General features: G+C 42.3%; 103 protein-coding genes, 1 tRNA gene and 1 riboswitch (1 of these 105 running past the window's edge). Of the genes, 67 read left to right on the top strand and 37 right to left on the bottom strand.

Annotated features, from left to right (window positions below; all coding sequences use genetic code 11):
- Window positions 1–357 carry the start of a glycerol-3-phosphate 1-O-acyltransferase PlsB gene (plsB, locus tag MTF68_RS15555; RefSeq protein ID WP_248462992.1) on the bottom strand. 2,082 nt of this gene lie to the left of the window's left edge, so the window shows 357 of its 2,439 coding nt (coding positions 1–357); its start codon is at window positions 355–357; the stop codon falls past the left edge of the window.
- Window positions 358–770: 413 nt separating this feature from the next.
- Here plsB and rpsJ point away from each other — a divergent pair, with 413 nt between their 5' ends.
- Genes rpsJ through rpsQ form a run of 11 tightly spaced genes read left to right on the top strand, consistent with a single transcriptional unit; the run spans window position 771 to window position 5,737 of the window.
- Window positions 771–1,082 (top strand): 30S ribosomal protein S10, encoded by a 312-nt coding sequence (gene rpsJ / locus MTF68_RS15550; RefSeq protein ID WP_002957900.1) that lies wholly within the window; start codon window positions 771–773, stop codon window positions 1,080–1,082.
- Window positions 1,083–1,109: 27 nt separating this feature from the next.
- Window positions 1,110–1,745 carry a 50S ribosomal protein L3 gene (gene rplC / locus MTF68_RS15545; protein ID WP_004588685.1) on the top strand — a complete coding sequence of 212 codons (636 nt, stop codon included), beginning with the start codon at window positions 1,110–1,112 and terminating at the stop codon, window positions 1,743–1,745.
- Between the two features lie 17 nt (window positions 1,746–1,762).
- Window positions 1,763–2,368 (top strand): 50S ribosomal protein L4, encoded by a 606-nt coding sequence (gene rplD / locus MTF68_RS15540; RefSeq protein WP_004588686.1) that lies wholly within the window; start codon window positions 1,763–1,765, stop codon window positions 2,366–2,368.
- Complete coding sequence (gene rplW / locus MTF68_RS15535) at window positions 2,365–2,667, top strand: 50S ribosomal protein L23 (protein WP_004588687.1); 303 nt, start codon at window positions 2,365–2,367, stop codon at window positions 2,665–2,667. Before rplD ends, rplW begins: the two co-directional genes overlap by 4 nt.
- Before the next feature lie 17 nt (window positions 2,668–2,684).
- Window positions 2,685–3,509: a 50S ribosomal protein L2 gene (gene rplB / locus MTF68_RS15530; protein WP_004588688.1), complete on the top strand. Its 825-nt coding sequence runs from the start codon at window positions 2,685–2,687 to the stop codon at window positions 3,507–3,509.
- Between the two features lie 15 nt (window positions 3,510–3,524).
- Window positions 3,525–3,803 carry a 30S ribosomal protein S19 gene (rpsS, locus tag MTF68_RS15525; protein ID WP_004588689.1) on the top strand — a complete coding sequence of 93 codons (279 nt, stop codon included), beginning with the start codon at window positions 3,525–3,527 and terminating at the stop codon, window positions 3,801–3,803.
- A gap of 14 nt (window positions 3,804–3,817) precedes the next feature.
- On the top strand, window positions 3,818–4,150 hold the full coding sequence (gene rplV, locus MTF68_RS15520) for a 50S ribosomal protein L22 (RefSeq protein ID WP_004588690.1): 333 nt from the start codon (window positions 3,818–3,820) through the stop codon (window positions 4,148–4,150).
- Window positions 4,151–4,161: 11 nt separating this feature from the next.
- Window positions 4,162–4,863 carry a 30S ribosomal protein S3 gene (gene rpsC, locus MTF68_RS15515; protein ID WP_004588691.1) on the top strand — a complete coding sequence of 234 codons (702 nt, stop codon included), beginning with the start codon at window positions 4,162–4,164 and terminating at the stop codon, window positions 4,861–4,863.
- Between the two features lie 12 nt (window positions 4,864–4,875).
- A complete protein-coding gene (rplP, locus tag MTF68_RS15510) occupies window positions 4,876–5,289 on the top strand; it encodes a 50S ribosomal protein L16 (RefSeq protein WP_002957890.1) in 414 nt (137 codons plus the stop codon).
- Window positions 5,289–5,480 carry a 50S ribosomal protein L29 gene (gene rpmC, locus MTF68_RS15505; protein ID WP_004588692.1) on the top strand — a complete coding sequence of 64 codons (192 nt, stop codon included), beginning with the start codon at window positions 5,289–5,291 and terminating at the stop codon, window positions 5,478–5,480. The genes rplP and rpmC overlap by 1 nt, the downstream gene beginning before the upstream one ends.
- Window positions 5,480–5,737 (top strand): 30S ribosomal protein S17, encoded by a 258-nt coding sequence (gene rpsQ, locus MTF68_RS15500; protein ID WP_004588693.1) that lies wholly within the window; start codon window positions 5,480–5,482, stop codon window positions 5,735–5,737. The genes rpmC and rpsQ overlap by 1 nt, the downstream gene beginning before the upstream one ends.
- A 328-nt stretch (window positions 5,738–6,065) precedes the next feature.
- Here the strand turns inward: rpsQ and MTF68_RS15495 are convergent, their stop codons facing one another.
- Entirely contained in the window at window positions 6,066–6,602 is a 537-nt protein-coding gene (locus MTF68_RS15495) for a helix-turn-helix transcriptional regulator (RefSeq protein WP_024031984.1), read from the bottom strand.
- 181 nt (window positions 6,603–6,783) lie between these two features.
- Here MTF68_RS15495 and MTF68_RS15490 point away from each other — a divergent pair, with 181 nt between their 5' ends.
- Window positions 6,784–7,257 carry a hypothetical protein gene (locus tag MTF68_RS15490; RefSeq protein WP_004588695.1) on the top strand — a complete coding sequence of 158 codons (474 nt, stop codon included), beginning with the start codon at window positions 6,784–6,786 and terminating at the stop codon, window positions 7,255–7,257.
- A gap of 113 nt (window positions 7,258–7,370) precedes the next feature.
- Window positions 7,371–7,967 carry a hypothetical protein gene (locus tag MTF68_RS15485; RefSeq protein WP_248462990.1) on the top strand — a complete coding sequence of 199 codons (597 nt, stop codon included), beginning with the start codon at window positions 7,371–7,373 and terminating at the stop codon, window positions 7,965–7,967.
- 30 nt (window positions 7,968–7,997) lie between these two features.
- Here the strand turns inward: MTF68_RS15485 and MTF68_RS15480 are convergent, their stop codons facing one another.
- Entirely contained in the window at window positions 7,998–9,641 is a 1,644-nt protein-coding gene (locus tag MTF68_RS15480; protein WP_248462989.1) for an endonuclease, read from the bottom strand.
- A 306-nt stretch (window positions 9,642–9,947) separates the two neighbouring features.
- Between MTF68_RS15480 and MTF68_RS15475 the strand changes: the two genes are divergently transcribed.
- From MTF68_RS15475 to MTF68_RS15460, 4 genes are all read left to right on the top strand, one after another.
- Window positions 9,948–11,759: an assimilatory sulfite reductase (NADPH) flavoprotein subunit gene (locus tag MTF68_RS15475; RefSeq protein ID WP_248462987.1), complete on the top strand. Its 1,812-nt coding sequence runs from the start codon at window positions 9,948–9,950 to the stop codon at window positions 11,757–11,759.
- 60 nt (window positions 11,760–11,819) lie between these two features.
- Entirely contained in the window at window positions 11,820–13,517 is a 1,698-nt protein-coding gene (gene cysI / locus MTF68_RS15470) for an assimilatory sulfite reductase (NADPH) hemoprotein subunit (RefSeq protein WP_024031990.1), read from the top strand.
- Window positions 13,518–13,559: 42 nt separating this feature from the next.
- A complete protein-coding gene (locus tag MTF68_RS15465; RefSeq protein WP_248462985.1) occupies window positions 13,560–14,300 on the top strand; it encodes a phosphoadenylyl-sulfate reductase in 741 nt (246 codons plus the stop codon).
- Window positions 14,301–14,427: 127 nt separating this feature from the next.
- Window positions 14,428–14,970 (top strand): DUF4124 domain-containing protein, encoded by a 543-nt coding sequence (locus MTF68_RS15460; protein WP_004589443.1) that lies wholly within the window; start codon window positions 14,428–14,430, stop codon window positions 14,968–14,970.
- A 209-nt stretch (window positions 14,971–15,179) separates the two neighbouring features.
- On the opposite strand, the gene acnA is transcribed toward MTF68_RS15460, so the two are convergent.
- The 3 genes from acnA to MTF68_RS15445 form a co-directional block, all read right to left on the bottom strand.
- Window positions 15,180–17,921: an aconitate hydratase AcnA gene (gene acnA, locus MTF68_RS15455; protein WP_024031992.1), complete on the bottom strand. Its 2,742-nt coding sequence runs from the start codon at window positions 17,919–17,921 to the stop codon at window positions 15,180–15,182.
- A gap of 218 nt (window positions 17,922–18,139) precedes the next feature.
- On the bottom strand, window positions 18,140–18,568 hold the full coding sequence (locus MTF68_RS15450; RefSeq protein ID WP_248462983.1) for a hypothetical protein: 429 nt from the start codon (window positions 18,566–18,568) through the stop codon (window positions 18,140–18,142).
- 107 nt (window positions 18,569–18,675) lie between these two features.
- Entirely contained in the window at window positions 18,676–19,059 is a 384-nt protein-coding gene (locus tag MTF68_RS15445; protein WP_024031994.1) for an RNA-binding S4 domain-containing protein, read from the bottom strand.
- A gap of 269 nt (window positions 19,060–19,328) precedes the next feature.
- Between MTF68_RS15445 and MTF68_RS15440 the strand changes: the two genes are divergently transcribed.
- Window positions 19,329–19,631: a hypothetical protein gene (locus MTF68_RS15440; protein ID WP_248462982.1), complete on the top strand. Its 303-nt coding sequence runs from the start codon at window positions 19,329–19,331 to the stop codon at window positions 19,629–19,631.
- A gap of 81 nt (window positions 19,632–19,712) precedes the next feature.
- Window positions 19,713–20,378, top strand: a complete 666-nt coding sequence (locus MTF68_RS15435) for a hypothetical protein (protein ID WP_248462981.1) — start codon at window positions 19,713–19,715, stop codon at window positions 20,376–20,378.
- Window positions 20,379–20,387: 9 nt separating this feature from the next.
- Here the strand turns inward: MTF68_RS15435 and MTF68_RS15430 are convergent, their stop codons facing one another.
- The 5 genes from MTF68_RS15430 to glnA form a co-directional block, all read right to left on the bottom strand.
- Window positions 20,388–20,846, bottom strand: a complete 459-nt coding sequence (locus MTF68_RS15430; RefSeq protein WP_004589450.1) for a cyclic nucleotide-binding domain-containing protein — start codon at window positions 20,844–20,846, stop codon at window positions 20,388–20,390.
- 28 nt (window positions 20,847–20,874) lie between these two features.
- A complete protein-coding gene (glnG, locus tag MTF68_RS15425) occupies window positions 20,875–22,260 on the bottom strand; it encodes a nitrogen regulation protein NR(I) (RefSeq protein ID WP_248462980.1) in 1,386 nt (461 codons plus the stop codon).
- Between the two features lie 15 nt (window positions 22,261–22,275).
- Window positions 22,276–23,346: a nitrogen regulation protein NR(II) gene (glnL, locus tag MTF68_RS15420; RefSeq protein WP_248462979.1), complete on the bottom strand. Its 1,071-nt coding sequence runs from the start codon at window positions 23,344–23,346 to the stop codon at window positions 22,276–22,278.
- 89 nt (window positions 23,347–23,435) lie between these two features.
- Window positions 23,436–23,948 (bottom strand): DUF4124 domain-containing protein, encoded by a 513-nt coding sequence (locus MTF68_RS15415; protein WP_024031997.1) that lies wholly within the window; start codon window positions 23,946–23,948, stop codon window positions 23,436–23,438.
- A gap of 132 nt (window positions 23,949–24,080) precedes the next feature.
- The gene (glnA, locus tag MTF68_RS15410; protein ID WP_024031998.1) at window positions 24,081–25,487 is read right to left on the bottom strand and encodes a glutamate--ammonia ligase; all 1,407 of its coding nucleotides are present in this window, start codon (window positions 25,485–25,487) and stop codon (window positions 24,081–24,083) included.
- 507 nt (window positions 25,488–25,994) lie between these two features.
- On the opposite strand from glnA, the gene typA reads away from it, so the two are divergent.
- Complete coding sequence (typA, locus tag MTF68_RS15405; protein WP_248462978.1) at window positions 25,995–27,818, top strand: translational GTPase TypA; 1,824 nt, start codon at window positions 25,995–25,997, stop codon at window positions 27,816–27,818.
- Between the two features lie 805 nt (window positions 27,819–28,623).
- Here typA and MTF68_RS15400 read toward each other — a convergent pair.
- From MTF68_RS15400 to MTF68_RS15390, 3 genes are all read right to left on the bottom strand, one after another.
- A complete protein-coding gene (locus MTF68_RS15400; protein ID WP_248443305.1) occupies window positions 28,624–29,358 on the bottom strand; it encodes a CBM9 family sugar-binding protein in 735 nt (244 codons plus the stop codon).
- Window positions 29,359–29,421: 63 nt separating this feature from the next.
- A complete protein-coding gene (locus tag MTF68_RS15395) occupies window positions 29,422–30,513 on the bottom strand; it encodes an MBL fold metallo-hydrolase (protein WP_248462976.1) in 1,092 nt (363 codons plus the stop codon).
- Window positions 30,514–30,644: 131 nt separating this feature from the next.
- Window positions 30,645–31,301, bottom strand: coding sequence for a DUF2959 domain-containing protein (locus MTF68_RS15390; protein ID WP_004588426.1), 657 nt, complete (start codon window positions 31,299–31,301; stop codon window positions 30,645–30,647).
- An 85-nt stretch (window positions 31,302–31,386) separates the two neighbouring features.
- Here MTF68_RS15390 and MTF68_RS15385 point away from each other — a divergent pair, with 85 nt between their 5' ends.
- Both MTF68_RS15385 and dtd read left to right on the top strand, forming a co-directional pair.
- A complete protein-coding gene (locus tag MTF68_RS15385) occupies window positions 31,387–32,289 on the top strand; it encodes a virulence factor BrkB family protein (RefSeq protein ID WP_248462974.1) in 903 nt (300 codons plus the stop codon).
- Complete coding sequence (gene dtd / locus MTF68_RS15380) at window positions 32,290–32,727, top strand: D-aminoacyl-tRNA deacylase (protein ID WP_248462972.1); 438 nt, start codon at window positions 32,290–32,292, stop codon at window positions 32,725–32,727.
- Here the strand turns inward: dtd and MTF68_RS15375 are convergent.
- The gene (locus MTF68_RS15375; RefSeq protein ID WP_248462970.1) at window positions 32,724–33,425 is read right to left on the bottom strand and encodes a fused MFS/spermidine synthase; all 702 of its coding nucleotides are present in this window, start codon (window positions 33,423–33,425) and stop codon (window positions 32,724–32,726) included. The genes dtd and MTF68_RS15375 overlap by 4 nt on opposite strands.
- Before the next feature lie 430 nt (window positions 33,426–33,855).
- Here MTF68_RS15375 and MTF68_RS15370 point away from each other — a divergent pair, with 430 nt between their 5' ends.
- Window positions 33,856–34,749 (top strand): bifunctional GNAT family N-acetyltransferase/hotdog fold thioesterase, encoded by an 894-nt coding sequence (locus tag MTF68_RS15370; RefSeq protein ID WP_024032005.1) that lies wholly within the window; start codon window positions 33,856–33,858, stop codon window positions 34,747–34,749.
- Window positions 34,750–34,821: 72 nt separating this feature from the next.
- Here the strand turns inward: MTF68_RS15370 and MTF68_RS15365 are convergent, their stop codons facing one another.
- From MTF68_RS15365 to dapA, 5 genes are all read right to left on the bottom strand, one after another.
- Window positions 34,822–35,856 carry a phospholipase A gene (locus tag MTF68_RS15365; RefSeq protein ID WP_024032006.1) on the bottom strand — a complete coding sequence of 345 codons (1,035 nt, stop codon included), beginning with the start codon at window positions 35,854–35,856 and terminating at the stop codon, window positions 34,822–34,824.
- Between the two features lie 209 nt (window positions 35,857–36,065).
- Window positions 36,066–37,187, bottom strand: a complete 1,122-nt coding sequence (locus MTF68_RS15360) for a succinylglutamate desuccinylase/aspartoacylase family protein (protein ID WP_248462968.1) — start codon at window positions 37,185–37,187, stop codon at window positions 36,066–36,068.
- Window positions 37,188–37,192: 5 nt separating this feature from the next.
- Window positions 37,193–38,398, bottom strand: coding sequence for a PLP-dependent decarboxylase (locus MTF68_RS15355; protein ID WP_024032008.1), 1,206 nt, complete (start codon window positions 38,396–38,398; stop codon window positions 37,193–37,195).
- Window positions 38,398–39,138 carry a 2,3,4,5-tetrahydropyridine-2,6-dicarboxylate N-succinyltransferase gene (locus MTF68_RS15350; protein WP_029773501.1) on the bottom strand — a complete coding sequence of 247 codons (741 nt, stop codon included), beginning with the start codon at window positions 39,136–39,138 and terminating at the stop codon, window positions 38,398–38,400. Before MTF68_RS15350 ends, MTF68_RS15355 begins: the two co-directional genes overlap by 1 nt.
- A 15-nt stretch (window positions 39,139–39,153) precedes the next feature.
- On the bottom strand, window positions 39,154–40,038 hold the full coding sequence (dapA, locus tag MTF68_RS15345) for a 4-hydroxy-tetrahydrodipicolinate synthase (protein WP_248462966.1): 885 nt from the start codon (window positions 40,036–40,038) through the stop codon (window positions 39,154–39,156).
- 128 nt (window positions 40,039–40,166) lie between these two features.
- A riboswitch (Lysine riboswitch) is annotated at window positions 40,167–40,363 on the bottom strand.
- Between the two features lie 194 nt (window positions 40,364–40,557).
- Between dapA and MTF68_RS15340 the strand changes: the two genes are divergently transcribed.
- The 6 genes from MTF68_RS15340 (at window position 40,558) to MTF68_RS15315 (ending at window position 49,044) form a co-directional block, all read left to right on the top strand.
- Entirely contained in the window at window positions 40,558–41,262 is a 705-nt protein-coding gene (locus tag MTF68_RS15340; RefSeq protein ID WP_096738934.1) for a DNA-3-methyladenine glycosylase I, read from the top strand.
- 2 nt (window positions 41,263–41,264) lie between these two features.
- Window positions 41,265–42,671 (top strand): protein adenylyltransferase SelO family protein, encoded by a 1,407-nt coding sequence (locus tag MTF68_RS15335; RefSeq protein ID WP_248462965.1) that lies wholly within the window; start codon window positions 41,265–41,267, stop codon window positions 42,669–42,671.
- A 335-nt stretch (window positions 42,672–43,006) separates the two neighbouring features.
- Window positions 43,007–44,065: an OmpA family protein gene (locus MTF68_RS15330; RefSeq protein WP_138578050.1), complete on the top strand. Its 1,059-nt coding sequence runs from the start codon at window positions 43,007–43,009 to the stop codon at window positions 44,063–44,065.
- A gap of 308 nt (window positions 44,066–44,373) precedes the next feature.
- Window positions 44,374–46,971 carry a bifunctional aconitate hydratase 2/2-methylisocitrate dehydratase gene (acnB, locus tag MTF68_RS15325; protein WP_004588162.1) on the top strand — a complete coding sequence of 866 codons (2,598 nt, stop codon included), beginning with the start codon at window positions 44,374–44,376 and terminating at the stop codon, window positions 46,969–46,971.
- Between the two features lie 198 nt (window positions 46,972–47,169).
- Window positions 47,170–47,802 carry a 2OG-Fe dioxygenase family protein gene (locus MTF68_RS15320; protein WP_004588163.1) on the top strand — a complete coding sequence of 211 codons (633 nt, stop codon included), beginning with the start codon at window positions 47,170–47,172 and terminating at the stop codon, window positions 47,800–47,802.
- Window positions 47,803–47,811: 9 nt separating this feature from the next.
- Complete coding sequence (locus MTF68_RS15315) at window positions 47,812–49,044, top strand: cysteine desulfurase-like protein (protein WP_248462964.1); 1,233 nt, start codon at window positions 47,812–47,814, stop codon at window positions 49,042–49,044.
- 143 nt (window positions 49,045–49,187) lie between these two features.
- On the opposite strand, the gene MTF68_RS15310 is transcribed toward MTF68_RS15315, so the two are convergent.
- The gene (locus MTF68_RS15310; RefSeq protein ID WP_029774123.1) at window positions 49,188–49,892 is read right to left on the bottom strand and encodes a 2OG-Fe(II) oxygenase; all 705 of its coding nucleotides are present in this window, start codon (window positions 49,890–49,892) and stop codon (window positions 49,188–49,190) included.
- A 36-nt stretch (window positions 49,893–49,928) separates the two neighbouring features.
- On the opposite strand from MTF68_RS15310, the gene MTF68_RS15305 reads away from it, so the two are divergent.
- The 7 genes from MTF68_RS15305 (at window position 49,929) to MTF68_RS15275 (ending at window position 61,025) form a co-directional block, all read left to right on the top strand.
- Window positions 49,929–50,318: a thioesterase family protein gene (locus MTF68_RS15305; protein WP_248462963.1), complete on the top strand. Its 390-nt coding sequence runs from the start codon at window positions 49,929–49,931 to the stop codon at window positions 50,316–50,318.
- A 187-nt stretch (window positions 50,319–50,505) separates the two neighbouring features.
- Window positions 50,506–51,480: an aldose epimerase family protein gene (locus tag MTF68_RS15300; protein WP_248462962.1), complete on the top strand. Its 975-nt coding sequence runs from the start codon at window positions 50,506–50,508 to the stop codon at window positions 51,478–51,480.
- 186 nt (window positions 51,481–51,666) lie between these two features.
- Window positions 51,667–54,414 (top strand): TonB-dependent receptor, encoded by a 2,748-nt coding sequence (locus tag MTF68_RS15295; protein ID WP_024032017.1) that lies wholly within the window; start codon window positions 51,667–51,669, stop codon window positions 54,412–54,414.
- A gap of 173 nt (window positions 54,415–54,587) precedes the next feature.
- Entirely contained in the window at window positions 54,588–56,114 is a 1,527-nt protein-coding gene (locus tag MTF68_RS15290; protein ID WP_248462961.1) for a tryptophan halogenase family protein, read from the top strand.
- A gap of 12 nt (window positions 56,115–56,126) precedes the next feature.
- Entirely contained in the window at window positions 56,127–56,888 is a 762-nt protein-coding gene (locus tag MTF68_RS15285) for a SapC family protein (RefSeq protein WP_248462960.1), read from the top strand.
- A gap of 81 nt (window positions 56,889–56,969) precedes the next feature.
- A complete protein-coding gene (locus tag MTF68_RS15280; RefSeq protein WP_024032020.1) occupies window positions 56,970–58,448 on the top strand; it encodes an SLC5 family protein in 1,479 nt (492 codons plus the stop codon).
- Window positions 58,449–58,892: 444 nt separating this feature from the next.
- Window positions 58,893–61,025: an alpha-galactosidase gene (locus MTF68_RS15275; protein WP_248462959.1), complete on the top strand. Its 2,133-nt coding sequence runs from the start codon at window positions 58,893–58,895 to the stop codon at window positions 61,023–61,025.
- A gap of 63 nt (window positions 61,026–61,088) precedes the next feature.
- Here the strand turns inward: MTF68_RS15275 and MTF68_RS15270 are convergent, their stop codons facing one another.
- A complete protein-coding gene (locus MTF68_RS15270) occupies window positions 61,089–61,790 on the bottom strand; it encodes a FadR/GntR family transcriptional regulator (protein ID WP_004588172.1) in 702 nt (233 codons plus the stop codon).
- A gap of 178 nt (window positions 61,791–61,968) precedes the next feature.
- On the opposite strand from MTF68_RS15270, the gene MTF68_RS15265 reads away from it, so the two are divergent.
- Both MTF68_RS15265 and MTF68_RS15260 read left to right on the top strand, forming a co-directional pair.
- Window positions 61,969–62,727 (top strand): SDR family NAD(P)-dependent oxidoreductase, encoded by a 759-nt coding sequence (locus MTF68_RS15265; protein ID WP_024032022.1) that lies wholly within the window; start codon window positions 61,969–61,971, stop codon window positions 62,725–62,727.
- Between the two features lies 1 nt (window position 62,728).
- On the top strand, window positions 62,729–63,685 hold the full coding sequence (locus MTF68_RS15260) for a 2-dehydro-3-deoxygalactonokinase (protein ID WP_248462958.1): 957 nt from the start codon (window positions 62,729–62,731) through the stop codon (window positions 63,683–63,685).
- A gap of 71 nt (window positions 63,686–63,756) precedes the next feature.
- Here MTF68_RS15260 and glpD read toward each other — a convergent pair whose 3' ends face one another.
- The 7 genes from glpD to galE form a co-directional block, all read right to left on the bottom strand.
- Entirely contained in the window at window positions 63,757–65,262 is a 1,506-nt protein-coding gene (gene glpD, locus MTF68_RS15255; protein ID WP_096041020.1) for a glycerol-3-phosphate dehydrogenase, read from the bottom strand.
- Window positions 65,263–65,463: 201 nt separating this feature from the next.
- Window positions 65,464–66,966: a glycerol kinase GlpK gene (gene glpK / locus MTF68_RS15250; protein ID WP_039972273.1), complete on the bottom strand. Its 1,503-nt coding sequence runs from the start codon at window positions 66,964–66,966 to the stop codon at window positions 65,464–65,466.
- A gap of 205 nt (window positions 66,967–67,171) precedes the next feature.
- On the bottom strand, window positions 67,172–68,500 hold the full coding sequence (locus MTF68_RS15245; protein WP_248462957.1) for a dienelactone hydrolase family protein: 1,329 nt from the start codon (window positions 68,498–68,500) through the stop codon (window positions 67,172–67,174).
- 31 nt (window positions 68,501–68,531) lie between these two features.
- Window positions 68,532–69,533: a Gfo/Idh/MocA family oxidoreductase gene (locus tag MTF68_RS15240; protein WP_248462956.1), complete on the bottom strand. Its 1,002-nt coding sequence runs from the start codon at window positions 69,531–69,533 to the stop codon at window positions 68,532–68,534.
- A gap of 19 nt (window positions 69,534–69,552) precedes the next feature.
- The gene (galK, locus tag MTF68_RS15235; RefSeq protein WP_054983390.1) at window positions 69,553–70,701 is read right to left on the bottom strand and encodes a galactokinase; all 1,149 of its coding nucleotides are present in this window, start codon (window positions 70,699–70,701) and stop codon (window positions 69,553–69,555) included.
- Complete coding sequence (locus MTF68_RS15230) at window positions 70,691–71,755, bottom strand: UDP-glucose--hexose-1-phosphate uridylyltransferase (protein ID WP_248462955.1); 1,065 nt, start codon at window positions 71,753–71,755, stop codon at window positions 70,691–70,693. The genes galK and MTF68_RS15230 overlap by 11 nt, the downstream gene beginning before the upstream one ends.
- Before the next feature lies 1 nt (window position 71,756).
- Complete coding sequence (gene galE, locus MTF68_RS15225) at window positions 71,757–72,770, bottom strand: UDP-glucose 4-epimerase GalE (protein WP_248462954.1); 1,014 nt, start codon at window positions 72,768–72,770, stop codon at window positions 71,757–71,759.
- A 306-nt stretch (window positions 72,771–73,076) separates the two neighbouring features.
- On the opposite strand from galE, the gene MTF68_RS15220 reads away from it, so the two are divergent.
- A complete protein-coding gene (locus tag MTF68_RS15220) occupies window positions 73,077–73,904 on the top strand; it encodes an SDR family NAD(P)-dependent oxidoreductase (protein WP_248462953.1) in 828 nt (275 codons plus the stop codon).
- 144 nt (window positions 73,905–74,048) lie between these two features.
- Here the strand turns inward: MTF68_RS15220 and MTF68_RS15215 are convergent, their stop codons facing one another.
- Window positions 74,049–74,288, bottom strand: a complete 240-nt coding sequence (locus MTF68_RS15215) for a YdcH family protein (protein WP_004588182.1) — start codon at window positions 74,286–74,288, stop codon at window positions 74,049–74,051.
- Window positions 74,289–74,589: 301 nt separating this feature from the next.
- On the opposite strand from MTF68_RS15215, the gene MTF68_RS15210 reads away from it, so the two are divergent.
- From MTF68_RS15210 to speD, 10 genes are all read left to right on the top strand, one after another.
- Window positions 74,590–75,579, top strand: coding sequence for a zinc-dependent alcohol dehydrogenase family protein (locus tag MTF68_RS15210; RefSeq protein WP_248462952.1), 990 nt, complete (start codon window positions 74,590–74,592; stop codon window positions 75,577–75,579).
- A 332-nt stretch (window positions 75,580–75,911) separates the two neighbouring features.
- The gene (locus MTF68_RS15205) at window positions 75,912–78,185 is read left to right on the top strand and encodes a bifunctional diguanylate cyclase/phosphodiesterase (RefSeq protein ID WP_248462951.1); all 2,274 of its coding nucleotides are present in this window, start codon (window positions 75,912–75,914) and stop codon (window positions 78,183–78,185) included.
- A 128-nt stretch (window positions 78,186–78,313) separates the two neighbouring features.
- Window positions 78,314–78,895 carry an aminodeoxychorismate/anthranilate synthase component II gene (locus MTF68_RS15200; protein ID WP_004588186.1) on the top strand — a complete coding sequence of 194 codons (582 nt, stop codon included), beginning with the start codon at window positions 78,314–78,316 and terminating at the stop codon, window positions 78,893–78,895.
- Between the two features lie 46 nt (window positions 78,896–78,941).
- The gene (locus MTF68_RS15195) at window positions 78,942–80,102 is read left to right on the top strand and encodes an HDOD domain-containing protein (RefSeq protein ID WP_024032033.1); all 1,161 of its coding nucleotides are present in this window, start codon (window positions 78,942–78,944) and stop codon (window positions 80,100–80,102) included.
- Window positions 80,103–80,546: 444 nt separating this feature from the next.
- Window positions 80,547–81,752 (top strand): aspartate aminotransferase family protein, encoded by a 1,206-nt coding sequence (locus MTF68_RS15190; protein ID WP_004588188.1) that lies wholly within the window; start codon window positions 80,547–80,549, stop codon window positions 81,750–81,752.
- Window positions 81,753–81,836: 84 nt separating this feature from the next.
- Window positions 81,837–82,853: an arginine N-succinyltransferase gene (gene astA, locus MTF68_RS15185; protein WP_248462950.1), complete on the top strand. Its 1,017-nt coding sequence runs from the start codon at window positions 81,837–81,839 to the stop codon at window positions 82,851–82,853.
- Window positions 82,854–82,869: 16 nt separating this feature from the next.
- On the top strand, window positions 82,870–84,339 hold the full coding sequence (gene astD, locus MTF68_RS15180; RefSeq protein WP_029774138.1) for a succinylglutamate-semialdehyde dehydrogenase: 1,470 nt from the start codon (window positions 82,870–82,872) through the stop codon (window positions 84,337–84,339).
- A 140-nt stretch (window positions 84,340–84,479) separates the two neighbouring features.
- Window positions 84,480–84,827, top strand: coding sequence for a DUF3802 family protein (locus tag MTF68_RS15175; RefSeq protein ID WP_004588191.1), 348 nt, complete (start codon window positions 84,480–84,482; stop codon window positions 84,825–84,827).
- 149 nt (window positions 84,828–84,976) lie between these two features.
- Window positions 84,977–85,390, top strand: coding sequence for an OsmC family protein (locus MTF68_RS15170; RefSeq protein WP_004588192.1), 414 nt, complete (start codon window positions 84,977–84,979; stop codon window positions 85,388–85,390).
- An 88-nt stretch (window positions 85,391–85,478) separates the two neighbouring features.
- Window positions 85,479–86,291, top strand: a complete 813-nt coding sequence (gene speD / locus MTF68_RS15165; RefSeq protein WP_004588193.1) for an adenosylmethionine decarboxylase — start codon at window positions 85,479–85,481, stop codon at window positions 86,289–86,291.
- An 82-nt stretch (window positions 86,292–86,373) separates the two neighbouring features.
- On the opposite strand, the gene MTF68_RS15160 is transcribed toward speD, so the two are convergent.
- Window positions 86,374–87,645, bottom strand: coding sequence for an aromatic amino acid transport family protein (locus MTF68_RS15160; protein WP_248462949.1), 1,272 nt, complete (start codon window positions 87,643–87,645; stop codon window positions 86,374–86,376).
- A 426-nt stretch (window positions 87,646–88,071) separates the two neighbouring features.
- Between MTF68_RS15160 and MTF68_RS15155 the strand changes: the two genes are divergently transcribed.
- The 3 genes from MTF68_RS15155 (at window position 88,072) to MTF68_RS15145 (ending at window position 89,923) form a co-directional block, all read left to right on the top strand.
- Window positions 88,072–88,869 carry an alpha/beta hydrolase gene (locus MTF68_RS15155; protein WP_096740360.1) on the top strand — a complete coding sequence of 266 codons (798 nt, stop codon included), beginning with the start codon at window positions 88,072–88,074 and terminating at the stop codon, window positions 88,867–88,869.
- Between the two features lie 291 nt (window positions 88,870–89,160).
- The gene (locus MTF68_RS15150) at window positions 89,161–89,523 is read left to right on the top strand and encodes a hypothetical protein (RefSeq protein WP_024032037.1); all 363 of its coding nucleotides are present in this window, start codon (window positions 89,161–89,163) and stop codon (window positions 89,521–89,523) included.
- A 118-nt stretch (window positions 89,524–89,641) separates the two neighbouring features.
- Window positions 89,642–89,923, top strand: coding sequence for a hypothetical protein (locus MTF68_RS15145; RefSeq protein ID WP_024032038.1), 282 nt, complete (start codon window positions 89,642–89,644; stop codon window positions 89,921–89,923).
- A gap of 238 nt (window positions 89,924–90,161) precedes the next feature.
- Here the strand turns inward: MTF68_RS15145 and cysQ are convergent, their stop codons facing one another.
- Genes cysQ through cysG form a run of 6 tightly spaced genes read right to left on the bottom strand, consistent with a single transcriptional unit; the run spans window position 90,162 to window position 97,123 of the window.
- Window positions 90,162–90,932 (bottom strand): 3'(2'),5'-bisphosphate nucleotidase CysQ, encoded by a 771-nt coding sequence (gene cysQ / locus MTF68_RS15140; RefSeq protein WP_024032039.1) that lies wholly within the window; start codon window positions 90,930–90,932, stop codon window positions 90,162–90,164.
- 5 nt (window positions 90,933–90,937) lie between these two features.
- Window positions 90,938–91,534, bottom strand: coding sequence for an adenylyl-sulfate kinase (gene cysC / locus MTF68_RS15135; RefSeq protein WP_024032040.1), 597 nt, complete (start codon window positions 91,532–91,534; stop codon window positions 90,938–90,940).
- 33 nt (window positions 91,535–91,567) lie between these two features.
- Window positions 91,568–93,292, bottom strand: coding sequence for an SLC13 family permease (locus tag MTF68_RS15130; RefSeq protein ID WP_004588197.1), 1,725 nt, complete (start codon window positions 93,290–93,292; stop codon window positions 91,568–91,570).
- A gap of 31 nt (window positions 93,293–93,323) precedes the next feature.
- Complete coding sequence (cysN, locus tag MTF68_RS15125; protein WP_024032042.1) at window positions 93,324–94,748, bottom strand: sulfate adenylyltransferase subunit CysN; 1,425 nt, start codon at window positions 94,746–94,748, stop codon at window positions 93,324–93,326.
- Window positions 94,748–95,647, bottom strand: coding sequence for a sulfate adenylyltransferase subunit CysD (cysD, locus tag MTF68_RS15120; RefSeq protein WP_004588199.1), 900 nt, complete (start codon window positions 95,645–95,647; stop codon window positions 94,748–94,750). Before cysD ends, cysN begins: the two co-directional genes overlap by 1 nt.
- A gap of 48 nt (window positions 95,648–95,695) precedes the next feature.
- The gene (gene cysG, locus MTF68_RS15115) at window positions 95,696–97,123 is read right to left on the bottom strand and encodes a siroheme synthase CysG (protein WP_024032043.1); all 1,428 of its coding nucleotides are present in this window, start codon (window positions 97,121–97,123) and stop codon (window positions 95,696–95,698) included.
- A 281-nt stretch (window positions 97,124–97,404) separates the two neighbouring features.
- Between cysG and deoC the strand changes: the two genes are divergently transcribed.
- The 15 genes from deoC to MTF68_RS15040 form a co-directional block, all read left to right on the top strand.
- A complete protein-coding gene (gene deoC / locus MTF68_RS15110; protein WP_248462948.1) occupies window positions 97,405–98,148 on the top strand; it encodes a deoxyribose-phosphate aldolase in 744 nt (247 codons plus the stop codon).
- Between the two features lie 13 nt (window positions 98,149–98,161).
- The gene (locus MTF68_RS15105) at window positions 98,162–99,010 is read left to right on the top strand and encodes an SPFH domain-containing protein (protein ID WP_029774147.1); all 849 of its coding nucleotides are present in this window, start codon (window positions 98,162–98,164) and stop codon (window positions 99,008–99,010) included.
- 106 nt (window positions 99,011–99,116) lie between these two features.
- Window positions 99,117–99,193: transfer RNA gene (locus tag MTF68_RS15100), tRNA-Trp, on the top strand.
- Between the two features lie 132 nt (window positions 99,194–99,325).
- Window positions 99,326–99,703: a preprotein translocase subunit SecE gene (secE, locus tag MTF68_RS15095; protein WP_004588203.1), complete on the top strand. Its 378-nt coding sequence runs from the start codon at window positions 99,326–99,328 to the stop codon at window positions 99,701–99,703.
- 4 nt (window positions 99,704–99,707) lie between these two features.
- Window positions 99,708–100,265 carry a transcription termination/antitermination protein NusG gene (gene nusG / locus MTF68_RS15090; RefSeq protein WP_024032045.1) on the top strand — a complete coding sequence of 186 codons (558 nt, stop codon included), beginning with the start codon at window positions 99,708–99,710 and terminating at the stop codon, window positions 100,263–100,265.
- Window positions 100,266–100,478: 213 nt separating this feature from the next.
- Window positions 100,479–100,907: a 50S ribosomal protein L11 gene (gene rplK, locus MTF68_RS15085; RefSeq protein ID WP_004588205.1), complete on the top strand. Its 429-nt coding sequence runs from the start codon at window positions 100,479–100,481 to the stop codon at window positions 100,905–100,907.
- 3 nt (window positions 100,908–100,910) lie between these two features.
- Window positions 100,911–101,615: a 50S ribosomal protein L1 gene (gene rplA / locus MTF68_RS15080; RefSeq protein ID WP_004588206.1), complete on the top strand. Its 705-nt coding sequence runs from the start codon at window positions 100,911–100,913 to the stop codon at window positions 101,613–101,615.
- Between the two features lie 323 nt (window positions 101,616–101,938).
- Complete coding sequence (gene rplJ, locus MTF68_RS15075) at window positions 101,939–102,433, top strand: 50S ribosomal protein L10 (RefSeq protein WP_024032046.1); 495 nt, start codon at window positions 101,939–101,941, stop codon at window positions 102,431–102,433.
- Between the two features lie 75 nt (window positions 102,434–102,508).
- On the top strand, window positions 102,509–102,871 hold the full coding sequence (gene rplL, locus MTF68_RS15070; protein ID WP_004588208.1) for a 50S ribosomal protein L7/L12: 363 nt from the start codon (window positions 102,509–102,511) through the stop codon (window positions 102,869–102,871).
- 272 nt (window positions 102,872–103,143) lie between these two features.
- Window positions 103,144–107,169, top strand: a complete 4,026-nt coding sequence (gene rpoB, locus MTF68_RS15065; RefSeq protein WP_248462947.1) for a DNA-directed RNA polymerase subunit beta — start codon at window positions 103,144–103,146, stop codon at window positions 107,167–107,169.
- A 104-nt stretch (window positions 107,170–107,273) separates the two neighbouring features.
- Window positions 107,274–111,446 carry a DNA-directed RNA polymerase subunit beta' gene (rpoC, locus tag MTF68_RS15060; RefSeq protein WP_054983402.1) on the top strand — a complete coding sequence of 1,391 codons (4,173 nt, stop codon included), beginning with the start codon at window positions 107,274–107,276 and terminating at the stop codon, window positions 111,444–111,446.
- A 193-nt stretch (window positions 111,447–111,639) separates the two neighbouring features.
- The gene (rpsL, locus tag MTF68_RS15055; RefSeq protein ID WP_002958885.1) at window positions 111,640–112,014 is read left to right on the top strand and encodes a 30S ribosomal protein S12; all 375 of its coding nucleotides are present in this window, start codon (window positions 111,640–111,642) and stop codon (window positions 112,012–112,014) included.
- A gap of 97 nt (window positions 112,015–112,111) precedes the next feature.
- Window positions 112,112–112,582, top strand: coding sequence for a 30S ribosomal protein S7 (gene rpsG, locus MTF68_RS15050; protein ID WP_004588211.1), 471 nt, complete (start codon window positions 112,112–112,114; stop codon window positions 112,580–112,582).
- A 27-nt stretch (window positions 112,583–112,609) separates the two neighbouring features.
- Window positions 112,610–114,724, top strand: a complete 2,115-nt coding sequence (gene fusA / locus MTF68_RS15045) for an elongation factor G (protein WP_024032049.1) — start codon at window positions 112,610–112,612, stop codon at window positions 114,722–114,724.
- A gap of 62 nt (window positions 114,725–114,786) precedes the next feature.
- Window positions 114,787–115,343, top strand: a 557-nt coding sequence (locus MTF68_RS15040) for a GTP-binding protein (protein ID WP_248462945.1), incomplete at its 3' end; no start/stop codon positions are given.

Below are 115,343 nucleotides of genomic sequence, written 5' to 3'. Positions count from 1 at the left end.
ATTCTTTTGCCCGCTATTTAATAAATGCTCAACTATTTGCTTACCCTGTGATAAAGCGGCGGTCGGTTTCGCGGTATCGCCAAATAAAGGCGGCGGATTTTTAATACCAATAAAGCGGGCCAACTCTTGGGTTCCTAACGTTTGATATTCGCATGGGTTAGGCAAACCATGCTTTTTACATACATTAGTAAGCGCGGCTAAATCGAAACGCGAATTTAAACGTACTATATAAAAAGTAGGGTGTTCAGGATTAAGGTCATATTGCTCTATAGGGCTTTGGGGAAGGACCTTACTTTTTACCAAAACACGGCTTACCCAGCTAGTAAGAAAATTCAAACAATAATTTAATAAACGCATCGACTCACCATATTGAGAGTATTAAAAGCAAAATTAGCGCATAGGATACCATAATATCTATAAAATCCTGTAATTTGCGTAATCGGTTAAATTATAAACATAAGACTAATTTGGCGCTGAGCAGTTCAATTATAGCTATAAATAACCAGTGGCGGTTATTTGGGCAGCCTTACACCCGTAATTAATTTGCAATTAGTTGTTGCATTTATCACCAATATCACTATAATACGCAGGCTTTCAAGATTCCTCTGGAACTTGAAGGGATAAATTAAGCTTGGATTTCAAGCTAATAAACAGGAGTTCCGATTTGGAACTCATCGTAGATATAAATCAACAACCGGCATCTTAATTATTAAGATTGTTTCGGTCGTTTTTTTATGCTCTTTAAATGCTCTTTATATTGAGGTTTAAGAATGTCAAATCAACGCATTCGTATTCGCCTAAAAGCTTTTGACCACCGTTTGATTGACCAATCAACGGCGGAAATCGTGGAAACTGCGAAACGCACAGGCGCACAAGTACGTGGTCCAATCCCACTACCTACACGCTTTGAACGTTTTACTGTACTAACTTCACCGCACGTAAACAAAGATGCGCGTGATCAGTACGAGATCCGCACCCATAAACGTCTGATCGACATCGTAGAACCAACTGACAAGACTGTTGACGCATTAATGCGTTTAGATCTTGCTGCTGGTGTTGATGTTCAAATCAGCCTGGGTTAATCGAAAGATTAGAGAGGTTATAGGAAAATGGCATTAGGTCTAGTCGGTCGTAAAGTGGGTATGACACGTATCTTCACTGAAGATGGTGTATCTATCCCTGTGACAGTTATCGAAGCGACTCCTAACCGCATTGCTCAGATCAAATCTGACGCAACAGACGGTTATAACGCGCTTCAAGTAACCGCAGGCACTAAAAAAGCAAGCCGTGTAAACAAAGCAGCAGCGGGTCATTTCGCTAAAGCTGGTGTTGAAGCGGGTCGCGGTCTGTGGGAATTCCGCCTAAATGGTGGTGAAGGCGATTTTGAAGTAGGCGCTGAGCTTACTGTTGAATTATTCAACGAAATCAACAAAGTTGACGTAACCGGTACTTCTAAAGGTAAAGGTTTCCAAGGTGGTGTTAAGCGCTGGAATTTCAGCATGCAAGACGCTACTCACGGTAACTCTCTATCTCACCGTGCTCCTGGTTCAATCGGTCAAAACCAATCACCTGGTAAGGTGTTTAAAGGTAAGAAAATGGCCGGTCATATGGGTGCTGAGCGTGTAACGACTCAAAACTTAGAACTAGTTCGCGTTGACGCTGAGCGTAACTTGCTTTTAGTTAAAGGTGCAGTACCTGGCGCTATCGGCGGTGACGTTATCGTTAAACCAGCTGTTAAAGCATAAGTCCTGGAGATTTAGTGATGGAATTAGCAATTAAAGACGCTTCTGGCGCTCTTGAAGTTTCTGAAGCTACTTTTGGACGTGAGTTTAACGAAGCATTAGTACACCAAGTAGTTGTTGCATACGCAGCAGGTGCTCGTCAAGGTACTCGTGCTCAGAAGACACGTTCTGAAGTAAGCGGTGGTGGTAAAAAACCATGGGCTCAAAAAGGTACTGGCCGTGCACGTGCTGGTACAATCCGTAGTCCAATTTGGCGTTCAGGTGGCGTTAGCTTCGCAGCTAAACCACAAGACCACAGCCAAAAAGTAAACCGTAAAATGTACCGCGGTGCGATCAAAAGCATCTTATCTGAATTAGTTCGTCAAGAGCGTTTAATCGTTGTTGAAAGCTTTGGTCTTGAAGCACCAAAGACTAAAGAACTAGTTTCTAAGCTTAAAGAACTTGAGCTTAAAGATGTTCTTATCGTGACTGAAGAAGTAGATGAAAATCTTTTCTTATCGGCACGTAACCTGTACAAGGTTGACACGCGTGATGTAGCTGGTATCGATCCTGTAAGCTTAATTGCTTTCGACAAGGTACTTATTACAGCTGCTGCTGTTAAGCAACTTGAGGAGGCGCTAGCATGATCCGTGAAGAACGTCTTTTAAAAGTGATCCTTGCTCCACATATCTCTGAAAAAAGCACAATTGCTGCTGAAGAAAACAATACTATTGTTTTTAAAGTAACAAATGACGCAACTAAAGCTGAAATTAAAGCAGCAGTTGAGAAGCTTTTTGAAGTAGAAGTAACGGGTGTTCGCACACTTAACGTTAAGGGTAAAACAAAACGTACTGGCATGCGTTTCGGTCGTCGTAGCGACTGGAAGAAAGCTTACGTTACTCTTAAAGAAGGTAGCGAGCTAGACTTTGTCGGCGGCGCCGAGTAATAAGGGGAGTTAGAATTATGGCACTTCAAAAGTGTAAACCAACTTCTGCGGGTCGTCGTCACCTAGTTAAAGTGGTTAACCCAGATTTACATAAGGGTAAACCTTACGCACCACTATTAGAGAAAAACTCTAAATCAGGTGGTCGTAATAACAATGGTCGTATTACGGTTCGTCATATCGGTGGTGGTCATAAGCATCATTACCGTTTAATCGATTTTAAACGTACTAAAGATGGCATTCCAGCCACTGTTGAGCGTTTGGAATATGATCCAAACCGTAGCGCAAACATCGCTCTTGTATTATATGCAGACGGTGAGCGTCGTTACATTATCGCACCTAAAGGCTTAAAAGCTGGCGATGCAATCCAGTCTGGTGTTGATGCACCAATCAAGCCTGGTAATGCATTACCTATGCGTAACATGCCTGTAGGTTCGACTGTTCACAACGTAGAATTAAAACCAGGTAAAGGTGCTCAAATCGCACGTTCTGCTGGTGCATACGTTCAAATCCTTGCGCGTGATGGTCAATACGTAACATTACGTCTTCGTTCTGGCGAAGTACGTAAAGTACAATCTGATTGTCGTGCAACGCTAGGTGAAGTAGGCAATGCTGAGCATATGCTTCGTTCACTTGGTAAAGCAGGTGCAAATCGCTGGCGTGGTATTCGTCCGACAGTTCGTGGTGTTGCCATGAACCCGGTAGATCACCCACACGGTGGTGGTGAAGGTCGTACATCTGGTGGTCGTCATCCTGTGTCTCCATGGGGTAAGCCTACTAAAGGTGCTAAGACGCGTAAGAACAAGCGTACGGATAAATTTATAGTACGTCGTCGTACTAAGTAATATTGAGGAATAGCCATGCCACGCTCTCTCAAGAAGGGTCCTTTTATAGACCTACACTTGCTGAAGAAGGTAGAGAAAGCTTTGGAAAGCGGTGAAAAGAAGCCAATTAAAACTTGGAGCCGTCGTTCAATGATCATACCTAACATGATCGGATTGACCATTGCTGTCCATAATGGTCGCCAGCATGTACCAGTTTTCGTTTCTGACGAAATGATCGGTCACAAACTAGGTGAATTTGCACCAACTCGCACTTACCGTGGCCATGCCGCGGATAAGAAAGCGAAGAAACGCTAAGAGGGGAATGATAAATGCAAGCATTAGCTAAACATAAATTCGCCTCTGGTTCGGCGCAAAAAGCTCGTCTAGTTGCAGATCAGATCCGCGGACTACCTGTCGATCGCGCTCTAGAAATCCTGGCGTACAGCCCGAAAAAAGCGGCTGTATTAGTTAAAAAAGTACTTGAGTCTGCTATTGCTAACGCAGAGCATAACGAAGGTGCTGACATTGATGAGCTTCGTGTAACTACGATTTTTGTGGACGATGGTCCTACAATGAAACGTATTATGCCACGTGCTAAAGGACGCGCAGACCGCATCCTTAAGCGTACAAGCCACATCACTGTTGTGGTTTCAGATAGCTAGGAGTATAAGTAATGGGACAAAAAGTTCATCCTACTGGTATTCGCCTAGGTATATCTAAACCTTGGGTTTCTACCTGGTACGCGAGTTCTAAAGATTTCTCTGATCAGCTTTTTGGCGATCACAAAGTACGTACTTTCCTTACAAAGGAATTAAAAGCGGCTTCTGTGTCTAAAATCGTTATTGAGCGTCCAGCAAAATCGATCCGCGTAACAATTCACACGGCTCGTCCGGGTGTTGTTATCGGTAAAAAAGGCGAAGACGTTGAAAAGCTACGTCAAGCGGTAACTAAGATCGCAGGTGTACCTGCTCAGATTAATATTTCTGAAGTACGTAAACCAGAGTTAGATGCACAACTAGTAGCAGACGGCATTGCCTCTCAGCTAGAGCGTCGTGTTATGTTCCGTCGCGCTATGAAGCGTTCGGTACAAAATGCAATGCGCATCGGTTCTAAAGGGATCAAAGTTGAAGTTAGCGGTCGTCTTGGCGGCGCAGAAATCGCACGTTCAGAATGGTATCGTGAAGGTCGTGTACCTCTACATACTCTTCGTGCTGATATCGACTACGCAACTTCTGAAGCCTTAACCACTTATGGTATCATTGGTGTTAAAGTTTGGATCTTCAAAGGCGAAGTTATTGGTGGTTTACCACTAGTACAAGAGCAAGAGAAGCCAGCTAAACGCGCACCAAAGAAAGCCAAGAAAAGTGCTAAGTAGAGGTAGCGAGTAATGTTACAGCCAAAACGTACAAAATTCCGTAAAATGCACAAAGGCCGCAACCGCGGTTTAGCGCAAAACGGTAACAAAGTAAGCTTCGGTACTTTCGGTTTGAAAGCTACTGGTCGTGGCCGCATGACTGCTCGTCAAATCGAAGCAGCTCGTCGTGCTATGACGCGTCACGTGAAACGTCAAGGTAAAATCTGGATCCGTGTCTTCCCTGACAAGCCGATCACAGAAAAGCCTCTTGAAGTTCGTATGGGTAAAGGTAAAGGTTCTGTTGAATATTGGGTTGCTGAAATTCAGCCTGGTAAAGTACTTTACGAAATGGAAGGTGTTTCTGAAGAGCTTGCTCGTGAAGCGTTTGACCTTGCAGCTCGTAAACTGCCATTCAAAACAACTTTCGTAACTCGGACGGTAATGTGATGAAAGCAAGCGAACTAAAAGACAAAAGCGTAGAAGAGCTAAATGCTGAACTTCTAGGACTTCTTCGTGAGCAGTTTAACCTGCGCATGCAAGCAAGCACTGGTCAGTTAGCTCAGACACACACGCTAAGAACAGTACGTCGCGATATCGCGCGTGTAAAAACAATTATTAACCAGAAGGCAGGTCAATAATGAGCGATAAAATTCGTACTCTTCAAGGCCGTGTAGTAAGCGACAAGATGGAAAAATCTTTCACTGTTGCTATCGCACGTTACGTGAAGCACCCAATCTATGGGAAATTCATCAAACGTACTACTAAGCTACACGTACATGACGAAAACAACACAGCAAAAGCGGGTGACGTAGTTACTATCCGTGAATGCGCACCAATTTCTAAGAATAAATCTTGGACTTTAGTAGACGTTGTTTCTAGTCCAAAACAAGCTTAATTTTTAAATTAAGTAAGTTTTGTAAAAAAAGCCCTGGCATTAGCCGGGGCTTTTTGTTTGCGTTTAAAAAAAGCTGTAAGTTTGAAGCTTTCAGTCCTCAGCTGTTCGCAGTGAAGTGAAGCGCCGTAGCTTAGGTTGAGTCTAGAACACTTGAGAAAAAAGCACGCCACGAATACGTTATAGTCCTAATTCTAATCGAAAATAATACCAATCGTGTTAAGTGATGAGGCATTTATAGCGACAGATAAAAATTTCTGATGTACGACTGTATAGATGTTTGAGGTAGAGTAATACTGGAGTAATTGCCAAGAACAACTAAATAACAGCTCTATAATTTACCAAACCTATGCCTTTGCGAGAGTAAAGCTGCAACAATAGATATTAATATGCACACGGCAGAGCCTACCACTAAGAAGCGGTTCTCGATTCGACTGACTTGCCTTTCTCCTACAATTTGATAGGTCACATCCCCCTCAATAAAGCGTTCGCCTTGGTATTGCTGAGTGACGTTAAATGCTAAAAAGTCACCTAGCTTTGCTTGATAGGTAAAGTAGGTTTGTGGATAAAAAATTTCATATGTTGCACATAACCACGCTATCAGCCCACATATAAATAAAGCCAAGCTCATAATTAAAGTGATGTTTGAGGGCTTATGTATCGCTGAGCTTATAGGTAGGCATTTATCAATACAGCCTTCGCCATAGCAAAGTTTAAGCTTTTCAATTACCTCAGTTGAGGGGATAAACTGTCCATTTTCAAGCTTTGAAAGGTACGACTGTTGAATTCCAATTTCACGCGCTGCATAAGCCTGAGTCCACTTTTTATTTGCTCTAAGGCGTTTTAACTCCATTCCTAACGCTTGCATACCCTCTGCTCTTATTTGATTAGTTAAGCGTTTTATTATCGCTAAAATTAGTATTTATAAATAGTCTAAAAGCGTATATTCATGCTTATTAATATAAAGAATATTATGAATATTAATAGCTTATATTAAATTTAATAAAATATAAGGTATGCTCAATTCGATTTTAATAAGGAGATATAATATGCCGAATAAATTTACTAGCGCTATTTTAGTGCTTATCAGTTCACTGTTTTTTATAAACCCCAGTTACGCAGAGCCTGTTTTTGCAATTAAGGCCAGTATTTATAAATTACAGAATGAGATTACCGTAGATAGTAAAATAGAGCAGGCTTTAAAAAATCTAAGCCCTACGCATCAACCTCAGCTACTCACGCTATTAAATAAAAGTGCAATGATAGAAATTGGTGATGATACGCAAATGACGGCGCTTGAAGTAAAGCCTAACGCAGAGGGGTCGCACTTTAACGCTAGCTTGAAGCTAAAAGAGCAGGTTGATGGCAAGTGGGAATCTATTTCTTCCTTTATGCCGCAAATCCCAAATGGGCAAACAGTGTATTTAAGCCGCACCTTTACAGATAAAGTATGGCTGATAAAAATTACAGGTAAACGCTACGAATCAATAGAACGTGCAGAGCAGGCCTTAAATCAAAAGTAATGCCTGTTAGTTTACCGCACAGTGAGTGGCTGCAAAAAAAGTTTAATATAAGTTTGCTGGTAAAGTGTGGCGTGCACGTTAGTATGCGCTAATAAAGGTACAAGGAGCGTAGTATGGCTAAGCAAACAGTGTTAATTATAGGTAATGGCCCCGTCGAAAAGGATGTAAGTAAAGCTCTAAATAGCTTTGATAGAGTGGTGCGCTTTAATATGTGTGCAAACATGCCTGCATACTTAGGCCGTAAATGTACTGATTTATGGCTAGTGGGACGAGGTAAGCAAGGCGCAATGCTTTGCGCAGCGTTTCCAGATATAGATATAACGCAGCTGAAAAATGTCATGATCACTGACCCAAAACCTAACTTATTTACTCAACCTTTTTATAAGCTAATTAACCGCAGGGGCTGTATTGACCATGGCGATGAAATAATACGCAAATATAGCCCGCGTGCAAACGTGAGTCGAATCGCCCAGCACGATAAAACAGCATTATTAAAACACTTATATACGTTTGGCAAACCTGCTTTTAAAGCTAAAACACCCAGTTCGGGAATGTTAGCCATTGAGCACTTTTTAAAGCAGCAAGCACAGGTGTATATTATCGGTTTTGGTTTTAAGGGCTGGAAGCGTCATCCGTGGGATTTAGAAAAGCAGTATGTAGCGTCACTTATTGCCAAACAAAAAGTACAGTTATTAAAAAGCCCCAGTTAAGGCTGGGGCTAAAAAGTTATAAGCAGGCTATTACCAAATCATCTCAACAAATTCAGGGTGATCGATATACGGGTTACGATTACCTTGAAACTCATAAGCTGCTTGGTTACGGTCAAGTTCCATTTGGCTAACAGGGTCGGCGTTATGCCAGTTAAGTAGCATAGCTACCACCCAGTTTTCGAATACTTGATTGCTTGTGCCATTAAGGACTGCATTACTGGCAGTTGTGTTATTTTGCCACGAGTCTATTACATTCTCGTAGCGGGTTGCCATGTAAAAATAAGCGCGGGCAAAGTCACCTTTAAACTCATCAATTGGCTCAAACACCGTACCTGAGTAATTAATAGAGCTTGCTGCTGAACCGACTTTACTACCGTTTGTTGATGTAAATGATGCACTAGCCACTTCACCAAAAGGGTAGTTACTACGTTTTGAGTTTACATAACCGTCGGTTGCATAAATGTGGTGCACGTCTGAATTCATTGGCTCATTTGTGCCGCCAAACCAGCTTTTAGGGAACGAATGCTCACGGTTATAGCAATCTGCTTCACTGTTATAAGTACCACACTGATCGCTCACCGCGGTGTAAGTATAGCTGTCGCTACCATTTGGCTTTTCACTATACATATCTAAAATACTGTTATCGTTTTCAAAGTATTTATCGCGTGCTGAAGAATCGTAAAAGTTCCAAATAGCCGAGTAACCTTGCGAGCTGTGATTTTTGATAATGTTATAAAGCTCAGTTTTTAATGCATAGCCAGATAGACCTTGAGTTGTTATGTAATAACCTGTTGGTGTTGGGTTAGTGCCACCGCCAGTATCACCACCAGAGCTATCGCCTAATTCAAAAGTTGTACTATCTGTGTTATTAAAACTTGCGCCACTGGCAAGTGTGGTGCTGCCTTGAGTGAGCGCATAATTACCATTACCTACGTTACAGCACATACCGTCGCCATAGCTGTCACTTATAACTAGGGTGTATGCGCCATCAGTTAAACATAGTTGCTCAATATATTGTGTGTTAGAGGCATAACCACTACCACTACCACTACCACTGGCTACGCTGCTACCTTGGCTGTTGTTAACCACCCAGCTGGTTTCGCTGCCGTAGTTATCGGTATTAAGGGTTAAAGTAAGGCTATGGTCGTTACAGCTGCCTGAAGCACCGCCGTCTGTATTAGGCAAAAAATTATCTACATAAACGGTTTCATTGCCATCAAAGCCGCTCATATCGTAAAAACGTAAACCAACATTAATGGTTTTATTACTGCTAGGCGTATAACTGTGGCTAATTGTTTGCCACTGGTTAGTTTGCGCTTGGTTAGAGTACCCTTGGTAGCCATCTACATACAGGCGGGCTCTTATGCTTCCTTCAGTGTGATATACATCCACTGAGAAATCATATGTTTTGCCCGCCTCCACACTAACTTGTTGTAATAAGTCGGTATTGCTTTGCGAGCCGGTGGTCACATTAATAGCCGCCGCGCTGTTTGCGTTATTTACGATACTGGTTGAGCGCGATACATTAATACCGCTATCAATTGTGGTCCACGCGTCAGGCGTATTGCCTGTCCACTGCTCAAAGCCGCCATTTGCGACATTGGCCATTGTTGGGGTGGCGGCAATCAGTAATGCCGTGCTAAGTAACTTATTTTTGTATGTCCCGTGTGACATGATTGTTCCTATTTTTTATAGTTGAGTAAATAACATACACTATCTGCACAAGGTTACAAATTTGTTAAATACAAAATTAATAAAATAGCAATAATAAGCCTTTAAGCTGTTTTTGAAGGTCTTTATATAAATTAATAACTAAATGGAATAACAAAGCAGATTCTATTCTTTTTTTCTCACCGCATAGCCCGCTATCCTGCACACTAATAAAACCTCAGCAGAGTTACTCTGGGTGAGGTAAAACTCATTTTGAACAGCGCACCATGTGGGCTGTATGTAATTTTCAGGGTTATGGGGAACAAATTCATGTTGTTAGGTCAACTTAACGCAGCGGCAAGCCCGCTATCGCAAGAGCAAGTACAAAAGCTGCAAGGCTTAGTAGCAGAACTTAATCCGATTCAGCAAGCATGGGTAAGTGGTTACTTAGCTGCAAATGCTAATTCTGCGGCTCTTGGTGGGCAAGCGCCTACAGCGGCTGCAAGCGATGCTGCGCCACTTACTATTTTGTATGGTTCGCAAACAGGTAATGCAAAAGGTGTGGCGACTAAGCTTAAAGAGCAAGCTGAGTCGCGCGGTTTAGCTGTAAAACTTGTGAGCATGTCTGACTACAAACCTACAGCCCTGAAAAAAGAAAAGTTTTTAACCGTTGTTGTATCTACCTACGGTGAAGGTGAGCCACCTGAAGATGCTGAAACACTGTATGAATTTTTAACTACCAAAAAAGCACCTAAGTTAGATGACGTTAAAGTCGCGGTACTGGGTTTAGGCGACTCTAGCTATGAGTTTTTCTGCCAAACAGCAAAAGACTTTGAAGAGCGTTTAAACAAACTTGGCGCAGAAACTATTTTCCAACGTGCCGACCTAGATGTTGATTACGATGATGAAGCAGCCACTTGGATCACCGGTGCACTTGATGCATTCGAACCTGATCTAAAAGCGCAGCAAGATGCTGCGGGCGGCCAAGTTGTATCAATGCCATTTGGCGCACCAACAGCGGCAGCAAGCCAATACACTAAGCAAAACCCATTTGCGGCAGAGCTTGTTACCGTACAAAAAATTACAGGGCGCGATTCTACTAAAGATGTACGCCATGTTGAGATTTCGCTTGAAGGCTCAGACATCACCTACTTACCTGGTGATTCATTAGGCGTGTACTTTTTAAATGATGAAACCCGCGTAGATGAGCTACTAACACACACGCAAATCGATTCAGGCACACTTGTAAAAGTGGGCGAAGAGTCACTGCCTATTCGCGATGCATTAATCGAAAAGTTAGAGCTTACTCAGTCATACCCAGGCTTTGTAGAAAAATACGCAGTTGCAACGGGCACGCCAGAGCTACTAAAGCTTGTAGAAGATAAAGCCGCTATGCGTGAGTACATTGAGCCTCGTCAAATTTTTGATGTAGTGGCACAAAATCCTGCAAAAATAGACGCACAAACCTTAGTTGATTGCCTACGTAAACTACAAGCGCGCTTATACTCAATCGCTTCAAGCCAAAGCGAGGTTGAAGAGGAAGTTCACTTAACGGTAGGTTTAGTTGAGTTTGACGCCTTTGGCAGCGAACATTTAGGTGGCTGCTCTGGTTATTTAGCACGCCGTGCTGAAGAAGGGTGTAAAGTTAAAGTATTTAGTGAGCACAACGACAACTTCCGTTTACCTAGCGATGATAATACCCCCATTATTATGGTTGGCCCAGGTACCGGTATTGCGCCATTCCGTGCATTTTTACAAGAGCGTGACTCGCGAGAAGCACAAGGCAAAAATTGGCTGTTTTTCGGTAACCCACACTTTACACAAGACTTCTTGTATCAAGTAGAAATTCAGGGTTATTTAAAATCAGGCCTATTAAGCAAAGTTGACGTTGCATTTAGCCGTGACCAAGCCGAAAAAGTATACGTACAAGACAAGCTACGCAAAAACTCAAAAGAAATTTTTGAGTGGCTAGAAGCAGGAGCGCATTTTTATGTGTGTGGTGATGCAAACCGCATGGCAAAAGATGTACACAACGCCTTAGTTGATATCATCAGCGAAAACACCGGTAAAAGCTACGAAGACGCAGAGCAATATTTAAAAGACTTACGTAGCGCTAACCGCTATCAGAAAGACGTGTATTAATCACGTTTCTTATTTTATTAACAGCTAGCAGCCGTCACTGTAACAAATTTAGGATTTAAAATGAGCGAACAAGATAAAAACGTAAAACTTTCTGATAACGAACGTTTGAAAAGAGAAAGTAACTTTTTACGTGGCACCATAGAGCAAGACTTAAAAGATGAAATTACCGGTGGTTTTACAGCCGATAACTTCCAACTTATACGTTTTCACGGTATGTACCAGCAAGATGACCGCGATATACGTCCTGAGCGCGCAAAGCAAAAGCTAGAGCCGCTGCACAATGTAATGCTACGTGCACGTATGCCTGGCGGTATTATCAAGCCTGAGCAATGGCTAGCAATTGATAAATTTGCCGATGAAAAAACAAGCTACGGCAGTATTCGTTTAACAACACGTCAAACGTTTCAATTTCATGGTGTATTAAAGCCAAATATTAAAGGCATGCACCAAATGCTTAATAGCGTTGGCATTGACTCTATTGCCACTGCAGGCGATGTAAACCGTAACGTACTATGTACGACTAACCCTGTTGAGTCAGAGTTACATCAAGAAGCGTATGAGTGGGCTGCAAAAATTTCTGAGCATTTACTTCCAAAAACGAAAGCATACGCTGAAATTTGGTTAAATGGCGAAAAAGCAGAAACCACAGAAGAGCCAATTTTAGGTTCTAACTACTTACCGCGTAAGTTTAAAACCACGGTTACCATTCCGCCTAACAACGAAGTTGATGTGCATGCGAATGACTTAAACTTTGTTGCTATTGCTGAAGATGGCAAGCTTGTTGGCTTTAACGTACTTGTAGGTGGTGGCCTAGCTATGACCCACGGTGATACGGCTACGTATCCGCGTAAAGCTGACGACTTTGGTTTTATTGCCCTAGAAGACACTTTAAAAATTGCTGAGCACGTTGTATCAGTGCAGCGCGATTGGGGTAACCGTTCTAACCGTAAAAATGCAAAAACTAAATACACACTAGACCGTGTTGGGTCTGACGTATTCAAAGCCGAAGTAGAAAAACGTGCCGGTGTAAGCTTTGCACCAAGCCGCCCTTATGAGTTTACTCACCGTGGCGATCGTATTGGTTGGGTAGAAGGCATTGATGGCAAGCACCACCTTACGCTATTTATACAAAGTGGCCGTATTTTAGACTACCCAGGTAAGCCATTAAAAACAGGTTGTCGTAAAATTGCAGAAGTGCATCAAGGCGATATGCGTATGACGGCTAACCAAAACTTAATTATTGCCGGTGTGCCTGCCGATCAAAAAGCAGTTATTGAAGAAATTGCCCGTAACCACGGCCTAATTGATGACAAAGACACTGAGCAACGTAAAAATTCAATGGCGTGTGTAGCATTGCCAACGTGTCCGCTTGCTATGGCCGAAGCTGAGCGTTACTTACCAAGCTTAATTGAAAAAACCGAAGCACTACTTGCTAAGCATGGCATACCTGATGACAGCATTATTATGCGTGTTGTAGGTTGTCCTAACGGTTGTGGCCGCGCAATGCTTGCAGAAGCTGGTTTAGTAGGTAAAGGCCCTGGTAAATACAACGTTTACCTAGGCGGTAATTTAGAAGGTACACGCATTCCTAAACTGTACCTAGAAAACGTAGGTGAAGATGTTTACCTAGACGCGTTTGATAAGCTGATTGGCCAGTGGGCAAGTGAGCGAAACGACGGTGAATGTTTTGGTGACTTTGTAATTCGCAAAGGCATTGTTGCTGAAGTAAAAGTATCAGTAACCGATTTTCACGCTTAATTAAATACCCACGCGGAGCGTGGGTGAGGTTTAAAATTGACCATGAGTGAATTTAAAAACATATTACAGCTTGATAAGCAAAGCCAAGCGGCATTGCTTGCAGATGCAAACGGCATACTTGCACCAATGAGTGCGGAGCAGCGTGTTGCATGGGCACTAGAGAACTTACCCGATACAGCTTTTTTATCATCAAGCTTTGGTATTCAAGCGGCGGTCATGCTGCATTTAGTAACATCTCAGCGTCCTGATATTCCTGTGGTATTAACCGATACGGGTTATTTATTTCCAGAAACGTATCAGTTTATTGAGCAAATGACAGCGCGCCTATCACTTAATTTACAGGTGTATAAAGCTGAGCTAAGCCCTGCATGGCAAGAAGCTAAATACGGTAAATTATGGGAACAAGGCGAGGACGGTATTAAGCAATATAATCAGCTTAATAAAGTAGAGCCCATGACCCGCGCATTAAAAGAAATTGGTGCCGGTACTTGGTTTAGTGGCTTGCGCCGTGACCAATCGTCGACCCGTGCAGATAAACAGTTTGTTGAGATAAGCCGAGGTACGGTAAAAGTGTACCCGATTATTGAATGGACAAACCGCGATGTATATCAATACCTTACCAAGCATGATTTACCTTACCACCCATTATGGGAGCAAGGTTATGTGTCGATGGGTGATGTGCATACTACGCGTAAACTTGAGCCAGGTATGAGCGAAGAAGAAACGCGCTTTTTTGGTTTAAACCGCGAATGCGGGCTGCATATTGACGGCGATGGTATTTAAAAAAAGCGAATGCTAAACAACTATTTAAACGCAACTTAGGTTGCGTTTTTTATTGCAAAAAAATTGCCTGATTAAGTATTTTTTATTAGAATTGCCTTTCAAGGATTCATTTTTAAGCAGGAACGCTATGAAATACTTCACCTACTTGGCAATATCAGTCATGATCATTGCTGTTATCTCTTTGTTTTACCTAAAAAAGCCAGATGGCCAAACATGGCTTTCTAGTTCATCTATTAGTGCTGAATCTCACAAAATTAAAGAAAAAATGGTCGCGTTATCTACCAATACGCTTAATCAGGCAGTGCAAGGCGCAAAGCAAGCAGGCGATAAAATTGCGCAGAGTGTAAACAATGATGCGGCGACAATTAAACCCGGTAGTAAAATTTATAAGTGGCAAGATAAAAACGGCCAATGGCATTTTTCAGATACGCCTAATGCAGATGGCAAAAGTATTGAGGTAAAACTTGATGCCCGTGATGTCACTGTTGTAGCCGCAGAAGACACCTCAATTTTGAGTAGCAGTGCAAGCACCTCAAAAAAGAGTATTCAACCACCTACACCAACCGTTTACAACGCTGAATCTATTCAAAAACTGTTTGAAGATGCTGAAAAGGCAAAGCAAAAATTAGAGCAGCGCAGTAAAGAGATGCAAAGTATAGGTGGGTACTAAATTTTTATTGTGCGCTTAGCATTAAAGCTTACTCAATATGAGGGGTTTTAATCGTGCGGGGTTTGTAATTAGTGAGCTGAGTTACTGCGCCTTCGTTATGCTAAGGGCTTATAACCAGTTAAAAGCAATACCAAGTTGCAATACTCGTTAATTATTTAGCGCATAAAAAAGCCTAGCGACTGCTAGGCTTTTTAATTTTAAATATATGATTAGTCAAGCATGTTACGTAAAACGTATTGTAGAATACCGCCGTGCTTGTAGTAGTCCCACTCTTTAGGGGTATCTATACGTACATCGGCGCTAAAGCTGACTTTTTTGCCCTCAGCATTCGTGGCAATAATGCTCACTTCATTCGTTTTGTCGTACAAACCTTCAATATCAAACTGCTCTTGGCCAGTTAAATTTAATGATTCGTGGCTCTCACCCTCTTTAAATTGTAAAGGCAGTACACCCATACCAATGAGGTTAGAGCGGTGAATACGCTCATAACTTTGTGCAACCACCGCTTTTACACCCAATAAAAGCGAGCCTTTTGCTGCCCAGTCGCGTGATGAACCGGTACCGTATTCTTTACCAGCTAACACAATTAATGGTGTGTTACTCTTTTCATATTCCATTGCGGCATCGTAAATGCTGGCAAGCTTGTCATCAGGTTGGGTGCGAGTAACGCCACCTTCTGTACCTGGTGCGAGTAAGTTTTTAAGCCTAACGTTCGCAAATGTGCCTCGCATCATCACTTCGTGGTTACCACGGCGTGAACCGTACGAGTTAAACTGCGCTTTTTCTACGCCTTTTTCCTGTAAGTAAATACCGGCTGGCGCTTCAGCTTTAATGGCCCCCGCAGGAGAAATATGGTCAGTGGTTACTGAGTCGCCAAGTTTAGCTAAACAACGCGCCCCTTCAATTGTTGGCACGCCTGGTGGTTCAACGCTCATGCCCTCAAAGAATGGTGCTTTTTTAATGTAAGTTGACCCATCATCCCAATCATAGAGCTTACCATCAGGAATTTGAATTTTTTGCCAACGGCTGTCGCCTTCGTATACGTTGGCATAGCTTTTTTCGAACATTTCTCTGGTTACCGTTTTCTGTACTAGTTCGCTGACTTCGCTCACGCTTGGCCAAATATTTTTCAGGTAAATATCGTTACCGTTTTCATCTTGCGCTAAGGGCTCGTTGTATACATCTATGTCTGTACGTCCTGCAATGGCATACGCTACCACAAGTGGAGGCGAGGCTAAAAAGTTCATTTTAACGTCTTGGTGTATACGCCCTTCAAAATTACGGTTACCCGATAAAATAGAGCTTACAACTAGCTTGTGCTTTTGAATTGCTTCGCTAATTTCATCTGCAAGCGGGCCTGAGTTACCTATACACGTGGTACAACCATAACCGACCAAGTTAAAGCCTAAGCTTTCTAGGTCATCCATTAGGCCTGCTTTTTCAAGGTAGTCGGTTACCACTTGCGAACCAGGTGCAAGCGATGTTTTAACCCACGGTTTTACATTAATACCCAGCTGTTTAGCTTTTTGAGCCACTAAGCCTGCGGCTAAAATAACACTGGGGTTAGAGGTATTTGTACAGCTTGTAATAGCGGCAATAACACAGGCGCCATCGTTTAGTTCAAATTCTTGGCCTTTAAACTTCACTTTGGCTGCACCCATAAACTGCGCTTCGTCTACCGGTTCATCTGGGTTGGTTGTTGGGCCTTCACTTTCAATGCGCGCTTCTTCAATATCGCTTTTATCACGACGAGCCATACGCTCATCTTGAAAACCTTTTAGGTGCTGGCCTATCACATCACCGGCTTTATCAAGTGTAATTCTGTCTTGTGGGCGTTTAGGGCCTGCAAGGCTAGGTACTACATCGTCTAATTTAAGCTCAAGGGTGTCTGTGTAATGCGCTTCGTCGCCTTCATGGCGCCATAAGCCTTGGTGTTTAGCGTAGTCTTCAATCAGTTTGAGGTGATCTTCATCGCGGTTCGTTAAACGCAGGTAGTTAATTGTTTCATCATCAATTGGGAAAATACCACATGTTGCACCGTACTCTGGCGCCATATTGGCAATGGTTGCTCTATCGGCGAGCGGTAAATCAGCTAGGCCGTCACCATAAAACTCAACAAATTTACCCACTACTCCGTGGTTACGTAGCATTTCGGTAACGGTGAGCACTAAATCGGTAGCTGTGGTGCCCTCGGGTAATCGGCCATTTAATTTAAAGCCCACTACCTGAGGAATAAGCAAGCTAATTGGTTGCCCAAGCATGGCTGCTTCGGCTTCAATACCACCTACGCCCCAGCCTAACACACCTAAACCATTAATCATGGTGGTGTGCGAATCAGTCCCTACAAGGGTGTCTGGGTAGGCTATTGATTTTCCGTTTTCACTGTCGTTAAAAACAACACGCGCTAAAAACTCTAAGTTTACTTGGTGCACAATACCTGTAGCTGGTGGCACTACTTTTAAATTATCAAAAGCAGTTTGCCCCCAGCGTAAAAATTCGTAGCGTTCTTTATTTCGTTCGTATTCTAGCTTGGCATTTAAATCAAACGCACCGTCGTCACCGTAGCCATCTACTTGTACTGAGTGGTCAATTACAAGTTCAGCTGGAGAAAGCGGGTTTATTTTTGCAGGATCGCCACCTAGCTTTTCCATTGCATCACGCATGGCAGCTAAATCAACAATGGCGGGAACACCTGTAAAGTCTTGCATTACAACACGTGCCGGCGTAAAGGCCACCTCAGCTGAGGGCTTTGCTTTAGGGTCCCAATCAAGAAGGGCTTGAATGTCTTGTTCTTTAATATTTACGCCATCTTCATTGCGTAATAGGTTTTCTAGTAATACTTTGAGAGAAAAGGGCAATCGCTTTGCTTTATCGCCTAATCCTTTAAGTGAGTGAATATGGTATTGCTCGCCATTAATCGTTAATTGTTGTTGGGTGTCGAAACTATTCATTTTTTGCCCCTTTGATAGTTAGGATTATGTCCTTGATAAAATAACGTGTTTATTTGCCAATAGTTTGCAAAGTGCATACCAGAGATAATAAATATGACAAATCAGGCTAAAAAGCAGGTAGCGCAATGCATGTTTTTTAGACAGTACTAAGTATAGAAGTGCTACCTAAAATTGTTTTTTCAAGTAGCAAAATAATGAGTTTACAAAAGGGGGGAAAGTTAGTTCAACCAACCTTGTTGTTTGCTTTTTATGCTTAAATATAAAAGCAAAAACGCAATAACAATCACTAAAACAGGCATAAACACCGCGCTTACCCCCAGCATTTTAATGCTATTTATCACAATGAAATTATAAAATTGCTGAATAAATATCGCTACCAACGATAGCGCAAAGGTAGGCGTTGCAAGTGCATTTTTGGCCAATAGTAGTATGCAGCCAAGGGTGCCACCAAATACCGCTACAGCAAATGCAATGATAGACCATAAAGGCACGTTCGAATATGCAGCTTGTTGATCTAACGGAAGTTTACTTATCATCTCGGGGGTCATCATAAGGTGCATTATAAATGCAAACACACCTAATAAATTCCAGATAAGTGCTGCCCACAGGGCGGGTTTAAACCAATTGGGTGTAGCTGAGGTTGTCATATTATTACCTTGTTTTTATTGTATTTTACGAGGTAATTAAAGAGCAAAAAGGCTAACTGTTCAAGCTAGCCTATACATATAATAAAAACGACACAAAGCGCTAAGGGCTAGCCAAATGAGATAGGGCGACGCCCTGTATTTTCATCAACCTTTGGCTTTTTAGTGCGCTTTCTTTTATTTTTTGCCGGCTTTTGAGCTGTTTCATTAGGTGTTTTTTCTGGCTGTGGCTGGGTTGTTGCCACTGGGCGCTCTACAGGAGTCGCATCTTCACTTAAAGTGAGTTGAAAAAGCTCGCCATCGAATTCTAGTACATCGCCACTGTATAATTTTTTCCGTTTTATTGTACATATTTCATGGTTAACCCCAACATAGCCTTGCGCTATTAGGTTTTTAGCTTGGCCGCCACCTTCTACTAAATCGAGTACTTTTAGTAATTTACAAAGCTCTATAGGTTCTTCTTCAAGTTCAATTTCAATGTATTCTTCTGACATGGTTATCTCTGTTGGTGGCGCATAAGCAGCAAGTATAAAGGCTTGCACTGTTTTTTGCACCTAGCAAGCCCGCCCTAGTGGGATAAAAAAGAGTGATAAATATAAAACTTTTTTCAACTTTAAAAAAACTGCAGCATTTGATGCGTATGCTCTAGCAAAAATTTGGTGTGCTATTTGCTATTGCTTTGGCAAATAAAAAATCGTACCTAAAACATGGTAATTATTTCACCGTTTTAATTGTTTAGGTCTGCATATAATTGGAGCAGTAAATGGGCATAAGATTAGCAATGAAAAAAGAGCTAATGGGCTTAGATAATTCAGATATGCTGACAGCAGATGATGTAAGAGCTCACTTAGCTAACTCGGTAAAAACACACAAAGAGCAAGATGAACGCGGCTTTTCGGTTATTTCTAAGTTTAACGATACGCACAGTAGGCTAATTAGTGGTGATCCACTTAAAAAATCAAAACTGGAATTTGAACGTCATCGCTTATTTAATGAAGTTTTATATACGCGCCAAAGCGTAGATGCCTGGTTAGACAGCCAAACAAATTATACCAACGTACAATAATACTTAATTAAGCACATGAGTATTAAGTTGCTATAGATAGCTACCTCCAATAGACTACAATTGTAATCATTGGAGGTAACTATGAAAAATGGCATTTTAATCTGTATGTGGGCGCTATTATTAACTGCGTGCCAACAACCTACCGTTTATGTTTTTAGTGAAAACTTGCAAGATGAGCAGCGCAAGCAGCTCGATGCTGCGCTAAAAGCACAAAATCTTCCTTATGAATACGTAGCGCTAGAAATCCCATCTACCTTTAGTGAGGCTACATTACTCTTATCAAGCGATAAAATTTATCCAAAAGAAACTGAGCAGTTAGCTATTATTATGCAAGAGCTAGGTTATCAGCCCGAAATTAACTACACGACCCGATCAAATCATTTTTATGGCGATGGCAATATTGGTTTTTATTTAAAGAGCACTGATGGAGAAGACGCTTTTACTATGCCGTCTCGGCTAAGAACAACCCAATGCAGCGAAGACAAGTACAATGACTTAGCGGTTAGATTTTCAAATGAACACGCTGACTTTACCTTACCCAGTGGCGCTGTTGTAAGGTTAGGTTGGGAGTTTTTATATGGTTATGTTGTTATTTATTATAAAACCTACTCGCAAACATATAGCCACTCACAGCCGCTTGTAGCAACGCCCTTTGGCGCTAAGCCATCCGATACGTATACATTTACGGCGCATGTTAATCACCCCAGCTGGCTTGATTGCTCACTACAAATTGTTTATATGAACTGAGTGATAGAGTTAACCGTGGGTTTCTATGTGCTCACTCAGCTTTGCAATGCGCAGGCTCATACCTTCTATGATTCTATCTTTAATTTTTTCGCGTATTACATTAGGCAAGCGAGTAAGTGCCTCTGGGGTAATGGCAAGTACTATGGTGTCGGTTTTAGCGCGAGCGCTCGTACTGCGCTCGCGGTTATTAATAAATGCGCCTTCACCGATAAACTCACCGGGCTCTATAGTGCCAAGCTCCAGCAAGTGGTTATGTTTAAAAACAAGTAACGCACCACTTAATACAATGTATAAGCGTTTGTCGTTATCGTATTGTTTAAATAAAAACTGATGCTGGTTAACTAAATACAATAACCCAAACGACTCTAGTAGCACTTGGCGTTCAGCAAGGGTGAAGTCTTTAAAAAAGTGCAATCTATTCACTATTTCCATTTGTTTAAACAATGGAATGTGTTCTATTAATTTCATCCTAGGGCCAACGAGTAACGGTTAGAAGCTAGCTAATATTGCGCTCTTTTAATTTGCGGGTCAACGTGTTGCGCCCCCAGCCAATTTTTATGGCTGCATCTTGTTTATGGCCAGAGCAATTAGCCAGTGCTGTTTTTATAAGGCGAGTTTCAAGCTGAGCTTGAATATCAGGCCAAATGTTTTCTTTACCTTGCTTAAGCTCTTGATTGAGCCATTGCTGAAATGCATCGAGCCAATCACCTTCTTGTTGAACAGGCGCTGCATCAATGATCTCTGGTGGTAGGTCTTGCTCACTTACTAATTCACCAGGGGCCATAACGGTCAACCAGCGACAGGTGTTTTCGAGTTGGCGAACATTACCAGGCCAGCTAAATAGCCTAAGCTGCTCTGTGGCTTTTGGGCTTAGCACTTTACTTTCTACTTGCAGGTCTTTTGCGCTTTTGTGTAAAAAGTGCTGCGCTAGGCGCTCAATGTCTTCAGTTCTTTCTCTAAGAGCCGGTAAACGAAGGCGCACAACGTTTAAACGATGAAATAAATCGTCCCTAAATTTACCCTGTTTTACTAAATCTTCTAAATTTTGATGCGTTGCAGCAATAATGCGTACATCAACCTTAATACTTTGATGCCCGCCCACACGGTAAAATTCACCATCGGCGAGTACGCGTAATAAACGTGTTTGCACATCCAGTGGCATATCGCCAATTTCATCTAAAAACAGTGTGCCGCCATTGGCTTGTTCAAAGCGGCCTTTACGAACGCTATCGGCACCAGTAAATGCGCCTTTTTCGTGGCCAAATAGCTCAGACTCCACAAGCTCTTTTGGAATAGCGGCCATGTTTAATGCAATAAACTGGTTTTCTTTACGTGGGCTATGGTTATGTAAAGCGCTGGCAACAAGCTCTTTACCTGTGCCAGACTCACCATTAATTAGTACGCTCATACTTGAAGCCGACAGTTTACCTATCGCTCTAAACACTTCCTGCATCGCAGGGGCTTCGCCAATAATGTGCGCGCTTTTAGGTGGAACTTGTTTACGCTTAGTCTTTTTAGTTGAGTTTGCTCTACCGGCACTTTCGATTAATGCCACGGCTTCGTTTAAATCAAATGGCTTGGCTAAGTACTCAAACGCGCCTTTTTGAAATGCGTTAACCGCTGAGTCTAAATCTGAGTGGGCGGTCATTATAATAACCGGCAGCCCAGGGTTTTGCTCTGCTATGAGTTCAAGCAATGCCATGCCGTCCATGCCAGGCATCCGTACGTCAGATACCAGCACGGTTGGTTGGCTAAATTTTAGCGCGCTTAACACGTCTTGCGCATTTGCAAAGCTTTCTGCTTCAAACCCTGCGCGTGTCAGCGCTTTTTCTAATACAAAGCGAATTGATGCGTCATCATCTACAAGCCAAACTGTTTTCATGCCAACTCCAAAACATTAATCTGCAAAAGGCAGATAGATATTAAATTCAGTATGGCCAGGCCAGCTATCGCAGTCTATATAACCGTCGTGCTGATCTATGAGCGTTTGTGCGATTGAAAGCCCTAGCCCTGAGCCACCTTTTTTGTTGGTGATCATCGGGTAAAACAATGTTTCGCGAACGCTAGGGTCTATGCCTGGTCCATTATCAGAAACCTGGATCAACAAGGCTTTTTTAGGGGCTTTTCCGGGGCGGCGATACTGATGATTAATGCGGGTTTTTATTTTTATTTCACCGCCATCAACTAACGCCTGTTGAGCATTGCGTACAATATTAAGTACAACTTGCTGAACCTTGCCTTGGTCAATAAACACATCAGGGATACTTGGGTCGTAATCTTTAACTAGACTAATATTTTTACAATTATCTAATGTGCTTAATTTAACAACCGACTCAAGTGTTTGGTGAATATTGCCATACGACTTTTGCGGAAGCTGATTTGGCCCAAGTAGCCTATCAACTAATTCGCGTAATCGGTCGGCTTGCTCAATTATAAGCTCAGCGCATTCGTCCCTTTCTTGTTGATCTACCTCATACTGCAATAACTGCGCCGCTCCGCGTATTCCCCCTAAAGGATTTTTAATTTCGTGGGCAAGCCCTCTAATTAAATTTCGTGCCGCTTGATATTGATGCATTTGGTTAGAGGCTTTGTCGTGTTTTATTTCTTCATCGGTTTTACGACACTCAAGTAAAATATAGCGTTCGTTTTTAAACTTAACTTGGCGCGATGTAATAGCTATTTTTGCATGGCGAGAATCTATAAAGACCACGTCAGCTCTGTGCTGGCTGCAATCTACACCATCAACAAGTGAGTACTGGGCTATGCGCTCTAAATCCACAGAATGGTAATTAAATAAGCTATTAAAGGTTTGCCCAATAATGCGCTTTTTACCCAAGCCGAGTAGTTCGCTGGTGCTGGTGTTGGCATAAACAAGGGTAAAATTTTTATCAAGTAACATGACCGATGTAGTTTGATTTTGCCAAATGGCATTGAGAAGTTCAGGGCTAAAATTTTGTTCGTTTGACATCTTTGCACCACTTTAGTGCGTTAATATTTGCAAGCAAGTTTTAATCAGTAAATACTGCTGCGCTAATTTTGTTTCATGAGACATTGTACTTAGTTTACAGCCTTTCTTTGCATCACAAAGGTACTGGGCTGACTGATAGCAATGGCTTGATTTTGTTTATTATAAAGTTTGAGATACAAAGTATGAGCTCCGTTTTCTACATCCCGTATGGCAAACGTTGATAAATCGCTTGCGGGCCCATAAGCGTTACCGTTTAAAAATAGCTGTATGGTAAAGCCAGCTTCAAAACGCGGTGTTATGCGGCTTGTTACGTACACCGAGCCGGTGTTTTCGCGTACGGTTTGGTTATGTGTAGGCGACGATATCATAATTTGAAAACGGTTAGGGTGCGTTGGTTGTGGTGAACCAGGGGTGTGTTTATCGGTCTCAGACAGGGTAAGATCTTGGCTGCTTAGTTTTATTTCGTGCGCGCCACTACGTGGTGTATCTGAGAACACTAAAACACCATTTTTATCTTTCCAAGCATAAATTTTCTTATTGCCTGCATAACTATAAATGCTTAATCCTAAAGCAAAAAATAGTAATAATATCCTGTAATTCACATTGCTACCCTGCATATTTTGTAATTACATAACTTTAGTGGAGATAACCCTAATTTACCATAAAAAAAAGCCCGCTAAGCGGGCTTGAGAACACACATTTATTATCTTATCGATAATTTTGTCTACGGCGTATTAAACGCTGTAGTACATTTCAAACTCAACTGGGTGAGTTGTCATGTTAAGTTTTTCAACTTCTTGAGATTTAAGTGCAATGTATGCATCGATTAAATCATCAGTAAATACGCCACCTTGTGTTAAGAATTCACGGTCAGCACTAAGTGCTTCTAGCGCTTCATCTAGTGAAGATGCAACTTGTGGAATTTCTGCTGCTTCTTCTGCTGGTAGGTCGTATAAATCCTTGTCCATAGCATCGCCAGGGTGGATCTTGTTTTTGATACCGTCAAGGCCAGCCATAAGCATTGCAGAGAAAGCAAGGTATGGGTTAGCAGTTGGATCTGGGAAGCGTACTTCGATACGACGACCTTTTTCAGATGGTACAACTGGGATACGGATTGATGCAGAACGGTTACGTGCAGAGTATGCAAGCATTACCGGTGCTTCAAAACCTGGTACTAAACGTTTGTACGAGTTAGTTGAGGCATTTGCAAACGCATTGATTGCTTTAGCGTGCTTAATAATACCGCCAATGTAGTAAAGTGCATCTTCAGAAAGACCACCGTACTTATCACCAGCAAAAAGGTTAACACCGTCTTTTGCTAAAGATTGGTGACAGTGCATACCAGAGCCGTTATCGCCTACAACAGGCTTAGGCATAAATGTGGCCGTTTTTCCGTAAAGGTGAGCCATGTTATGAATAACATATTTCATCTCTTGGATTTCATCCGCTTTTAATACCATTGTATTAAAGCGAGTTGCGATTTCGTTTTGACCCGCTGTTGCAACTTCGTGGTGATGCGCTTCTACTACTTGGCCTAGTTCTTCAAGTACTAAACAAGTAGCTGAACGCCAATCTTGTGAAGAGTCAACTGGTGAACATGGGAAGTAACCACCTTTAACACCTGGGCGATGACCTGTGTTACCACCTTCGTAGTCTTTATCTGAGTTCCATGCTGCTTCAACAGCATCAATTTTGTACATAGAACCTGACATATCTGACTTGTATTTAACATCATCAAATAGGAAGAATTCTGGCTCAGGGCCAAATAAAACTGTATCTGCGATACCGGTAGATTTCATGTACTCTTCAGCGCGTTTAGCAACTGAACGAGGGTCACGCTCGTAGCCTTGTAGTGTAGATGGCTCTACAACATCACAACGTACGATTAGCGTAGCTTCTTCTGTGAATGGGTCTAATTTTACTGAATCAGCTACTGGCATAAGTACCATGTCTGATTCGTTAATGCCTTTCCAACCTGCAATTGAAGAGCCGTCGAACATTTTGCCGTCTTCAAAAAAATCTTCATCTACTTGGTGATGAGGAATAGAAACATGTTGTTCTTTACCTCTAGTATCAGTAAAGCGTAAATCAATGAACTTAACGTCATTTTCTTTAATAAAATCTAAAACCGATTGTGACATGTGTCCTCCAACTGTTGGGTTTTATTATTGCTGCATTAAATGCTTTGGTTTTTTAGTAAGCCGATTTTATGCCATTATTTTAACTTGCTGTTTATTAAGTTAAAAATTATGGTTGCACAAAAGTGGCCACGCGCTTTGCACTTTTGTGGTGCGTAAAATATCCACATTGGTGCAAAAATTTCACGCTCGATTCTGCACGTATTTTAATCACCTAAATCAGCTTAACTTAAATAGTAAATAGTGCCAAAGCAATCAACAAATTAGCTAAAAAACGACAATTTATGTAATTTGTCGAAATTTATTTCATATAATTGTCATATAAAAAACAGATACTTAGTAAAAGTATTAAGAAAGTTTTTAAAATTGTATTGGATAAACTTTCATCCATGTCATTAATGAGGGATAATATGCGCCCTTTTAAATCCTATGCTGGGACATCTGGTGAAAACGCAGATGAGTGCGTAGATCTTGCAGGATCAATGAGAATAAACTTCTCTGAGTAAAAATATGAGCATCGAACAGTTAAGAAATATAGCGATTATCGCGCACGTTGACCACGGTAAAACGACATTGGTTGACAAACTACTTGAGCAATCAGGTACATTAGAAACACGCGGCGGTAACGAAGAGCGTGTGATGGACTCAAACGACATTGAGAAAGAACGTGGTATTACCATTTTGGCTAAAAACACAGCCATTTCTTGGAAAGACTACCATATCAATATCGTAGATACCCCGGGACACGCCGATTTTGGTGGTGAAGTTGAACGCGTACTTTCGATGGCTGACTCAGTATTATTACTTGTTGATGCTCAAGAAGGTCCAATGCCGCAAACGCGTTTCGTAACGCAAAAAGCATTCGCGCAAGGCTTAAAGCCAATTGTTGTTATCAACAAAATCGACAAGCCAGGTGCACGTCCTGATTGGGTTATGGATCAAATCTTTGATTTATTCGACAACCTTGGTGCAACTGACGAACAGCTAGACTTTAAAGTAATCTACGCTTCAGCAATCAACGGTTGGGCTACACTAGATTTAGACGAGCCGTCTGACAACATGGAACCTATGTTCCAAATGATCGTTGACGAAGTATCACCACCGGATGCAGATCCTGAAGGTGACTTCCAAATGCAGATTTCTCAGCTTGATTACAACTCTTATAAAGGTGTAATCGGTATCGGCCGTATCAAACGTGGTTCTGTTGTGCCTAACCAGCAAGTAACGATTGTTAGTGCTGATGGCTCTACGCGTAACGGCAAAATTGGTTCAGTACAAAGCTACCTAGGTCTTGAGCGTATCGAAACAGATAAAGCTTACGCTGGTAACATTGTAACGGTAACAGGTCTTGGCGAGCTTAAGATTTCAGATACTGTTTGTTGTCCTAACAACGTTGAAGCATTACCACCACTAAGTGTTGATGAGCCAACAGTAACAATGACGTTCTCTGTAAATAACTCTCCTTTCTGTGGTAAAGAAGGTAAGTTTGTAACATCACGTAATATTCGTGAGCGTTTAGACAAAGAATTAGTACATAACGTTGCACTTCGTGTTGCTGATACTGACAACCCAGATAGCTTCCGCGTATCGGGCCGTGGTGAATTACACCTTGGTATCTTAATCGAAAACATGCGTCGTGAAGGTTACGAGCTAGCTGTATCTCGTCCAGAAGTAATCTTACGCACTGTTGATGGCGTATTAGAAGAACCGTACGAAACACTAACAATTGACTGTGAAGAAGAGCATCAAGGTTCTATCATGGAGCAAATTGGTCTTCGTAAAGGTGAACTTACTGATATGGCACCAGATGGTAAGGGCCGTATGCGTTTAGACTTTATGATCCCAAGCCGTGGCTTAATCGGTTTCCAAACTGAGTTCATGACGTTAACTTCAGGTTCTGGTTTACTTTACCATTCATTCGATCATTACGGTCCGCACAAAGGTGGCGAGCTAGGTGTTCGTAAGAACGGTGTAATGATTGCAAATGCTACAGGTAAAGCACTTACTAACGCATTATTCAACTTACAAGAGCGTGGTAAATTATTCATCGGTCACGGTGTTGAAGTTTACGAAGGTATGGTTATCGGTATTCATAGCCGTGATAACGACCTTACAGTTAACGCACTTAAAGGTAAGCAACTTACTAACGTTCGTGCATCTGGTACAGATGAAGCACAAACATTGACGCCACCATTGAACTACACACTTGAGCAAGCGCTTGAGTTCATCGATGATGACGAGTTAGTAGAAGTAACACCTGAGAACATTCGTATTCGTAAGCGTCACTTAACTGAAAGTGAGCGTAAGCGTGCGGGTCGTGCTCCAAAATCATAATCTATTAATTTAGAGTAATGGTTTAAAAGCCGCTGTATTGCAAAATACAGCGGCTTTTTTGTGGGTTAAAACAAGAGTTGTCAGTTGTAAGTTATCAGCGGTCAGTTTAGAACGGCGCAGCTAAATAGGCTGGTTTAAGCTGAAAGTCAGTAGGCTATATAAATCTGCAACAATGCATAGTGGTAGTGCGTGTTGGTAGGGTGCTTTTTCGTTGGGTTTCGCTGCGCTCAACCCAACCTACTGCTCAACTATTTATTAGTAGTTACTTTTTGGAAGTAGTGTGATTTTTCCAAATACGTCAGTGTTTATAGTTCGTTCTATAGTGAAATTGCCACAATGTGTTTATCTCTAAAAGCGCAGCGCCTCTTATTCTCTTTGTGAATAATTCACTTAAAAATATTTGCACAAGGAGAAGGGAATGAGAAGTAAAAGAGTCAGATCTTAATCAATCGATAACGCAAAGCATCTGTCATTGTTGGTAGGGTATTTTTTCGTTGGGTTTCGCTACGCTCAACTATTTATTAGTGATTACTTTTTGGCAGGAGAGCGGCTTTTCCAAATACGTCTGTGTTTATAGTTCGTTCTATAGTGAAACTGCCGCAATGTATTTATCTCTAAAAGCGCAGCGCCTCTTATCCTCTTTGTGAATAATTTACTTAAAAAATATTTGCACAAGGAGAAGGGAATGAGAAGTAAAAGAGTCAAAGCTTAATCAATCGATAATGCAAAGCATCTGTCATTGTTGGTAGGGTATTTTTTCGTTGGGTTTCGCTACGCTCAACCCAACCTACATCTCAACTATTTATTAGTGGTTACTTTTTGGCAGCAGGGTAATTTTGCCAAAGACATCTGCGTCTATAAAACCGCGGTTTCTGTCGCCATTGACTGGCTGTACTTCGTGAGAGCCCATAAAGTGCTCACGCACCTTGCTGCCATCGTTATCGCAATACGCGAGCATAAAACCAATGACTTGTTTTTCATTAAGCGTAATGGGCGTGTTTACAGCGCCTTCTTGGTAATCGTTAGGGTAGAGCTTTATAGCAACTTCCCAGGTGATGTTATAAGGGGCTTGGGTATTACGCTTCCAGTTACTTGTTAAGTGGTCGGTGTATAAATGGGCTTTTTTATCGGGGCCGTAATCGGCGGCTTGGTTATCAAGGCCAATATGATATGCCAACGCGGTATGGTTAAACTGGTGAATACCGCCTGAGGCGTCGCTATCGATAAAAATTTCCAGCGCATCGTCATCCCAATATTTTACGGTCGGGTCTGGGTGCGTATCAATAAGTACATCGTCAGTTATATCAGCTTGTAAATACAGGTAGTTTTTATCCCACAGCAGGCGGTAGCGGCCTTTAAAGTCGGCATCTGATGAGGGCAAGGTGCCATCCATTAAATGCGGCATATCATGCCACGTTGCTTTATCCCATGCGCTTTCAGATACGCCATCAATAGTAATAGGGGTCGATGTGTGCGCTACATCAATGGCCATTACTGGGGCGCTTAATAAACAGCTTAAAGCTAATGCGTGTTTTTTCATTAATTTCTCAATGTTAATATGTATTTAGATATTACAATCATCCTAAAACAGTTCAGCAATGAGTTACAGTGAAATACTTTCGCCTTCGTTTAAAATATATAAAGGTGTGGTTGAAGCCATTTTATTGTGCATATAAAGCAACCTTAACAGTGCTGAATGGCTTGTCCGGTCGCCCATTTTCCAGCTTGAGTTACCATAGCCCCACGGTATCATTACTTTACAGTTAAGATCGCTAGCTGCATTTACAGCATCCTCTGGTGTGGTGTGTACATAACGATACCAAGTAGGGCTGTCTTCACTGTAATACGAGGCTATGGGCAGTAGGCATATGTCTATATCGCCATACTTTTGCTGAATGTCTTTAAAGTGTTTTGAGTAGCCGGTATCGCCTGCAAAAAACACGGTACTGCCGTTTTGCTCAAGCAACCAGCCATTCCATAGGTCTTTATCGTTATCTTCGTAAATAAAGGGCACCAATATACGGCTACTAAAGTGGTGCGCTGGTAGGGCATGAATCGTTAAATCATCAAGCTGTGTTTTTGCATACCAGGCCATTTCGCTAATGTTATAGCCACCAGTAGGGAAGTTGTCGGCCATACCTAATGGCGTTAAGTAGCGAGGTTGATTACCAAGCTCCCCTATATCGGCTTTATTAAAGTGATCGTAATGAATATGCGAGTACATCACTGCACTTAGGTTTTTAAGCTCGTTTTGTTTAAGCCAATCGCCGGGTTGCCTGTAAAACCCTGAGGCTAACCTAAAGGCTAAATCAACAGGTGAGTCGAACTGCTCTTTTACAGGATCAAATAGCACGTGTTGTCCGTTAGGTGTGCGGATCATAAATCCTGCGTGTCCTAGCCAGCGCACGGTAAAGCCCGTATTTAAATTAATTGGCTTTTGCTCAGCAATAAATTGGCAATCTTCAGCGTCTTGTTTGCATTGTAATTTAGGGCTTGGCGGGTAGCAGCCGGTTTCGCAGGTGGTGGGGTAGGTTTTTTCGCCAGGGTAGAGGTTATAAAAGCGTCCTTTTCGCTCGCCTGTTTGATGCTGCGGGGTAAGCGTGTTTTCCCCTGCAATCACCTCAATGCGATTAGTAGTTTCGCAAGCGCTAAGCAATCCACAAATAAATACAAGGCTGGTGGTTTTTAGTTTCATTGTTGTTATCTATTATTATTTTTATAAAAGTATAACAACATCAAAAGATTAACAAATAGTTCAAAGGTAACAAAACGTAACAACAAAAAAGCCTGCAATTTTGCAGGCTTTGTTAGGCAGATTTTAATTGATTAGCCAGCGCTATTCATTTGCTCTATAAACTTGTTTGAATCGGCAATTGATTTATTCATGTCGTTCATCAGCACTTGAATATCACGCTTTAAATTAGTGAATTCGCCTTTAATAGCGGCAACCGCTTGTGCGTTTAAGTTATGTTTTAAGTACAGTACGTTATCTTGTAAAGACGATAGCACTGGTTCCATTTTGCTCTCTGCACTGCGCATAGAGCGTAGTAACTGGCTAAATTGGCGTTGTGTAGCCGCTAGCTTTTTACTGCTTTCGCGCTTAAGCGACGCGCTTTTGTATTGCTCAAGCTCATCGCTCCATTCGTCAAATAAAGCTTCTGCTACATCTTCAACTTTATTAATATTGCTCGACACTTCATTAGCGGCTGCTAAGCTCGACTCATAATCGTCGTTAAGTTGATTGTAGGCATCTTGTAACTCGCCGCCATCAAAATTAATTAAGGTCGTTAGGCGCTCAAGTGCTGATTGAAATTCTTCTTGCGACTCTTCTTGTGAATCTTTGGTTTCTTCTACGCGGTCAATAAGAATGTCGCGCTTATGTACACCTACTTTTTCCATTGCAGAATAATAGGCCGACTGACAGCCCGATAAAGTAAGCGTAATGGCCAGTACCGAGGCGCTAAGTAATGTTTGTTTTTTCATTTGGATCCCTATTTACCAGTAAGTGCTGTAAATTATGGTGCTGATTGCTATCATAATCAAAATTCGATTAGCACAAGTCAATTGTATGAATGATAAGCTCTCCCTTTATAAACAGCAAGCTATCTCCTTTTTAAGGCAACAGCCAAGCTGGTGGATGCAGTACGTTAACCGCTGTATAGACGATCAAATTACAGTGAATGCAGGCTACCTTGCCTATGTTACTTTGCTTTCTTTAGTGCCTTTGATAGCGGTAGGCGTGGCAATATTTTCAGCCTTCCCGGGGTTTGAATCGACCCGCATAGCCATAGAAAGCTTTTTGTTTACTAACTTTGTACCTACCTCATCTGATGTGATTAAAGAGCATATAAGCTCCTTTGCTGGCAATGCGAACCAAATGACCGCGGTGGGTATTGGCTTTTTAGCGGCGATTGCATTGCTGCTTATACGTAATGTTGATGCCACGCTTAATCGCATTTGGCGTATTAAGAAAAAACGCCCCATGATGATCTCTTTTGCGGTTTATTGGATGGTATTGAGCTTAGGCCCCGTACTGCTGGGCACAAGTATTGGTGTTACATCGTATATTGTTTCGTTAGTGTCGTTTGCCGATCAGGGCATTCCTGGGTTTAGTGGCTTTTTGTTAAAGCTGGTGCCTTATGGCTTTTCGATGATTGGCTTTTTAATGTTATACACTTTAGTGCCTAACACACCTGTGTCTATTAGGGCTGCGCTACCTGGGGCTCTTTTTGCGGCAGTATTATTTGAGCTGACTAAAAAAGGCTTTGCGCTTTATATTAGCCATTTTCCTTCGTACGAAGTAATTTATGGCGCTGTTGCGACCATTCCTATTTTATTTGTGTGGGTGTATTTGTCGTGGGTGGTGGTGTTATTAGGGGCCGAATTTACCGCCTGTATAAGCCCTAATCATGTACCACAAACACCAGAAATAGACATTGATGAAGAACTAAAAACAGAGGAACGCAGTTAAATGCAGGGCTTAATACAACGTGTAAAAAGTGCCAAAGTAGAAGTTGATAACCAAGTTATAGGTGAAATTGGCCAAGGTATATTATTGTTACTCGGTGTTGAAAAACCAGACGATAAGCAAGCAGCCGACAAACTATTGCATAAGGTAAGTAATTACCGAATATTTACTGATGAAAACGACAAAATGAACTTAAGCCTAAAAGATATAGGCGGTGAGTTACTCGTGGTGTCGCAATTTACATTAGCGGCTGATACTAAAAAAGGCATGCGGCCAAGCTTTTCATCAGCAGCCACACCTAGCCAAGCTAACGCGCTTTACGAGTACTTTTTAACTCAAGCTAAAGCGCAGGGTATTAGTGTTGCCACGGGAGAGTTTGGCGCCGATATGCAAGTGAGCTTGTGTAACGATGGGCCTGTTACGTTTAACTTATCGGTTTAATTACCAGCTTTAGTAACAATAATAATATGATTCACAAAGCCCGCAATTTTATGCGGGCTTACTTTTACGCCAAACACATTAAATAGTAATTGCTGTAACTGAATTAACTGCGACTCATGTTGCGACAAAAAGTTAATAAATAACGTGCCACCTGCGTTTAGCGCATCGTATATTTTTTGATAAAAAGCGCGTTCAAACAAAAATCGTGGTGCATCTATCTGGCTAAATAAATCAAGAATAATCCAGTCATGGTTATGTGCCTTGCTAAGTACATTTTGCGCGTCATCACACTGCACGTCACTTTGGTTTTTAAGAGCGAAAAAATCTGTATAGCAGGCAATTATATCTGCATTTTTTTCAACTGATGTTACGTGTGCCTGCGGGTAAGTGTATTGTAAGTAATTACGTATAGCGCCACCGCCAAGACCAAGTTCTAACACATGATTTGGCGGTGCTAAGGTTTGCCACTGCTTAGCTAAATAGGTTAAATGTGGAAATAGTAAACGCTGTGGATTGTTAAGCTTTATCACCGATTGCAATGTATCGTTAATTAGCAGCCAGCGAAGCTGCCCGGATTGGCGAACCTGTATGTGATCGCCTGCATATTTATGCCAGTAAACTAGTTGCCCAATATCTTGGCTGTGGCTAATAAAGTGGCTACTCACTACACCCGTTGAAGGGTTTATAAAATCGCTCATAACATTAAGGGCCTGTTGACCTTTCAGGATTAAAGTTTGTTCAATCTAGGGGCGATTTAATCGCGGCGCGAGATTTGTAACCTAGTGGGCTAGGTAACTGCTCCTGCGTTACTCTACTGGCTTATATCCATGTAGGCAACAAAGAGTAAATTCCCCCAAGGCAGAACCCTTCGCTCAGTGCACGTTCAATCTCTAAAGGCCCAGCATAAACTAGCTGATGCGATGGGTAAAACAGTTATTTTTTCGCTTGCTTACCAAAGTCGTATTGGCAGTGTTTAAAAGATGGAGTATGGTATTTGCCATAATAATTCCAACCAACTTAATCTTTAATTTTCTAATGTAAAAACCAATGTGCAGGTTAAAGAGTTATTCAGTTGGATTACATGCCGTAGCCTTTATTTTTATTTACGGCAAAACAACAGGAGTATATATGTTTCAAGTAACTACACCGCAGAGCAGCGAAGACTGGCAAGCGTACTATCAATTACGTTGGGAAGTACTACGTGCGCCTTGGAATGAGCCTCGTGGCTCTGAACAAGATGATATGGAACAAGACTCAGAGCATCGCTTTATTAAAAATAACAACGGTGATGTGCTTGGTGTGGCCCGTTTACACTTTAACAACCATGAACAAGCGCAAGTACGTTACATGGCCGTAGCCGAAGGTAACCGTAATCAACATATTGGTAGCCGTTTATTACATGAGCTTGAAAAAATAGCATGGACGCAAAATGCAGGCGAATTAGTGTTATTTGCTCGCGAGCGTGCGCTTGAGTTTTATAAGCGCCACGGCTACGAGCTAAAAGAAAAAGCCCACCTTGCGTATGGCGATGTACAACATTTTAAAATGATTAAACAAAAGCCTAGTGAGCCGGGTTGGTTTCGCCACCCTGATTGGACGCAAGTACTGCAAAATATTTGGCGTGAATCAATCCCAATTAGTGATGCAATGGGTATAAAAGTAGAAAGCTACACAGATTGGCAGTTTACAACGCGTGCTGATTTAGACGCTAACTTAAACCTACACAACACTATGTTTGCAGGCTCTATATACAGCTTAGCAACCTTAACAGGTTGGGGCGCAACGTACTTAGCGCTTAAAGAGGCAGGGCTTGAGGGCAATATTGTATTAGCCGATGCCACTATAAAATACTTAAAACCACTTAATACCGACCCTCGCGGTTGTGTTGATGTGCAAACCTGTAAAGGTAAGCTCAGTGAGCTGGAAACAACAGGCAAAGCAAGTTACGTAGTACCTGTTACTATATTTGATGGCAGCGATGTTGTTGCAGAGTTTGAAGGGGTGTTTGCCGTTAAAAAATAACGAGTAACGCTTTAATAAAAAAGCCAAGCACTTTATAAAAGGGCTTGGCTTTTTTTATGGTGTATTAATAAATTATAGTAAATCGGTAAGTAATATACCTACACCAATACGCTCTACATCAGCGTTATAATCAATTAGGCTCTCACCGTAACCGTTAAAGTACTGCGCGTAGCCACGTAAACGACCCCAAAGCGGGAATGACCAATCTAGTTGAAGTGCACCACGGTTATCTGAATTTAAATTGTTACGAGTCATAAAGCTAAACTCGTGATCGTGATAACGATACGCCCCGCCAAATTCAAAGTAACCCATGTATTTGTAAATATCTGGATTGTCGTCGCCATCGGCTTCTAATATATTGTCTTTTTCATCCTCGGCAATGCGATACCAAGGTTTAAAGCTAAATACAAAACCGCTCTTTTCCCATATAAAATCGGCGTAAATTCGGTTCCATGAACGAGAGTTTGGCTGGCTGCGGCCATTAGATTGGTGCGAAATACCCAGCGCTATGGCCATTTCGTCGCCCCAAAGTACGTTTTCTTGGTCTAGGTAGTTTACCCAAAATATTTCTGGTTCGTAGTTGGTTTCACGAAACGGAGAAGAAATCTCTGAGTTATAAATTTGCCAATACGACTGCAAAGTAAAGCCAAAAAATATGGCTTGGTCTTCATCTGCAAAATCATCGTACAGTGGCACTTTAATAGAAAGCTGATATTTAGCCTCTAGGTTATCAAGGGGTTCGCCATTTTCTTCATCTGTTAGCTCGTCAAAGCCATCAAACGGGCGATCGTTAGGGTGCGAGACATACGATAAAGGTAAAATGTAGTTACGTTTATGCGGCGTAATTACGTTACGATTTTTTTTGCTTACCTCTTCGCGAGCCTTGCGTTTATCAAGTGCGGTAAGTTGTTTGTTTTCTTCAAGGGCGGAGCATTTTGTACGCAGCTCGTCTAAGGTTTGCTTACCATCGCCACCAATTACTTCATTTAAAATACATTGCTTAACTAGCTCTATGTCGTTGTCTTGTTCATTTTTTTTAACCTCTTGTTGGGCAAAAGAGGGTGTGCTTAGTAAAGCCGTAACTGCAATCCAATAACGCCAGCTCATTGTTTATTCCTTTGAGAGTAAGGTAGATTTATAAATTATAACGTGTTTTTACATTTGTAACGGTGAACTTTCACTGAATTTACACTTATTTGATTACCTTACGTTTACACCGTTATCACAGATCAAAAAAAGCGGCATATAGCCGCTTATATTGTAAGTTAGTTAACTTACTCTCACGCAATGAGAAGGGGGAGTTATAGCGCGGTGCGTTATAACTCAAATACGTTAGTAAAAAACTTATAAAGTTCAGTGCCTTGGTTTACGCTTGCTGAGGCAAAATGCAAAATAGCAATTGCATCGCAATCAAGGCTTAATGTTTGTAGGGGTTGCTCAGTTAAATAGCGCTCCATGCGTAATATATGGGCTATTGGCTCACCTGCCTTTATGTGTGCGCCTAACGGAGCAACATATTCAACCATGCCGCCAATCGGCGCATAGTAAGCAAAGTAGTCATCTAAATGGCACGCATAACGGGTCATCTGCTTAGGTTGATGCGCTGCATCTACCAATACATTTTTATGGTTCAAATAGCTTAAAATGCTGTTTGCATCATCAAAGGCGGCTGCTAAATCTATTTTTTCTTGGCTGCCTAGCTCTACTGTAAAGGCTTCAACCTGTACATTGAAGTCCCTGCCTTGCGCACTAAGTGCATCACTTAGATGCCACCATGGGCAAAAGCTAGCTTCATCCATTGCGCCATCAAAGTCGCTTGGAATAAGCAGTACGTGTTCAATATTGAAATAACGTGCGCTGTCGCTGGCATATGTTGGACAGTACAGATGCTTACTTGAAATAGGCCCCGTGTGTAAGTCGAGCACGATATCGGCTTGATGCGCCAGCTTTTGCAGGTTAAGCGCAATGCGTTTACCGGTATTGAGTAAATAAGCTGGGCCATTAAGTTTGGCATCTATTTCATCAAGCAGGGCTTTTTTAAAATTACTTTTTAAAGCTGCATCGTCGTACTGGCTATGCTCGTGTGCAAACTGGGTGACTAAATCACTATTGTAGTGATACATACGGTTCCAGTTAGTGCCAGTAATAGGGTCGAATCGGCCAAGGGTAAATTCCCCTGATTTTTGATTACAACCTATAGGGTTAGCATAAGGTACTAAGGTAATGTCGCCTTTTAAATTAAGCTGTTTTAACTGCTCTAGCAGCTGAAAAATAACCGCGTTACCTTGTACCTCGGCGCCATGCATATTGGCTTGAATATACACGCTTGGCCCGCTGCCATCGCCTTTTAAGCGATACACCGGAATAGTTAGAGGCAAGCCGTTTGCTACTTCCCCTACTACAATATTTTCTTGGCTAATGGGTGTTGTTATGCTCATGTTTATTACCTTAAGTAGTGACTGGCATCTTCTGCTTGGCGCACACACGTGAGCTCGCCATTTTGTAACACGTATTCTGCCGCTAGTTCATGGCATAAAAAATAGGGCATGCTTTCGGTAAAACCATAGGCGCCACATTGGCTAAACACCAGCCAGTCTTGCTCGTTTAAATCGCTTGGTAGGGTATGCTCGCCTAAGCAATCAAGGGCAGTACATAATGGGCCATATAAGCTCATTGCTTGTTCTGGCGCTGTTGACTCGCGCAGTAACGCCGCAGGAAAATCTTGGCTTGTAACAGCAGGGCGCAATAAGTGGTTAATACCACCGGTTAAAATAACTTGTTGTTGCCCGTAGTTTTGTTTGCACTCAACGACGGGGTTCGCGTAATGACCGCATTCGCCTACAGCGTAACGGCCAAGCTCCATCCAAAGCTCGTCTACACCCGCATCTTTTTTAATTTTTGCCAGCGCGGTGATTAATCCATCCCACTCAAGTGTTGCATCGTTTGATGTGTAAGGAATACCTAAACCGCCGCCTAAGTCTAAAATTTTCAGGTTTATATTTAAGTTATTAGCCAAGGTGGTAAGCGGTGCAATCATTTGCGACCACAGCTCGCTTAGCTTTTGCGTGCTAAGCATGTTGCCCCACTGAAAAATATGTAGGCCATCAAAATTAAGTGCTGGGTAATCGCCAGTATTGAGCGCTTGCCATTCATCGCAACCAAGCCCAAACGGTGTAAGGCTGTCACCCCCTAATGGGTTTTTTTCACCTTCTGGCCAGCGTAATTGCACACGCAGTAATACTTGCAGCTGCGTATTTTGCAGCTGCGCTTGCTGGTTTAACCAACGTACTTGATTGAGGCTTTCGGCAACAAAAATACGCACGCCGCGCTCAATAAAGTGTTTAATTTGTTTAGGGCTCTTTGCAGGCCCTGTGTTGAGCACGCGCTGTGAACTAATACCTTGTGCAAGGACTTGTTCAAGCTCACCTTTACTTGCTACGTCAAAGTTAAATCCGGCGCTGTCTAGGCATTGAATAACCTTAGAAAGCGGATTGGCTTTTACCGCATACCAAAGCTTTACATCGGTTTGCGCAACTAAACGGGTAAGGTGTGCGTTTAGTTTGTCTAAGTCGTAAACAAAAAAAGGTGTATCAAGTTGCTGAGTAAGTGTATTTACGGCGGCCTTGATAGGCGTGCTCAAAAAGCTCATTATCGTAAAACCTCTTCTAGCAATAACGATGCATCGCTTTGCTCGTCGCGGTATTTAACAATGAGTGCACACGACATGCTTAAGCCTTGCTCACGAGCCCATTCGTTAGACGCAGGGCGAGAGCCTGGTATTACAATAGCGTACTCTGGAATTGGCTCGCCTTTATCTAGCTGGCGCTCGTTAACACAGTCGTAAACCGGAATAGTGGCAGATAAACGCACACCTGGGGCAAGTACCGCGCCTTTTTTAACCACTACGCCTTCAACAATGACACAACCTGCGCCAATAAACGCATCGTCTTCAACCACGACTGGGCTTGCCCCAATTGGCTCAAGTACACCACCAAGTTGAACAGCTGCGCTTAAATGTACATTTTTACCAACTTGTGCACATGAACCCACTAATGCGTGGCTATCAACCATAGTACCTTCGTCGATGTATGCGCCAATATTTACGTACGCTGGTGGCATAATAATAGTGCCTTTAGCTACGTAGGCACCGCGGCGAACACTGGTGCCACCTGGTACCATACGCACGCCATCGTCAGTGCTAAATTCTTGTGGTGCAAGGTTGTGCTTATCAACAAACCCGCCTGCAAACTCGGTGTTAGTGCCATTTTTAAAGGCTTCTAAAATGCCTTGTTTTACTTCTACGTTAGCTTCCCATTGGCCGCTTTCGTTTTGTGATGCTGCGCGTACTGCGCCCGATTCTAAATTATTTAGTAGTTCTAACCAGCTCATTATAAAAACCTGTGTTTAATGCCAAGATAAAATGGTGTCGTTTGCAGTGGTAATGCAATCGGTTTGCGTTAACTCAAGATGCGTTAAAGGTGGACGCAACAGTGGGCTATTTAAACGCCCTTGCTGGTGCATTAGCACTTTAACGGGTATAGGGTTTGCTACAGCAAATAGGCTATTAATAGCGCGAGTCCACTGAGCAAATAAATTGGGGTGTTGACCGCTTAGGCTGCGCTTTACAAATTCGTGTGTTTGCAAAGGCCATGCATTGGCCGCAACCGAAACTAAGCCTTTTGCACCTGCTTGAGCAAAGTAGGGCATAAGTGCATCGTCGCCACTGTATAGCGCTAAATTAGGCGCGGCTTGTCGGTATGCTTCAAATTGGGTGATGTTGCCACTGGCTTCTTTTAAAGCCCACAGTTTTGGGTGCGCTTTTAAGTTTTCAATGGTTTCGATAGGAATGCTTACACCGCTGCGCCCAGGTACGTTGTACAACATACACGGATGCGCGCTTTCGTTTAATAAGCTTTCGTACCAATGTGTTTGACCTACAGCCCCTGGTTTTGCATAAAGAGGCGAGCCTAATAAGTAGCTGTGAATAGGTAATTGGTTACAGTAGCTAACCCATTCTTTTTGTTGGGCCAAGTTACTACCACCAACAGCAACCATAAGCGGTACACTGGGTTTTAATTGGCACACGTGCTCAACAATGCCTTGCTGCTCTTTAAGCGTAAGGGCTAAGCCTTCACCTGTGCTACCGAGCAGTAAAATACCGTTGTGTGCCGCTTCTTGTTCGCTAACAAGTGTTGTGAGCGTGTCGTAGTCAACATTACCTAGTTGATCAAACGGCGTAACAAGCGCTGTCCACAGTGCGTAGTCGTCTAAATTGAAGTTGTGAATCATCTCTTACGAACCTATAAGGTGTTCGAGATATTAAGGAGGCTGTATGATGTGAGCCGCATTAACGTCGTTCGAACAGTATTCGAAGAGCGAATGGGCTTAAAATAATAGGGCGCACGGCCTTATTATTTAAGACCAGAAGCTCTCCACCAAACTAATAAGCTGCTCTAAAACAGCTATTGGTGACAGTCGCTAGGATTCAACCTAGTCGCCCGAAGTAATTGCTTCGCAAAAGCGTTTACCTCTCGGCGGTATTCCCCTCACATATGCTCACTGGAGTTTGCGCTCCTAACATACGCTACCTGAATAACGCACCTCTTCTAGCCCTTTGTATTTTGTTTAACCGCAAAAGGTTTAACAAAATACAATTTAAATAGGGTAATTGCGGCGATTAAAACATTTTAGCCGTCTAGGTGTCAAGTTGCAGGATACAGATTAGTTCATCGAAAATGTGGGTGGTTACGTATTAGCTGCTTTTCTCGTAAACTAACCCTATGAGCAGTGATGAGGTATTTAATAAGTATGGAAAAATTTAGCGATATTTATAAGCGAGCAGTAGAGCGAAAAGGTTCTGAAAAAATGCTTAAGTTATTACTCGCAAAACCCTTATCTAAAAAAGCATTAAGCGCATTAAGTGACGACGATTGGCTTGAAGAGTTTACCCGTAAAGTATTTCAAAGCGGGTTTTACTGGTCGGTAATAAACAGTAAATGGCCAGGTTTTAGAGAGGTTTTTTGGCAGTTTAGTGTTGATAAATTACTTATGATGCCGCCCGATATGCTCGAGCAAAAAGCAACTGATGAGCGCATTATTCGTAATTATAAAAAAGTAAAAACAATTCCTGAAAATGCCTACATGATCCACGAAATAGCTCAGCAACATGGCAGTTTTAGCCAGTTTGTAGCTAACTGGCCAGGCGATGACATTATTGGTTTATGGGCGCATTTAAAAAAACACGGCGCCCGTTTGGGTGGCAATACAGGCCCGTATGCCTTAAGAGCGCTTGGTAAAGATACTTTTTTACTTTCGCGAGATGTAGAAAGTTACCTAAGAGCGCACAAAATTATCGATGGCGGCCTGCAGACTAAAAAATCACTCACTGCCGCACAGGCTTTTTTTAACGAAATGCAAAAGCAAAGTGGTTTGAGCCTGCAAGAACTTAGCTTAATTGTGGCTTACAGCGTGGGCGACAATCGCGTAGGCATAAGCCAACAAACAGAGGATTAACTATGAAACTAGTGCCAAGATACACAGACATAGCAGATAACTTCGCAATAGAGGACAGTCCTTCAAGCGTTGCTGCCCCGCAATTGCTGCTGTGGAACGAAGCGTTAGCACAGCAGTTTAATATAGATGTTGAGCCAGCGCTGCGCGCCAGTACTTTTGCTGGTAACGAGCCACAACCGGTAAATGCTGTAGCGCTTGGCTATTCTGGGCATCAGTTTGGGCACTTTTCGCCGCGCTTGGGTGATGGGCGAGCGCACTTACTGGGTGCTATCAGCGATGATAAAAATCAGCTGTGGGATATTCAGTTAAAAGGCTCAGGCGCCACGCCTTTTTCAAGAGGAGGCGATGGGCGATGTGCACTAGGCCCCGCTATTCGCGAGTATATTATGAGCGAAGCTATGCATGGCTTAGGGATTAAAACCACGCGGTGTTTGGCTGTTGTCGGCACAGGCGAAGCTGTTTATCGTAATCCGCCGCAACCTGGCGCAATTGTTACCCGCTTAGCAAGTAGCCATATTCGCGTTGGCTCGTTTCAGTATTTAGCAACTCAAGGTGATGTAGAGGGATTAAAAAAATTAGCTGATGTAGCCATTGAACGCCATTACCCAAGTATTCAATCAACAGGGGCTCAGCGCTATTTAGACTTTTTAGCAGCCGTTATAAATAGTCAGCTAGCGCTGGTTATTAGCTGGATGCGAGTAGGCTTTATTCATGGCGTTATGAATACTGATAATACCTTGATAAGCGGCGAAACTATCGACTACGGCCCGTGTGCAATGATGAATACCTTTGATTTTGATACCGTGTTTAGCTCAATTGATAAGCAAGGTCGCTATGCCTATGGTAATCAGCCAAATATTGTAAGTTGGAACTGTGCGCGTTTAGCCGAGAGTCTAATACCGCTTATACATGAAGATGACGAACAAGCTGTAAGTTTAATGACGCCGCTAATTAATCAGTTTTCTACGTTATTTAACGAGCAATATAATCAAATGTGGGCACAAAAATTAGGCTTAGCAGGTTATAACGAAGACGATGTAGAGCTTGTAAGTAAGTTATTATTGTTATTTCAAGAGCATAAGCTCGATTACACCAATACCTTTGATGCCCTAACCGAGTCACTAAAGGGTGGCAAAGTGCCAGATGAATTAACGCAATGGGCCCAGTTGTGGCAAAAAAGATGTGATGAAAACAGCTATAACCTAATGAGAGCGGCTAACCCAAGGGTTATACCGCGTAATCACATCGTCGAAGAAATCCTTGCGCAATATAATCAACACGGCGAGAGCGAGCTGCTAAGCGACTTCTTAGCGGTGATGGGTAACCCATATGATAAAACAGCTAACTTAGCCCGCTTTCAAGAGACAGGTAAAGATGACAAGGGCTATCAAACTTTTTGCGGTACTTAAGTATTGTAATTAATTGTAAGTTTTTGATTATAAATAGTCATTTTTAAATGATTCAGTGTCCAATGATTGAGCAGTTATATACTCGGTGGTATTGTTCGCATTCATAAAAAGTGACTATTTGTAAATTACCATAATTTATTAATTGCCGATTAGGTAAAAATTTTCACTTAACCTACAATTGGTGGTTGGAATGTCTGTAGATCGTTGAAAAAATTTATAATCTTTATTTTTTCGTTAAGTATCGATTAACAAAAGCTCAGGTAGTGTGTACAAAACTGGTTGAGCTAGCATTGATTAGCTACAATTTTCTAAGTTGTTAAAATGGGAAGAAAACAATGAAATTAAAATCACTTACAATTGCAATTGCGTTAGCTGCAACTAGCGCGTCTACATTCGCTGCCGATAAAGAAGAAGGCCTTTATCTTGGTGTTTTCGGTGACTACTATGATGCGTCATGGAAAAACATGCGCGCACAAACTGGCCTTGATGTAAACGAGTCAACTGGTTGGGGTGTAGAAGCAGGTTACCGTTTCAGCGATTACTGGAGCGCACGCCTTGAGTATGCAGATATGGACTTTAACGCGTTCGATAAAGTAGCGGGTAATCGTAATAATATCGACGGCGAGCGTTACGGTATTGATGCGCTTTACCACCTTGACGGCGGCCCTTTCTACGGTCTATTCGGTATTAAAGAAATGGACGTAGTAGATGACAACACATTCTTAAACGCAGGTGTTGGTTACCAACACTTTATTACTGATGGCTTTTTCGTAAACGCTGAAACTGCGGTATACCAAGGTCTTGATAAAGGTTACACAGATGTAGGTGCTAAAATTGGTATTAACTACTTATTTGGCCAAAACTCTATGCCTGCACAGCCTGTAGAGCCAGCACCAACAGCTGTAGTAGAAGTACCTGTAGAACCTAAAGACAGCGACAACGACAACATCCTAGATAAAGATGATAAATGTCCTAACACGCCAATGACAGACGCTGTTGATGGCGATGGCTGTACTTTATACGAAGACCGTGAAGTAACAACAAGCTTATTAGTTACTTTCCCACATGATTCTGCACAAGTTGGTCAACGTTACTTTGACGACATTGCATCAGTATCTGAGTTCTTAAAAGAGCACGAAGATACAACTGTACTACTTGAAGGCCACGCGTCAGCTGTAGGTAACGCAAACTACAACAAGATGCTTTCTAAAAAGCGTGCTGATGATGTAGCACAAGAGCTAATTAAAGATGGCATTGCTGAAGATCGCATTACAACTGTTGGTCTAGGTGAAGAACGTCTTAAAAACACAGCTAACACGAAAGAAGCTCACGCTGAAAACCGTCGTGTAGAAGCACATGTAAAATCTATTGAACGTGTAAAAGTTAAGCGTTAATAGTTACTTACTCCATTTTAAAAACCCAGCTTAGTGCTGGGTTTTTTTATGCCTTTAAAACAGCATATGCAGTATTAACCTGATTAAACAAGAATGATTATTACTTAACAAACATTCACGAAAATAGAATTTACGCTTACCACTATTCATAATATTTATAGTCGGTATAATCAGTTGCTTAGCTGGATGGATTTTCATCTATACATAAAAGCTTTATAATCCCGCGTTAGAATACTATAAGTATTGGGTTACTTTTTTTGCGCATGAGGCGCTACCGAATACTTTCACGTCACCAAGAGGGCAATATTGTGCTACAAGAATATCGTAAACACGTAGAAGAACGTGCCGCGTTAGGTATCGTACCAGCGCCATTAGATGCTCAGCAAACGGCTGATCTTATTGAACTAATTAAAAACCCACCAGCGGGTGAAGAAGAGTTCATCTTAGATTTACTAATCAACCGCGTACCACCAGGCGTTGATGATGCAGCATACATCAAAGCAGGCTTTTTAGCGGCAGTTGCTAAAGGCGAAGCACAATCTCCATTAGTATCTAAAGAAAAAGCAGCAGAATTATTAGGTACAATGTTAGGTGGTTACAACATCGCCCCAATGATTGAGCTACTTGATGACGAAACACTTGCGCCTATCGCTGTAAAAGGTCTATCAAACACATTATTAATGTTTGATGCATTTTACGACGTAGAAGAAAAAGCAAAAGCAGGCAACGAGCACGCTAAAAAGATTATTCAATCTTGGGCAGACGCTGAATGGTTTACTAACAAGCCAGCTGTTGCTGAAAAAATCTCTGTTACTGTATTTAAAGTAACCGGCGAGACAAACACTGATGATTTATCACCCGCACCAGATGCATGGTCACGCCCAGATATCCCACTTCATGCTTTAGCAATGCTAAAAAATGAGCGCGACGGTATCACTCCTGACAAAGCGGGTGAAGTAGGTCCAATCACTAAACTTGAAGAATTAAAAACACAAGGTTTACCACTTGCATACGTAGGTGACGTTGTAGGTACTGGTTCTTCTCGTAAATCTGCAACTAACTCTGTGCTTTGGTTTATGGGTGATGATATCCCATACGTACCTAATAAGCGCGTTGGTGGTGTATGTTTAGGTAACAAAATTGCGCCTATCTTTTTCAACACAATGGAAGATTCAGGTGCGTTACCAATCGAGTTAAATGTTGATGAGTTCAACATGGGTGATCAAATTGATATTTACCCATACGAAGGTGTAGTTAAGCGCCACGGTACTGATGACGTTATCTCTACTTTTGAGCTTAAATCAGACGTAATTTTAGATGAAGTACGTGCCGGCGGCCGTATTCCTCTAATCATCGGTCGTGGTTTAACAGACAAAGCACGTACCTCTTTAGGTTTAGGTGCTACTGACGTATTTAAAGTACCAGCAGTCACTGAAGTGTCTGATAAAGGCTTTACACTAGCGCAAAAAATGGTTGGTAAAGCATGTAACGTAGCAGGTATTCGCCCAGGCCAATACTGTGAGCCAAAAATGACCACTGTAGGTTCGCAAGATACTACAGGTCCTATGACACGTGATGAGCTTAAAGACTTAGCATGTTTAGGTTTCTCTGCAGATTTAACAATGCAGTCATTCTGTCATACCTCTGCTTACCCTAAACCAATTGACGTAAACACCCACCATACGCTTCCTGATTTCATCATGAACCGTGGCGGTGTTTCACTTCGCCCAGGTGATGGTGTAATTCACTCTTGGTTAAACCGTATGTTATTACCAGATACTGTAGGTACTGGTGGTGATTCACATACACGTTTCCCATTAGGTATTTCGTTCCCAGCGGGTTCAGGTGCAGTAGCGTTCGCAGCAGCAACAGGTGTTATGCCACTTGATATGCCTGAGTCTATTTTGGTTCGCTTTAAAGGTGAAATGCAACCAGGTATCACTTTACGTGACCTAGTACACGCAATCCCTTACTACGGTATTAAGCAAGGCTTATTAACAGTAGAGAAAAAAGGTAAAATCAACGAATTCTCTGGTCGCGTACTAGAAATTGAAGGTGTTGAGCACTTAACTGTTGAACAAGCGTTTGAATTATCAGATGCATCAGCAGAGCGTTCAGCAGCAGGTTGTACTGTTAAGCTTTCTAAAGAGTCTATCAGCGAATACCTTGAGTCTAACATTGTTATGCTTAAGTGGATGATCTCTGAAGGTTACGGCGATGTACGTACAATCGAACGTCGTATTAATGCAATGCAAGAATGGTTAGCAAACCCAGAACTTATGGAAGCTGACGCTGATGCAGAGTACAAGCACGTTGTAGAAATCGACCTAGCAGAAATTAAAGAGCCAATCCTTTGTGCTCCAAATGACCCAGATGACGCGCGTTTACTTTCTGATGTTACTGGCGAGAAAATCGACGAAGTATTCATCGGTTCTTGTATGACTAACATTGGTCACTTCCGTGCTGCGGGTAAATTACTAGATGGCTTTACAGGTCGTATCCCAACTCAACTTTGGGTAGCTCCACCAACGAAGATGGATAAAGACCAACTAACTGACGAAGGTTACTACGGTATCTTTGGTCGTGTTGGTGCGCGTATCGAAACGCCAGGGTGTTCACTGTGTATGGGTAACCAAGCACGTGTTGCTGATAAAGCAACGGTTGTTTCTACTTCAACACGTAACTTCCCTAACCGTTTAGGTACAGGCGCAAATGTATTCTTAGCATCAGCTGAGCTTGCTGCAGTAGCGGCAATTTTAGGTAAATTACCTACACCAGCTGAGTACCAAGAATACGCAGAGAAAATCAATGCAACGGCTGCAGATACATACCGTTACTTGAACTTCCACCGTATGCCTCAGTACACTAAAAAAGCAGACAACGTAATTATTCAGCAAGCTGTATAATTTAAAGCTGTTTTAAAAAAACCCGCTTAGGCGGGTTTTTTATTGGCTAAAATAAAATTGAATATTTCATGCTGTAATAAGTTTTAAATGAATTAAATATAACCATTACCCACTTTTTATATAAATAATAAAGCAAATATTCCTTTCTACATGCATTAAAATCTCTTTTAATATTCTCATTATTTTAAGCGAGATTTTATGACTGCATTAAACAACCAGAATTTACTGCAACTTCGTTTTATTAACCAAGCAAATATTGATTTGGTTAAGCCTTCTTTTGATAACCTACCTGCTAATCCGTATGCAGATGGTGAATTTCGTAAGCGTCGTTACTCGGTAATTAAATTTCAAAATGGTGAGCTAAAACTACAAGCTGCCAAAGCGTTTGTTCAAGACGATTCTATTAATACCTTTCAGGGTAATGTTGAGCGTACTTATGAAAACTTAGAGCAAAGCTTACTTGAGTCAGAAGGTATGAAAAGCATTGTAAGTGAGTTTTGTGAGCTTACCGGCATTGATGAAGGCCGTGATATTGAAATTCACCAATTTAGAATGCTTGCCATTGATAGCGATACGCCCGCAGCACCTGAAGGTGTGCATCAAGATGGGTTTGACCATGTTTGTGTATGTGGTGTTTCTCACGAAAACTTAGAAGGCGGCGAGCTGCTAGTATACGAAAACAAGCAAGCAGAACCGTGTTTTAAAATGGAAATTAAAGACGGAATGTTTGCACTAATAAACGACCGTCAAGTTTGGCACAATGCAACGCCAATGAACAAAGTAGATACAAACAAGCCAGGTTACTTGGATTGTTTTGTACTTACCTCTTAAGGAATGCTCATGAACATAGCGCAACTACGTGAGCAGTTTCCTGCATTAATACAAACCGTTGATGGTAAATCGCCAATATTTTTAGATGGCCCAGGTGGCTCTCAAGTGCCGCAGTCTGTACTAAATGCAATGACTGCTTATTTAGGGCACTACAACTCAAACTTAGGCGGTGCGTTTTTTTCAAGTGATAAAACCGTTGAGCTAATGGCAAATGCGCGCCAAGCAGCAGCCGATTTACTTAATGCGCCAAGTGCACAAAATATAGTGTTTGGCCCTAACATGACCAGCCTTACCTTTAGCTTTAGCCGTGCTATTTCACGCGATTGGCAAGCCGGTGATGAGATTATTGTAACTAACGCTGATCATTTCTCAAATGTATCGTCGTGGCAGCAAGCAGCGCAAGATAAAGGCGCTAAAGTTCAAACAGCTTTAATTAACGAGGCTGATTGCAGCTTAGATATGGCGCAGTTTGAAAGCTTATTAAACAGCAATACTAAACTAGTTGCGGTAACTTACGCTTCAAATACTACGGGTTCTATTAATGATATAAAACGTATTATAGAGCTTGCCCATGCTGTAGGCGCATTAGTGTACGTTGATGCCGTGCATTATGCACCGCACGAGCTTGTTGATGTTCAGGCCCTTGATTGCGACTTTTTGGCCTGTTCTGCCTATAAGTTTTTTGGTCCTCACTTAGGCATGGTGTACGGTAAAACACAGCATCTTGAAGGTTTTACGCCTTACAAAGTAGAACCAGCTAAAGATGTAGCACCAGGTCGATGGGAAACAGGCACGCAAAGCTTCGAAGCCTTAGCTGGTTTTATTGCCGCTGTTGATTACATTGCTGCAATTAGCGGGCTTGATGAAGGCCACACGCGCCGCGAAAAGTTAAGCGTGGCTTTTGCTAAAACAAAGCAGCATGAAATGGCGCTTAGTGAGTACTTTTTAACGCGTTTAGTTAATTACCCGCGCATTAAATTGTTTGGTATTGATGATTTTGATCGCTTAAACGAGCGCACACCTACTTTTGCTTTAACCTTTGAAGGGCTAGAGCCGCGTGAGGTGTCTGAGTTTTTAGGCAAACAGCATATTTGTGTATGGGATGGTAATTTTTATGCACAAGGCTTATGTGAGCAGTTAGGCGTACATGATAAAGGCGGTGTAGTGCGCATTGGTTGTATGCATTACAACACCACCGAAGAGCTAGATAAGTTATTTGATTTGTTTGATCAACTTCTTTGAAACTGACAGTTTATACCAATCCGCATAATTAAGTATTATCGCGGATTGGTATGAATACAAATCTGCGCTTTTGAATAACTCTTTTTAAAGCTCAAATGCATTAAAGTTGTCAGCGGTTAGTTAGTTTTTGCCCGCTGACTGTTTTAGCTTTTAGGCGCACCATATATTTGCTCTGCGCGATTAAATAGCACCCATGAAGTTAAAATATATTTATCGTTCGATACCGGCTTATTACCTCGATGGGTATGCGTAAAGTAGCCAGGGGCAATGACCATAGTGCCTTTTTTAGGCGCAATTTTACGTTTTTGATAATAAAACTCTGTTTCGCCACCTTCCTCTACATCGTTTAAATAAAACATAAATAATAATACACGGTGTAGGGCTTCATTGTGTTGTAGCTGTGGATACACTTCACTATGCCAGTAAGGGTAGCCGCCTTTATTTACCTCGTACTTTTGCGCCTGAATGTTCCCAAGTCTAAATATTTGCTGCACCAGCACAGAGAGCTGTGGTTTGCCCACTTCGTCAAAGTTATCCTGTGTTAAATCCACCACATCCCCCGTTTTTGGGTGATAAACTTTTAAGCCAAATGCGCCAATTAGCATAAAAAAGTGTGCTTCTACATAGTTAAAAACATGCTGTGCAGTGGTTTGCTGAATATGCTTTAATTGTTGGGCGTATTCTGGGTAACTGTTTAATTGCAGGTCGTGGCTGTCTTTCTTTTTTAAGTCCACACCACCAGAGGTTACACCTTGTTTTACATGCGGGCTGTTAGAGAATGTGGTAATAAAGTTATCGCAAAAATCATCGCTTAACGCGTTATCAATAACGTGGATAAAGTCCGTCATGATTTACCTTTTTATTTAGTTATTATTTGGATTTTTATGTTTATTGAAAAAGTGATGCCGCGCTTTAGCGAAACAGATGCACTCGGACACATCAACAATACCGTACTACCTGTGTGGTTTGAAGCCGCACGCGTACCTATTTTTAAATTTTTTACCCCCGATCTTAACCCACACAATTGGAAACTGATCATCGCTAAAATAGAAGCATCGTTTGTAGGGGAATTATTTTATGCTCACGAAGTGACGATTAAAACAGCTGTTGAGCATGTAGGAAATAGCTCTTTTACCATTAAGCAAGAGGCGTGGCAGCAAGGTAAATGCTGTGTTGTGGGTAAAACTGTATTAGTGCGTTATAACTTTAAAAACAAAGCTAAACAAAATTTAAGCGAAACAGAAGTCGCAGCACTCAGCGATCACCTAGTTTAACTAGGTGCATTTGATCCACGCAACGAGGAGCGGTGATGTAAACCACAAGCGACAGCTGTGAATTTTTATAGCGTTATTTTAACGCATTTTGATTGAGTTACGCTTCTCACTTATATACTATTTATATTATATATTGTTACACCGCTATGACAGGTACTGTTGAGCTGGTAGTTTATGGAGAATGAATGTGGCATCTACAACTGGCAATAAACCGTTAGAGGTAATAACGCTTAGCGATGGTAAAAGCTTAACTGCAGAAATATTGCCATTTGGCGCTATTATCAAAAGCATAAAGTTTAATAACCAAGAGATGACACTGTGCGTTAACGAACCTGCTTATTATTTAGAAAACCCATTTTATTTAGGGGCAACAGTCGGGCGCTACGCAAATCGTATTGAAAACGGACGTTTTGTATTATCAGGCACAGAGTACCAACTTAAAGCAAATAATGGCCCAAATAGCTTACACGGCGGCGAAAAAGGCTTTAATAAAGTACTGTGGCAAGTCACTAAACAAAGCAATAATGAAGTGGAGCTCTATTACTGCTCGGCAGATGGAGAAGAAGGCTTTCCTGGCCAATTACAAGTTTGGCAAACAATTACTGCACGCAATGGCGAGCTAATCCTCAGTTACAAAGCCATTACCGATAAAGAAACTCTCGTTAACTTTACCAACCACTGCTATTTTAATCTTGAAGGCAGTGAGAGCATTAATAATCACCTGCTGCAAATAAATACCGCAACGTATTTACCTATCGATAGTAACAGTATACCGCTTGCCCATCATGAAGATGGCTCGGGCAGCTGCTTTGATTTTACTCACCCTAAGCCCATTGGCGATGCACTTTGCGCACAGCATGCACAGCTTGATGCCGGTAGTGGCTTTGATCATTGCTATATTTTTAGTGATGACAATCGTTTAAAAACAATGGCTACATTAACCTCGCCACACACGGGCGTTAATTTAACCCTTAAAAGTACCCAACCGGGTATGCAGCTTTATACGGCAAATTTTGTAGACTCTCCTTTTAAAGCACGCCAAGCAGTGTGTTTAGAAGCTCAAAACTGGCCCAATGCAGCAAATAGAAGCGATTATCCAAAAGCTAATTTATTGCCGAATGAAGAATATAATCAGCAAATAATTTTTGCGTTTACGCAATAACATACTAATTCCACTGTTAAATTAAAGAAAACAAAAAGAAAAATACACGTAACAAAAAGATAGCCATAATTAAGGAAAAGGTTGCACTTTTGCTCAATTTAAAGTATTTATATTATAAATAGTATTTGAAGCTATACACACCACACAACGACAAAATGACTACACACAATCAGGAGTTTTTAAAAAATGATAATTAACAATAAGTTATCGTTCAACAAGAAAACCGCACTCAGTATTGCTATTACAGGCATATTGGCAAGCGGCCACGTTGCAGCTCAAGGCGCTGAAGGCGACACACCGACAGTAGTAGATAAAGATGTTGAGGTTATCGCAGTAACGGGTATTCGCAGCAGCTTACGTTCATCAATGTTAGATAAAAAAGCATCTAATGTTGTAACCGATGGGATTAAAGCAGAAGATCTTGGTAAATTTCCTGATTTAAACGTAGCAGAGTCTCTGCAACGTATTACAGGTGTAGCCATTGACCGTAGTGGCGGTGAAGGGCAAGCAGTAACAATTCGTGGTTTTGGCCCACAATTTAACACGGTACTTGTAAATGGTCGTCAAATTGCGACTGATAGTGCAGGGCGTGAATTTAATTTTGATGTATTAGCGGCAGATCAAATCACCGGTGCTGATATTTATAAAAGTAACAGTGCAACGCTTCAAGAAGGCGGCATTGGTGGTACGGTTAACGTAACCACAGCTCGTCCATTCGATTTTGGTGGCTTACATGTGATTGGTTCAGTAAAAGGCATGTACGAAAGCCTTTCTGAAGAAGTATCGCCATCGGCTTCATTTTTAGTAAGTAATACGTTTAACGACGACAAGCTCGGTGTGCTTTTTGCCATCACTAACCAACAACGTAAGCTGCAAAACAACCAAATTTTAACGGCTGGTTGGCGCGGTGGACAAACTATTTCAAATCCACAAGACGGCGTATTGTACGACAATGCATACATCCCACGTAACTGGGACCAAGTTGTAGATGAGCAAGACCGTGAACGTACTAATGCAAGCTTAGTATTACAATATGCACCGTCTGACGATATTACTATTACCGTAGATGGTTTAATTTCTAAATTTGAAGTGGACTCATCAGTACGCGATTTAGCTTCTTGGTTTGAACCAGACCGTGTAGGTAGCGCAACAATCGATCCAGAAACGGGCACCTTGCTTACCTTTACGCAAGAGGTAGGTTTAGGTAACGCCAGTGGCAACCCTGCAACCGACTTTGTATCACACACACGTAACTCGCGTGATGTAACTAACAAAGCATTTGGTATTAACGTTGACTGGCAAGTAAACGAGTCATTAAAAGCAAAATTTGACGTATCTCGCTCAACAGCTGAAAACGACCGTGCTGGCAATGACCGCTTTAACGTAGTGGGTATTATTAACAGCTACAGCTTTGACGGCACCGGTAGCGTTCCTACCGTACAGCATGATGGTTTTGAAAATGGCTCGCTGCCAGATGCAAGCCTTGCGCGTCTTCACTACAACGAAATTGGTAACCAGTTTACTGATGAAGATGAAATTACCGAAATCAAAGCCGATTTTGAATACGTACCAGATAAAGGCCCAGTTGATCGCATTAACTTTGGGGCTTATCGTCAAGAACGTGAAAAATCAAGCTTCCAAATTTTTGGTAGCCAATGTCAATTTTGTGGTTACGGCACTGAAGCACCACTTGATGAAATTGATTTTGAAGCTTACTCAGCAAGTAACTACTTCCCAGGTTTAATCGATACATTTTATAGCTACGACGGCGACAAAATGCTTGATTACCTTGCTGACCAAGGTTTCCCTGTAGAGCCAACACTACAGAATAATCGTTACACAATTAACGAAGATATCACTAGCCTTTACATGGACTTTACCATTGGTTTTGACCTAGCTGATATGCCAGTAACGGTTAACATGGGTGCACGTTACTCAGAAACTGATATTGAAGTAGCGGCTGTACAAAGCTTTATCAGCGATGTTATTCCTACCTCTGATGCCACTTTATTCCAAAACGTATTTGGCCCGGCAACAGACATTCAAGAAGGGACGAGCTACTCAAACTTACTTCCTTCTTTTAACGTTAAGCTTGAACTGCAAGACAACATGATTTTACGCTTTGCAGCGTACGACAGTATTACTCGTCCTACTATGTCACAGTTATCACCTGCGACCACGTTTAACGAGCCTCGTCGTCAAAACTTAACAGCAAGTGGTGGTAACCCTGCACTTAAGCCGTTCCAATCTGAAAATTGGGATATCTCTTACGAGTGGTACTACAACGACGCTAACTTATTTAGCTTTGCCGTATTTAGTAAAGAAGTGGATGACTTTATTGTTACCCTAACCGGCGACGAAACATACGACATGACTGACCGTACAGGCCCTGATTTTGCGTGTACAACCTGTACTGACCAAACCGATGCCGAACTTAACGGTAGCTCAGAAGTTTACACTGTAAGCCGCCCGCAAAATGGCGAGTCTGCAACGGTAACGGGTTACGAAATCGGTGTAACTCATATGTTTGAAAACGGCTTTGGTTTTATTGCTAATGCCACGGTAGTAGATAGCGATATTAGTGTTGATGGCGATACAAGCCAAACATTTGCGCTTGAAGGGTTAGGTGATTCACAAAACTTAGTGCTGTTTTATGAGCAAGATAACTGGCAAGCACGTGTTGCATTTAACAACCGTGAGGGCTTTTTACGCTTAGTTGATAACGGCTTTAACGGCGAACCAGTGAACGTAGAAACGTACGGTCAATGGGATATTAGTGCAAGCTACGATATCAACGAAAACTTCACTATTTTTGCCGAAGGCATCAACATTACTGAAGAAGAGCTAGTGCAAACGGGTCGTTTTGCTAATCAAATCTACTCTGTAGAAGATAATGGCTCACGTTACGCGTTTGGTATTCGCGGTACGTTTTAATTGATAGCAGAGGCAGCGATTGCCTCTTAGTTTTCATTGCAGTGCATTATAAGTACTGTTACTAATAAAGTTAGTAGCTAATTTGCACAAAATGAGACTAATTTAAACAAATGCCCGAAAGGGCATTTGTTGTCTAACCGGTTATCAATAAAGTACTCAAAGAGTAGTCCGTTATGAATAAAGCAATAAAAACAATCGCCGTAATTGGTGGCGGCACAGCAGGATGGCTGAGCGCTGCAATTATCGCTTCGTATCACCAAGGTAATAAGGGTGATGGCTTAAAAGTGATGTTGGTAGAATCATCTGATATTCCAACAATTGGTGTAGGTGAAGGTACCTGGCCCACTATGAAAAACACGCTTCAGCAAATTGGTTTGCGGGAAGTGGATGTATTTAAAGCCTGTAATGCCACCTTTAAACAAGGCGGTAAATTTGTAAACTGGACGCATGGCAACAACGATTTTTACTACCATCCCTTTACGGTACCGCTAGGCTACGGCCGTATAGATTTAGCCCCCTATTTAGATAATGTTGAAAGCTTTGCTCAGCAAACTAATTTTCAGCACGATATTTGCGAAGCAAACCTAGCCCCGAGAGGCATTGCGCAAGGCGAGTATCAAGCAAATTGTAATTACGCATACCATTTAGATGCCGGTGCCTTTGCCGAGCTATTAAAGCAACATTGTAAGAGCAAACTAGGCATTGAGCACATTATTGGCACCGTTGATCAGGTAAAGCTTGATGAAAGCGGGGCTATAGACACCCTTACCTTAACCGATCAAACCCGCACCATAAACGCTGATTTATACATAGACTGCACGGGTTTTTCATCGCTGTTATTAGGCCAAGCCCTTAACGTGCCATTTAAAAAAATGGATCACGTATTATTTAACGACAGCGCCCTAGCTATGCAAGTCCCCTACGATGAAGGTGATGAGTCACTGGCCAGTCATACCATTGCCACCGCACAAAATGCTGGGTGGATTTGGGATATAGGCCTAACGCATCGCCGTGGTGTAGGGCATGTATATTCAAGCAAGTTTTTATCAGATGAAGAAGCCGAGCAAAACTTACGTAACTATTTAGGTGATGCCGCTAAAGGCTTAACTGCCCGAAAAATAAGTTTTGAGTCAGGCTATCGCGAAAAGTTTTGGCACAAAAACTGTGTTGCAGTGGGAATGTCGGCAGGTTTTGTAGAGCCCCTTGAAGCAACCGCCATTATGCTGGTTGAGATTTCGTCTCGCTTTGTTGCAGAGCACATGCCAGCCGATACCCAAGTAATGCCCATTGTTGCAAAGCGCTTTAATGAGCAAATGGATTATCGCTGGCAGCGTATTATCGACTTTTTAAAACTACATTACATGCTAACTAAGCGCCCAGAGCCTTATTGGCAAGCGCACGTACAACCGCAAAGCATTCCGCAAAGTTTACAAGAAGACTTACTGCTTTGGGGGACGCGTGGCCCACTTATTCAAGATTTTCATGGCGCATTAGAGCTATTTCCTGCCGCCAGTTACCAGTATGTTTTATACGGTATGGGCTTTAAGCCCGACTTTACTAAGCAAGCGTATTTGTACTCAAACGATGCGCAAGCAAATCAAATAATTGAACGTAACAGCCAGCTTACACAGCAGATGTTGCAAACGTTGCCGCCTCACCGTGCTTATATTGAGCAGTGGCTTGCGGCTAACCCAGTTTAAGGATGTGTAACTATGGCAATTAGTGAACTATCAAATACTCAGCACCAAGCAATAAAAATTAACCCTAATGCGGGTGTTGAATACGCAAAGACACAGCATTTAGTCAATCTGCGTGCAAACGAAGTAGCAAAAGCGGCCTGCGATTTACCTATTTTTTTAGCGCGTAGCGCACACAACGGCAGCTACACCATTTCGGGTTTAACCAGCTTTAGTGCTCAGCAAAGTTTATTTGTGAGTAACAATCAATGGCAAGCGCTGTACATGCCTGTGTGCATGCAAACCCAGCCGCTTTATTTACTCACTCGTGGGGCAAATAGCAGTGATTACTTTATTGCTATTGATGAGCAAAGCTCAGCCGTTAATACCCAGCAAGGCGAGCTGTTATTTGATGCCAAAGGCAACCCAAGCCTGTATTTAAGTGCGCAGCAAAAGCTACTAGAAAGCGATTTAAAAAATGATTACCAAACGTACCAATTTACCCAAGAAATTGCCCGCTTAGGGCTGATTAAAAACATAGATATTGTTTTGCAGTTTGAACAAGGCGAGGCGCAAACTATTCAAGGTTTGAGCACTGTTGATGAAGATAAACTGCAAACTTTAGACAGCGATACCATTGCCAATTTACACAAACAAGGTTACCTGAGCGTACTTAACAGCATGCTTATTTCGTTGTTTCAGTTAAATGCGTTAGTAAAGCGTCACAACCAGCATCCTGAGCTTATGCCATTAAAGCAAATTAAGTTAGAACTAAGTCGAGATGCACACGCACTGTAAGGTGCAATTTATTAATTAGCCTTTACAGGTTAATACGTTCACATAGACAGACATTGCGTTTAACGCGCTGGAGACACACACATGTCAGACAACATTTTGCAGTTGGTGGTTTTTTTCTTTGTAACCGCTTTAATTGGTGGACTTACATATTGGAAGTGCCGAGGCCAAAACCGTAATAGTGGTGATAATCAAACAAAAGAGTATTTTTTAGCGGGCGGTGGCCTTACTTGGATGTTTGTAGCAGGCTCAATTACGCTCACAAATTTAAGTACCGACCAGCTGGTGGGCATGAATGGCAATCAAATGGCCTTGCTCGTGTGGTGGGAATTGGCGGCTATTTTAGGGCTTATTATTTTAGCCAAAGTATTTATTCCTGTTTATTACAAGTACAACTGTACAACCACCACAGAGCTGTTAGAAAAACGCTACAACAACAAGCATATTCGCGCTGTTATTGGTGGCTTATTCTTTTTAGGTAACGCGCTAATTTACATGCCTGCGGTTATTTATTCTGGTGCGCTATTTATGCAAACCATGTTTAAAGTTGATATTCCGCTAATGTACATAGCGACCGCATTTGCTTTAGTAGGCGCTATTTATGCATTTTTTGGTGGCTTACGTGCGGTTGCCGTATCCGATACCTACAATGGTTTATTAGTGTTAGGTATGGCAATACTGGTCGTATTTTTAGCGCTTAACGCGATTGATTACGACTTTAGCGGTATTCCACAAGAGCGCTTAACATTAATTGGTGATGCTGACTCGCCAATCCCTTGGCCTACGCTTTTAACCGGTATGATCTTTATTCAAATGTATTACTGGGGTACTAACCAAACCATTACCCAGCGTGCAATGGCTGCGCCAAACGTTAAAGAAGCGCAAAAAGGGATATTTGCAGCAGCGGGTATTCGCTTTTTAATTGTACCGGCGATTGTGGTGCTACCGGGTATTATTTCGTACAAACTGTATGGCGACATTGGCGATGCAGCTTATGGCCGAATTGTAGGTGATGTAATGCCTGCATGGTTAACGGGCGTGTTTGCCGCAGCAATGGCGGCGGCAGTGCTTTCTACTTATAACAGCTTATTAAACTCGGCTACGGCACTTTACGTGTGTGATATTCACGAAGCTTACTTTAATAAAGAGCCAAGTGTAGTAAAGCTAAGTGGCTACGTTACGTTGTTACTTACTAGTTTAACGCTTGTGCTTGTGCCAATTTATCAGCAAGCCGACAGCATTATTAACTTACTACAACAGTTAAACGGCTTATTAAGTATGCCTATATTCTCAATTTTTGTAGTGGGCTTATTGTTTAAAAATGTGGATGCGCGTGCAGGTATTGCCGCGGTAATTTTAGGCGTGGTTATGTATGGCATGCTGACGTTTGAAAATTCGCCGCTACATACTGAACTACACTATATTCACTTAATGCCAATTACACTTATTGTATGTGTAGCCTTTGCGTTAATCGTTAATAAAGTAGTGTTTGGTTTAAATGCACAGTGGGCAGGTAAAACACCTGCTATTGAAGATACGCCACCAGTGCACGCACCAAAATAACCAGCAATAAAAAGTTAAGTCACTTTTTATTAGCCAGTTAACACATTACTAAATCGGCCTAAGGTAACTTAGGCCGATTTTTATTTATTCAATTAATCGACACTGTAGATAACACCCATGCGCAATAATACTTAATCATTTTGCGGGGCTAAACGTGTGACTACCTGCGGGGTTTTACAGACTACCCCAGGCTAAAAGCGCACTAAATATAATATTGCTCAAGGTGGTATTAAATTTTTTAACCGCTGTTTAAGTTAATGACTGGTATAGCCAGTAATAATATTGGCTAAATTACACCGTAAACACTATCTAAAAGCAATTTGTATGATATATACTATTATTTTAAAATCACTGACTGCAATTTGATGCAGTAAGCGGCGAGTAAGCACACATATAATGTACTCGCGTATTAAACTCATCTTCATTAAAGAGGACAGGAGAATCATGGCTGATATTAAACCATTCTTTCGATTAGACAGCGCAAACAGCACCGTTATTTTCGACTGCCAGAGCAAAACCCCAGCGTTACTTTATTTTGGTAAGCGCCTATCTGAGCAAACAACTGAAACAATGCTAACTCAGCTTGCGACTCGTCAGGAAGTAAAATGTGCCGTGGTTGAAGAAGCACCTATTTCTCTTTCTCCGCTATTAGGTGAAGGCTTTACAGGCGCGCCAGGGCTAGAGCTGTCAAACGACACCATAGCTTGGTCAGTTGGCCCTGCTCTTCAAGATGTTCGTCAGCCAACCCCTTCTTGCTTAGAGTTTGTAAGTGTTGATGAGCTGCGTGGTATTGAAGTAGTGCACAGCATCACACTTGATAGCAACACCGATGTGCTAAGTGCGCATACTGTATTAACTAATTTAAGTGATGCACCGCTAAGCGTTAATTTTTGCGCCGCACCTACGTTCCAACTACCCGATAGCATGAACAAGCTAGTGAGCTTTGAAGGACGTTGGTCTAACGAATTTCAACGCCAATCGGTTGATTTAGTATTAGGCAGCTTTGTACGCGAAAACCGCAAAGGTAAAACATCGCACGACGTATTCCCTGGTTTATTAGTTCATAGCGAAGGCGCAGGCGAGCAACAAGGCGAGTGTTATGGCTTTCATTTAGGTTGGAGCGGTAACAACAAGCTACGCGCTGAGCTACTACCAGAAGGGCGCCGCTATGTGCAAATGGGTGAGTTATTATTACCGGGCGAGCTAACTCTTGCTAAAGGCCAAACGTATCAAAGCCCAAGTATTTATGGCTCGTTTTCGAGCGATGGCTTTAGTGCACTGTCGCGTAATTTTCATCGTTTTGTTAAAGCTAACTTACTTAGCCAAGCACAGCGCGAAAAAACACGCCCAGTGCATTACAACACGTGGGAAGGTATTTACTTCGATCACGATGTAGACACGCTAAAGCAGCTAGCCGATAAAGTAGCGCCATTAGGGATTGAGCGTTTTGTACTGGACGATGGTTGGTTTAAAGGTCGCCGTGGTGATTATGCAGGCCTAGGTGATTGGACAGTAGACTACGAAATTTACCCAGACGGCCTGTCACCAGTGATTGACCATGTAAATAGCTTAGGCATGGAGTTTGGTATTTGGTTTGAACCTGAAATGGTAAACCCAGATAGTGACTTATACCGCGCTCATCCTGATTGGGTATTAGGCTCAGAAAATAACGAGCAACTTAGCTTTAGAAACCAGCTAGTGCTTGACTTAACGCGCACTGAGGTTGTTGAATACCTATACAAAGCGATTGATGACATTTTAGTTGAATACCCAACAATTAAGTACATTAAATGGGATATGAACCGCGATATAAACCACGCGGGTAACTTCTCAGGCAAGCCTGCGGTGCATCAGCAAACACTGGCACTGTATCGCTTAATTGACCGTATTAAAGCGGCGCATCCTGGCCTTGAAATAGAAAGCTGTTCGTCAGGTGGTGCCCGTGTAGATTATGGTGTGCTTGCACACACAGACCGTGTATGGACGTCAGATTCTAACGATGCACTTGACCGTCTTGAAATTCAACGTGGTTGTTCGTTCTTCTTCCCATCGTCGGTTATGGGCGCACACGTAGGCCCTCGTGATTGTCATATCACAGGTCGTAATGTCAGTATTGAAATGCGTGCTGCGGTTTCTATGTTTGGTCACATGGGTATTGAAATGGACCCACGCGAGCTGACCGATCACGAATACAATGCGCTTAAAGCGGCTATTGCGCTGCACAAAGAGCACCGTGAATTTATTCATGCTGCCGATTTGTATCGCCTCGATAGCGACGATTTATCAATTAACTTTGGTTTAATCGACGAGCAAAAATCAAAAGCGTTATTTGCGTATAACAGTGTACGCGAAACACCGCGTACTGCGCCTAATAAGCTTCGTTTTGTTGGTTTAGATGCAGATACGCAGTACACACTTAATTTAGTGTGGCCTGTTAAATTTGAAGAATACCGACCTTCGTCTATTGCCGCTGTTAACGGGCAAACTTTTACGGGTGAAGCGTTGATGGAATTTGGCCTACAAATGCCAATTTCATTCCCGCAAACATCGCTTATTTTTGAGCTTAACAAAGCTTAAAATATAATAAGCAGTAAAAAGGGAGCTAATTAGCTCCCTTTTTTAATAATGTTTTTTAAGCTATTAGTCGAGTTTAGACTCAATCAGCTCAAGCGCTTCTTCTAAAATGGTTTCTACTGCTTTTTTAGCGCGCTCTGGATTGCGCGATTTAATCGTATCTAAAATATCAGCATGCTTTGCAACGTCGGCCCCTGGCACACCTTTAATGTGGTTGGTGTAACGAATACTTACGCGCAGCGCGGTGCTAATAAATTCAGTGAGCTGTACAAAAAAGCGGTTATTACTAGCTACTAAAATACTGGTATGAAAGGCAATATCGGCTTCAAGCGGATCGTCTAAGCCTTGGTCTGCATCGGCCATGCGGGCAAGTGCGTTGTCTATTTCAGCAAGTTGTTCGGCGCTGGCATTTTCAGCTGCTAGGGCAGCGGCTTGTGGCTCAAGTGCGACACGTACTTGTGTAAACTCTTTTAATAAAGAAAGCGACGGTTTACTGCTTAAAATCCAGCGCAGTACATCTGTGTCAAACATATTCCAGCTGCTTTCTGGCAGTACGCGGATCCCTTGCTTAGGGCGAGAAGATATTAAGCCCTTAGCAGAGAGCATTTTTACAGCTTCGCGTGTTGCACTGCGGCTCACATCGTATTTTACGCATAGGTCAGCTTCTGAGGGCAGGCCTTCGTTAACAGGGTAAACGCCACGCACAATTGCAAAGCCTAAATCATGGGTTAATTGTTGTGTTAAATTTTGACGAGGTTGGCTTTTCATTGAGCGTTATCCGAATGAGTTATTGCTTTATTATATATCATATATCATATTAATGTACGAAAGGATATGTTATAAACTTTGTTAAAGGCAAGTATTTTAACACAGCTGTAACAGTAATCCTCTTTAGCAAATAATTATAAATATTGAGAGGGGCAGTCTGTATTATGGAGAAACGCATTTGAATAATCACGCTCACTATCCCAGTATTTCTGGCAAAGTTGTTTTTATTACCGGGGGCGCTTCAGGCATTGGCCGTGCAATGGTAAAGGCGTTCGCCGCTCAAGCTGCCAAAATTGCCTTTATAGATATTAATAACGAGGCTGCCCAATCTCTTATAGCCTCACTGCCTAACGCCAAATTGTGGTTTAGACAGGTTGATGTAACCGACTCAAATGCTTTGCAGCAATCTTTGGTAGATGCATGTGCTGAACTAGGCGCTATTAATGTACTGGTAAACAATGTAGCCAATGACCGCCGCCAAGCCAGTGAAGACGTTACAGTACAAGATTGGGATCAATGCCTACAAATTAATTTAAATCCGGCGTTTTTTGCCTCGCAAGTCGCTATGTCTTTTATGAAAAGCGAAGGCGCGGGGAGTATTATTAATTTTAGCTCTATCAATGCCATCATGGGGCAGCCACAAATGGCGGGTTACGTAACGGCAAAGGCCGGTTTAATCGGCATGACTAAAGCACTGGCGCGCGATTATGGTGAATTTGGTATTCGGGTGAATGCTATTTTGCCGGGTTGGGTTGCCACCGACCGCCAATTAGCCAGTTGGTTTACCGAGCAAGAGCAAGTGAAGTGGATGGAAGCCATGGCACTTAAAAAGTTAGTAACCCCTGAAGATGTAGCTAATTTAGCACTTTTTTTAGCTGCCGATGAAAGCAGTATGATCACCGGTCAAGGTATTAAAATTGACGGTGGGAGGCTCTAAGTTGCAGCACTTAAACCTTTTTATAGCCGTAGATTGGGGCACGAGTCATTTACGCGCCTATTTATGCAGCGTAAATACCACAGGGCAGTTAACTTTAATTGCTCAGCGCGACGGCCCAGGTGTGATTAGAGATAAACAAAACTTTGAACATACTTTAATTGGTGTCGTTGCACCATGGACCAGCGAATACGGCGTTTTACCTATTTATATGGCAGGGCAAATCACCTCAAGTATTGGCTGGAAAGAAACCCCTTATTTAGCGTGCCCCATAAACCCCGAAAGCCTGCTTAGTGGCGCAATTAATTTTGATTGTGCAGGTAATAAAGTCAGTGCTTTGCCTGGTACAAAATGCACATTACAAAACAATTTATTTGATGTAATGCGCGGCGAAGAGCTGCAAATATTAGGTTTTTTAAAACAAAACCCGGCCTATCAGCTCGGCAACGTACTCATTTGTTTACCCGGTACCCATACTAAATGGGTGCTGTTAAAAGATGGTCAAATTATCTGTTTTAAAACCGCAATGACCGGCGAATTATACGACTTGCTATGTCATCAAAGTGTACTTATTCCTAACGACTGTGAAGCGGGGGAGTTTGATTGGCATGCATTTGAGCAAGGCTGTGAACTCACGTTAGGCAGTGACAGCGGTAATTTGGCGCACGGTATTTTTAGTGTCCGTACGCGCCAGCTTTCAAAAGAGTTAACACCAGTGCAAGCCAAGGCATACTTGTCGGGCGTGCTTATTGGTAGTGATGTACGCGCTGCACGCCATGCCAGTGAGTGGCAATTAGTGAATAATTCTAAAGTGGTGGTTATTGGCACAGAGCAACTAAATACCTGCTTTACCCATGCGTTAAATTGCATTGGTGTGCAATGTTTAGAGTTTGACGTAAAAGAGGCTACGCTAAGTGGTTTTAACTACTTATTTAATAGTAATAAAACCAAGCAAATATAAAAAAGCCCCCAATATTGATTGTGCAATTATTGGGGGCTAGTTCTTAAATTAAGTAAGGGCTAAAGCTGCTGTTAAGCTGTTTTAGCCGCTTGGCTTTGCGTAATATAATGATTAAGCGTTGCCACTTGTGCTTCATTAAAGCGCAGCCCTAGTTTGCTTCTGCGCCATAAAATATTGTAAGCGTTACCCGCCCATTCTTCATTTAGTAAGTAATCAACTTCTGCTGCAAATAAGCCATGACCAAAGTCTTGGCCTAAATCACTGAGCTGGGTTGCACTGCCTAAAATTAGTTTTGCACGAGTCCCGTAGGTACGTACAAAGCGTTTAAGAGTGATTTCTGGTAACCAACTATAAGCCGCTTTAAGCTCATTGGTCAGCGCTTCTACCGAGCTAAAATCGCCACCGGGTAAGGCGCTGTGTTTGGTCCATGCTTCACTCATTTGTGGGTAAAATTCTTCAAGCTTATTCACTGCAGCTTCGGCAAGTTTACGGTAGGTGGTAATTTTGCCACCAAACACACTTAACAGTGGTGTGTGTTTGCCTTCACTTGAAAGCTCTAACTTGTAATCACGCGTTACTTTTTGTGCATTCACTGATTCGTCATCAAGCAGTGGGCGCACACCCGAAAAGGTATGTACTATGTCTTCGCGTTTAATGTGGTTTTTAAAGTAGCTGTTAGTAATATCGATTAAGTAATCGATTTCTTCATCACTAATTTTTACATCTTGCGCTGCGCCTTTGTGTTCAACATCGGTGGTGCCTACTAGCGAGTAGTCATCTTCAAACGGTATAACAAACACAATGCGCTGATCTTTATTTTGTAAAATGTAAGCTTGTTTTTCGTCGTGAATACGCGGCACCACAATATGGCTGCCTTTAACAAGGCGAATATTTTGTGGCGATTTTTCTATCAGTGCTTCGTCAAATAATTTTGCAACCCACGGGCCTGCTGCATTAACAATACCTTTGGCTTTAATAGTCTGTTGTGCCTTAGTTTGTTGTTGCTCAAGCGTTACCTGCCATTGGTTATCGATGCGTTTTGCACTTACACACTTGGTTTGCGTAGCAATGGTTGCGCCTTTGTTTTGGGCAGCTAAGGCGTTTAAAATTACCAAACGTGAATCATCAACCCAGCCATCTGAGTATTCAAACCCTTTGGTAATTGAAGGTTCTAATACGCTGTTTTCACCAAACTTAATGCCACGCGAGCCAGCCAGTGTTTCGCGCTTAGCTAGGTTGTCGTACATAAATAAGCCAATGCGGATCATCCATGCAGGGCGTAGGTGCGATTGGTGCGGTAGCCTAAAGGTAAGCGGCCACATAATATGCGGGGCATTTTTAAGCAGCACTTCGCGCTCAGCCAAGGCTTCTTTTACTAATCTAAATTCGTAATGTTCAAGGTAGCGTAAACCGCCGTGGATCAGCTTAGAACTATTTGAAGACGTTGCACTGGCAAGGTCTGATTGTTCACACAATAGAACTTTTAATCCTCTGCCTGCTGCATCAGCTGCTATTCCAGTGCCGTTTACACCGCCACCGACGACGAGTAGGTCGTATTCGTTATCTGCTAATTCCACCGAGCTAACCTTTTTATTTGTAATATAAATAAGACATATAACATCATAAAGCTGCGGCTCTTATTTGACAATAGATAACCGCGCTTTTTGCTTGTTAATTTTTAATCCTGATCTTTTTAAAACATACAGCGTACAACGCGCCATTTAAACGCTGTTGCCGGTGTTTTGTAAGCCGCTAATTTTAATTAGCGGCTGGGCGTATTACGCTTGTTTGCTATCGTCACTAGAGAGACAAACTTGCGCTACACAGTGCTGCCACTTTGCGTATAAATCGTTACGTTCGTCAGCGCTCATTGTTGGCTCAAAGCGACGGTCGCAGGTCCACATTTTTGCTAATTGCTCAGTTGACTCATACACACCGGTTTGTAAGCCTGCTAAGTATGCTACGCCTAAAGAGGTGGTTTCGGTCACTGTTGGGCGCTCTACCGTTGCGCCTAAAATGTTTGATAAAAAGGTCAGTACCCAGTTATTTTTAACCATACCGCCATCTACCCGTAACACGCTTGGGCGTAAGCCATCACGTTCCATTGCTTTTTGTAAGTCTTTGGTTTGATACCCAACCGATTGCAGCGCAGCAGCAACAATGGTGCTAATGCCAGAGTCGCGGGTTAAGCCTAAAATAGCGCCACGTGCATTAGGGTCCCAGTAGGGCGCGCCTAAACCTGTAAACGAAGGCACTAAAAATACCCCATGATCAAGCGGTACATCTTTTACTAACGATTCGCTCTCTCCGGCATGGCTTAATAGTTTTAAGCCTTCAACAATCCACTGCATCGTGGCGCCTGCCATAAAAATGCTGCCTTCAATGGCATATGTTGGTTTGCCATTTAGCCTATAAGCCACCGTGGTTAGTAAGCGGTTTTCTGAGGTAAGCGCTTTTTCGCCGGTATTCAGCATTAAAAAACAGCCCGTACCGTAAGTACTTTTTGCCATGCCTTGTTCAAAACATGCGTGGCCAACAAGGGCTGCTTGCTGATCGCCGGCAATACCACATACGCGTATAGGTGCACCAAAAATATCGTCGCTGGTTGAGCCAAATTCGTCGGCTGAGTCCATCACTTGGGGCAGCATAGATTCAGGAATTTCGAATAAATCGAGTAGTTCTTGATCCCATTGCTGAGTATGAATATTAAATAACATAGTGCGTGATGCATTGGTGGCGTCGGTGCGGTGCTCTTTACCACCGGTTAACTGCCATAGTAAGTAAGTATCAACGGTACCAAACGCCAGTTCACCTGCAAGGGCTTGTTCGCGTGCGCCTTCAACGTTGTCTAAAATCCAGCGTACTTTAGTGGCCGAAAAATACGGGTCTAGCAGTAAGCCGGTTTTATCGCTTATGGTTTGGCAAAGCTCGTCAGTGCTTAGGCTTTCGCAGTAATCGCTGGTGCGGCGATCTTGCCACACAATGGCGTTATAAATAGGTTTGCCGGTTTTTTTGTTCCACACTAAAGTGGTTTCACGTTGGTTGGTGATACCAATGGCAATAATTTCTTCAGGCTTAACGTTTTTATCTGCTAATACTTCGCGGCTGGTACTTAGCACGGTTTGCCAAATATCGTTAGGGTCGTGTTCTACCCAACCATTTTGCGGAAAATGCTGCGAAAATTCTTGTTGTGCTGAGCCAAAAACGTCTGCATCTTTTGTAAACAAGATGGCCCGAGAGCTTGTGGTTCCTTGATCAATTGAGAGTATGTATTTTGACATGATATTTGTGTTATTTATCTTATCTTATATATGACTAGATTGCCTTTAACTTACATTAATGGCAATGATTTTTTCTTAAAATAGCCGTTTAAAAAATAAGCACGCTGTTTTTATTTGCTAACTCTTTTAAATAACAGGTGTTTTATAGCAGCATTATTTTAAGTGCGTATGCGGCTAAATATAAAAATAGCCGCCAAAGTTTGTGTTACTTGGTGCGCGGTTTAGCTTGTTGCCAATCCATACCAGTAGAAAAACGATTATCAAACCCATGCCATGCTGGTAGTGGCTTACCATTAACCACAGCTTGGTCGCCATTTTGTGGTAAGTCTAGGTATTCACATTGGCTGGTAATGCCTTTTACGTGGCAGTCCATCATAGCAAGTACAAAGTGTTTGTTGGTCTCGTTTAGGGTGCGCATTGACCACGATGGCTCGTAGTAATGGCCTATATCTAATTCGCTGCTACGTTTGGCAATAGCAGGAGCAGGGTGCGGCGCAATATTATGGCGCGCATTTTTGTAAGTAAGCAGGTACTTGTCGGGGCTGCCCGTTTGGTTATATAGGTTTTTAATGCCTTCATAACCGGATATATCATCTAAGCTACCCGCTACATAAAGCGAAGGCACTTTAATGTTTTGCATAGCACTGGCATTAAATAAGTTATGTTGCCCGCCCCAAGGCGCAAAGGCCACCATGGCTTTAATGCGTGTATCTACTTGTGGGTTTTTATATTGCCCACCCGCACAGCTATTAAGTAATTGCTGCACTTGTTTAATTTGCGCCGAATCTTTTATACCGGTAAACATTGCAGTGGTTTGCTCGTTAAAGTCATAACAGCCACCAATTGTATTAACCGCGCCAAAACCACCCATAGAGTAACCAATTATGCCTGCGCTTTTGTTATCTACTTGCTTGCTGGCAAAGTTGTTTTGTTCGTTAAAGTAGTTAAGTACAAATTGTTGATCGCGTGATCGGTTTATAAGGGTACTAAAAAAGCCCGAAAACGGCGCATTTTTAAAATCAACATCTGCATTGGTTGAGTCGGTATGATCTATGGCTGCCACAATGTACCCATGCGATGCTAAATGTTCGCCCAAGTAATACATAATTGTACGATAGCCGGTATAACCGTGTGAGAGCACAATAACAGGGTAGTGCTCTTTGTTATTAATGGCTACATCTTGCATGGCATCGGCTTGTAAGGTAAACGCTTTACCTGTACGGGTTATGTCGCTGTAGCTGGTTAAGGGTACGTTTGCACTGTCTGCTGCTGGGTACCACACTTCTACTTTTAAAGGGCGATCTTTTTCCCCTTGGGTTGCAGGGTCAAACTGCGCGGGATTTATTAAATCAAGCGTTTGTACGCCAACGCTGTAACTACCTTTAGCAGCAAGTTCAGGAAGTACTTCGCTGGTTAAAGGTGGGTAGAGTTGCTCTGGCGTTGTTTGATCTGCAAAAACAGTACTTGCTGTTAAGCAGCCCGTTGCTAGCAGCAAGGCTTTTGAAAGCGCCTTTAACGTGTGTGTGGTTGTCATTGTGTATCCTTGTTGTGTGTATTTTTTATTATTAATCTAGCTCATGGGCTTCAACGCTATCGCTGTATTTAAGCTGCCACTGCGCACGAAGCGTATCCATTATGTGCATTACCCGCAGGCTTGTGCTGAGCGGTAATACATTGCTTTGTGTTTGTTGTTGTAAAATACATTCGCTAACGTGAGCAATTTCAAATTTAAAGTTTTCATCGTCATTAAAGCTAAAATCAAACTGCTGCATTTGCTGGGCGTTTAAATGAAGCTCTAGCGACTGTGCACCAACAAATTCAGCAATGCGAATATACCCGTGCTCCCCTAAAATACAGGCTTCGGTAGGGCCATTTTGTTGTAACGCGCTACTAAGCTGCGCAAATTGCCCTTGGCCGTAATTTATAAGGGTTACACTGCGCTCATCTACGCCGGTCGTGCTTTTATGTACTAATGATTTAATTTGTTCAGGGGCTTTATTAAATACCACATCGGCAATTGATATAGGGTAAATACCTAAATCAAGCAATGCGCCACCTGCGGTCGCTGGGTTCATTAAACGGTGTGAGTCAGCAAAGTTGCCCGCAAGGCTAAAGTTGGCATTAACACTGTGTACTTTACCTATTACGCCCTCGCTTAATAACTGCTGCAGTTTTACTATGGCAGGTAAAAAGCGCATCCATACACCTTCCATTAAAAAGCAGTTTTGTTGCTCGGCTAACTGGCTAAGGGTTATGAGTTGCTGTGCATTAACAGTAATGGGCTTTTCGCTGAGTACATGCTTATCGTGCACTAAGCATTGCGCAATAGTTTTAAAGTGTTGCTCGTGGGTATTAGCAATATATATGGCGTCAATGTGTGGGCATTGCATAAGGGCTTGGTAGCTCTCATAGCCTTTAACTGAATAGTGTGTGGCAAATTCTTTTGCGCGTTGCTCGCTGGTCGATGCAGCGCCAATAAGCTGTGCATTAGCGCAATGCGCAATGCTTTTAGCAAAGGTGTGAGCAATATTGCCACACCCAATAATACCCCAATTAACCTTTGCCATGCTTATTCCTTAATGATGTTTAAAAAGACGTAATTTGTAATCCTGAACCTGCTGAACATACGTAAATGTCGGCATTTAAATTAAAACGTTCAAAGTAGTGCTGCTCAACCGCTGCTTTGATAAGTGGTACTTCTGCATCACGGCATAAACACACAATCGCACCGCCAAAACCGCCACCGGTCATACGTACTGCACCGCGTTCGCCCATCGCTTCTTTACAAATTTCTACTAGGCCGTCGGTTGCTGGTACGGTTACTTCAAAGTAATGCTTAAGCGATTGGTGCGATGCCGCCATTAGCTCGCGCAGCGTATCAATGTCGTTATTTTGCAGCGCTTTAGTTGCTGCAATTACACGCTCGTTTTCGCTAATTACATGGTGTGCACGTTTGTATTCGTTTTCGCTTAGTGCATCTTTAGTTGCTTCAAGCGTGTCCATGGTGGCTTTACGAAGCGTGGCTACATTCATTTTTGCAGCTGCTTGCTCACAGTCAACACGACGTTGGTTGTACTCGCTATCTACCAATTTACGTGGGTAGTTAGAGTTAACAATAACAATGTTTAAATCATCGGGTACTTTTACTGATTCAGTCGCTAGATTTTCACAGTCAATTAAAAGCGCATGGCCGTTTTCGCCTTTTGCCGAAATAAGCTGATCCATAATGCCCGATTGGCAATGCATAAAGTCGTTTTCGGCTTCTTGACCTAGTAAGGCAATTTTTTCTTCGCTTAAGCCAAGCTGTGCAATATGGTTAAACATACCACCAATGGCCACTTCTAATGCCGCCGATGAAGATAAGCCACTGCCTTGCGGTAAGTTACTGTCAATAAGTAAATCGGCGCCGCGTAAAGTATGGCCCGCGCGCTTTAGTACAAATGACACGGCACGTATATAGTTACCCCATTGCGATTGCCCTTCGCTGATGTCTTCATCAACACTAAAGCTGTCTTTTTCGCCTGGGTAATTTAACGAATGCACAGTAATGATGTTGTCGTCACGCTCTTTAAACATAACTTGAGTACGAAACTCTAACGAGCACGGGAATACAAAGCCGTCGTTGTAATCGGTAAATTCGCCAATTAGGTTTACACGCCCAGGTGCTGCAGCAATACCTTGAGCAGGCGCACCGTACAGTGATAAAAAGTGTTGTTGAAAATCGTTAAGCGTCATCTGTGTGTCCTGCTGTTTTTTTGTAGTGTGTGGTACTGGCTGCTTGTAAAATAGAGGCAGCTGTTTCTGCGCTTAAATCGCGCTGGCTTTCGCCTAACATTTCGTAGCCAACCATGTGTTTTTTAACGGTGGCAGAGCGAAGTAGCGGCGGGTAAAAATGGGCATGTAAGCGCCAATGTTGCTCATCTGAGCCACGATTAGCCGGTGCATTGTGCCATCCCATAGAATACGGGAAGCTACAATTAAATACGTTGTCGTATTTAGTGGTTAATACTTTAAGCGCTTGTGCTAAGGCGTCTGTTTGCGCATCGTTTAGCTGGCTAAAGTTTTGAATGTTATCTTTAGTTACAAGCAGTGTTTCAAACGGCCATGCTGCCCAAAATGGCACCACCACAAGCCAGTGCTCGTTTTCAAATACGACGCGGGTTTTATCTGCTTGCTCTTTTTGCACATAATCGGCAAGCATCGCACTGCCATGCTTTTTATAATAAGCAAGCTGCTGGGTGTCTTCGGCTTCTATTTCGGTTGATAAGTGCGAATGCGCCCATACTTGGCCATGTGGATGAGGTTGCGAGCAACCCATGATCTCGCCTTTATTTTCAAATACCTGAACACATTCATAGTGTTGTGCAAGTTCTGTGTAGTTGTCTTTCCAGGTTTTTACTACTTCGTGCAGGGCATCGTGCTCAAGCTCTGGCAGTGTTTTGTTATGCTCTGGTGAAAAACAAATCACACGGCATTCGCCGCTTGCTTCATCAGCAATAAATAAATCGCTGTCTGAGTCCAAGCTTTGCGATTGCTCGCTCTCATTAGGGGTAAGTGCGCCAAAGTCATTTCTAAATACATGGGTGTATTTGTAATCTGGGTTGCTGTCGCCATTTGCACGGGTGTTGCTTGGGCAAAGTGGGCAGCTTTCATCGTGTTTTGGTAGTACGCTTTCGTTTACTGCTTCTGTAGCGCCTAACCACGGGCGGTTATTACGATGCGGTGATACTAATACCCAGCGTCCCGTTAGCGGGTTTTTACGTCTGTGAGTACTTTCTAATAAAGCCATGTTAACTCTCCAACCCACTTGGGTAATTAGTTTGCCAGCGCCATGTGTCGTTAGTCATGTCGCTCAGTGTTAGTTCTGCGTGCCAGTTAAGGGTGGTTTGCGCTTTTGTGGCATCGGCGTAATTACAGGCAATATCGCCTGCTCGGCGCGGTGCACTTTTATAAGGAATATCTTTATTGGCTGATGCGCTAAATGCTTTGATCATATCAAGCACCGAATACCCTTGGCCTGTGCCTAAGTTGTAAGCATGAAAGGCGGTATCTGTTTTGTGTTGCATAAAGGCCGCTACATGGCCTTTAGCTAAATCTAAAACGTGAATATAGTCGCGCACGCCGGTGCCATCTTTGGTGTCGTAGTCGTCACCAAAAATATTCACCACTTCGCGTTTACCTACCGCAGTTTGAGCAATAAATGGCATTAAGTTATTTGGGATACCATTTGGGCTTTCGCCTAATAAGCCGCTTGGGTGCGCACCAACAGGGTTAAAGTAGCGAAGAGCAATGCCCATAAATTGGCTGTTGGCATTACATACGTCTTGTATGGCTTGCTCAACCATCACTTTGGTCCAACCGTATGGGTTAGTAGCGCGTATAGGGTGTTTTTCATCAATAGGTAGGTAGTCTGGCTCGCCGTACACAGTGGCCGATGAGCTAAATATAATATGGTTAACGCCTACCTCTTGCATGTTTTGTAGCATGCTTAATGTGCCCGACACATTGTTTTGGTAATAACGCAGTGGTTGCTCGGTTGATTCACCTACCGCTTTAAGTGCTGCAAAGTGAAATACAGCCTCAGCTTGGGTGTGTTTAAGCGCAAGTTTAAACTGCTGCTCGTCTTGAATGTCACCTAAAATAAACTCAAAACGGGTGCCGGTAATTTTTTCGAGTTGATCAAGCACACGGGGGCTTGCGTTAGATAAGTTGTCGTAAATAACTGGGGTAATGCCTGCCTCATGAAGGGCAATACATGTGTGGCTACCTATATAACCCATACCGCCTGTAACTAAAACTTTCATGTGTTTTCTCGAAAAGTGTATTTATATGATAAATACTACTATTAAGGTAATTTAAAAACAATAGCTATGATTGCCCGTTATTTCAAATAAAAGCTTAAAATTCACCCAAGCAAAGGCACAATGGCTATACCTACTTAATAAGGGCGCAAAGGTTTATCAATTAATTCTATAAACTGATTCTACTGAGCCACTAATTATTAGTCGCTAAAAGTGGTGGTACTATTAATAAATAGCAGTGAGCTAATGCGTGTGTAATTTGTCGTTAATGCAATGGCCAAAGTCTTAATACAAAAAGGAACGTTCAACATGAAAAAAACAATTTTATTAACCGGTGCCACCGACGGTATTGGCCTAGAGACCGCAAAAATGTTGTTAGCGCAAGGGCATACTGTATTATTACATGGCCGCAACCAGGACAAGTTAAATACTGTACAAGCAAGCTTAAACGCTGATTACCCGCAAGCAAGCACAGCCACCTACATTGCCGATTTAAGCGATATGGCGCAAGTAAACACCTTGGCTCAGTCAGTGTTAGCCGACTTACAAAACGCGAATAAAATACTTGATGTAGTTATTAATAACGCCGGTGTTTATAAATTGGCAAATATCACTACTGTAAATGGGCTAGATGCACGGTTTGCAGTTAATACGTTAGCGCCTTATTTACTTACTAAAGAGTTACTGCCTGTAATGAACACGCAATCACGTGTGGTTAACGTGTCATCGGCTGCACAAACCAGCGTTAACTTTGACTCGTTAGTGGGCAAAAAGCCGCTATCAGATAGCGCAGCCTACGCGCAAAGCAAATTGGCTATTACTATGTGGTCGCGTCATTTAGGTTTAGCACTTAAAGGCAGCGGGCCGTTAGTCGTTGCGGTAAACCCTAAGTCGTTACTAGGTAGTAAAATGGTAAAAGATGCTTACGGGCTTGCTGGTGGCGACTTAAAACTAGGCGCTGATATTTTTTGCCGCGCCGCATTAAGTGACGAATTTAAAGATGCCACTGGCCTTTATTTCGATAACGATGCAGAGCGCTTTGCACCGCCACATCCAGATGCGCTCAACCCTACTAAAAATCAGCAGTTAGTTGATACGTTAGATAGCTTGCTTGCTCAGCTAAATGCTGATAGCTAGTAGCAAATTAACGCGAAAAAATTCACACATGCTTTATAAAGCCTAGTTGTTTTTTATAAAGCCGATATGTGCTTTAAATGTTTTACCCTTTGTTGATCGTCAAAGAGTTCACCTAACGGTGAACTCTTTTTTTTGTGTGCAACATTACTCTTGTTGTAAACGCTCGTACAACCAATCTTTTAATTCTGAACGCTCATGTTTTAGTTGATTCATTTGCTCATCGCTAATGGGCGCATCTTTAAGCTCTAAAACACGAATCTCTTTATCTAGCTTGTCGTATTTATCTGCCTTTTTAGCAAATTCTGTGTCGCTTTTATTTAGCTCTGCAATGGTATTTAGGTACTGTGGAAAGTCATTGGTAAGTGAGTGGTCTTCGCCTAACATATTCGCTCCTTAGTAGGATAAATGAGTTACTTAAGTGAATTACTACCTTTTCATATATTACTCTGGGGCTTAGACAATAATAAATCAACCATAGCTAGCTTAAATTGATATAGCGCAGCGACTGGGTAGCATTTTGTTTAATGGCTACTTTTAAACTGTGATGGAGTGATTTTTAAACTCTATTATAAATATTATTTTGAAACTGATTGTATGTTTAGCCTTATTATCATTTGTAAAGGGTGTGTCTACAATGAAGCTTCATTACACAATTACTTATCAACAGATAACAGAGGCAATACCCATGAAAGCAATGACAATTAATAATTTTGGTGGCACTGAAGAGTTTGTAGCAGCTGAGGTTGCAAAACCACAAGTAACAGCAGGTAATGTGTTAGTTCGTATTGCCGCAACAAGCGTAAATACAATTGATATGATGATTCGTCAAATGGGTGCTGACTTACCCTTTGCTCCAAAACTACCGGGCATTTTAGGGATGGACTTTGCAGGCACCGTTGAAGCTGTTGGCGAAGGTGTAACAGAATTTGCAGTAGGCGATGAAGTATATGGTTGTGCTGGTGGACTAGGCGATTTACCAGGTGCACTTGCTGAGTTTATTCTTGCTGATAAGCGCTTAATTGCTCACAAACCTAAAAACCTAAGCATGAAAGAAGCAGCCGCTATTCCACTTGTAGGTATTACAGCACTTGAAGGCTTAACACGTGCAAGTGTAAGTGCAGGCCAAAAAGTATTAGTACACGGCGGCGCAGGTGGTGTAGGCCATTTAGCAGTACAACTAGCTAAGCATTTTGGCGCTGATGTTTACTCAACTGGCGGTAACGCAGAGCAACTAGCACTAATAGAAAGCTTTGGCGCTACAGGCATTAACTTTAAAGACGAAACCGTAGAGCAATACGTTGAAAAGCACACAAATAATATTGGCTTTGACATGGTATTTGACACAGTAGGTGGTGGTAACCTGACTAACTCATTTGCTGCAGCAAAGCTAAATGCACAGGTATCTACAACGCTTTCTTTATTAGAAGTAGATTTAAGCCCAGTACACTTTAAAGGGTTATCGTTAAACGTAATCTTTATGCTTATTCCAATGATCCACGACTTTAACCGTCAAGACCACGGCGACAAACTGACTAAACTTGCACAAATTGTTGAAGCAGGTGGTATGCGCCCAGTACTTGATGAGCAAGACTTTAGTTTAGAAGAAGCTGCTAAAGCGCATGACCGCTTAGCAAGTGGCCAAGCTATGGGTAAAGTTGTTATTTCTGTACAATAAATTATACCAATCCGCATAATTAAGTGAGCTATTTTGAGGATGGAAAAGCGTGTTGATAGCAAGGCAAAAAATTCGCTATTTAGTTGCTCTAAATGAGAATTTTTTAACGTAGATAGCGACACGTTTAGCCCCTAAAAATGATTAAGTATTATTGCGGATTGGTATCATTACGGTCGGCATCCTCGCCGGCCTCTTTCTTTTTTACGCCCGCCTGATTAACGTTTGTACACCCTTTTTTATAACCAAATATAAACAATAGTGCTTTTATTAATCGTATATAATTACGTTTTAAAATGAGTTGTTAATATTTTAGGGTCAGAGCAAGCGTTTATATGAAAATATTCACTAATAAATTTGCCAGTAAAGCTAAGCAGTTTTATATCGGTATTGTGCTGGTAGGCTGTGTACTGTCTGCGATGGTTTATTATCAGGCAGAAACCATTAAGCGCACCTCATCGACCTTAATGGAACAACAAATTCCGGCGCTACGCGATATTCGATTAATCGAAACCTACCTAGTAAAGCAAGAGCGCTTATTATATGAGTATTACGCAACGAGTAAGCGTGAACTTTATTTAATCGACTTTTTAGAAAACCATGTACGTATACTTGCGCTAATAAAAAACCTAGATCAAAACCACAGCACATTAGCGCTAGAAAGCAGCTTAAGTGATGAGTTTAAAAGTGGTTTAGACTTAGCACTTAAATTACACGAAAACTTATCAAGCAGCAGCACTAGTTGGGATTTAGCCAGAGAGCAACTAGAGCAACTCACCGAACTGCAAGCCCAAGTGATGGGGCACTTAACAAATGCAGAAACGGTTATTTCAAATGCGGTTGATAGCGGCTACAAAGACACCGAAAGCAACCTGCACACCACAGTCAATATTGTGTTTTTGTTTACGTTTGCCATAGTGCTGGTAAGCATTTATACAGGGCGTTACGCATCTAAATTTATAAAGCTTAGTGCCCGTAACGAACGTTTAGCGCTATTTCCAACGCGCAACCCTAACCCAATTGTGAGTTTAAGCGCCAATCTTGAGCTTAACTACTGTAACCCTGCCGCTATTGCTATGCATAAAGCGTATGTAAGCGATAAACACAGTACGCCCATTGCATTACTAAGCCCTAATATAAAGCAGCAACTAATAGACACTAAGCAGTCGGCTAGTCATGTTGAGCGTTTTTATACACAGCTAGATAACCATTACCTCACTTACCAAATACATTGGCTGCAAGAAATAGATGCCTTTGATATACACATACGCGATGTAACAGAGCAATTTGAGGCAGAGCGCTCATTAGAGTATTTAGCCTTTCATCACCCGTATTCAAAGTTGCCTAACCAAGCCAGTTTAGAAACATACACCAATGAGCTAATTTCGCTTGAGCAGCTTTTTAGTTTAATGCTGATTGATGTAAGCCACTTTAAGCTATTGCTTGAGCAATATGGCTTATCGGGGGCTAACGAGTGTATAAATGCCTTTGCTATGCACTTATCGCGCAGTGCTAATAAATTTTCTCAGCAGTTAAAAAGCAAAAACAAACTGACCTTCTACCACATTGCCGATGCTAACTTTGTGGTTATTTATACCGAGCAAGATTGCTCAACAACCCTAGATGACTTACTCAAAGGCGTACAAAGCCGTTTAAGCCAAGCTATTAGCACACCGTACGGTGAAATGCGTATGAGCTTTAACTGCGGTGTAACACGCTACCCAACCAGTAATGACTATAAAACGCTGCTACTGCACGCCAATATTGCCTTAGAAGAGGCGGTGAAACGTAATATTCCCTACGCTCATTTTGATACCGAAAGCGGAGTTAAGCACGCCCAGCAGCTGCATATTGCTCGGCGCCTTGATACCGCCATTGAAAAGCAGCAGTTTGAGCTTTATTTTCAGCCTAAAATGCACCTTAAATCGCAAACTATAAACAGCTGCGAATGTTTAATTAGGTGGTTTGATGATGGGAAGTTTGTCTCTCCGGCGCAGTTTATTCCTATTGCCGAGCACAGCGGGTTTATATTGCCATTAGGCGAATGGATACTTGATAGTGCCTTTGCCCAAGCTAAAAAATGGCATCAGCAAAACTTAAATATCCGCTTGGCTATTAATATATCGGCAAGGCAATTTACACAGCAAGACTTTGTGCAAAGCATAAAACAGCGGTTGGCGCACTTTAACGTGCCCGCACATTTAATTGAGCTAGAAATTACCGAAACCGCCATTATGGACGATGAAGAGTTTGGTATTTCAGTACTGCAGGCGCTGAGTGCACTGGGTATTAGCTTATCAATTGATGACTTTGGTACGGGCTATTCGTCGCTGGGTTACTTACAGCGTTTTCCGGTTAATAAATTAAAAATAGATCAGTCGTTTGTGCGCAATATGGCCACTGACACACGGGATCAGGCTTTAGTACTGAGTATTTGCCAATTAGCTAAAAACTTAGGGCTCGATATTATCGCCGAAGGCGTAGAAGAGTATGCCCAACTTGAAAAACTAAAAGAGTATAACTGCGACCTAATTCAAGGGTACTTGTTAAGCCGGCCAATACCAGCAAACGAATTTGAAGCATTTTTAGCTAAAGGCGTAAGTTTTTAAGGCGTTTTGCTAATGTATGTTGGGTAATTATTAGTGATAGAATGGCTCTATAAAAGCTTCTATCGCTCATTTTACAAGCCACACATGTGAGCAAAGAGCACTACATTATTAAATAAGGTCGTTGTGTAATGCTGTTGATGATCGACAACTACGATTCGTTTACTTATAACCTAGTACAATACTTTCAGCGCTTAAACCAAGAGGTGCTGGTAAAGCGTAATGACGAAATATCTGTTGCGCAAATTAAGCAACTTAACCCCAAGCATATTGTTATTTCTCCGGGGCCTTGTACGCCAAACGAAGCGGGTGTGTCACTCAATGTCGTTGAGCAGCTAAAAGGCATTTACCCTATTTTGGGTATTTGCTTAGGGCATCAAACTATAGCGCAAGCGCTAGGGGGCAAGGTTATACGTGCTAAGCAAGTCATGCATGGTAAAACCTCACCTATTGTTCATAATAATAAGGGGGTATTTACCGGTTTAGAAAACCCGCTTACTGTGTGTCGTTATCACTCGCTGGTGGTAGAAAAACACAGTTTACCGAGTGAATTAGCCATTACCGCATGGAGCCAAACCGAGCAAGGTGAGTTTGACGAAATTATGGGGCTACTTCACACAGAGCTTGCTCTTGAAGGTGTGCAATTTCATCCCGAGGCTATTTTAACAACTCAAGGGCTCGAATTGCTTGCTAACTTTTTATCTCGCTTCTAACCTTACAGTAACCACCGAATGGTAAGACTTATACTGAATGGACTTTATGACTGAACTTGCGTCGCAAAAGCGAATAGCCTCAATGCTTGACCAGCGTGCTCACGACTTGCTGCTTGGCCATAGTTTTGCACATCAACAAATTGGCTTTATTCATACGCTGGAAATTGATTATGGCGAACCAATGAAGCAACGCACTTTATTAGAAGTAGAAGTTGCCGCACAGCATAAACGCCAGCAAAGTAGCACCGCGCATCATAAGTACCGAGCACAAGCGAGCAAACAACTCCATAAAGTAATAGAAACAGCCATATTTAAGCAATTAGAAGATATGGATGCTGTTATTCAAAACACCATAGGCATAGAAGATAACGTTGCTACCATGCTAGATATACTGGCGGTTAAGTCGGCAAGTGTTGGGCGTTTAGAGCCATTGGTAAATGATTCTAGTTGGCTTGGCCGCGAATTAGTGTCATTGGTAAACCTGCCTTACTACCGAAAGCAGCGCAGCAAAAGTACCTCAGTTAAAGTAGACAGCCCCGCACTTGCACTGCGCTATATTGGCCTTGATAACTTACAATTGGTAATTCCTACTTTTGCTATGCGCCATTGGATGCCACACAGCACAGAGCCATTTCCATTATTAAAGCGCCGCCTGCGCGATGCCGCCATGGCCAATGCAATTGCGGCGCAAAAAATTGCAGAGCTTAACGATGTAAACCCTGTACATGCGTTTACACTGGGCATGCTTATAGATGTTGGGCGTATTGCCTTAGTACGCTTGTACTTAAAAACCTTTGAACAGGTATGGCAACGCAAAGTGCAAATAGCACGTGAAGCACAGCAAAAAGATTTACACACGGCATTGTTGGAGCTAAAGCCAGATCCCTTATTTTTAACCACGTTGTTAAGTAATAAGTCGCTTGAGTTAAGTGCTAAAGTTATTCGAAAAATGGCTTTTAAGTTTTTGCCGTTTAATCATGTTATGGCGCAACTTGTTCATGGTATTGAGCAAAGTAGTGATGTTTTCCCTATGAGTGAAGTAATGCTTAAAGCGCGATGCTATTCGCAGTATTTAAACCTAAAACAGCACCAACTTATTGAACAAGATGAAATGCAGGCATGGTTTTCGTATCATCAATTCACTAAAAATGAGCTAAAAGCTCTCGAAACAAGCAATTTTACCAACCTTGCTATTCAAATTGACTAAAAAGCAGCTTACTCGCCGGTCCTTATATCGGTAATTTGCCGCTGATGGCGGCAAATTTTCATTAACTATTGAATTTTTTGTTAATTTTTTTGCGACTATTCATTCATTAACATCTCCCCAAGCACACCTCGCTTTAAGCACTTAATGTAAGGCGCGACTCACTGCGCAGGCGCATAAGTATTAAAAAATGGCATTTATTTTCTATGCAGATAGTTATTCACTATCTATGAAATAATATCCCAAGGCCTTTATTTTAAAGGCCTGCATGAAAGTTTTTAACGAGACAGCACCACAAATATCTGAAATAATGAGCGCCTGAAAATTGAACCACAAGGCAGTTTTACGCTCAACCTTTTGCTATTTAGTGCGTAAATATCTTGGTTACATTTATAACCAAACACCTATTTTGATGTTTTGTGTTGCTCACAATTAAGAGGAAAAAAAATGACAGTCAATCGCGAATTATTTGATCACGTAATGGTTCCTAACTACGCGCCTTCAAGCGTTATTCCTGTTCGAGGCGAAGGCTCTCGCGTATGGGATCAACAAGGTAAAGAATTTATCGACTTTGCCGGTGGTATTGCTGTTAACTGTCTTGGCCATTGCCATCCTGCATTAGTAGGTGCATTAAAAGAGCAAGGCGAAAAAATTTGGCACCTATCAAACGTAATGACTAACGAGCCTGCGCTGCGTTTAGCTAAAAAAATGGTCGATGCGACCTTTGCTGAAAAAGTTTACTTTGCAAACTCAGGCGCAGAAGCAAACGAAGCAGCACTTAAATTAGCTCGTCGTTTTGCACTTGATAAATTTGGTGCTGAAAAATCACAAATTATCTCATTTAACAAAGGCTTTCACGGTCGTACGTTCTTTACCGTAACCGTAGGCGGGCAAGCTGCATACTCAGATGGTTTTGGTCCTAAGCCAGGCGACATCGTACATTGTGATTACAATGACCTAGCTGCATTTGAAGCGCTAATTAGCGACAAAACATGTGCCGTAATGATGGAGCCACTGCAAGGTGAGGGCGGTATTATTTCGCCAACTGACGAATTTGCACAAGGCGTTCGTGAGCTATGTACTAAACACAATGCACTACTTATTTTTGATGAAGTACAAACAGGTGTTGGCCGTACTGGTGAGCTATACGCATACCAAGGTCTAAACGTAGTGCCTGATATTTTAACGTCAGCTAAAGCACTTGGCGGCGGTTTCCCTATTGGCGCTATGCTAACTACTACTGAGATTGCACAGCACTTAAAAGTAGGGACTCATGGTTCTACTTACGGTGGTAACCCTCTGGCGTGTGCAGTAGCTGAAGCCGCATTTGATACTGTAAATACCCCTGAAGTACTGGCGGGCGTAAAAGAAAAAGCAGCATTATTTAACGAGCTTCTTAACGCGGTAAACGAAAAATACAACGTGTTTAGCGAAATTCGTGGCCAAGGTTTATTAATTGGTGCAGCCGTTAACGAGCAATACAAAGGCCGTGCTAAAGAGTTTTTAGTAGCAGCTACCGAGCAAGGGCTTATGTCGCTTGTAGCGGGTGCTGATGTAGTACGCTTTACGCCATCGTTAGTAATCACCGAAGCGGATATTCGCGAAGGTATGGCGCGTTTTGAAAAAGCAGTAGCAAGCGTAGTAAACGCTTAAGCGCGTTAAACCACCTTATTAAGGGCAAGCCTGCTTGCCCTGCATATTCTATTTACCGTTATTGATAAGGGAGCAAGCGGACTCATGATGATCCTTCGCCCAATCCAGCAAAATGATTACGCAGCGTTATTAAAAATTGCCCACGAATCGGGTCATGGTTTTACATCTTTGCCGTTAAACGAAGAGTTACTGCAAAAGAAAATTGACCATTCTGTAAGTTCATTTGCTAAACAAACGTCACAACCTGGTGACGAAGGCTACCTGTTTGTTCTTGAAGATACCGAAACCGGTGAAGTAGTCGGTACTTCAGCTATTGAAGCTGCAGTAGGGCTTGATGATGCGTTTTATCATTACCACTTAAGTAAAGTAATTCACTCATCACGCACGTTAGATGTATACAAAGCGGTTGATATTTTAACCCTATGTAACGACTACACCGGCGCGACAGAACTATGTACCTTATTTTTGAAAGATGGCTATCGTAAAAACTGTAACGGTAAACTTCTTTCAAAAGCGCGCTTTATGTTTATAAAACAACATGAGCAGCGTTTTGCACAAACAGTAATAGCAGAAATGCGCGGCGTGTCTGACGAGAACGGCAGCAGCCCGTTTTGGCAATGGCTAGAAGAGCACTTTTTCTCAATGGACTTTCCTACCGCCGATTACCTAACAGGTATAGGCCAAAAAGTGTTTATTGCTGAACTAATGCCAAAGTACCCAATTTACGTAAACTTGCTTAGCAAAGACGCTCAAGCGGTGATTGGTAAAGTACACGACAACACACGCCCAGCTATTGAGCTATTAAAAAATGAAGGATTTACCTTCAACGGTTACGTCGATATTTTTGATGCGGGCCCTACAGTAGAAGCAAAAGTAGGCAACATTGCCACTATTCGTAATGCAAAAGACTTTAAAGTAGAAATAGGCGAAGCATCGGGCGATACCATGGTACTGCTTGCTAACGGCAAGTTAGAAGATTACCGTGCAACGGTTGCAGCGCTTAGCTTTGATGAGCGTGCAAGCAGCATTATTTTATCGCAACAAATAGCCGATGCCCTACAGCTACAATCGGGCGACACCGTAAGCGCAACCCCAGTTTAATTAAGGAGAAAGTATAATGACTCATCCTGCACAATTTATTAATGGTCAGTGGTCACAAGGCCAAGGCAACGCATTTAATTCAGTAAACCCTGCAAATAACGACGTTATTTGGCAGGCATCTTCAGCGACTGCAGAGCAAGTAGATAGCGCGGTAAATTCGGCGCGCGAAGCATTTTACAGCTGGGCAGATAAAAGCTTTAACGAGCGCCTAGAGATAGTTAAAACCTTTGCAGCAACACTTAAAGAGCACAGCGAAGAACTTGCTGTTGCGATTGCCCAAGAAACCGGCAAGCCACTGTGGGAAACGCGTACAGAAGCGGGCGCAATGGTAGGTAAAATTGCCATTTCTGAAAAAGCATTTTTAGAGCGCACTGGCGACGTTGAAAACGCTATGCCAGTAGGGCGTGCGATGATCCGTCATAAACCACATGGTGTAGTTGCCGTATTTGGCCCATATAACTTCCCTGGGCACTTACCTAATGGGCACATTGTGCCAGCGCTTTTAGCTGGTAACACCGTGGTATTTAAGCCATCAGAGCTTACGCCAATGGTGGCTGAGCTTACGCTTAAACTATGGGAAAAAGCCGGTTTACCTGCAGGTGTAATTAATCTTGTTCAAGGTGAAGTAGAAACAGGTAAAGCCCTTGCTGCGCATAAAGGCATAGATGGTTTATTCTTTACAGGTTCTTCGCGTACTGGTCATATTTTACATGAGCAGTTTGCAGGCCAGCCAGGTAAAATTTTAGCGCTTGAAATGGGTGGCAATAACCCACTGATTATTAAAGATGTGGCAGATACTAAAGCCGCGGTACACGATATTATTCAATCGGCGTTTATTTCAAGCGGCCAACGTTGTACGTGTGCTCGTAAAGTATTTTTACCTAAAGGCCAACAAGGCGATGACATTTTAGCGCGCCTTATCACTGCAACTAAAGCTATTAAAGTAGGCAACTACGATGATGAGGATCAGCCATTTATGGGCTCTATGATCTCATCTGCGGCTGCAGCAGGCATGGTAAAAGCACAAAACGAGCTGGTTGAGCTTGGCGGTGAAGTGCTAGTAGAGCTTGAGCACACAGCCAATACAGGTTTTGTAACACCGGGTATTATTGAGTGTTCAGCGATTAGTGACTTCCCAGATGAAGAGCACTTTGGCCCATTATTAAAAGTGTTCCGCTTTGATGACTTTGACCACGCAATTGATAAAGCAAACGATACCAGCTTTGGTTTATCAGCAGGTTTATTAAGCGATAGCGAAGCCGACTACAATCACTTTTTACGTCGTATTCGTGCCGGTATTGTTAACTGGAACCGCCCAATTACAGGCGCATCAAGTGCAGCCCCATTTGGTGGTATTGGCGCATCAGGAAATCACAGAGCAAGCGCATATTATGCAGCCGACTACTGTGCATACCCTGTAGCTTCGGTAGAACTTGAAAAAGTAACGATGCCAGCAACACTAAGCCCAGGCTTAAAAATAGATTAATTACTGTTCTATTTGTAGTTATAAAGAATGAGAAAAGCAGCTTAGGCTGCTTTTTTTGTATTGGTATCGCGCAAAGCTAGTAATTAGTGGCGCTTTCTGCTTAAATCTATGCAATTAGTTATTCAAAGGTGAAAATCACAATGGTTTTAGACAGGCAAGGGTACGATGACTTGATCATGTATCTAACTCAAAATTTAGCGTTATTTGAGAAGCCAGGCGAAATCAAACCCGGTGCCCCTACCGTTATGGAACTCATAGAAGACGTAATAGCGCATAACGTTATGCTAATTTGTGAACAACATACTAATCTTAATACCGAACAACGCAGCCAAATAGTGCGCGAGGTAGACGGTATTGTTTACGACTTACAAGAAGTACTAAGCAGCATAACCTCACAACCTGTTACGGTTGAACAACACGCATTTATTGATGAGTTTGCTGGGCTTATTAAAAACTTATTTGATAACGCGGTAACACAAACCTCTTAACGTTACCCGTTAACACAGCGCAGTATGACCTAATGACTGCGCTTCTATTACTTCTCGCCTTATTAATAACACCACTAAATTTAATCTCAGCGCTCACGTATCGTTGCAGATTGTTATACAATCAACAAAATTTTTTTAGAGATAAACACATGCAAGCAAATGTAAAATGGGTTGAAGGCGACACCTTTATTGGCCGTTCTAATTCTAATCACAATGTGGTTTTTGATGCTGGCAGCGACAGCGCTGCACCAAGTCCAATGGAAATGGTACTTATGTCGGTAGGTTGTTGCTCGTCGGTAGATGTTGTAAGTATTTTAAAAAAAGCCAAACAAGATTTTTCTGATGTGCAAGTACAACTAAGCTCAGAGCGCGCCGAAACAGCGCCTCGTGTATTTACTAAAATTAATTTACACTTTGTTGTTACAGGCAATAATGTCTCGGAAAAACACCTAGCGCGTGCGGTTTCGCTCTCTGCTGAAAAGTATTGTTCTGTTGCTTTAATGCTTGATAAAACAGTAGAAATTACCCACAGCCACGAAGTTGTGCAAGAACAGGTAAAATAACGCTTTTTCCGTGAGGAAAATTCGTATAAAATCCGCGAACTTTTCATTCTGCAGGTGCAGATTTCACTAATTTATAGGTTGGTTTATCATGAACAAACCCTTCGATAAACTTAAACTTCATGGCTTTAATAATTTAACCAAAAGTTTAAGCTTTAGTATTTACGACATTTGCTACGCAAAGACCGAGCAACAACGTAAAGAATATATTGAATATATCGACGAGCAGTACAGTGCAGATAGACTAACCGACATACTAGGTGATGTTGTTGATATTATTGGTGCTAACATTTTAAATGTGGCGCGCCAAGATTATGAACCACAAGGCGCAAGTGTGACTATTTTGGTTTCGGAAGAGCCGGTAGAAGAGCAGCAAAATTACGATGCTGACGAAGCGCCAGGCCCATTACCAGATTCAGTTGTTGCGCACCTAGATAAAAGCCACATTTGTGTACATACCTACCCAGAAGCGCACCCTGATGATGGTATTTGTACATTCCGTGCTGATATTGAAGTATCTACCTGTGGCATTATTTCGCCACTTAAAGCGTTAAACTTCTTAATTCATAGCCTTGAGTCAGACGTAGTAACCATTGACTACCGCGTACGTGGTTTTACCCGCGACGTAAACGGGGTTAAACACTACATTGACCATGCAATTAACTCGATTCAAAACTTCATGACAGAAGATACCAAAGAAGCGTACCAAATGATGGACGTTAACGTGTATCAAGAAAACCTGTTCCACACCAAAATGATGTTAAAAGAAACCGACTTAAACACTTACCTGTTCGGCCTATCTACTGATGAGCTGTCGGATGAGGAAGAAGAAGAAATTCGCTCTAAACTAACCCGCGAAATGCAGGAAATATTCTACGGTCGTAACCTACCAGACGCAGAATAAATTAGTTTAAAAGCAATTTAGTTGTATTAAAAATGGCGCTCAGTGAGCGCCATTTTTTGTGGGGATATTTATAGCAATTCGCTTAATTAAGCATGCTGTAAATAAGCGCGCATACGGCCAAGGAGCCCACAGCAAGTACAAACAAGGTGCTTAAGCGGTTGCGATATTTACTCAGCGCAGGCACTTTGTATACGGCAATCATTGGCATAATAAATAAAATCATCGCAATGATAGGGCCAGAGAGCTGATCCATCATGTCTAAAATGCTTGGGTTTTTAACCGCGCAAAACCAAATAGCAAAAAACATAATGAGTACGCCAATTTTGTCGGCTACTTTTGCACTTAAGCTTGTTTGCTTAGTCACCAAACCGGTAAAGCTTTCGCGTGCACCTAAAAAGTGCCCTAAAAACGATGACGTAATCGCAATAAAGGCAACCAGCGGCCCAAGAGTCGCTATATACGAGTTACTGGTGATATTAGCAAGGTAAGATAAAATCGATACGTTAGCCGCTTTAGCAGCCGCCATTTGCTCGCTAGTAAGCGAAAGCACGCACGAAAACACAAACAGCAGTACAAATACAATAAGTAGTAAGCTAGTGCGCTTTAAAATAGCCTCAGCCTTATTAGTGGCCTGATTGCCATAATGCCCACGCTGCACGTTCACAAAGCTTGAAATAGCCGCCGCATGACTAAACGAAAACACAATAATAGGAATAGATAACCACAGCGTTTTAGTAAAGCTGCCCGCCTCAGGTAGGCTCATATCTGGCATTTGCCAGCTAGGGATTAAATAGAGCGATAAGCAAAATAAAATACCTACAAGCGGATACACCAAAATAGCAAAGGCACGCAGCATTAAGCGCTCACCGCCCATCATTAGGCTAATCATACCGGCAACCAATACACCCGAAAGTAACACGCGAGAAGGTGACTCAAGGCCCATTTGGTTAACCATAAAGCTGTCAACGGTATTAGTTAAGCCTACGCCGTAAATAAGCAAAATGGGGAATATAGATAAAAAGTATAATAAAGAGATTAACCTGCCCGCCGTTACACCAAAGTGCTCTTCAACAACATCAGTAAAATCTGAATCTTTATTTTTAGACGACAACACAAAGCGGGCTAAGCCGCGGTGTGCTAAAAAGGTCATTGGAAAGGCTAAACACGCCATAATAATTAGTGGCCAAAAACCCCCAATACCAATATTAATAGGTAAAAATAAAATGCCCGCGCCAACGGCGGTACCAAAAAGGCTTAACGTCCACTGCGTATCGTGCAGGTTCCATTTAGAAGTAGGTGTGTGTTCACCTGTTTGTGATGCATTTGAAAGCGTTGCATCTTGTGATGGTGTCATGTGTGTGCTCATCCATTATTTAAATAATAATCGCGCGCAAGAATATAGTTTTTAGCTAAAACTTTCATGTTTTGAGGGGTTTTGTAGACTAATTAATTAGACGCCGTTGCACCAAAAGTGTCATGAATACGAAACAGCGCTGTAAAAATAAACAAATACCCGAACCAGCACAGTTGTAGGTTGGGTAGAGCGAAGCGAAACCCAACACGTCATAGCGCCATTCGAGCGGTAAAGCCAAGAGGCGGATTTCATAACGTGGAAATAGGAGAGGCCATTTTTATTGGTTTCAACTAAAAATCAAAGTTTGTTTATAAAATCTGTTAAGTAGAAGCCATTGCTTAGAACTTCATAAGAGATTTATTCTAAACTCCGTTATACTTCCTGCAATTAAATATGCCAAACGAAGTAAACAGGCCGCTAACTGCAATGAGCAAAGACATTCTTTTTCATACTACTTTTGCGCACGAAACCAGTAAAACATGGGTTGTATTTGTTCATGGCGCAGGTGGTAGCTCGGCAATTTGGTTTCGACAGCTTAAAGCTTATAAAAAAGAATATAATGTGTTGTTGCTCGATCTTCGCGGTCACGGTAAATCGAATAACTTAGTGCAAAACTTTGTTGATAATAATTATTCGTTTAATAAGGTCTCTAAAGACATTATCGATGTGCTAGATCATAACAACATTCCCAGTGCACACTTTGTTGGTATTTCATTGGGCACCATTCTTATTCGAAATATTGCTGAAATTGCGCCGCAATATGTTTCTAGCATGGTGCTAGGTGGAGCGGTTACTCGGTTTAATACTCGCAGCAATACCTTGGTTTATTTAGGTAATACGTTTAAACACTTCTTGCCTTATATGTGGCTGTATCGCTTATTTGCTTTTATTATGATGCCGAAAAAGCGCCATAAAGAATCTCGACTTTTGTTTGTTCGTGAAGCAAAACGCTTATGCCAAAAAGAGTTTATAAAGTGGTTTAAACTAGCCATGGACGTAAATCCTTTAATGCAGTATTTCAAAGAAAAAGACATTGATATACCCATTCTTTACATTATGGGTAAGGAAGATCATATGTTCCTTGGGCCTGTTAAAGAAATGGTTAAACGACATAAAAATAGCGTACTGCAAACTATTCACCATTGCGGCCATGTTTGTAATGTGGAACGCCCAGACTTATTCAATCAGCACTCGCTTGCATTTATCGCCCAGCAAAATCGTTAAGGGTTGTAGCTCTTAAAAAGCGTTTAATCAATGGCAAGTGTTAAAAACGTATAATAGCCATCACTTGTTGATTGGAAACGGTCATTCTTTTGTCTTTATCCTTAAGCTAAAAACACTGTATTGCTTCATGCCACACTCTTTTACACATAGTAAAATACCTCGATTAATATAATTTTATAATTGGCAATCACTTACACAGTTTGTTACTAATAGATGTTCACAAAATAAGAACACGCTCATGTTAACTATAAGGGTGTAATTTGAGCAAGTTACTAGAATGCAGGGAAGTGTGTGAGAACATTTTTAGTTTTAATAACATTACTTCTTAGTGGGTGTTCTCCAATTTGGAAGGAGCAACCTTATAAAGTGTATTACATTGACGGTACCAAAAGGTTAGGTTACAGCCTTGGTCAGGGCGCATATATTGGGCGACTGGATGAACCAATAAATATTAAGTCTAACGAGCAATATATTTCGGTTTATGCTTGTCCGCATAAAACTTGTGCTTTTTACTATATTGATAAAATCAAAGATAACAAGTTTGCTGAACACAAGGAGTTTGTTTATGGGCCATACACAAAAGCTCAATTTGCAGCAATAGCCAAAAAGTTAGGGTTACCGACTATAAATTCCATCGCTAACAACGCAATTTAATAAAGGTTAAAAACCTTACTTAGATTTTCACAGGCTTCAACACGTCCAAATATGTTAACTAAAACGACTATTAAAGTTTATAAATAAAGAACTTAAAGAAAAAATAAAGGCAGTCAGTATGGATAAAAAGAAAGCCATTGTTATATTGCTCGGCATAGTATGGTTTATGTTAGGAGCTGCTTTTTTCATAGGTTTTGAGTCAGTAGAAAAGTTGTTGTTTTGTGTGTTTGTATTTTTCTTTTGTTATAGATATATCTATGCATTTATATTAAATAGAAGTATTTATGCACCATATACCGGTGAGGAAATTTCTCCTACTGAAGGTAATTTAATAAAGCGGCTCTTTATGCTGATTATAGGTATTGGTGCGTGCACCTATTTTACTTTCTTTATTTCTTAAAAAGCATATTAGCCCAAAAGCCTGAACAACCTTAAAAGAAAAGGTTATATCATCACTTGGTATGTTTATAACGTTGCTGTGTTTCAGTACGCTTTATCAATTGGTAGACAAGTTTTTTAGTGCGAAATAGCGAGGATGGTTAACGGGTACTCGTTGGGTTTCGTTCCACTCAACCCAACCTACGGTGTTTAGGTTTACATTGAGCTGCTCGTGGCTAACAGCTCGAAGCTCTTAGCTTTTATTCTTCCACCGCACTCACTACAAAATACGGATTCAAATACTCATCTTTGGTGTTATAAATAAGCGGGCTGCCATCGAGCTTGGTTACTTTAGCGCCGGCTATTTCAGCAATAGCATGGCCAGCTCCCGTATCCCACTCACAGGTTGGGCCTAAGCGCGGGTAAATATCAGCACTGCCCTCAGCCACTAAACATAATTTTAGTGAACTGCCTTTTGAGACCATTTCAACGTCGTCAAAGCGTTTTACAAACTCGGCTAAATCGGGTGATGGGTGCGAGCGACTGCCAACCACGCGGATTAACCCTTTATTAGGTTTAGTGGTTACTTTAAGCTCAATACGCTCATCGCCTTTGTCTTTAAACGCGCCAATATCGTTACTGGCTAAGTAGGATACGCCAAGCGCGGGCGCGTCAACGACAGCAAGCACGGGTTTGCCGTTTTCGATTAGGGCTATATTTACGGTAAATTCGCCGTTCTTTTTAATAAACTCTTTAGTGCCGTCGATTGGGTCTACTAACCAGTAGCTTTTCCATGTTTGACGAATGTCCCAGCTTATATCAGCGCTTTCTTCGCTAAGTATAGGTGTGTCGGGCGTGAGCTGTTTTAGCCCTGTCACAATGACTTTATGAGCTGCTAAGTCGGCGTCGGTTACTGGGCTTTCATCGGCTTTGTATTCAACGTTAAAGTCCTTTTCGTAAATCCCCATTATGGCTTGGCCTGCTTTGCGGGCAAGGATGAGGGTTTCTTCTAGTAGCTCGGTTTGGTTCATTGGGGTTAACCTATAATATGCTTTTGTTTTAGATACGTTATCAGTTGTGTAACCGATTGGTCTAGGGTGTTTTTACTGGTATCTAAAATTATTTCTGGGTTGTTGGGTACTTCGTAGCTTGAGTCGATACCAGTAAAGTGTTTAATCTCACCTGCGCGGGCTTTTTTGTATAAGCCTTTAGGGTCGCGGCTTTCGCATACATCAAGCGGGGTATCTATAAATACTTCAATAAACTCACCGTCATCTACTAGGCTGCGCACCATGTCGCGCTCTGCTCTAAATGGCGAGATAAACGCGGTAAGCACTAATAGGCCGGCATCGGTCATTAGTTTTGCGGTTTCGCCAACGCGGCGTATGTTTTCGATGCGGTCTTCGTCGCTAAAGCCAAGGTCTTTACATAAGCCGTGACGTACGTTGTCGCCATCAAGCAGGTAAGTGTGCGCACCTTGCTGATTAAGTGCCGCTTCTAGTGCGTTGGCTACGGTGCTTTTGCCAGAGCCAGAAAAACCGGTAAACCATAAAATGGCCGGTTTATGCTTTTTTTGCTCACTACGTTGTGCTTTTGTGGTTGCGTAGTTATGCCAAACAATATTTTCATCCATAGTGGTGTGTCTCTTGTACTGTAAGCGCCCGTATTAAAAAGGAAATACGAGCGGGATCAAGGTTAATACCGTGATTGAATAAATAATAGAAAGGGGCAAGCCCATTGTTATGTAATCTTTTAAGCGGTAGTTACCCGCGCTGTAAACCATAAGGTTTGTTTGATACCCAAATGGCGATATGAAACTGGCAGATGCACCAAACGCTACCGCCATAATAAAGGGTAGAGGGTCTACATTAAAACCCACTGCTAGCGAGTAAGCCACAGGAAATGAAAGCGCTGCTGCGGCATTATTAGTAATAAGCTCGGTGAATAATACGGTCATTAAAAATATGGCGATAAACGCGCCATAAGGGCCAAAATCACCTAGTACCATAAATAGGGCATCTGATATTTGCCCGGCAAGCCCGGTTTCTATCATTAATTTAGCAAGCCCTATGGCACTGCCTACAACGGCGAGTAGCTCAATGGGAAAGCGACGTTTTACTTCGCTCAGTTTAACTGTACCGCTAAGCAATAAGCCAATGAGTAACACCAGCAGGCCTTTTACTAAAGGAACTATACCTACAATGCTTAACCCTAACACGGCGGCAAAGCCTGCCAATACAATATTAGATTGTTTAGGTTTTAGGTGTGTTTGTAAGTCAAACCCCGATATATACACAAATTCGCGGTTTAAATTAGGTAAAGAGTAAAAGTTTTTACCTGGGGCGAGTATTAAAGAATCGCCGGCTTGCAATTGCACTTGCCCAAGGCCGCCTTGTAAGCGGTCATGCCCTCGGCGAATGGCAATAACAGCGGCATGAAACTGCTCTCTAAAACGCGCCTCTTTTACGGTTTTGCCAATAAACTTTGATGATTGGCTCACAACCACTTCAACTAAGTGTTCTATGTCTTTTTCGTGGTTGTCGTGCACCACTTTTAATCCGTCAAAGCGTCTTAATAAGGGCACCGATTTAATATCGCCAACAAACAGCAGTACGTCGTTTTGTCTAATAATTTGCTGAGGTGTTACTGCGTATATGCGCTCATCGCCACGAATAATTTCGGCGAGAAATAAATCTTTTAAATCGCGTAGGCCGTTTTCTTCTACGGTGCGGCCAATAAGTTTAGAGCCTGCCTGCACTTTTCCCTCTAAGTAAAAGGGAATAACCTCTTGTGTGTTTTTGCCGTTGTCGGGCAGGTATTTGAGCATTACTAAAATAGTAATGAGGCCCACACTTAATGCGCCAATGCCCACTAAGGTAAAATCAAAAAAGCCCAGTGGCGCCATACCTGCATCTACGGCAAAGCCGTTCACTATTAAATTGGTTGATGTACCAATAAGTGTAATGGTGCCGCCTAATATAGCAGTGTACGACAGCGGTAATAGTAGCTTTGAGGGTGAATGATTTGGGTTGTCTTTTATGGCGGTGATAAGCGATGCCACAACCGCGGTATTGTTAGTAAATGACGATAAAAACGCGGTTGATAAACCAAGCTTTGTTACCGACTTTACTAAACTCCCTTTAGATAACGATTGGGAAAGCTGTTGTATGAGTGTGGTTTTTTCAATAGCGATTGAAACCAGCACTAATAATACGAGGGTAATGAGCGACGGGTTTGCGTAGTTTACTAACATGCTTTCAAGGTCAATCAGGCCTGTTAAATAACCTGTACCAATAGCACTTACAAATAACCATGCTGGATTAATGCGGGTGCCAAAAAGGCACCCAACTAAGGTAAGCATAATGCCTGTTAAAACGAGCTGCTCTACCATGCTTTTATATTCCTAACAGACATTTGTATACTTACAGTTTTGAAATATCAAGCGCTTGCCAATGTGGGAAGTGCTTGCGTACTAAGCTATTAAACTCAATTTCAAAGTCGCTGAAATCGCTGTTTTGTTTTTCGCTTTTTAGTACTTGCTCAATCATACCTGCGGCAACCGTTAAGTTAGATAAACGGTCGATAAGGATAAATGAGCCAGTTTCGTGGTTGTTATGATACTCATCAGCTAATATTGTTTCGCTTAGTTCAAGCGTGACAATGGCAATTTCGTTTAGCTGAAGTGAATCGGCTGTGCCGTGCTCTAAAGTGTTTACATCAATAGTGTGGTCAATCTTTTTAACCACGGCTGATGTATTTTTGCTACCTAGTTTAATGTTGTAGCTTTTGCCTAGTACCAGCGGCTCTTCGTGCATCCACACAAGTTTAGCTTGTATAAGGTTAGTAACCGTTGCACTTGAGCTTTGCGGCACAATGACATCGCCGCGGCTAATATCAATTTCGCTATTTAGGGTAACGGTAATTGCTTGGCCGGCCTCTGCGTGATCTAGGTTGCCATTAAAGGTCACAATTTCTTTAATACTTGATGTTTTACCCGACGGTAATACTTTTATTGCATCGCCAACTTGTAACTTACCTGATGCCAATGTGCCCTGAAAACCACGGAAGTTTAAGTTAGGGCGCACTACATATTGCACTGGCAAGCGTGCTTCAAAGCCGGTATCGGTTTCGGCCGCTGGTGAGTCTTCTAAAAGCTCAAGCAATGGCTTGTCGGTGTAATAAGGCGTATGTGCAGAGCGGGTTACTACGTTGTCGCCTTTAAGCGCCGACATAGGCACAAACTTAATGTTTGATACGTTAAGTTGCTCAGCAAATTTAAGGTAATCGGCTTTAATTTTTTCATAAACGGTTTCGTCAAAATCAACGATATCCATTTTATTAATCGCGACCACAAACTGTTTAATACCTAGTGAGTCACAAATAAAGCTATGACGCTTAGTTTGTACTTGCACACCGTAGCGGGCATCAACCAAAATAATGGCTACATCGCTTGTTGATGCGCCTGTTACCATGTTGCGTGTGTATTGCTCGTGCCCTGGGGTGTCGGCAATAATAAATTTACGCTTAGCCGTTGAAAAATAACGGTACGCTACATCAATAGTAATGCCTTGCTCGCGCTCAGCTTGTAGGCCATCTACTAGTAGCGCTAAGTCTAGCTCTTCGCCTGCGTTGCCTACTTTTTCGTTATCTTTATGAAGAGCAGCTAGCTGATCTTCATAAATTTGGTGGCTGTCGTGCAGTAGGCGGCCAATCAGTGTTGATTTACCGTCATCTACGCTGCCACAGGTAAGCATACGCAATAAGCTTTTATCTTGTTGGCGTGCTAGGTAGGCGTCTATGCCAATCTCTTTTACTTCGTTAATGGTGTCGTTAGTATTGGTAGACATTAGAAATACCCCTCACGTTTTTTCTTCTCCATTGAGCCTGCTGAGTCGTGATCTATTACACGGCCTTCACGTTCAGATGACGTAGATAGCAGCATTTCTTCAATAATTTCTGTTAGGTTACTGGCTGTAGATTCAACTGCACCGGTAAGTGGGTAACAGCCTAAAGTACGAAAACGTACCGACTTCATTTGTGGTACTTCACCCTCAGCAAGTGGCATGCGCTCATCGTCAACCATAATTAAGGTGCCGTCGCGCTCTACTACTGGGCGCTCTTTCGCTAAATAAAGCGGAACCATTTCAATGTTTTCTTGGTAAATGTATTGCCAAATATCAAGCTCAGTCCAGTTAGACAGTGGGAATACACGAATGCTCTCACCTGGGTTAACTTGGCTGTTGTAAGTATTCCAAAGCTCTGGACGTTGGTTTTTAGGGTCCCATCGGTGGTGTTTATCGCGGAACGAGTAAACACGCTCTTTAGCGCGAGACTTTTCTTCATCGCGGCGTGCGCCACCAAATGCAGCATCAAAGCCGTATTTATCTAGCGCTTGCTTTAAGCCTTGGGTTTTCATTATGTCGGTATGTTTACCCGAGCCATGCTCAAACGGGCTAATACCCATTGCCATGCCTTCTGGGTTTTTGTGTACCAGCAGGTCAAAACCGTATTCTTTTGCAAGGCGATCGCGAAACTCAATCATTTCACGAAACTTCCAGTTGGTGTCTACGTGTAATAACGGAAACGGAATTTTTGCAGGGTAAAATGCTTTACGCGCTAAGTGCAAAAGTACCGACGAATCTTTACCAATTGAGTAAAGCATTACTGGGTTCTCAAACTCAGCGGCGACTTCGCGCATGATTTTGATACTTTCAGCTTCAAGTTGCTGAAGGTGAGTTAAAGCCATTGTTAGTCGTCCTACTAAAATGATTAAAAGTGATTAAGTAAAATATAATTATGTATTTGATACGCCGGTCAGCGGCTGAGCAAAGCTACTGGTTTGCTCGTTTTGGCCAAACCATGCAAGCTGCGAGTGCAGGGCGGCTACTTCGCCAATAATAAGTAATGCTGGCGATACCACACTGTTGCGCTCTATTAAATCTGCAAGCTCACCTAATTGCCCCGTAACAACACGCTGGTTTTTACGCGTGCCGTTTTCGATTATGGCAACTGGCGTATTAGCGCTGCGGCCATGTTTTAAAAGCTGAGCCTGTATATGTGGCGATTTAATAACGCCCATATAAATAGCTAAAGTTTGATGCGCTTTAGCAAGCGATTGCCAATCGAGTTCTTGGCCATCTTTTTTACAATGCCCTGTTACAAACTGGATGGCTTGTGCGTGGTCGCGGTGAGTAAGCGGAATACCCGCATACGCGCTACAACCAGCGGCGGCAGTTATACCCGGTACTATTTGATAATTAACGTTATTGGCAGCTAGTACTTGTACTTCTTCACCACCACGGCCGTAAATAAATGGGTCGCCGCCTTTAATGCGGCATACTTTTTTGCCTTGCTTGGCAAAATCAACCAGCATTTGGTTGGTATCTTCTTGCGCTACACTGTGATCGCCCATACGCTTGCCTACGCAAACTAAATCGGCATCACGGCGTACTAATTCCATAATTTCATCAGACACTAAATAGTCGTATACAACGACATCGGCTTGCTGCATTAACTGCAATGCTTTAAGTGTTAAAAGCTCAGGGTCGCCTGGGCCTGCACCTACTACATATACTTCGCCTTCTGGCTCGGCTTTGGCATCAAGCATTTGCTCTAGTTGTGCTTGTGCTGCATCGGTATTACCTGTTTGCACTTTGCTTACGACTGATGAATCAAACACGCCTTCCCAAAATTGGCGACGATCGGCAAAGTGCTTAAAGCGCTGTTTTACTTTGTCTCTAAAACTGCCAACTAAAGTAGCCAGTGGGCCAATGTGTTGTGGGATTAACGTTTCGAGCTTTTCACGTAGTCGCCGAGCAAGTACTGGCGCGGTGCCTGCACTTGAAATAGCTATGGTTATTGGGTCACGGTCTACAATTGATGGGAATATAAACGTACATTTAGGTTGGTCATCAACCACATTTACAAATACATTGCGTGCGTTAGCTAGCTCAAATACGTTGTTGTTTACTTCGTCTAAGTCTGTGGCTGCTATAACCAGCATTTTGCCATCAAGGTGCGACTCATCAAAATAGGCATCAATAAGCGTTACTTCATTGTTTTGTGCATGTTCTTTTAGTTCATCACAAAACCAAGGTGCCACTAAGGTTACATTTGCGCGGGCTTTTAAAAACGCGCGACATTTGCGTAATGCGACCTCTCCACCGCCAACAACCAGCACAGGTTTGTTGTCGAGTTTGGTAAAGATAGGTAAATACTGCACGTGGTTAACACCTCTAAGTAAAATCTAAAATAAAACGCTATTGAGCAGGGGGCAGAATATAGCGCGCACTAGTAAGTAAAAAATAATTAAAACCAAGTTTATATAACCAAAAGTTATAATGGGTGGTTGTTTTAGGTTTAAGCCTTAATCTATAGGGGATTAACGCGCATTACACGCAAAATAATGTGCTTATAGTGTTTGGTTATGAGCTATAGCGAGATTACGTTAATTTGTTACTATGGCGCTAAACCTAATTTATCGCCTACTTAAAGGGATTACGTATGACTGAACAACACAACGATGCACACTTAGCTGTGTCGCTTATGGATTTAACAAGCCTAAACACCTCAGACACGGCCAGTGATATTCAGCAGCTTGTAAATAGTATTAACCCTAAATTGGGCACGCCTGCTGCAGTATGCGTTTACAGTGATTTTGTAGATGATGCAAAAATAGCACTGGCTGCGCGTGAACTTAACCATGTAAAAGTAGCAACGGTTACAAATTTTCCTAGTGGTGATGCGCCACTGAGCGATGTGATAAACGAAACACTGATAGCAATTGAGCGCGGCGCGGATGAAATAGATTTAGTGATCCCGTATAAAGCACTTATTGCTGGCGAGCACAGCAAAGTGCTGGAGTATGTAACTCAAAGTAAAAAAGCCTGTGGTACAAGAGCGCAATTAAAAGTAATTATAGAAAGTGGCGAACTTAAAACTGCAGAGCTAATCACTAAAGCTACAAACTTGGCTATTCAAGGCGGGGCTGATTTTGTAAAAACCAGCACAGGTAAAGTGGCAATAAATGCAACGCTTGACGCAACAAACGTGATGCTCAGCGCTATTAAACAATCGGGTAAGGTTGTTGGTTTTAAAGCCGCAGGCGGAGTTAAAACTGTTATTGATGCAAAGGAGTATTTAGCACTGACACGCTCAATTATGGGCGATGACTACTTACAAGCCGCTACATTTAGGTTTGGCGCATCAAGCTTACTAAGTGATGTATATAAAGTATTAGAAAAATAACCAAGGACATATAATGAAACCAAGAAATTCAGGGATGCAAAACCTGGTCAATAACCTTGTTAAAGGTGCCATTTTGGCCGGTGTTGTAGGGTTTGGCTTAACTGCATGTACTAACCCAAGCACGCCTGCAGGTGAAGAAGGGTATGTGTACGAAAAACCAAGAATATTTGGCGAAGGTGGCTATCAAGGCACCATGAAAGGACCTGCTAACTATGGTGTTTCTTTACTTCGTAATGAAGTGGTAAATATTGATATGCGACCTAATACGTATACTGAAACATTCAGAATTCTTGCTAATGATGATTTAAATATAAAATTTGATTTTCATGCAGTAATAGGGATTCAAAGTGGCTCGGTAAAAACAGTTGTAGAAGAGTATGGCGCTGAGAACTGGTATAAACGCTTTGTGCGTGAAACGTTTAGAACCTATGTGCGTGACATTGTGCAAAAGTACGACAGTGGTGAGCTGAAAACAAATCGCGAACAAATAGCGCAAGAAGTTAGTTTGCGTTTACAAACTTATTTATCATCAACGCCCTTTAAATTAGCAAATGTAGTAGTGGGAGATATTAATTACCCAGCCATTGTCGCAAATGCCGTAGAGAAAAAGCTTGCCGCGCAGCAGTTATTAGCAGAGAAAGAAACACAAAAAGAAATAGCACGCAAAGATGCTGAAATAAGAGTGGAAGAAGCAAAAGGTATTGCCCAAGCTCAAAAAATAATTAACGCAACGCTTACTGCAAATTATTTACAACATGAAGCTATAAACGCGCAGGCAAAAATGGCTGAGTCGCCAAACCATACAACGGTTTATATTCCAGTTGGTAATAATGGCGTGCCGCTAGTAAAAGGGGCTAATTAAGCCTTTTTATTATTAAGGACTTAATAGTTTATCGAGATTTTGCAATGTGGGTATCTTTTAGGCTTGTGTTAATGATTTGCGTAAGTATAATAGGCATCCACTTTGCAGGGGCGTAGTTCCAATTGGTAGAACAGCGGTCTCCAAAACCGACGGTTGGGAGTTCGAATCTCTCCGCCCCTGCCATTTTTACTCATAAGTTGAGTAAGTCTGGGGTTAAAAATCGGTTTAAATAAGTCTGTTTTTAAGTTTAGATTTTAATGGATTAACCCTGCCGTTGTGTAGGGTTGTTGTGTCTGTAGTTAAGGTAATAATATTATGAGCACGAATGTAGAAACACCATCAAGTGCGATGGAGTCGGTAAAGTGGTTAGTAGCAATCGCGCTACTTGCAGGCGCAGTTGTTGGTAATCACATGTTTGCAGATCAGTCTGTATTACTACGTGCAATTGGCGTTGTGGTTGCTATAGCAGCAGGTTTAGGTATTGCCTCGCAAACCGCTAAAGGCCGTGACTTTTTAGCATTTGCTAAAGAAGCACGCATCGAAGTACGTAAAGTTGTTTGGCCAACGCGTCAAGAAACTACCCACACGACATTAATCGTAATGGTTGCAACAGTGATTATGGCGCTTATCCTTTGGGGATTAGATGGCATTTTATTCCGCGCTGTAGGCTTTTTAACTGGATTGGAGATCTGATCCCATGTCGGATGAGAACAAAGAAATTAAATTACGCTGGTACGTTGTACAAGCATTCTCTGGTTACGAAAAGCGTGTAGCGCAAACGTTATCAGAGCACATCAAAATTGAAGGTCTTGAAGAGAGCTTTGGTGAAATATTAGTACCAACAGAAGAAGTTGTTGAGATGCGCGCCGGTCAAAAGCGTAAATCTGAGCGTAAATTCTTCCCAGGTTACGTACTAGTACAAATGGACATGAACGATGCAAGCTGGCACTTAGTGAACAGCACTGAACGTGTAATGGGCTTTATTGGTGGTACTTCTGACCGCCCAGCGCCTATTAGTTCTAAAGAAGCAGAACGCATTCTTAACCGTCTTCAAGAGAACGCTGAAGCACCTAAACCAGCTACATTATTTGAGCCAGGTGAAGTTGTTCGTGTTACTGATGGTCCATTTGCTGACTTTAGCGGTGTTGTTGAAGAAGTTGACTACGAAAAGAGCCGCGTGAAAGTGTCGGTACTTATTTTTGGTCGTTCTACACCGGTTGAACTTGAATTTGGTCAAGTTGAACAAGATAAGTAATTGATTAAAAAAGCTTCGTCATTATTTACTTAAATTTTGGCACGAAGCTTGAAAAAGGCCGCTGATTAACTTATAATCAGCGGCCTTTTTGTATTAAGGCAAAAATTTATTTTTGCTCGCAAAAAGTACGAAACCAATTTTTAAACTGGGAAGCCGTTAGAGTACGCGTCCTCGCGCGCACAAGGCTAAGACCCACCAAATGAGGTATTTATAATGGCTAAAAAAGTTGAAGCTTTAATCAAGCTACAAGTTGCCGCTGGTATGGCTAATCCTAGTCCTCCAGTAGGTCCTGCACTAGGTCAACACGGTGTAAACATCATGGAATTCTGTAAAGCGTTTAACGCGCGTACAGAGTCTATCGAAAAAGGCGCTCCAGTTCCTGTAGTGATCTCTGTTTACGGTGACCGTTCATTTACGTTCGATATGAAAACGCCACCTGCTGCTTACTTACTTAAGAAAGCTGCTGGTATCAAATCAGGCTCAGGCCGTCCTAACACTGAAAAAGTAGGCACAGTAACTCGTGCTCAACTTGAAGAGATCGTTGAGACAAAACGAGCTGACCTTACAGCGGCTGATATGGACGCTGCGGTTCGCACTATCGCAGGTTCTGCGCGTGCGATGGGCTTGAACGTAGAGGACTAAGAAATGGCTAAATTAACTAAACGTATGCGTACTATCCGCGAAAAAGTGGAAGTAACTAAAGATTACGAAATCAATGAAGCAGTTGCTCTTTTAAAAGAGTTAGCGACAGCTAAATTCGTAGAAAGTGTTGACGTTGCTGTTAACCTTGGTATTGACGCTCGTAAATCTGACCAGAACGTTCGTGGTGCAACTGTACTACCTAACGGTACTGGCCGTGATGTTCGTGTTGCTGTATTCACTCAAGGCGCTAATGCAGAAGCTGCAAAAGAAGCCGGTGCTGAATTAGTAGGCATGGAAGATCTTGCTGAACTAGTTAAGAAAGGCGAGATGGATTTTGACGTTGTTGTTGCATCACCAGACGCTATGCGTGTTGTTGGTCAACTAGGTCAAATCTTAGGTCCACGTGGTCTTATGCCTAACCCTAAAACTGGTACTGTAACGCCTAACGTTGCAGAAGCAGTTAAAAATGCGAAAGCAGGTCAAGTACGTTACCGTAATGACAAAAATGGTATCATCCATACTACTATCGGTAAGGTTGATTTCACTGCTGAGCAACTTCAACAAAACCTTGAAGCTCTAATCGTTGCGCTTAAGAAGGCTAAACCTTCTCAAGCTAAAGGTGTTTACGTTAAGAAAGTAACCATCTCTACAACAATGGGCGCAGGTGTTGCTGTTGACCAAAACACTTTAAGCACTTCTGTAGCTTAATAGGTGTTTACATGGCGTGAAATTTGTACTATAATTTTGCGCCATTTTATTGAATAATTTATTATTTAACAAGTAAAGAATTCGGGTTGAAGTCCATAATTTCGCTAAGCTCTTGAGTGATGCGATAAATTGGGCTTCCGTCCAAGACCGTAGGCGGCTTCGGCCTTAATATTACCTACGTAGACGGTGTGAATCCCCAGATAGATTTTTCCTAATCTCTTCTGGCTCTCGCCGTAAAAAGCATCTCTATCAAGTTTGTTGATAGGGAAGAGTAAAACAGGGAAGCCGAGTGTCGGTGACCCATTAGACCAGGAGTAACACCCATGGCTTTAAATCTTCAAGGCAAAAAAGCAATTGTTGCTGAAGTCAACGAAGCAGCCAATGGTGCTCTTTCTGCAGTTGTTGCAGATTCTCGTGGTGTAGCAGTAGGCGCAATTACAGCCCTTCGTAAAGAAGCTCGTGAAGCTGGTGTATGGATGAAAGTTGTTCGTAACACTCTAGCAAAACGTGCTGTTGAAGGTACTGAATTTGAATGTCTATCTGATTCGTTAGTTGGTCCAAGCTTAATCGCTTTCTCATCAGAGCACCCTGGTGCTGCTGCGCGTATCTTCGCAGATTTCGCGAAAAAGAATGAGAAATTCGAAGTTAAAACGGCCGCTTTTGAAGGAAATGTTGTAGATGCAGCAATGCTTGCTACATTACCTACATACGATGAAGCTGTTGCACGCTTAATGAGCGCTATGAAAGAAGCGTCTGCTGGCAAATTGTGTAAAACAATTGAAGCAGTACGTGTACAGAAAGAAGAGCAAGCTGCTTAATTTTAAGCTGTTTAACCTCTCTTTCGGTGTAAATTTATTTGGACCTAGAGTCCGTTAATTATTAGGAAATTTGTAATGTCTGTAACTAAAGACCAAATCCTTGACGCAATTGCTGAAATGTCAGTAATGGACGTTGTTGCTCTTGTTGAAGCAATGGAAGAAAAATTCGGCGTAACTGCTGCAGCTGCTATGGTAGCAGGTCCTGCTGCTGAAGCTGCTGAAGAGAAAACTGAATTTGACGTAATCCTTACTGGCGCTGGCGCTAACAAGGTTGCGGCAATCAAAGCTGTACGTAGCGCAACAGGCCTAGGCCTTAAAGAAGCGAAAGCTCTTGTTGAAGCTGCTCCTGCACCTATCAAAGAAGGTGTATCTAAAGAAGAAGCTGAAGCACTTCAAAAAGACCTTACTGAAGCTGGTGCTGAAGTTGAGGTTAAGTAATCTAGCTCACGCTAGGTTCGCTGCCTGAGTAATCAGGCAAGGGCTGGTGATTATTTAATCACCGGCCTTTTTGCGCTATAGAGTTATGTATTCCTATAGCTCAAATAAAATCTGATTTTCTCTTTACTTTCAACGCTTTATAGTTTGCTAGTGTTGCTAAGGCGGAGTTAATTAGAACAACAATTAAATGTTGTAAATCTTGGCATAGATGCCAGTTAAGTCTGTTCTTACAAGAACAGGTCGGGTCAAAGATCAGCAAGCTGAGGAACCCCATGGCTTACTCTTATTCTGAAAAGAAACGTATCCGTAAGGATTTTGGTAAACGTCCACAAGTTTTGGATATACCTTTCTTACTGTCGACACAGTTAGAATCGTTTAAAAAATTCTTAGTCCCAGACGCTGATGGCGATCATGGTTTGGAAGCAGCCTTCCGTTCTGTGTTCCCTATTAAAAGCTACTCGGGAAATTCTGAGCTTCAATACGTAAGTTATCGTATTGGTGAGCCAGTATTCGATGTAAAAGAATGTCAAATTCGCGGTGTGACTTATTCTGCTCCACTTCGCGTGAAACTGCGTCTTGTAGTTATGGACAAAGAAGCTCCAGGCACAGTTAAAGACATTAAAGAGCAAGAAGTTTACATGGGCGAAATTCCGCTCATGACTGATACCGGTACTTTTGTAATCAATGGTACAGAGCGTGTTATCGTTTCTCAGCTACACCGTAGCCCTGGTGTATTCTTTGATAACGACCGCGGTAAAACCCATTCATCGGGTAAAGTATTATATAACGCACGCGTTATACCTTACCGTGGTTCATGGTTAGACTTCGAATTTGATGCAAAAGATAACTTATATGTACGTATAGACCGTCGTCGTAAATTACCGGCGTCTATTATTTTACGTGCACTTGAGTACTCTAGCGAAGAAATCTTAGATATGTTCTTCGATACTACCGCGTTTGAAGTAACTGACGGTAAAGTTCTTATGGAACTTGTGCCTTCACGTTTACGTGGTGAAACTGCCGCTTTTGATATCAAAGGCGAAGACGGTGAAGTACTTGTTGAAAGCGGTCGTCGTATTACGGCTCGCCACATCAAGAGCATCGAGAAAAAAGGCATTAATCAATTAGAAGTACCACATGAGTACATCATTGGCCGTATTGTAGCTAAAAACTATGTTGATGAGTCAACAGGTGAAGTTATTGCAAACGCTAATGACGAGCTATCACTAGAGTTGATGGCTGAATTGGTTAAAGCAGGTCACACTAAAATTGAGACGTTATACATCAATGAAGTGGACAGCGGCGCTTACATGTCAAATACATTAAATATTGACTCGTCTAGCAACCGTTTAGAAGCATTAGTAGAAATTTACCGCATGATGCGCCCAGGCGAGCCACCGACGAAAGACGCGGCTGAAGCCTTATTCGAGAACTTATTCTTCTCTGAAGAACGTTATGACTTATCTACTGTAGGTCGTATGAAGTTCAATAGCCGTGTTGGTTACGATACAGACACAGGCCCTGGCACATTAAGCAAAGAAGACATCGTGTCTGTTATGAAAGTATTAATTGCTATTCGTAACGGTCAAGGCGATGTTGATGATATTGACCACTTAGGCAACCGTCGTATACGTAGTGTTGGCGAAATGGCTGAGAACCAATTCCGTGTTGGTCTAGTACGTGTAGAACGTGCTGTACGTGAGCGTTTAAGCTTAGGTGACCTTGACGCGATAATGCCACAAGATCTTATTAACGCTAAGCCTATTTCGGCAGCGGTTAAAGAGTTCTTCGGCTCGTCTCAGTTATCACAGTTTATGGACCAAAATAACCCGCTATCAGAAGTAACGCATAAGCGTCGTATTTCTGCATTAGGTCCGGGCGGTCTAACGCGTGAGCGCGCTGGCTTTGAAGTACGTGACGTTCACGTAACTCACTATGGTCGCGTATGTCCAATCGAGACTCCTGAGGGTCCAAACATCGGTCTAATTAACTCGTTATCTACGTACGCACGTACAAATGATTACGGTTTCTTAGAGACACCTTACCGTAAAGTGGTAGATGGTGTAGTAACTGATGAAGTTGATTATTTATCAGCCATTGAAGAAGGTCAGTTTGTTATCGCACAGGCGAACTCAAACTTAACTGAAACCAATGAGTTTGTTGATGAACTTATTCCGTGTCGTCACAAAGGTGAATCTACCTTTATGGGTCGCATGGACCAGCAATATATGGATGTATCACCACAACAGGTGATCTCTGTAGCGGCAGCACTTATCCCGTTCCTAGAACACGATGATGCTAACCGTGCATTGATGGGTTCAAACATGCAACGTCAAGCAGTACCAACATTGAAAGCGGATAAGCCGTTAGTAGGTACAGGTATTGAGTTAACACTAGCGAAAGATTCTGGTGTAACGATTGTTGCTAAACGTGGTGGTGAAGTAATGTACGCCGATGCTAGCCGCATCGTTGTAAACGTACATGACGATGAGCGTATTCCTGGTGAAGCGGGCATCGACATTTACAACCTTACTAAATACACACGTTCTAACCAAAATACATGTATTAACCAAAAACCAACGTGCATGGTTGGTGAACCGGTTACTCGTGGTGACGTGTTAGCAGATGGTCCTTCGACTGACTTAGGTGACTTAGCCCTTGGTCAAAACCTTCGCGTGGCATTCATGCCATGGAACGGTTATAACTTCGAGGATTCAATCTTACTATCAGAGCGCGTAGTTGAAGAAGATCGTCTAACGACTATCCACATTCAAGAACTACAGTGTGTTGCCCGTGATACTAAATTAGGTCCTGAAGAGATCACTGCAGATATCCCGAATGTGGGTGAGTCTGCGCTAGGCAAGCTTGATGAATCAGGCGTTGTTTATATTGGTGCTGAAGTTAAAGGCGGCGATATCCTAGTAGGTAAAGTGACTCCGAAAGGCGAGACGCAATTAACACCTGAAGAGAAGCTACTGCGTGCTATCTTCGGCGAAAAAGCGTCTGACGTTAAAGACAGCTCTTTACGTGTACCAAACTCTGTAACTGGTACTGTAATTGACGTACAAGTTTTCACCCGTGATGGTGTTGAAAAAGATAAGCGTGCGTTAGAAGTTGAAGACATGCAGCTTCGCGAAGCGAAGAAAGACTTCAACGAAGAGTTCCGTATTCTAGAAGCCGGTGTATTAGACCGTGCTCGCAAGCTACTTGCTGCAGCAGGCTTCGATGAAGACAACTTAGCGTCACTAAATGCTGAAAAGCTACTTACTCAAAGCCTTGGACAAGAAGACAAGCAAGCTGAACTTGAGCAACTAGCTGCACAGTACGATGAGCTTAAAGCTGAATACGATAAGAAGTTTGAAAACAAACGTCGTAAAATTACTCAAGGTGATGACTTAGCACCAGGCGTACTTAAGATTGTTAAAGTATACCTAGCTGTTAAACGTCGTATCCAACCGGGTGATAAAATGGCGGGTCGTCACGGTAACAAAGGTGTTATCTCGACTATCGTACCAGTAGAAGATATGCCATACGATGACAAAGGTCGTACGGTAGATATCGTACTAAATCCACTAGGTGTACCATCACGAATGAACATCGGTCAGATCCTTGAAACACATATGGGTCTAGCTGCACGTGGTATTGGTGAGCGCTTAGAGGAAATGATGAAGGAACAACGTGAGCTACATGAGCTACGTGAATTCATTAAGCAAGCTTACGAAATCGGTGAATCTCGTCAAGAAGTAGATATTGCTAGCTTCTCTGATGATGAAATTCGTCGTTTAGCTGATAACTTAAAAGGTGGTTTACCAATCGCTACTCCTGCATTTGATGGCGCTAAAGAAGACGAAATCAAAGACATGCTAGAGCTTGGTGGATACCCAAGAAGTGGTCAGGTTACACTCTATGATGGCCGTACTGGCGATCAGTTTGAACGTCAAGTAACTGTTGGTTACATGTACATGCTTAAACTTAACCACTTGGTTGACGATAAGATGCACGCACGTTCTACTGGTTCTTACAGCCTTGTTACTCAGCAGCCGCTGGGTGGTAAAGCACAGTTCGGTGGCCAGCGTTTTGGTGAGATGGAAGTATGGGCACTTGAAGCTTACGGTGCTGCTTACACTCTACAAGAAATGCTAACAGTGAAATCGGATGACGTGAACGGTCGTACTAAGATGTATAAAAACATCGTTGATGGTAACCATAAAATGGAACCAGGTATGCCAGAATCGTTCAACGTATTGTTGAAAGAAATCCGCTCACTGGGTATCAACATCGAGTTGGAAGAAAATTAAGCCAATTAGATGCTGCAGTTAACCCTGCAGCATCTGTTACGGCTGAATAGAATGTAGGGGCGAGATTATCCGCCCTCAAGATTAACTCCGACAGGAGAGCTAAGGTGAAAGACTTACTTAAGTTTCTGAAGCAACAAAATAAGACCGAAGAATTCGATGCAATTCGCATTGGTCTTGCTTCACCAGACATGGTTCGTTCATGGTCATACGGTGAAGTAAAGAAACCTGAGACTATTAACTACCGTACTTTCAAGCCTGAGCGCGATGGCTTATTCTGTGCCCGTATTTTCGGCCCAGTGAAAGATTATGAGTGTTTATGTGGTAAATATAAACGCCTTAAACACCGTGGTGTGATCTGTGAGAAGTGTGGCGTTGAAGTTACACTTACAAAAGTGCGTCGTGATCGTATGGGTCATATCGACCTTGCGAGCCCAGTAGCACATATATGGTTTTTAAAATCATTACCGTCTCGTATTGGCTTAATGCTTGATATGACACTTCGTGATATTGAACGTGTTCTTTACTTCGAATCATTCGTAGTAACTGAGCCTGGTATGACAACGCTTGAGCGTGGTCAACTATTAGGTGAAGAAGAATACCTAGATGCACTTGAAGAGCACGGTGATGAGTTTGAAGCTAAGATGGGTGCAGAAGCAGTATTAGACTTGCTTCGTGAACTTGATCTTGGCCAATTAATTGCAGAAATGCGTGAAGAGTTACCAACAATTAACTCTGAAACGAAGCGTAAAAAGATCACTAAGCGTCTTAAGTTAATGGAATCGTTCCACCAATCAGGTAATAACCCTGAGTGGATGATCATGACAGTACTTCCAGTATTGCCACCTGACTTACGTCCATTAGTACCACTAGACGGTGGTCGTTTTGCGACATCTGATCTAAACGACCTTTACCGTCGTGTTATTAACCGTAATAACCGTCTTAAGCGTCTATTAGATTTAGCTGCACCAGATATTATCGTACGCAACGAAAAACGTATGTTACAAGAAGCGGTAGATGCGCTACTTGATAATGGTCGTCGTGGTCGTGCAATTACAGGTTCTAACAAGCGTCCGCTTAAATCTCTTGCTGATATGATCAAGGGTAAGCAAGGTCGTTTCCGTCAGAACTTACTTGGTAAGCGTGTAGATTACTCTGGCCGTTCTGTAATCACGGTTGGTCCTACACTTAAGCTTCACCAATGTGGTCTTCCTAAGAAGATGGCACTTGAGCTATTCAAACCATTCATCTATGGCAAATTAGAGCGTCGCGGCATGGCTACGACAATCAAAGCTGCTAAGAAAATGGTAGAGCGCGAAGTAGCGGAAGTATGGGATGTACTAGACGAAGTAATTCGTGAACATCCAGTATTACTTAACCGTGCACCTACACTTCACCGTTTAGGTATCCAAGCGTTCGAACCTGTACTAATTGAAGGTAAAGCAATCCATTTACACCCATTAGTATGTGCGGCTTACAACGCCGACTTCGATGGTGACCAAATGGCGGTACACGTACCGTTAACGCTTGAAGCTCAGTTAGAAGCTCGTGCACTAATGATGTCTACTAACAACATTCTATCTCCAGCGAATGGTGAGCCAATCATCGTTCCTTCACAGGATGTTGTATTAGGTCTTTACTACATGACGCGCGATCGCATTAATGCGAAAGGCGAAGGCATTGTATTTAAAGATCCTAAAGAAGCAGAAAAAGCATACCGTAGTGGTAACGCAGAACTTCACGCGCGCGTTAAAGTGCGTATTAGTCAGTCAATCACTAACGAAGCAGGTGTTGTTGAAGACACTGTAACGCTTATCGACACTACTGTTGGTCGTGCAATTCTGTCTCTAATTTTACCTAAAGGTATGCCGTTTGAGTCAATCAACCAAGCATTAGGTAAAAAGCAGATTTCTGGCTTATTAAACGAGTGTTACCGTCGTCTAGGTCTTAAAGACACTGTTGTGTTTGCTGACCAAGTTATGTACACCGGTTTCCACTACGCAATGAAGTCAGGTGTTTCAATTGGTATCGATGACTTAGTTATCCCACCAGTTAAAGCATCAATCATTGAATCAGCTGAAGCTGAAGTAACTGAAATCAACCAACAATTCCAATCAGGTCTTGTAACGGCTGGTGAAAAGTACAATAAAGTTATCGATATCTGGTCACGTGTAAATGAAAACTTATCACGTGAAATGATGGCCAACTTGTCTAAAGACACGGTTATCAATGCGAAAGGTGAAGAAGAAGAGCAACCGTCATTTAACTCAGTGTTTATGATGGCCGATTCAGGTGCTCGTGGTAGTGCCGCTCAGATCCGTCAGCTAGCAGGTATGCGTGGTCTAATGGCACGTCCAGATGGTTCAATCATCGAGACGCCAATCACGGCTAACTTCCGTGAAGGTCTAAACGTACTACAGTACTTCATCTCAACGCACGGTGCGCGTAAAGGTCTTGCCGATACAGCACTTAAAACAGCTAACTCAGGTTACCTAACGCGTCGTCTAGTAGACGTTGCACAAGATTTGGTAATCAATGAAGACGACTGTGGCACAGAAGATGGCTTAACAATGAAACCGCTTATTGAAGGTGGTGACGTTGTAGAAGCACTTCGCGAACGTGTACTAGGTCGTGTTGTAGCTGAGCCTGTGGTTATCCCTAATACAGATACTGTATTAGTAGAACGTAATATCATGCTTGATGAAAAACTGTGTGACCTTTTAGAAGAGCACTCAGTAGATGAAGTTCGCGTACGTTCTGTTATCACGTGTGATAACGACTTTGGTGTATGTGCTAAGTGTTATGGTCGTGACCTTGCACGTGGTCATATCATCAACGCGGGTGAATCAGTAGGTGTTATCGCGGCACAATCAATCGGTGAGCCGGGTACACAGCTTACGATGCGTACATTCCACATCGGTGGTGCGGCATCAAGAGCATCAGCTGAAAATAATGTACAAGTTAAAACTGACGGTACGTTAAAACTACATAACGCTAAGTATGTACTTAATACCGACGGTAAGATTGTAATTACTTCACGTTCAACTGAAATCACTATCATTGATAGCTTCGGTCGTGAAAAAGAGCGTTATAAAGTACCTTACGGTGCGGTACTAACAGTACAAGACAATGCAGAAGTTCAAGGTAACGACATCGTTGCTACTTGGGACCCGCATAGTCACCCAATCGTTCTTGAGCATAAGTCAAAAATCTCGTTCAGCGATGTTGATGACTCAAATACTGAAGCGCAAACTGATGAACTAACCGGCTTAACCCGTGTAGTTGTTAAAGACCTTGCTAAAGTAAATGCGAAAGAGCCTAAGCTTATCATCGAAAGTGAAGAGCGCGGCTTGCAAGAAACACGTCTACCTTCATTCACTACAATTGAAGTGACAGATGGCGTTACAGCAAACCCAGGTGACGTACTTGCACGTATTCCGCAAGAAGGTTCGAAAACTCGTGATATCACGGGTGGTCTACCACGCGTAGCCGACTTATTTGAAGCACGTAAGCCAAAAGATCCAGCTATCTTAGCTGAAATCACAGGTACTATTAGCTTCGGTAAAGAGACTAAAGGTAAGAAACGTTTAGTTATTACACCAGCTGAAGGCGATCATTACGAAGAGATGATTCCTAAGTGGCGTCAACTTAACGTGTTTGAAGGTGAGCAAGTGTCTAAAGGTGAAGTTATCGCCGATGGTCCTGAATCACCACATGACATCTTACGCCTACGTGGTGTGACTCATGTTGCTAACTACATTGTTAACGAAGTGCAAGAGGTTTACCGTTTGCAGGGCGTTAAGATCAATGATAAGCACATTGAAACAATTATTCGTCAGATGCTACGTAAATGTACCATCCTTGACGGCGGTGATACTGAGTTCTTAGCGGGTGAGCAAATTGAAGTAGCTCGCGTTAATATCGCTAATCGTGACCTTGAAAAACAAGGTAAAATCCCAGCGAAGTTTGAAATACAACTTATGGGTATCACGAAAGCATCACTAGCAACCGAATCTTTCATCTCGGCAGCGTCTTTCCAAGAAACAACACGTGTTCTTACAGATGCCGCAGTGAATGGTAAGAGCGATGAGCTTCGTGGTCTGAAAGAAAACGTAATTGTGGGTCGTCTGATCCCAGCCGGTACTGGCTTTGCGTATCACCAAGACCGTATGGCTCGCCGCAAGCAGGGTGAAGTTGTTGAAGAGCAAACAGTAAGTGCAGAAGAGGCAACTCAAGCACTAACAGATGCTCTGAACGCAGATTTATCTGGAAATCAATAAACTCTTATTAATCAACAGATTAATAAATCGTAAGACAGTTATCTACTGTCTTACGATGAGTTTAGGTTGACAGGTTAAACTTTGCTCATTAAAATTCCGCCACCCATTTACTTGCATGTATGTTACAAGCTTGTAAAAAGGGCGGATTTTTTTATTTTTTTCAGTAGTAATTTTAATTTCAGGAGCTATTTAAATGGCAACTATTAACCAGCTAGTGCGTAAGCCACGTCGTAGCAAGGTTACTAAAAGTAACTCAGCTGCGCTTAAAGCGTGTCCGCAAAAGCGTGGTGTATGTACTCGCGTATATACAACTACACCTAAGAAACCAAACTCAGCGTTACGTAAAGTAGCTCGTGTACGTTTAACTAACGGTTTCGAAGTAACATCATACATCGGTGGTGAAGGTCATAACCTTCAAGAGCACAGTGTAATCCTAATCCGTGGTGGTCGTGTTAAAGATTTACCAGGTGTGCGTTTTCACACTGTACGTGGTGCACTTGACTGTGCAGGCGTTAGCGACCGTCGTCAAGCTCGTTCTAAATACGGTGCAAAACGCCCTAAAGGCTAATTGTTTTCCGTTAGTAAGGCCAAGCACTAAATATTATTAATTATTGTTTTGGGTGATTGTTCCAAAAGGACAAACCTGAATAAACCGGAGATACAAAATGCCTAGAAGACGCGTAATAGGTCAACGTAAAATTCTTCCAGATCCTAAGTTCGGATCGGAACTTCTTGCTAAATTCGTTAACATCGTAATGTTAGACGGCAAGAAATCTACTGCTGAAAAAATTGTTTATGGTGCGCTAGACGTGGCTGCTGAGAAATCAGGCAAGTCGCACCTAGAAATCTTTGAATCTGCACTTGATAACATCCGTCCACAGGTAGAGGTTAAATCTCGCCGTGTTGGTGGTTCAACTTATCAAGTTCCAGTTGAAGTACGTCCAGTACGTCGCAACGCATTAGGTATGCGTTGGTTAGTAGACGCTGCACGTAAGCGTGGCGAAAAATCTATGGGCTTACGTTTAGCTCAAGAAATCGTTGACGCTGCTGACAACAAAGGCACTGCGGTTAAGAAACGTGAAGACGTTCACCGTATGGCTGAAGCGAATAAAGCATTCGCACATTACCGTTGGTAATCTGTCCTTAACCTTTAAGAGGATCATATGGCACGTACAACTCCACTTGAGCGCTACCGTAATATAGGCATAGTAGCTCACGTAGATGCAGGCAAAACCACTACAACAGAACGTGTTCTGTTCTACACTGGTCTTTCTCATAAGATCGGTGAAGTACATGATGGCGCCGCAACTATGGATTGGATGGAGCAGGAACAAGAGCGTGGTATCACAATCACTTCTGCTGCAACAACGTGTTTCTGGAAAGGGATGGACGCGCAATTTGACGACCATCGTATCAATATTATTGATACTCCAGGACACGTAGATTTCACTATTGAAGTAGAGCGTTCTTTACGCGTACTTGATGGTGCGGTAGTTGTTCTTTGTGCTTCATCAGGTGTACAGCCGCAAACTGAGACAGTTTGGCGCCAAGCGAACAAATACGAAGTTCCAAGAATGATCTTCGTAAATAAAATGGATCGCACCGGCGCTGACTTCTTAACGGTTGTTGACCAGGTGAAATCTCGTCTTGGAGCAACGCCTGTTCCAATCCAGTTGCCAATTGGCGCTGAAGACGACTTTAAAGGTGTTATTGACCTTATAAAAATGAAAGCCATTAACTGGAACGAAGCGGACCAGGGTATGACTTTCTCTTATGAGGCAATACCGGCAGAACTTCAAGAGCTCGCTCAAGAATGGCACTCTCATTTAGTTGAAAGTGCAGCTGAAGCCTCTGAAGAACTAATGGATAAGTACTTAGAAGGTGAAGAGTTAAGTGAAGCAGAGATTAAATCTGCCTTACGTCAACGCACATTAGCGAACGAAATTGTTCCCATTACGTGTGGTAGTGCATTTAAAAACAAAGGCGTTCAAGCTGTGCTTGATGGCGTTGTTGAATACATGCCTGCACCAACACAAGTGAAACAAATCCAAGGTATCCTAGAAAATGGAACTGAGGAAGAACGTCCAGCTGATGATAAAGCGCCGTTTGCTGCACTTGCATTTAAAATTGCAACAGACCCGTTTGTTGGCACTTTAACCTTTTTCCGTGTTTACTCTGGTACTGTTAAACAGGGTGACGCGGTTTATAACCCAGTTAAAAGTAAGCGTGAGCGATTTGGTCGTATCGTACAGATGCATTCAAACTCACGTGAAGAGATCAAAGAAGTTTACGCAGGCGATATTGCGGCAGCTATTGGTCTTAAAGACGTAACAACAGGTGAGACACTGTGTGATCCGAACTCTATCATTACGCTAGAGCGTATGGAGTTCCCAGAGCCAGTTATCTCTGTTGCGGTTGAGCCTCGCACAATCGCTGACCAAGATAAGATGGGTATTGCACTAGGTAAACTAGCTGCTGAAGACCCTTCTTTTCGTGTACAAACTGACGAAGAATCAGGCCAGACTATAATCTCTGGTATGGGTGAACTTCACCTTGATATCATTGTCGACCGTATGAAACGTGAATTCAGTGTTGAATGTAACGTTGGTAAGCCGCAGGTTGCATACCGAGAAGCTATTCGTTCAACTGTTGAAGTTGAAGGGAAGTTTGTACGTCAATCAGGTGGTCGTGGTCAATATGGTCACGTCTGGGTTAAACTTGAACCGATGGATATTTCGGATGATGAAGCACCAATTTATGAGTTCGTTAACGAAACTGTAGGTGGTTCGGTTCCAAAAGAATTTATCCCTGCGGTAGACAAAGGTATCCAAGAGCAAATGTCTCAAGGTGTACTGGCAGGCTACCCATTACTTGGCGTTAAAGCGACTTTATATGATGGTTCATTCCATGATGTAGACTCGAATGAAATGGCATTTAAAATTGCAGGTTCAATGGCAATGAAAGCTGGGGCGCTTAAGGCTGACCCTGTACTTTTAGAGCCAATGATGAAGGTTGAAGTAATCACTCCTGACTCAAACATGGGTGATGTAGTTGGCGACTTAAACCGTCGTCGCGGCATAATCGAAGGCATGGAAGATGCAATAGGTGGACTTAAGCAAGTTAATGCTCAGGTTCCTCTTTCTGAAATGTTTGGTTATGCAACTGCTTTACGATCTGCAACACAGGGCCGTGCTTCTTACTCTATGGAGTTTTTGAAGTACGCTGAAGCCTCTAAAAATGTTGCAGATACAATAATTTCAGCTCGCGCTGTTATATGATTTTAGCTTGTCTGGCTCAATAGTGAGTCAGGCTTTAATTTCTTAATTAGGAATTTTTTAAGATGGCAAAAGAAAAGTTTGAACGCGTAAAACCGCACGTAAACGTTGGTACAATCGGCCACGTTGACCACGGTAAAACTACACTAACTGCAGCAATCACTAACGTACTTGCAAAAGTATACGGCGGTGTTGCTAAAGATTTCGCATCAATCGATAACGCTCCAGAAGAGCGCGAGCGTGGTATCACAATCTCAACTTCTCACGTTGAGTACGATACACCAACTCGTCACTACGCACACGTAGATTGTCCTGGACACGCCGATTATGTTAAAAACATGATCACTGGTGCTGCTCAAATGGACGGCGCTATCTTAGTAGTAGCTGCGACTGACGGCCCTATGCCACAAACGCGTGAGCACATCCTACTTTCTCGTCAGGTTGGCGTACCTTACATCGTTGTATTCATGAACAAATGTGACATGGTTGACGACGAAGAGCTACTTGAGCTAGTAGAAATGGAAGTTCGTGAACTTCTTTCTGAATACGACTTCCCAGGTGATGACTTACCACTAATTCAAGGTTCTGCTCTTAAAGCACTTGAAGGCGAAAAGCAGTGGGA

It is taken from the genome of Pseudoalteromonas sp. 2CM37A (genome assembly GCF_023161885.1).
Classification (GTDB): Bacteria; Pseudomonadota; Gammaproteobacteria; order Enterobacterales; family Alteromonadaceae; genus Pseudoalteromonas; species Pseudoalteromonas atlantica.
This window is presented reverse-complemented; position numbering and strand designations above follow the sequence as displayed.

Bases quoted from the DNA above. Each gene is read 5' to 3' on its own strand.
- MTF68_RS15210 (WP_248462952.1), top strand. From the start codon at position 74,590: ATGAAAGCAATGACAATTAATAATTTTGGTGGCACTGAAGAGTTTGTA.
- MTF68_RS15440 (WP_248462982.1), top strand. From the start codon at position 19,329: ATGGGCATAAGATTAGCAATGAAAAAAGAGCTAATGGGCTTAGATAAT.
- glpK (WP_039972273.1), bottom strand. From the start codon at position 66,966: ATGTCAAAATACATACTCTCAATTGATCAAGGAACCACAAGCTCTCGG.
- MTF68_RS15460 (WP_004589443.1), top strand. From the start codon at position 14,428: ATGAAATACTTCACCTACTTGGCAATATCAGTCATGATCATTGCTGTT.
- MTF68_RS15270 (WP_004588172.1), bottom strand. From the start codon at position 61,790: ATGAAAAGCCAACCTCGTCAAAATTTAACACAACAATTAACCCATGAT.
- MTF68_RS15145 (WP_024032038.1), top strand. From the start codon at position 89,642: ATGGATAAAAAGAAAGCCATTGTTATATTGCTCGGCATAGTATGGTTT.
- rplP (WP_002957890.1), top strand. From the start codon at position 4,876: ATGTTACAGCCAAAACGTACAAAATTCCGTAAAATGCACAAAGGCCGC.
- cysD (WP_004588199.1), bottom strand. From the start codon at position 95,647: ATGGCTTTAACTCACCTTCAGCAACTTGAAGCTGAAAGTATCAAAATC.
- MTF68_RS15220 (WP_248462953.1), top strand. From the start codon at position 73,077: ATGAAAAAAACAATTTTATTAACCGGTGCCACCGACGGTATTGGCCTA.
- MTF68_RS15485 (WP_248462990.1), top strand. From the start codon at position 7,371: ATGGCTAAGCAAACAGTGTTAATTATAGGTAATGGCCCCGTCGAAAAG.
- rpsS (WP_004588689.1), top strand. From the start codon at position 3,525: ATGCCACGCTCTCTCAAGAAGGGTCCTTTTATAGACCTACACTTGCTG.
- rplK (WP_004588205.1), top strand. From the start codon at position 100,479: ATGGCTAAAAAAGTTGAAGCTTTAATCAAGCTACAAGTTGCCGCTGGT.
- MTF68_RS15495 (WP_024031984.1), bottom strand. From the start codon at position 6,602: ATGCAAGCGTTAGGAATGGAGTTAAAACGCCTTAGAGCAAATAAAAAG.
- deoC (WP_248462948.1), top strand. From the start codon at position 97,405: ATGACTGAACAACACAACGATGCACACTTAGCTGTGTCGCTTATGGAT.
- MTF68_RS15475 (WP_248462987.1), top strand. From the start codon at position 9,948: ATGTTGTTAGGTCAACTTAACGCAGCGGCAAGCCCGCTATCGCAAGAG.
- fusA (WP_024032049.1), top strand. From the start codon at position 112,610: ATGGCACGTACAACTCCACTTGAGCGCTACCGTAATATAGGCATAGTA.
- rplW (WP_004588687.1), top strand. From the start codon at position 2,365: ATGATCCGTGAAGAACGTCTTTTAAAAGTGATCCTTGCTCCACATATC.
- MTF68_RS15215 (WP_004588182.1), bottom strand. From the start codon at position 74,288: ATGTTAGGCGAAGACCACTCACTTACCAATGACTTTCCACAGTACCTA.
- MTF68_RS15205 (WP_248462951.1), top strand. From the start codon at position 75,912: ATGAAAATATTCACTAATAAATTTGCCAGTAAAGCTAAGCAGTTTTAT.
- cysI (WP_024031990.1), top strand. From the start codon at position 11,820: ATGAGCGAACAAGATAAAAACGTAAAACTTTCTGATAACGAACGTTTG.
- MTF68_RS15365 (WP_024032006.1), bottom strand. From the start codon at position 35,856: ATGAGCTGGCGTTATTGGATTGCAGTTACGGCTTTACTAAGCACACCC.
- galE (WP_248462954.1), bottom strand. From the start codon at position 72,770: ATGAAAGTTTTAGTTACAGGCGGTATGGGTTATATAGGTAGCCACACA.
- galK (WP_054983390.1), bottom strand. From the start codon at position 70,701: ATGACGCTTAACGATTTTCAACAACACTTTTTATCACTGTACGGTGCG.
- rpmC (WP_004588692.1), top strand. From the start codon at position 5,289: ATGAAAGCAAGCGAACTAAAAGACAAAAGCGTAGAAGAGCTAAATGCT.
- glnG (WP_248462980.1), bottom strand. From the start codon at position 22,260: ATGAAAACAGTTTGGCTTGTAGATGATGACGCATCAATTCGCTTTGTA.
- MTF68_RS15490 (WP_004588695.1), top strand. From the start codon at position 6,784: ATGCCGAATAAATTTACTAGCGCTATTTTAGTGCTTATCAGTTCACTG.
- MTF68_RS15170 (WP_004588192.1), top strand. From the start codon at position 84,977: ATGCAAGCAAATGTAAAATGGGTTGAAGGCGACACCTTTATTGGCCGT.
- rplA (WP_004588206.1), top strand. From the start codon at position 100,911: ATGGCTAAATTAACTAAACGTATGCGTACTATCCGCGAAAAAGTGGAA.
- MTF68_RS15450 (WP_248462983.1), bottom strand. From the start codon at position 18,568: ATGACAACCTCAGCTACACCCAATTGGTTTAAACCCGCCCTGTGGGCA.
- MTF68_RS15200 (WP_004588186.1), top strand. From the start codon at position 78,314: ATGCTGTTGATGATCGACAACTACGATTCGTTTACTTATAACCTAGTA.
- MTF68_RS15465 (WP_248462985.1), top strand. From the start codon at position 13,560: ATGAGTGAATTTAAAAACATATTACAGCTTGATAAGCAAAGCCAAGCG.
- rplD (WP_004588686.1), top strand. From the start codon at position 1,763: ATGGAATTAGCAATTAAAGACGCTTCTGGCGCTCTTGAAGTTTCTGAA.
- MTF68_RS15360 (WP_248462968.1), bottom strand. From the start codon at position 37,187: ATGAGCATAACAACACCCATTAGCCAAGAAAATATTGTAGTAGGGGAA.
- rpsQ (WP_004588693.1), top strand. From the start codon at position 5,480: ATGAGCGATAAAATTCGTACTCTTCAAGGCCGTGTAGTAAGCGACAAG.
- MTF68_RS15355 (WP_024032008.1), bottom strand. From the start codon at position 38,398: ATGAGCTTTTTGAGCACGCCTATCAAGGCCGCCGTAAATACACTTACT.
- rplJ (WP_024032046.1), top strand. From the start codon at position 101,939: ATGGCTTTAAATCTTCAAGGCAAAAAAGCAATTGTTGCTGAAGTCAAC.
- nusG (WP_024032045.1), top strand. From the start codon at position 99,708: ATGTCGGATGAGAACAAAGAAATTAAATTACGCTGGTACGTTGTACAA.
- MTF68_RS15435 (WP_248462981.1), top strand. From the start codon at position 19,713: ATGAAAAATGGCATTTTAATCTGTATGTGGGCGCTATTATTAACTGCG.
- MTF68_RS15195 (WP_024032033.1), top strand. From the start codon at position 78,942: ATGACTGAACTTGCGTCGCAAAAGCGAATAGCCTCAATGCTTGACCAG.
- MTF68_RS15395 (WP_248462976.1), bottom strand. From the start codon at position 30,513: ATGAAACTAAAAACCACCAGCCTTGTATTTATTTGTGGATTGCTTAGC.
- rpsG (WP_004588211.1), top strand. From the start codon at position 112,112: ATGCCTAGAAGACGCGTAATAGGTCAACGTAAAATTCTTCCAGATCCT.
- MTF68_RS15295 (WP_024032017.1), top strand. From the start codon at position 51,667: ATGATAATTAACAATAAGTTATCGTTCAACAAGAAAACCGCACTCAGT.
- MTF68_RS15310 (WP_029774123.1), bottom strand. From the start codon at position 49,892: ATGACGGACTTTATCCACGTTATTGATAACGCGTTAAGCGATGATTTT.
- rpoB (WP_248462947.1), top strand. From the start codon at position 103,144: ATGGCTTACTCTTATTCTGAAAAGAAACGTATCCGTAAGGATTTTGGT.
- MTF68_RS15290 (WP_248462961.1), top strand. From the start codon at position 54,588: ATGAATAAAGCAATAAAAACAATCGCCGTAATTGGTGGCGGCACAGCA.
- rplL (WP_004588208.1), top strand. From the start codon at position 102,509: ATGTCTGTAACTAAAGACCAAATCCTTGACGCAATTGCTGAAATGTCA.
- acnA (WP_024031992.1), bottom strand. From the start codon at position 17,921: ATGAATAGTTTCGACACCCAACAACAATTAACGATTAATGGCGAGCAA.
- MTF68_RS15375 (WP_248462970.1), bottom strand. From the start codon at position 33,425: ATGAGCGATTTTATAAACCCTTCAACGGGTGTAGTGAGTAGCCACTTT.
- rpsC (WP_004588691.1), top strand. From the start codon at position 4,162: ATGGGACAAAAAGTTCATCCTACTGGTATTCGCCTAGGTATATCTAAA.
- cysN (WP_024032042.1), bottom strand. From the start codon at position 94,748: ATGTCTACCAATACTAACGACACCATTAACGAAGTAAAAGAGATTGGC.
- MTF68_RS15230 (WP_248462955.1), bottom strand. From the start codon at position 71,755: ATGGCTTTATTAGAAAGTACTCACAGACGTAAAAACCCGCTAACGGGA.
- rplC (WP_004588685.1), top strand. From the start codon at position 1,110: ATGGCATTAGGTCTAGTCGGTCGTAAAGTGGGTATGACACGTATCTTC.
- MTF68_RS15105 (WP_029774147.1), top strand. From the start codon at position 98,162: ATGAAACCAAGAAATTCAGGGATGCAAAACCTGGTCAATAACCTTGTT.
- MTF68_RS15155 (WP_096740360.1), top strand. From the start codon at position 88,072: ATGAGCAAAGACATTCTTTTTCATACTACTTTTGCGCACGAAACCAGT.
- glnL (WP_248462979.1), bottom strand. From the start codon at position 23,346: ATGTCAAACGAACAAAATTTTAGCCCTGAACTTCTCAATGCCATTTGG.
- astD (WP_029774138.1), top strand. From the start codon at position 82,870: ATGACTCATCCTGCACAATTTATTAATGGTCAGTGGTCACAAGGCCAA.
- secE (WP_004588203.1), top strand. From the start codon at position 99,326: ATGAGCACGAATGTAGAAACACCATCAAGTGCGATGGAGTCGGTAAAG.
- cysC (WP_024032040.1), bottom strand. From the start codon at position 91,534: ATGGATGAAAATATTGTTTGGCATAACTACGCAACCACAAAAGCACAA.
- MTF68_RS15240 (WP_248462956.1), bottom strand. From the start codon at position 69,533: ATGGCAAAGGTTAATTGGGGTATTATTGGGTGTGGCAATATTGCTCAC.
- MTF68_RS15130 (WP_004588197.1), bottom strand. From the start codon at position 93,292: ATGGTAGAGCAGCTCGTTTTAACAGGCATTATGCTTACCTTAGTTGGG.
- MTF68_RS15275 (WP_248462959.1), top strand. From the start codon at position 58,893: ATGGCTGATATTAAACCATTCTTTCGATTAGACAGCGCAAACAGCACC.
- MTF68_RS15330 (WP_138578050.1), top strand. From the start codon at position 43,007: ATGAAATTAAAATCACTTACAATTGCAATTGCGTTAGCTGCAACTAGC.
- typA (WP_248462978.1), top strand. From the start codon at position 25,995: ATGAGCATCGAACAGTTAAGAAATATAGCGATTATCGCGCACGTTGAC.
- cysQ (WP_024032039.1), bottom strand. From the start codon at position 90,932: ATGAACCAAACCGAGCTACTAGAAGAAACCCTCATCCTTGCCCGCAAA.
- MTF68_RS15445 (WP_024031994.1), bottom strand. From the start codon at position 19,059: ATGTCAGAAGAATACATTGAAATTGAACTTGAAGAAGAACCTATAGAG.
- dapA (WP_248462966.1), bottom strand. From the start codon at position 40,038: ATGATTCACAACTTCAATTTAGACGACTACGCACTGTGGACAGCGCTT.
- MTF68_RS15400 (WP_248443305.1), bottom strand. From the start codon at position 29,358: ATGAAAAAACACGCATTAGCTTTAAGCTGTTTATTAAGCGCCCCAGTA.
- MTF68_RS15350 (WP_029773501.1), bottom strand. From the start codon at position 39,138: ATGAGCTGGTTAGAACTACTAAATAATTTAGAATCGGGCGCAGTACGC.
- MTF68_RS15190 (WP_004588188.1), top strand. From the start codon at position 80,547: ATGACAGTCAATCGCGAATTATTTGATCACGTAATGGTTCCTAACTAC.
- MTF68_RS15280 (WP_024032020.1), top strand. From the start codon at position 56,970: ATGTCAGACAACATTTTGCAGTTGGTGGTTTTTTTCTTTGTAACCGCT.
- MTF68_RS15285 (WP_248462960.1), top strand. From the start codon at position 56,127: ATGGCAATTAGTGAACTATCAAATACTCAGCACCAAGCAATAAAAATT.
- MTF68_RS15315 (WP_248462964.1), top strand. From the start codon at position 47,812: ATGAACATAGCGCAACTACGTGAGCAGTTTCCTGCATTAATACAAACC.
- dtd (WP_248462972.1), top strand. From the start codon at position 32,290: ATGCAGGGCTTAATACAACGTGTAAAAAGTGCCAAAGTAGAAGTTGAT.
- MTF68_RS15385 (WP_248462974.1), top strand. From the start codon at position 31,387: ATGAATGATAAGCTCTCCCTTTATAAACAGCAAGCTATCTCCTTTTTA.
- MTF68_RS15305 (WP_248462963.1), top strand. From the start codon at position 49,929: ATGTTTATTGAAAAAGTGATGCCGCGCTTTAGCGAAACAGATGCACTC.
- rplV (WP_004588690.1), top strand. From the start codon at position 3,818: ATGCAAGCATTAGCTAAACATAAATTCGCCTCTGGTTCGGCGCAAAAA.
- MTF68_RS15430 (WP_004589450.1), bottom strand. From the start codon at position 20,846: ATGAAATTAATAGAACACATTCCATTGTTTAAACAAATGGAAATAGTG.
- rpsJ (WP_002957900.1), top strand. From the start codon at position 771: ATGTCAAATCAACGCATTCGTATTCGCCTAAAAGCTTTTGACCACCGT.
- astA (WP_248462950.1), top strand. From the start codon at position 81,837: ATGATGATCCTTCGCCCAATCCAGCAAAATGATTACGCAGCGTTATTA.
- MTF68_RS15320 (WP_004588163.1), top strand. From the start codon at position 47,170: ATGACTGCATTAAACAACCAGAATTTACTGCAACTTCGTTTTATTAAC.
- MTF68_RS15160 (WP_248462949.1), bottom strand. From the start codon at position 87,645: ATGACACCATCACAAGATGCAACGCTTTCAAATGCATCACAAACAGGT.
- MTF68_RS15340 (WP_096738934.1), top strand. From the start codon at position 40,558: ATGGAAAAATTTAGCGATATTTATAAGCGAGCAGTAGAGCGAAAAGGT.
- MTF68_RS15480 (WP_248462989.1), bottom strand. From the start codon at position 9,641: ATGTCACACGGGACATACAAAAATAAGTTACTTAGCACGGCATTACTG.
- MTF68_RS15245 (WP_248462957.1), bottom strand. From the start codon at position 68,500: ATGACAACCACACACACGTTAAAGGCGCTTTCAAAAGCCTTGCTGCTA.
- MTF68_RS15175 (WP_004588191.1), top strand. From the start codon at position 84,480: ATGGTTTTAGACAGGCAAGGGTACGATGACTTGATCATGTATCTAACT.
- MTF68_RS15390 (WP_004588426.1), bottom strand. From the start codon at position 31,301: ATGAAAAAACAAACATTACTTAGCGCCTCGGTACTGGCCATTACGCTT.
- MTF68_RS15335 (WP_248462965.1), top strand. From the start codon at position 41,265: ATGAAACTAGTGCCAAGATACACAGACATAGCAGATAACTTCGCAATA.
- MTF68_RS15370 (WP_024032005.1), top strand. From the start codon at position 33,856: ATGTTTCAAGTAACTACACCGCAGAGCAGCGAAGACTGGCAAGCGTAC.
- rpsL (WP_002958885.1), top strand. From the start codon at position 111,640: ATGGCAACTATTAACCAGCTAGTGCGTAAGCCACGTCGTAGCAAGGTT.
- rplB (WP_004588688.1), top strand. From the start codon at position 2,685: ATGGCACTTCAAAAGTGTAAACCAACTTCTGCGGGTCGTCGTCACCTA.
- glnA (WP_024031998.1), bottom strand. From the start codon at position 25,487: ATGTCACAATCGGTTTTAGATTTTATTAAAGAAAATGACGTTAAGTTC.
- speD (WP_004588193.1), top strand. From the start codon at position 85,479: ATGAACAAACCCTTCGATAAACTTAAACTTCATGGCTTTAATAATTTA.